Source organism: Citrobacter koseri ATCC BAA-895, from assembly GCF_000018045.1.
GTDB classification, from domain to species: domain Bacteria; phylum Pseudomonadota; class Gammaproteobacteria; order Enterobacterales; family Enterobacteriaceae; genus Citrobacter_B; species Citrobacter_B koseri.
The window spans coordinates 115,343-230,685 of the sequence record NC_009792.1 but is presented as its reverse complement, the minus strand read 5'-3'; the positions used below and the strand labels follow the sequence as shown (position 1 = coordinate 230,685).

Below are 115,343 nucleotides of genomic sequence, written 5' to 3'. Positions count from 1 at the left end.
TTCTGTCGCACCTGTGGCGTGAAAAACAGCTCAGTAAATCCCGGCTGGCGCAGCTCAGCGGCCTGTCGATTCCGGCGGTCAGCAATATTCTGGAGGTGTTGATCGATGAGGGAAGAATTTGCCATTCCCGGGAGACGTTAAGCCAACGAGGGCTGAGTAGCGGCAGCTATCATCTGCCCGAACAGGGAGACTGGACGCTGTGCATGAACGTGACGCCCACCAGCATCACCAGCCAGCTGGCAGATGCGCGTCTGGTCGCCGTGGGCGACTGGCGCCATGCGGAGATCAATGCCGGTTCGCCAAAAGCCTTGCTGACCGCGCTTGCCGCGCACTGGCGGGAATATCGTCAGCGCTATCCCGACGTGACCATCAATCTGGCATTAGGCGTTCACGGTCAGGTCGATCCCATTACCGGGGCGTCAAAAACCATGCCGCAGGCACCGTGGAAAACCCCGGTTGAGATTAAATATCTGCTGGAGGAGATGCTCGGCGTACAGGTGCGGTTAGACAATGACTGCGTGATGCTGGCGCTGGCGGAGAAGTGGCAAAACCCGGCGGCAAACCGCGATTTCTGCGTCATTAACGTCGATTACGGGATTGGTTCCTCCTTCGTCATCAACGACAACATCTGGCGCGGCAGTTTGTATGGCAGCGGTCAGATCGGACATACCATCGTCAACCCGGACGGGGTAGCCTGTGATTGCGGCCGCTACGGCTGTCTGGAAACCGTGGCCTCGCTCAGCGCGCTTAAAAAACAGGCCCGACGGTGGATGAAAACGCAGCCCACGGCGGATTGCGACCCAGAAACTATCACCATCGATCAACTGATTACCGCCTGGCAACAGGGCGATGTCCGCATCCAGGCCTGGGTGGAACACGCCGCCAGCGCGATTGGCCTGAGTTTATATAACTTTCTGAATATCCTGAATATTAACCAAATCTGGATTTATGGCCGCAGTTGCGCCTTTGGCGAAAGCTGGCTGAATACGCTGGTGCAGCAAACGGGGTTTAATCCCTTTGATCATGGCGATAACCCGCAGGCAAGGTCCACCCGGATCGGCTTTGGCACACTCAGTCGTTCGCAACAGTTGATGGGGATCGGCTATCTGTACGTCGAATCACAGCTAAACGCGCTCTGAGTATAAGTCCGACACCCTGCGATGAAAGGAGACTCGCTTGTCGACCGAAAAACCACCGGCGTGGTATTAAAATTATTCATATAACCGGGTATCAAAGTCACGCCTGGATTCGCCCGCACGGCGTGACCCGGAAATAAAAAAGGCTTCCCGCAGGAAGCCTTTTTCACGATGCCAGGCGTATCGCTTACGCGTAAACAGGGAAGCGTGCGCAGATGTCCAGCACTTTGCCTTTGATGCGCTCGATAACCGCTTCATCGTTGATGTTGTCCAGCACATCGCACATCCAGCCAGCCAGCTCTTTGGCTTCTGCTTCTTTAAAGCCGCGACGCGTAATGGCCGGAGAACCGATACGGATACCGGAAGTAACAAACGGGCTCTTCGGATCGTTCGGCACGCTGTTTTTGTTAACGGTGATGTTGGCACGACCCAGCGCGGCGTCAGCTTCTTTACCGGTCAGGTTTTTGTCCACCAGATCCAGCAGGAACAGGTGGTTCTCCGTACCGCCGGAAACCACTTTGTAGCCACGGTTCAGGAACACTTCCACCATCGCTTTGGCGTTTTTGGCAACCTGCTGCTGGTAGACTTTGAACTCCGGTTCCATCGCTTCTTTCAGCGCCACCGCTTTACCGGCGATCACATGCATCAGCGGGCCACCCTGAGCACTAGGGAAAACGGCAGAGTTCAGTTTTTTGTACAACTCTTCGTCACCGCCTTTCGCCAGGATCAGGCCGCCGCGCGGACCCGCCAGGGTTTTGTGCGTGGTGGTGGTCACAACGTGAGCATGCGGAACCGGGTTCGGATAAACGTCTGCGGCGATAAGACCCGCGACGTGCGCCATATCAACAAACAGGTACGCGCCAATGCTGTCGGCAATTTCACGCATTTTTGCCCAGTCAACGACGCCGGAATAAGCAGAGAAGCCGCCGATGATCATCTTCGGTTTATGAGTCTGAGCCAGCTTCGCCATCTCTTCGTAGTCAATTTTACCGGACTCATCGATGCCGTAAGGCACGATGTTGTACAGTTTACCGGAGAAGTTTACCGGAGAACCGTGAGTCAGGTGGCCACCTTGCGCCAGGTTCATACCCAGAACGGTGTCGCCCGGTTGCAGCAGCGCAGTGTAGACCGCGAAGTTAGCCTGAGAACCAGAGTGCGGCTGGACGTTGGCGTAGTCTGCGCCAAACAGTTCTTTCGCGCGGTCAATCGCCAGTTGCTCAACGACATCCACATATTCGCAACCGCCGTAGTAGCGCTTGCCCGGATATCCTTCAGCGTATTTGTTGGTCAGCTGAGACCCCTGCGCCTGCATCACGCGCGGGCTGGTGTAGTTTTCGGAGGCGATCAGTTCGATGTGCTCTTCCTGACGTACTTTTTCCTGCTCCATAGCCTGCCACAGTTCGGCATCATAATCGGCAATGTTCATTTCACGCTTTAACATCCGCATCTCCTGACTCAGCTAACGATAAATTTTGGCCTAAAAAGGCAATCCCGTGGGACAACGGCCAACAGTATAACCGAATCATTCTGCGATAACAGGTCTTGACAAAGGATTTTACGCAAACGATTACCTTCATACTGTACAAGGCTTTGTCGAATGAAGACCTTACGAATTTCAACGGATTTCTTTTCAGGTTTGTGATGCAGATTTTTCACGTTGTAACGTTAAAAACGCAAAGTTACAAAGAACCATTTACAATACAGGGTTATTTTTTATAAGATGTATTTGACATACATCATTAAAGTCTCAGATAAAGGAAGACAGTATGCTTGACGCTCAAACCATCGCCACAGTAAAAGCCACCATTCCCCTGCTGGTTGAAACCGGTCCAAAACTGACCGCCCATTTCTACGATCGCATGTTTACCCACAACCCTGAACTCAAAGAAATTTTTAACATGAGTAACCAGCGAAATGGCGATCAACGTGAAGCGCTGTTTAACGCCATCGCGGCCTATGCCAGCAATATCGAAAACCTGCCTGCGCTGCTGCCTGCGGTAGAAAAAATCGCCCAGAAGCACACCAGTTTCCAGATCAAACCAGAACAGTACAACATCGTTGGTGGCCACCTGCTGGCAACGCTGGACGAAATGTTCAGCCCAGGCCAGGAAGTGCTGGATGCCTGGGGTAAAGCGTATGGCGTTCTGGCCAATGTCTTTATCAATCGCGAAGCGCAAATCTACAGCGAAAACGCCAGCAAGAATGGCGGCTGGGAAGGCACTCGTCCGTTCCGCATCGTCGCGAAAACGCCGCGCAGCGCCCTGATTACCAGCTTTGAATTTGAACCGGTCGATGGCGGCCCGGTCGCAGAATATCATCCGGGTCAATACCTGGGGGTCTGGCTGAAACCGGAAGGCTTCCCGCATCAGGAGATCCGTCAGTATTCCCTGACCCGCAAGCCGGATGGTAAAGGTTATCGCATCGCAGTTAAGCGTGAAGATGGCGGTCAGGTTTCCAGCTGGCTGCACAACCACGCAAGCGTCGGCGATATCGTCCACTTAGCCGCTCCGGCAGGTGATTTCTTCATGGATGTCGCAACGGACACGCCTGTTTCTCTGATTTCCGCAGGCGTAGGCCAGACTCCAATGCTGGCCATGCTGGATACGCTGACCAAAGCCAACCACACCGCGCAGGTGAACTGGTTCCACGCGGCGGAAAACGGCGACGTGCATGCGTTTGCAGATGAAGTGAGCGAGCTGGGTAAAACCCTGCCGCGCTTTACCGCACATACCTGGTATCGCGAACCGACAGAAGCCGATCGTGCGAATGGCGCGTTCGACAGCACAGGTCTGATGGATTTGAACAAACTGGAAAGTGCGATCAGCGATCCGGCAATGCAGTTTTATCTGTGCGGTCCGGTCGGCTTTATGCAGTTTGCTGCGAAGCAGCTGACAGGGCTGGGCGTGAAAAGCGAAAACATTCATTACGAATGCTTCGGCCCACATAAAGTGCTGTAATTAAGTCATGCCTGATGGCGCTGCGCTTATCAGGCCTACGGGATTTTGTAGGCCGGATAAAGTGTTTACACCGCCATCCGGCAAGCACGACGCGGCTTAAATTGCCGCGTCGTCTTCTTCGCCGGTACGAATACGAATCACGCGCGCAACGTCAAAGACGAAAATTTTACCGTCACCGATTTTCCCCGTCTGCGCGGTGCGAATAATGGTGTCAACGCAGGTATCCACGATATCGTCGGTCACCACGATTTCAATTTTCACCTTCGGCAGAAAATCCACCATATATTCCGCGCCACGGTACAGCTCGGTATGGCCTTTCTGACGCCCAAAGCCTTTCACTTCGGTAACCGTCATACCGGTAATGCCTACCTCAGCCAGCGCTTCACGGACGTCGTCCAGCTTGAAGGGTTTAATAATCGCATCAATCTTTTTCATGCTATTCCTTGAAAAGGTCGCCTGTCTTTTAATCTGATAAACGTAACATAATTCACGCTACTTTACGGCATGAAAACTACTCTTTGAAATCGTTTGCATCTAACTCATGGCGCGAGAGCAGCTTATAAAATTCCGTCCGGTTACGCCCTGCCATTCTCGCCGCATGGGTGACATTCCCTTTGGTGATTTGCAGCAGTTTACGCAAGTAGTTAAGCTCAAACTGATTACGCGCCTCAACAAACGTCGGCAGCGCCGTATTTTCGCCTTCCAGCGCCTGCTCCACCAGCGCGTCGCTGATGACCGGCGAGGAAGTTAACGCCACGCACTGCTCAATAACGTTCACCAACTGACGCACGTTTCCCGGCCAGCTTGCGGTCATCAGACGCTTCATCGCATCCGTTGAAAACGCCCGCACAAACGGTTTATGCCGCTCTGCTGACTGGCGCAGAAGATGATTCGCCAGCAGCGGAATATCTTCCGTACGCTCCGCCAGCGTCGGGATCTTCAGACTCACCACGTTCAGACGGTAATATAAGTCTTCGCGAAATTCACCCCGCGCCATCGCCTTAGGCAGATCGCGGTGCGTTGCGGAGATAATGCGCACATCAATATCGATATCGCGATTGCTGCCAAGCGGTCTGACTTTGCGCTCTTGCAGAACGCGCAGCAGCTTAACCTGTAACGGCGCGGGCATATCGCCGATTTCGTCAAGAAACAGCGTGCCGCCTTCCGCCGCCTGAAATAACCCTTCACGGTTGCTGACCGCGCCGGTAAACGCCCCGCGCGCGTGGCCAAACAGTTCGGACTCCAGTAGCTGTTCCGGCAGCGCGCCGCAGTTAATGGCGATGAAAGGTTTACTGCTGCGCGGGCTGGCGTTATGGATAGCCTGCGCGAAAATCTCTTTCCCGGTGCCGCTTTGCCCGTTAATCAGCACGCTGACATCCGATTGCGCCACCATCCGCGCCTGTTCCAGCAGGCGTATCATCAACGGACTGCGCGTAACGATTGATTCGCGCCAGCTGTCGTCCATTGCTGGCGCCGATTGTTCAAGCGCGTCATCAATGGCCTGATACAGCGCATCTTTATCGACCGGTTTGGTCAGAAAGCTAAACACGCCTTTTTGCGTCGCCGCCACCGCATCAGGAATGGAGCCGTGTGCGGTCAAAATGATGACGGGCATGCCAGGCTGGACTTTCTGGATTTCCGTGAACAGCTGCATGCCATCCATTTCATCCATCCGCAGATCGCTAATGACCAGATCCACTTTCTCGCGATTCAGTACGCGCAGCCCTTCCTGACCGCTTTCCGCCGTCACGACGCTGTAGCCTTCGCTGGTCAGGCGCATCCCCAGCAGTTTCAACAGCCCCGGATCATCGTCCACGAGCAGCAGATGTGCCGGTTTGCGGCTTATCATGGCGTTACCTCATCTTGTGGCAGTGTGGAAGATGCGCCGTCATCAGGCGCTGCGGGTTTGTCATTTCCGTGTGTCGCGTCAGGATTGTAGTTGCCTGCGGGTTTGCGCGTGGAGAGCTGGCGCTCAATATCAGTCAGATTCTCCAGCTTGCGCGTCGTGAGATCGAGCTGCGCCTGTAAGTGCTGATGCTGCTGACGCAACGTATCAAGCTCGCTATCCGACGCTTGCTGGAGTTTACTGTAACGCTGGCGCTCTTCGGCAAGCTGTAATTGTAGCGCCTGACCGTCGCGCCAGAGCTGATAAAGCGGGCGCACCTGAGCGGGAATTTGCGCGCTTAGCGCATCGAGGCGAGTGACCATATCGCGCCGTTCAAGGGGCGTAATTTTAGCATCCGCCAGCAGAATCCCGCGTTTGAACGTGTTCTGCCAGCTGCCATCTTCCAGCGCCCGCGCTTCATTGCGTGACTGAACGGGCAACAGGCGATCGGCACAATCAATCGCCCGCTGCCAGTAAAGCGGATTGTTATCCGTCGATGGTCCTTTGAGTAACCAGATATCCGAACAGTCGGTAGAGAGATAATCCGCCAGCTGATACGGTGGAATTTTTTCCTGCGACGCATCATTTACGACATGCTTCGCGGCATGTGGCGCGCACCCCATCAGCACCAGGCAAGGCACACTCGCTAACCATCCTCTTCGGGGAAATAATCGCTTCAGAACTCGAACAAAAACGTGTGGCATACTCACCAGGCTTAGCTTCATTTTTAGTGGTTTTTCGATGCAGATAGCAGCAGTTCTATACGAAAGCAAACTTCTTGCGCATTCTCATCGACCAGATACAGTTCCCCCTGCATACGACGGATGCAGTCCCTGGCGATACTTAACCCTAATCCGCTCCCCTTCACCGCACCTTTACGCTGATGGCTTCCCTGGAAAAAGGGTTCAAAAATCATGGCCCTTTCCGCTTCCGGGATCGGCGTGCCCGTATTGATCACATCAATGTGCGCCTTTGAACCATATACATTGCTGCGAATACAAATGTTACCGGATTCAGCGCCATAGTGCACCGCATTGGAATAAAGATTGTCCAGCACGCTCATTAATAGCATCGGCTCGGCCAGACAGCTGTCGATAGCCAGCCTGACCTCGGTATGCATCATTTTAGCGCGCGCAGGCAAACTGTGAGCGGAAACCACCATATCCACCAGCGGTTCAAGCTCCACGGTTTCCATCTCAATCGCGCTGTCTGCCAGTTTCCTGTTGTAATCAAGCAGTTGCTCAATCAACTTCTGTAAGTTGCGGCTGCTATCGTCCAGAATGCCGACGACCTCTTTTTGCTCCGGCGTCAACGGCCCCACGACCTGATCGGCCAGCAGCTCTGTCCCTTCGCGCATACTGGCCAGCGGCGTTTTCAGCTCATGCGACAGGTGACGTAAAAACTGATGCCGTTGGGATTCCAGCCAGGACAGACGTTCACTCAACCAGATAATGCGCTGCCCCACCGAACGCAGCTCGCGCGGCCCGGTAAACGACACGGTATTCCCCAGAGAGCGCCCTTCTCCCAGCCGGTTAATCATCCGTTCTATCCCTTTCACCGGCCCAATGATCATCCTTGTAAAAAGCAGTACCATCGCCAGACTGACCAGAAACAGCACCAGCGCCTGCCAGCCGAAGAATTGTCCGCGCTCTGCGATTTCCTGCTGTAACTGCTGCCCGCGCGAGAACACCACCGTGCGCGTTGCCTGCACCATTTCCGTATTGGCATTGGCAAAAGCCTCCAGCCGCGCGGCGGCGGTAGCGTCAGGGCCGCTATTTTTACACTGTAATTGTGCAAGACCGTTCAGATCATCGCGTAGCGCCTGGTAAAGTTTAGCGTCCGGCAATACTCCCGCATGTGCGTCCAGCATTTCGCTGTAGCGTTTTCGCTGGCTCTGATACACCTTCGCCAGCGTACGGTCGTCGAGCACGCAATATTGCCGGTAGCTGCGCTCCATCTCCAGCGCCACGTTGGTCATCGCTTCGCTGCGCCGGGCATCTATCAGCGTGGTGCGGTTAGTCTGCGCCGCCTGGGCGCTGAGCGCGTTGAGACTTTGCCAGGCCTGCCAGGCCAGTACCAACAAAGGCAACAGAATCAGCAGAAATGCCAGCATAACCAGTTGTCGCAAGGACCGGGGGAAAACAGACCAGCGCTTCAAGGCGTTACTCTCATCGGATAAGGATACAAGGATGCTAACCGAGGGGAACATCAGATACAACAAAGCCGGGATTAACCCGGCTTTGTTATGGAATAAGGCGGTGCCTAACTCGACGTTTCGCCCGGTGGTTGATAAAGCGACGCTATTATCAGAAGTTGGACGGCAGGCACCTTGTTGTGCGTCATTCGAAGTTTATGTAGCGCTTCCCGAAGGGGCTGACATAAGAAGGTGAATGAGCCACTGGTTACTATTATGCAGTAAGTGTGCCAATTTTAAAAACAAATAATTAACATTATGATTTTATTTGGTTTTATAGAGAAATCATCACCGTTACAAAACGAACAAAATTTCAGCAAGGTGTCGCCATTCAGAGACACCTAAAAACAAACCTTACGCCATCTTTGTAAATCAATGAGTTAAATGTCTCCTTTTGGCGACACAAACAATCTGCTGATGTCGGCATTTCCCGACACCTTTATGGTTGATGGCAGGGCAAAAAAAAGCTCCCTCACGGAAGCTTCCTTGCCGGATGGCGGCTTCGCCTTATCCGGCCTACGCGTATGTCCAGGCCCGATAGCGCTTTGCTTATCGGGCCATTTACGTGCGGATTAACCTAACTGCTTACGCGCATTGCGGAAAATACGCATCCACGGACTGTCTTCGCCCCAGTTTTCCGGGTGCCAGGAGTTGCTGACGGTGCGGAAGACGCGCTCCGGGTGCGGCATCATAATGGTGGCGCGACCGTTCTCCGTGGTAACGGCGGTGATGCCGTTTGGCGATCCGTTCGGGTTGGCCGGGTAGTTTTCCGTAACCTTACCGAAGTTATCGACATAACGCAGCGCAACCAGACCTTTGCTTTCCAGCCCTGCCAGATGCGCATCGTCACGCACTTCAACGCGCCCTTCACCGTGGGACACCGCGACAGGCATCTGTGAGCCAACCATTCCCTGCAACAGCAGAGACGGGCTTTGGGTCACTTCCACCAAGCTGAAGCGCGCTTCAAAACGGTCAGAATGGTTACGCACAAAACGCGGCCACAGCTCGCTCCCTGGAATCAGTTCACGCAGGTTAGACATCATCTGGCAACCGTTACATACGCCAAGCGCCAGCGTCTGCGGGCGGTGGAAGAACGTTTCGAACTCGTCGCGTACGCGATTGTTGAACAGAATCGATTTCGCCCAGCCTTCACCCGCGCCCAGCACGTCACCGTAAGAGAAACCGCCACAGGCAACCAGCGCCTGGAAATTACCCAGCCCAATACGGCCAGCCAGCAGATCGCTCATATGCACATCAATCGCGTCAAAGCCCGCACGATGGAACGCCGCCGCCATCTCAACGTGGGAGTTCACGCCCTGTTCGCGCAGTACGGCAACCTTCGGACGCGCGCCGGTAGCAATATACGGCGCGGCGATATCTTCATTGATATCGAACGACAATTTCACGTTCAGACCCGGGTCGGCATCGTTGGTTTTTGCGTCATGTTCCTGATCGGCACATTCCGGGTTGTCGCGCAGGCGCTGCATCTGCCAGGTCGTTTCCGCCCACCAGGTACGAAGCGTGGTGCGGCTTTCGCTGAAGACAACCTGCCCATTGGATTCAATCACAAAACGGTCGCCGGAAACGGCCTGACCTAAATAGTGTACGCAGTCACTCAGACCATGCTTCGCCAGCAGCGCCTCGACCGCTTCGCGATCGGCCGCCCGCACCTGAATCACTGCGCCCAGCTCTTCGTTAAACAGCGCCGCCAGACGATCGTCGCCAGATGTTGCAATATCGACCTGGATGCCGCAGTGACCGGTAAAGGCCATCTCGGCAAGCGTGACCAGCAGGCCGCCGTCGGAACGGTCGTGATACGCCAGCAGTTTACGCTGCGCCACCAGCGCCTGAATCGCATCGTAGAAGCCTTTCAACTGCGCCACATCGCGCACGTCTGCCGGTTTGTCGCCCAGTTGACGATACACCTGCGCCAGCGCCGTTGCGCCCAGCGCGTTATGCCCCTGACCCAAATCGATCAGCAGCAGCGCGTTATCTTCGGTCGAGAGCTGCGGCGTGACGGTATGACGCACATCTTCCACGCGGGCAAACGCGGAAATCACCAGCGACAGCGGCGAGGTCATTTCGCGCTGCTCGTTGCCTTCCTGCCAGCGGGTTTTCATCGACATAGAGTCTTTGCCCACCGGAATCGTCAGGCCAAGCTGCGGGCAGAGTTCTTCGCCTACCGCTTTCACCGCGTCATACAGACCGGCATCTTCACCCGGATGACCGGCCGCCGCCATCCAGTTTGCGGACAGCTTGATGCGTTTGATATCACCAATCTGGGTCGCGGCGATGTTCGTCAGCGCTTCGCCAACGGCCAGACGGGCGGAAGCGGCAAAGTCCAGCAGCGCTACCGGCGCACGTTCACCGATAGACATCGCTTCGCCGTAGTAGCTGTCGAGGCTGGCGGTGGTCACCGCGCAGTTCGCCACCGGCACCTGCCACGGGCCGACCATCTGATCGCGCGCCACCATACCGGTCACGGTACGGTCGCCGATGGTCACCAGAAATGTTTTCTCCGCCACGGTCGGCAGATGCAGAACCCGTTTAACCGCGTCAGCGATCGTGATATCAGCACGATCCAGCGCATCGCCTTTCGCTGTCAGCGTCTGCACGTCGCGGGTCATTTTCGGCGTTTTACCCAGCAGCACGTCCAGCGGCAGATCGATCGGTTGATTATCGAAATGACTGTCGTTCAGGGACAGATGCTGTTCTTCGGTGGCCTCACCGATCACCGCATACGGCGCGCGCTCACGCTTGCACAACTCATCAAACAGCGGCAACTGGTCGGCGGCCACGGCCAGCACATAACGCTCCTGAGACTCGTTACACCAGATTTCCAGCGGGCTCATGCCCGGCTCATCGCTGAGGATATCGCGCAGCTCAAATTTACCGCCGCGCCCGCCGTCGCTCACCAGCTCCGGCATCGCGTTGGAGAGACCGCCTGCCCCGACGTCGTGAATAAACAGGATCGGGTTGGCATCGCCTAACTGCCAGCAGCGGTCGATCACTTCCTGGCAGCGACGTTCCATTTCCGGGTTATCACGCTGTACGGAGGCAAAATCGAGATCCGCATCCGACTGACCAGAAGCCATAGAGGACGCCGCCCCGCCCCCCAGACCAATGTTCATCGCCGGCCCTCCGAGCACGATCAGCTTCGCGCCAACGACGATCTCGCCTTTCTGTACGTGATCGGCGCGGATGTTGCCGATCCCGCCCGCCAGCATGATCGGCTTGTGGTAGCCGCGTAGCTCTTCGCCGTTGTGGCTGTTTACTTTTTCTTCGTAAGTACGGAAGTACCCGTTCAACGCCGGGCGACCAAATTCATTATTAAACGCCGCGCCGCCCAGCGGGCCTTCGGTCATAATGTCCAGCGCGGTAACGATACGCTCTGGTTTACCAAAATCTTCTTCCCACGGCTGCTCAAAACCCGGAATACGCAGGTTAGACACGGAGAAGCCCACCAGACCTGCTTTTGGCTTCGCGCCGCGTCCGGTTGCGCCTTCATCACGAATCTCACCACCGGAACCGGTCGCCGCGCCCGGCCACGGCGAGATTGCCGTCGGGTGGTTATGGGTTTCCACCTTCATCAGAATATGCGCAGGCTCCTGATGGAAGTCATAGCGACCGCTCTCGTGGTCAGCGAAGTAGCGTCCCACGTCAGAACCTTCCATCACCGCCGCGTTATCTTTATAGGCAGACAACACATGATCCGGCGTGGTTTCAAAGGTGTTTTTGATCATCTTAAACAGCGACTTCGGCTGCGGTTTCCCGTCGATAACCCAGTCAGCGTTAAAAATCTTATGGCGACAGTGTTCGGAGTTTGCCTGCGCGAACATATACAGTTCGATATCGTTCGGATTGCGCCCCAGTTTCGTGAAGGCGTCTTGCAGGTAATCAATTTCGTCATCCGCCAGCGCCAGACCCAGACGCAGGTTGGCGTCAGTCAGCGCCTGACGCCCTTCACCCAGCAGATCCACACTGGCAACCGGCGCAGGCTGGTGATGAACAAACAGTTTTTCCGCATCAGATAAAGAAGAGAACACGGTCTCCATCATCCGGTCGTGCAGTTCAGCGGCAATCGTCTGCCACTGTTCAGCCGTGAGCGTAGCGGCTTCAACGTAGTATGCAACGCCGCGCTCCAGGCGGCTTACCTGTTGCAGACCGCAGTTATGGGCGATATCAGTCGCTTTGGAAGACCAGGGGGAGATGGTGCCAGGACGCGGCGTGACCAGCAGCAGCTTTCCTTCAGGGGTATGGCTGCTTAAGCTCGGCCCATATTTCAGCAAACGTGCAAGTTGCGCGTGCTCATCCTCGTTTAAGGGGGCGCTCAGGTCAGCAAAATGGACATACTCAGCGTAAATATTGTGGACCTGAAGATTGGCCGCCTGAAAACGCGCCAGCAGTTTGTTAATACGGAATGCAGACAGTGCAGGCGAACCACGCAGAATTTCCATCATAAGTCTCTCGTCTTCGAAGCGCCTGAGGCGCTTTAAGTGTGCGCAAGGGGGGAAACGGGCGACATTATAAAGAATCTGACGCCCCGACGAAACCGTTTGCGTCGAAATAAAATCGCCGCCTTTTCTTATCATACGGTGCGGCCAATCATTCTAATTAGTTGCCAACTGGCGCATTGTTGCGCAAAATGCCGCACATTCATGATGATTTTAACCCACCAAAATGACATTAGCAGGCTGAGATTACGCACGATTCAGAGAATTAACTAATTGAAAAAATTAAAGATTAATTATCTGTTCATCGGCATATTGACTCTGCTGCTGGCAGCGGCCCTCTGGCCATCAATCCCCTGGTTCGGCAAAGCCGACAATCGTATCGCCGCGATCCAATCGCGGGGAGAGTTACGCGTCTCGACAATAGAGTCGCCGCTGACTTACGCCCGCATTAACGGAAAAAAGTACGGTCTGGATTACGAACTGGCGCAGCAGTTCGCCAGCTATCTTGGCGTAAAGCTGAAAATTACCGTACGCCAGAATATCAGCCAGCTATTTGACGATTTAGATAACGGCAACGCCGATCTGCTGGCGGCAGGACTGGTTTACAACAGCGAGCGCGTGAAGAATTATCAACCCGGCCCGACCTACTATTCCGTTTCGCAACAGCTGGTTTACCGGGTAGGACAATACCGGCCTCGCACGCTGGCCACGGTGAATGAAAGCCAGCTCTCTATCGCGCCTGGGCATGTCGTGGTGAATGACTTGCAGGCGCTGAAAGAGACAAAATTTCCCGATCTAAGCTGGAAAGTCGATGACAAAAAAGGGACAGCGGCGCTGCTCAGCGAAGTCATCAGCGGCAATCTGGACTATACCATTGCCGATTCTGTCGCGATCAGCCTGTTCCAGCGCGTACATCCTGAACTGGCCGTCGCGCTGGATGTCACCGATGAGCAGCCTGTCACCTGGTTTAGCCAACTGGACGATGACAACACGCTTTCCGCTGCGCTGCTCGATTTCTTCAACACTATTAATGAAGACGGCTCACTGGCGCGTATGGAAGAGAAGTATCTGGGGCACGGCGACGATTTTGATTATGTCGATACCCGCACCTTCCTGCGGGCCGTGGACGGCGTACTGCCCGATCTCCAGCCGTTGTTTGAAAAATACGCGCAGGAGATAGACTGGCGCCTGCTGGCCGCAATTTCCTATCAGGAGTCGCACTGGGACCCGCTGGCCACCTCCCCGACGGGCGTTCGCGGTCTGATGATGCTCACCAAAAACACCGCGCAAAGTCTGGGGCTGACGGACCGTACCGATGCGGAACAGAGCATCAGCGGCGGTGTGCGTTATATCCAGGATATGATGGGCAAAGTGCCTGAAACCGTGCCGGAAGAGGAGCGTATCTGGTTTGCGCTCGCCGCCTATAACATGGGCTATGCGCATATGCTTGACGCCCGTGCGTTGACGGTCAAAACCAGGGGCAACCCGGATAGCTGGGCCGATGTAAAACAACGGCTGCCGCTGCTCAGCCAGAAACAATATTACAGCAAGCTGACGTACGGCTATGCGCGCGGGCATGAAGCCTACGCTTATGTGGAAAATATTCGGAAGTATCAGATTAGCCTGGTCGGCTATCTGCAAGAAAAAGAGAAGCAGGCGGCAGAAGCGATAAAGCTGGCGCAGGATTACCCGGCAGTGTCTCCGGCCGAGTTTGACACGGAGACATTTCCTTTCTCTTCTTTCTTATCGCAGCCGTCATCGAACTACCTGTCACACTCTCCTTCTTTGCCGTTTTCACTGAAGAAGAAAGACGAAAACTAATCTCACAGGGCTGGACGCTTTCGCGCCCTGGCCGCCCTACAACGATTCTTGCGAAGATTTTTTTAGCGCTTTGATCTCCTGGCGACGCATGCGAAAGAAATCACTGAGCAGCGCTGCGCACTCATCGCGTAACACACCTTCGGTGATCTCTACGCGGTGGTTCATGCCCGGATGATGCAATACGTCCATCAGCGACCCTGCCGCGCCGGTTTTCGCGTCGCGAGCGCCAAATACCACCCGACCAATGCGGCTGTGTACCATTGCTCCCGCGCACATCACGCACGGCTCCAGCGTCACGTAAAGCGTGGTATCCAGCAAACGGTAGTTCTGAAGCACCAGCCCACCCTGACGTAGCGCCATGATTTCAGCGTGCGCAGTGGGATCATGATGACCTATCGGACGGTTCCAGCCTTCGCCAATGACGCGATTGTTATGCACCAATACCGCGCCAACCGGCACTTCACGCTCATCCCAGGCGCGTTTCGCCAGCGTCAACGCATGACGCATCCAGTATTCGTGGCTAAATTCAACATCAGACAAAGGAGACACTCCGGTAATAAAAGCGGGCGCATTATACATGGGCGCTATCGTTAACTCTATTCGAGTTGCTGGAGCTCCCCTCGCGGCGTGACGCGCCAGCGATGCTGGCAAAAATAGAGAAGCGGGTTATCCTGCTTACTGTCGCTGTAGCCGCTGTACAGACGTAACGGCGCACCAATCTGGCGTTCCAGTTGGGCGACCTTCTCGTGCCCCAGACAGCGCATAGTCAGCAGCCAGCCGCCGTAGCCACGCCGCATCTGGCTGGCGATCAGGTTCACGCGCGGCAGCCAGAGCGTATCGAAATAGACCTGTTCCACCAGCGATTGCGGAGAGCCGGTAATCAGCCAGATATCAGCGTCAGAGCTTAACAGATAGGTCGTCAGGCGCTCCTGAACAACCGGAAACGCCGTGACGTTATCGCGAAACCAGCGAACGAAATCCGCCTGATGCGCCTTGAGCCGCGCTTCACTGTGACCGAAGGTACAACCCCATAACAGCAGGCTCATCGGCCAACGCGCCGCCCGACCTTTAATCAACAAGCCAATCCCGATAACCGGCAATAACGGCAGCACGAGCAACGCATTCAGCGGCTGGCGACGCAACAGATAACGCAGGAAACTGCCAAACATATCCTGCTGGTGCAACGTACCGTCCAAATCAAAAAATACGACACGACGCTCGTGATTAACCAAACCCTACTCCTCTGGATTGTTGAAGCCCAATAGCCGGGTCAACCGAAACCCGGCGATAATCGTTACCAGATAGACTAACAGATAGAACCTCAATTTTCCGGTAACGTTAGCGTTCTAACGCCGCCCGTAGAAATCCCTGGTGAGCGGACAATTTCGCCCTTGCGTCTTCGGCATTCAGCCCGGTAAGCGCCATCAGAATGGCCGGTTTAACCTCAAAATCTGTCTGCTTAAGCAGCGCTTCGGCCTCTTCACGCGTAATCCCGGTAGCCTCAACCACCATCCGGCACGCTCTGTCGACGAGCTTAACGTTGGTGGCTTTCATGTCCACCATCAGGTTCTGGTACACCTTGCCGAACTTCACCATCGCCCCGGTGGAGATCATATTGAGCACCAGTTTTTGCGCAGTACCGGATTTCAGTCGCGTCGAACCGGTTAGCGCCTCCGGCCCAACGACCGGCGAAATGGCGATGTCAGCCTCACGCGCGATGGGAGAATCGGGATTACAGGAGATAGCCACCGTGACGCAGCCCACCTGACGTGCGTATTTCAACCCGCCAATGACGTACGGCGTACGACCGGACGCCGCCAGCCCGACAACCAGATCCTGCGCGGTCACGTTAAGCGCCAGGAGATCGTCCTCCCCTAACTGCTGACTGTCTTCCGCGCCTTCCACCGCTTTCAGCAGCGCGCCGGGCCCGCCGGCAATCAGCCCGATCACCAGCCCGTGCGGTACGCCAAACGTTGGTGGGCATTCGGAGGCGTCCAGAACGCCAAGGCGTCCGCTGGTGCCTGCGCCCATATAAATAATGCGCCCTCCCGCCTTTAAGGCGTCGGCGGCGGCATCTACCGCGCGGGCAACGTCTGGCAGCGTCTCTTTTACTGCTTGCGCTACAAGCGTATCCTGTTGATTAAAACGATGAACCAGCTCAAGCGTAGGGAGTGCGTCAAGATCCATAGTCTGTGGATTGCGGGTTTCTGAAACTAACGAGCCGAGATTCATTTTTGTTCCTTAGGAATTTTTAATTCATAATAACTATAATAATGGAATATTATATTCTTTCGGGCGAGGGAAAATCTTTTTATGATCCCCGTCATGTTTTTCGCCAGGAGTCCTCATGAACTGTTTGATTCGTATACGTCAGCGTTATCCGGACCTCGCACAAAGCGATAAAAAGCTTGCTGATTATATTCTTGCTCAGCCGGATGATACACGGCATCTCAGCTCACAACAGCTTGCCGTTGAGGCGGGCGTCAGTCAGTCCAGCGTGGTGAAATTCGCGCAGAAACTGGGCTTTAAAGGCTTTCCGGCACTGAAGCTGGCGATCAGCGAAGCGCTGGCCAGCAATCCAAATCCTCACTCTATTCCGGTACATAATCAGATCCGGGGCGACGATCCGATGCGGCTTGTCGGCGAAAAATTGATCGAGGAAAATGTCGCCGCAATGCACGCAACGCTCGATGTTAACAGCGAAGAGAAATTGTTCGAAAGCGTCATGATGCTGCGCAATGCCCGGCGTGTTGTCATAACCGGTATTGGCACATCGGGCCTGGTGGCGCAGAACTTCGCCTGGAAGCTGATGAAGATAGGATTCAATGTCGTCGCCGAACACGATATGCATGCGCTGTTAGCCACCGTGCAGGCGCTGGCGCCGGACGATCTCCTGCTGGCTATCTCCTATAGCGGCGAGCGCAGAGAGTTGAATATGGCGGCGGATGAAACGTTGCGGGTGGGAGGAAAGGTTCTGGCGATCACCGGCTTTACACCGAATGCCCTGCAACAACGCGCCACTCGTTGCCTGTATACGATCGCCGAAGAGCAGGCCACGCGCAGCGCCGCAATCTCCTCTACGCATGCGCAGACGATGTTGACGGATTTGCTCTTTATGGCGCTGGTACAGCAGGATTTGGGGCGCGCGCCGGAGCGTATTCGCCACAGTGAGGCCCTGGTAAAAAAACTGGTCTGAGCAAAGAATGCGCGTATAATGCCCGCCCGGTTTGTGATGTTTTGAGAGTTTCCTGATGGCCCTGTTAATCACTAAAAAGTGTATCAATTGCGATATGTGCGAGCCTGAATGCCCGAATGAGGCGATTTCAATGGGCGACAGCATTTACGAGATTAACAGCGACAAGTGCACCGAATGCGTGGGCCATTACGAAACGCCGACCTGCCAGAAGGTGTGCCCGATCCCCAATACCATTCTCAAAGACCCGGCGCATGTCGAAACGGAAGAACAGCTGTGGGATAAGTTTGTTCTGATGCATCACGCGGATAAGCTGTAATTCTCCCTGATGGAATGACGCCAGGCCGGATGGCGGCGTAAACGCCTTATCCGGCCTACAAAGACCCGAATCTAGCTTTCGATGATCACCGTCGCACAGGCGTAATGACGTTCATCCGCTAATGTCACATGCATATGCGCCACGCCCAGCCTCTCCGCCAGTTTCAACGCCTCGCCCCACAAACGCAAACGCGGTTTACCCAGCTCATCGTTAAACACTTCAAACTGATTGAACGCCAGCCCGTTGCGAATGCCGGTGCCGAACGCTTTTGCCGCCGCCTCTTTTACCGCAAAACGCTTGGCGAGAAAACGCACCGGTTGCTGATGCGTCTCCCAGATAGCCCATTCGTTGTCGCTAAGCACGCGTCTTGCCAGGCGCTCTCCAGAACGGGAGATCACCGCCTCAATGCGGGCGATCTCCACAATATCCGTGCCTAACCCCAGAATCGCCATTAGCCGCGCGCTTCCAGCATCAGGCGTTTCATCTCGGCGACCGCCTCTTTCAGGCCGCTCATGACCGCCCGCCCAATAATGGCATGACCGATGTTCAGTTCATGCATTTCCGGCAGTGCGGCAATGGCCTGCACATTGTGATAGGTCAGGCCATGACCGGCGTTCACTTTCAGCCCCAGGCTTGCCGCAAACGTCGCCGCTTTGGCGATACGCGCCAGTTCCTGCGCTTGCTCAGCATCCGTTTTGGCATCCGCATAACAGCCAGTATGGATTTCAATGTACGGTGCGCCAACGTCCGCAGCGGCTTTAATCTGTTCTTCATCGGCATCAATGAACAGCGATACCAGAATGCCTGCATCTGCCAGCCGTTTGCAGGCATCACGCATTTTGTCACGCTGACCCGCGACGTCCAGCCCGCCTTCGGTGGTCACTTCCTGACGTTTTTCCGGCACCAGGCAGCAAAAATGCGGCTTCGTCTCAACGGCAATCGCCAGCATCTCTTCAGTCACCGCCATTTCCAGATTCATACGCGTATCCAGCGTCTGGCGCAAAATGCGTACATCACGGTCGGTAATATGGCGACGATCCTCGCGCAGGTGTACGGTTATACCATCCGCCCCCGCCTGCTCGGCGATAAACGCCGCCTGTACCGGGTCCGGGTAAGCAGTACCACGCGCATTACGTAAAGTGGCAATATGGTCAATGTTGACGCCTAACAGTAATTCAGCCATGACAATCCTCGTTAATCATTATTCGTATTTTCTGCCCGCCCTGGCCGTTTCGGCATAAACTGTCGAAACAGTTCCCGGCTTTTTAACGGCTTACCACCAAGATACGGCTTTAGCGCCATGCGGGTAAAGCGTTTCGCCGCGCGCAACGTATCAACATCAGGAAATTCTCGTGCATCCAGCGCTTTCAGATGCCGCCCGGTAAAGGTGCTGTTATCAATGACCACGCTGGCCATGAATCCCTTCTCTTCGCGATAGCGGTAGGTCATGGTGTCATCGACCGTCTCGCCGCTCCCTGCGCAATGCAGAAAATCCACGCCGTAGCCCAGATGCCCCAGCAGGGCGAGTTCGAAACGGCGAAGCGCAGGTTCGGGCGAACCGGTCGCGCCAGCCAGCGACTGAATACAGTTCAGGTAATCAAAAAAGAGTTCAGAGAAGCGCGTTTCGTATTCCAGAACGCGGGAAAGCAGTTCGTTGATGTACAAACCGCTATAAAGCGTGATACCGCTTAAGGGGAGCGCCAGAGAGACCGCTTCAGCGCTGCGTAAGGTTTTCACCTCGCCGCGCCCGCCAAAGCGGAGCAACAGTGGCGTAAAAGGTTGTAATGCGCCTTTCAGACTGGAACGTTTAGAGCGTGCGCCTTTGGCAACCAGACGCACGCGTCCCGACTCTTCCGTGAAGACGTCCAGCATCAGGCTGGTTTCGCTCCAGGGGCGACTATGCAGGACGAAAGCTCTCTGCCAGCCTTCCACGTAGTGCTAACTCAGAGGTCGTCTACATAACCGAGACTGCGCAGCGCACGCTCGTCATCGGCCCAGCCGGATTTCACTTTCACCCACAGTTCCAGGTGTACCGGCGCTTCGAACATTTCCTGCATGTCTTTTCGCGCTTCGATACCGATGGTCTTGATTTTGGCCCCTTTGTTGCCAATGACCATCTTCTTCTGCCCTTCGCGCTCAACGAGGATCAGGCCGTTAATATCGTAACCGCCGCGTTCGTTAGAAACGAAACGTTCAATCTCAACGGTTACGGAATACGGCAGTTCGGCACCGAGGAAACGCATCAGTTTTTCACGGATGATTTCAGACGCCATAAAGCGCTGTGAACGATCGGTGATGTAATCTTCCGGGAAGTGATGAGTCGCTTCCGGCAGGTGCTTACGCACGATACCAGCGATGGTATCCACGTTCATGCCAGTTTCCGCAGAAACAGGCACGATATCGAGGAAGTTCATCTGGCTTGCCAGGAATTGCAGGTGCGGCAGCAGATCGGCCTTTTCCTGTACGTTATCCACTTTGTTAACGGCCAGAATGACCGGCGCTTTACCGTCGCGCAGTTTATTCAGCACCATCTCGTCGTCCGGCGTCCAGCGGGTGCCTTCCACGACAAAAATGACCAGCTCAACGTCGCCAATCGAGCTGCTTGCCGCCTTGTTCATCAGGCGGTTGATGGCGCGTTTTTCTTCCATATGCAGCCCCGGCGTATCAACATAGATAGCCTGGTACGCCCCTTCGGTATGGATACCAACGATACGGTGACGCGTGGTCTGCGCTTTACGGGACGTGATCGAGATCTTCTGTCCGAGCAGCTTGTTCAACAGGGTGGATTTGCCTACGTTCGGACGTCCGACGATGGCAATAAATCCGCAATAGCTTTTATCTTCGCTCATTCCAGCTCCAGTTTTTTCAGTGCCTGTTCGGCGGCAGCCTGCTCCGCCTTACGACGGCTCGAACCCGTGCCAACCACCGGTTCACTCAGGCCGCTGACCTGGCAGTGGATAGTAAATTCCTGATCGTGTGCTTCGCCGCGCACCTGCACCACCAGATAAGACGGCAGCGGGAGATGACGACCCTGCAAATATTCCTGCAAACGCGTTTTCGGATCTTTTTGTTTATCGCCCGGGCTGATTTCATTCAGGCGCGTTTGATACCAGTTAAGGATCAACTTCTCGACGGTTTGGATATCGCTGTCGAGAAAAACGCCGCCGATTAACGCTTCTACGGTATCCGCCAGAATAGATTCACGACGGTAGCCGCCGCTTTTCAGTTCACCTGGCCCTAAACGTAAGCATTCACCCAGATCAAATTCACGGGCCAATTCCGCCAGCGTATTGCCGCGCACCAGCGTGGCGCGCATACGGCTCATATCACCTTCGTCCACACGCGGGAAGCGGTGATAAAGCGCGTTGGCGATAACAAAGCTCAAAATCGAGTCGCCTAAAAATTCTAAACGCTCATTGTGTTTACTGCTGGCGCTGCGGTGGGTTAATGCCTGCTGCAACAGCTCCTGATGAGTAAAAGTGTAGCCCAGCTTCCGTTGAAGCCGATTAATTACGATGGGGTTCATGCGATACCAATAAATGAATGCGTCAACAATTCAGCACACGAAACAGACCTGAGGAAACCAACGCTGTTTAGTGTGCCGTGGCAACCTGACGGCGCCAACCTAAAACTTCGGGGGAATATTCTATACACAACGACAGGGGATGTCGTTAGTCTGCGGAGATTTATCCAATAAATAATTCATGTTGTCGCCGCAATGACGACAACATGAACGATTATCAGAAATTAATGGATCCCACCAATACGGCTTAAGCGTACGCCGGTCGGCCATTCACCTTCCTGTTTGTCGAAACTCATCCAGATCGCGGTCGCTTTACCAACCAGATTCGCTTCCGGTACAAATCCCCAGTAACGGCTGTCCGCGCTGTTATCGCGGTTATCACCCATCATGAAGTATTGTCCTGGCGGTACGATCCAGGTCGCCAGTTGCTGCCCCGGCTGACGGTAATACATCCCCGCCTGATCCTGCGCGATCGGTACGGTCAGAATACGGTGGGTTACGTCTCCCAGCGTCTCTTTACGCTCCGCCAGACGAATGCCGTTATCTTTCGTTTCGTTTAACGGCACTTCGAAGAACCCACTGCTGGCTTCTCCCCCATTACGGCGGGCAAAGGTCTGCACGAAATCGCTGGGCTGAACGTCAGAGTAAGTCACCGGCAGCGCGTTTTCACACGCCTGACCGGAACGGCATCCTGGCTGTACAGTAACCTCTTTGGCTACCGGATCGTACGTCACTTTGTCACCCGGCAGGCCGACAGCGCGTTTAATGTAGTCCAGGCGCGGATCTTCCGGGTATTTAAAGACCACGATATCACCGCGTTTCGGATGACCCGTTTCAATCAACGTTTTCTGGTAAATCGGATCTTTAATTCCATAGGCGAATTTCTCCACCAGAATAAAGTCACCGATTAACAGCGTCGGCATCATCGAACCCGACGGGATCTGGAAAGGTTCATAGATAAATGAGCGCACCACCAGCACAATCGCCAGTACCGGAAAAACCGAAGCCCCTGTTTCCAGCCAGCCCGGCTTAGGCGCCACTTTTTTCAACGTGGCTTTATCCAGTGAATCACCCGCAGCGGCCTGTGCCGCTGCCTGACGTTCCCGACGTTTTGGCGCGAAGATAAATTTATCAACGCACCATAAAATGCCCGTCACCAGTGTGGCAATCACCAGAATCAGGGCAAACATATTCGCCATGCCAACTCCTTAGGATTATTTGCTGTCTTTACCGACATGCAGAATGGCGAGGAACGCTTCCTGAGGCAGTTCGACGTTACCGATCTGCTTCATTCGCTTCTTACCTTCTTTCTGTTTCTGTAGCAGCTTTTTCTTACGGCTGATATCACCGCCGTAACACTTGGCCAGAACGTTTTTACGCAACTGCTTCACGGTAGAACGCGCAATAATATGCGTGCCAATCGCTGCCTGAATCGCAATGTCGAACTGCTGACGAGGGATCAGCTCTTTCATCTTCTCCACCAGCTCACGACCACGGCTCTGCGAATTACCACGGTGAGTGATCAGCGCCAGCGCATCGACACGTTCGTTGTTGATCAGCACGTCGACGCGCACCATGTCGGACGCCTGGAAGCGCTTGAAGTTATAATCCAGCGACGCATAACCACGAGACGTTGATTTCAGGCGGTCGAAGAAATCGAGCACCACTTCCGCCATCGGGATTTCATAAGTCAGCGCCACCTGGTTACCGTGGTACACCATGTTGGTCTGGACGCCGCGCTTCTCGACACACAGCGTAATGACGTTGCCCAGGTATGCCTGAGGCAGCAGCATGTGACACTCGGCAATCGGCTCGCGCAGTTCATAGATGTTATTCAGCGGCGGCAGCTTGGACGGGCTATCGACATAGATAATCTCTTTCGCCGTAGTTTCCACTTCGTACACAACGGTCGGCGCGGTGGTGATCAGATCCAGATCGTATTCACGTTCCAGACGCTCCTGAATGATCTCCATGTGCAGCAGACCCAGGAAGCCACAGCGGAAGCCGAAGCCCAGCGCGGTTGAACTTTCCGGCTCGTAGAACAGAGAGGCATCGTTCAGGCTCAGCTTGCCGAGCGCATCCCTGAAGTTCTCATAGTCATCAGAACTCACCGGGAACAGACCGGCGTATACCTGCGGCTTCACTTTTTTGAAGCCCGGCAGCGCTTTCTCTGCCGGATTACGCGCCAGCGTTAATGTATCGCCAACCGGGGCGCCATGAATGTCTTTAATTGCGCAAACCAGCCAGCCTACCTCGCCGCACTTCAGTTTGGTACGGTCAATCTGCTTTGGCGTGAAGATCCCCAGACGGTCAGCGTTATAAACCTGCCCGGTGCTCATCACTTTGACTTTGTCGCCTTTACGCATGGTGCCGTTTTTAATACGCACCAGCGACACTACGCCGAGGTAGTTATCGAACCAGGAGTCGATAATCAGCGCTTGCAGCGGGCCTTCTGGATCGCCTTCCGGCGGCGGGATATCGCGCACCAGGCGTTCCAGCACATCCTGTACGCCTACGCCGGTTTTTGCCGAGCAGCGAACGGCATCGGTCGCATCAATGCCAACAATGTCTTCGATCTCTTCAGCCACACGCTCAGGATCGGCGGCTGGCAGGTCAATCTTGTTCAGAACCGGCACCACTTCGAGATCCATTTCCATCGCGGTATAGCAGTTCGCCAGCGTTTGCGCTTCGACGCCCTGCCCGGCGTCAACCACCAGCAGTGCGCCTTCACACGCCGCCAGTGAGCGGGAAACTTCATATGAGAAGTCAACGTGGCCTGGGGTGTCGATAAAGTTCAGGTGATAGGTTTCACCATCAGCCGCTTTGTAATCCAGCGTCACGCTTTGCGCTTTGATAGTAATACCGCGCTCACGCTCAAGATCCATTGAGTCGAGAACCTGCGCTTCCATTTCACGGTCAGACAGGCCACCGCAGATCTGGATAATGCGGTCAGACAGCGTCGATTTACCGTGGTCGATATGAGCAATGATCGAAAAGTTACGTATGTTCTTCATATAGAGTAATTATTGTGCCTTACGCCTGCCTGAGCAGGCTCTTAGAAGTCGCTGTTCTGAGCTTAACGTCTGTTTAACTGAAACGCCGCATTCTACACTACAACACTGAGGCGAGGAAATGTTCATACAGCAAGGATAGCGGGAACCGGAAACGGCATCGCTTTTCTGATGTAAAACGTCGTAAGGGAAGCATGACGCCCAATAGCGCGAGCTTATCGGGCATGGGAGGTCTGCTTATCGTTCCCAGGCCGGATCAGGCGAAGCCGCCATCCGGCAAAAATATCACGGGTTCGTTTCGGAAGATGGTGTTTCAACGCGAACCAGACCGGGAGGAAGAGCAACGTTAAGAATGACCGGCTGCCAGGCCTCGCGTTCAGCCAGTTTACGCGAGTAGCCGCGCGCAATCAGAAAACCCCCGACGCCGCCCAGCACCGCGCCGCTCAACGCGGCAATATCAGAACCAAACAGTACCTGGAACAACGCCGCGAAGATAAACAGCCCAACCAGCGGCGACAGGTAAACCAGCATTGCTGACCCCAGCAGGCTGCCTTCGGCAATGCCCAGTTCCACTTTTTGACCAGGCGCCAGCGGTTCGGCACTTGGCACCACAATGGTATGTGTGGTTTGCGGCCCGAGTTTATTCAGCACGCGACTGCCGCATCCGGCCCGTGAGGCGCAACTGCTGCACGATGCTTTGACGTCGCAGCTCACCAGTGCCTGGCCATTTTGCCAGGAGACAACGGTCGCCCACTCTTTAATCATTGTGCCGCCCCGAACTTAATATTGTCCGCAATGCGTTTCGCGGTTTGCGGCGGAAGTTCGCCGACAATCGTAATTTCAGCGTTTTCACGTACGCTGGTGCTGACCGTTCTGCGCCCGGTTCGCAGCATCTGATCGGTGCTGTTCTGCGTCGCGCGATTCACGTTCACAGAGAAACTGAACAGGCCGTCAGAATAGAGGCGTGACTCGATAGGCAGATTATCCATTGTAGGCAGCGGGCGTCGGCTGCTGGAGACTTCGCTAAACCCTTGCGGCAACCACGTCGGGCTCCAGTTAAACTTCGCCTTTTCCCCCACAGGAACAGAGAGCAATGGCGGCAAATTCGCTTTTGCCAGCATCTGCATGCTATTACCGACGTCCTGATTCACGGCGAAGGAAATCACGCGGAACTGCTCCAGCGTTTCACCATCCCGATCAAGGAGATCCACCCGCATCGGCAGCTTTGTTTCGGTATCCAGCCATACGATATAGCTGTAACGGGTGCCGTCGCGCGCGACAACACGAATGACTTCACACAGCCTGTCGGCAATGCGGGTGCGGCCTACGGAAATAAAGTCATACCAGGGAGAAAGACGTTTAAAGTCGGCATAGATAAGGGACGGCAGAGAATCGACAATATAGTCGCCGTTCAGGGTGAATGGTTCGAGCCCAGGTTCGAAGTAGCTGATTTCGTTACCACGCTGCACCACTTCCCGGCGCGGGCCATCCATTTGCAACAGTTGTGCAAGAGGACGATTGTCCAGGCGTGCATGTCGATAACGCAGAGACTCAACGCCTTGTTTATTGATGCTGACGAATGACAGCTCGTAATTCAGTGACTGGCTGGCCAGATTCATCTGCTGCAATAACGCCCCGGACGCAGTATTGGCCGAGGCGTTAACAGAGAAGAACAGGCTACCCGCCACAAGTGACATGGCAAACCAAAGTTGCTTCATTACTGCGATTGCGTTCCTAAAGTTTGAATTCCTGGCACCTGTACAGCGGCTTGCTGTGTTTGCGCCTGCTCAAACTGAAGCTGTTCGGAGTGCAGTCGGCGTTGCAGTTCGTAATCCTGCAACATGGCATTAATGCGACGACGCTGCTCCTGCACCTGCTGTTGCTGACCGCCGTTAGCCGTCGCGTCAGAAGGTACTCCCAGGCTCACCGGACTGGCTTTGCCCATCATCGGTAATGTATTGAATACCGGCGTTTCGGGCTGCTGGGACGTTTCAGATTGTCCATTATAGTGCTGGACGCCAACAATAACTGCAAGTGATACGCATGCAGCCACACCCATTTGAGTGAGCTGCGCCGCCCACGGACGCATTTTCTGCCAGAATGGCATTTTCTGCCACTGGTGCGGTGCGGGCTGGGCCTCAGGAATCAGCGGCGCCGTCTGGCGTACCGGCTCATTTTCGATGGCGGCCATTACGCGGGCGGAAATATCGAAATGGAGAACGTCAGCGGTATCACCCCGCATGGAATCGCGGATCAGGTGATAACTCTCCCATGTTTTTTGCATTTCCGGGTCGTGAGCCAGTTCTTCCAGCAGCTCACTGTCCAGCGTTTCGCCATCCATTAAAGCGGAAAGTTTTTCTTTCTGCATGCCTAATACCTTTTCCAGTATCCCGCTATCGTCAACGCCTGATAAGCGGTTGAACTTTATTATCAATAGCTTCCCGCGCACGGAAGATACGTGAACGCACCGTACCCACCGGACAATCCATGATAGCGGCTATCTCTTCATAGCTCAGGCCATCCAGCTCCCGCAAGGTTATTGCCATGCGTAAATCCTCGGGGAGGGACTCAATAGTTCGGAAAACTATCTGTCTCAGCTCTTCTGACAACATTAAGTTCTCAGGGTTCGAAATTTCTTTCAATGCGCCGCCACTTTCGAAGTTTTCTGCGTCAATCGCATCAACATCGCTGGAAGGCGGCCTGCGTCCCTGAGCAACCAGGTAATTCTTCGCCGTATTGACGGCAATACGGTACAACCAGGTATAAAAAGCGCTATCCCCCCGGAAAGAATCCAGCGCGCGATAGGCCTTAATAAATGACTCTTGCACCACATCGGGAACATCGCCCGACGGTACATAGCGGGAAACCAGGCTCGCCACTTTATGCTGGTAGCGCACTACCAGTAAGTTAAAGGCTTTCTGATCTCCCTTCTGGACCCGTTCAACCAGGACCTGGTCCGTTAACTGCTCGCTCATCCGAGGTAAAGTCTCCCCAAACCAAATTTCCACGCGCTCTCGAAACGCCACTCCATAAACTGCACTATGAGCAAGCAACAGCTTAGAGTGTCTCTTTTTCGTAAAGTTCCGTTACGCATCTGTTTTTGTTTGTCATGTTGTAGACAGATCATTATCTCTCATTATAAGTCTACAGAGTCTGAACAACGCACTATCTGTATAGAAATGCCCTTTTAGCCGCTTGAAGAGTAACCCAACAGCCACTTTATTTCATCACATAATCTGGCGCTAACGGCCTGCTTCGCAAAATATTTTCTTTGTTTTACTTCCCCTTGAATTTTCCTTTAATGTTTAGCCATTGCAACACATTCAAAAATAAAACGTGCTGTATCGCGCAGTATGGTGCTATGCTGCCCAAACACTGTTTAGTAAATTAAACAAACGCTATGACTACGACTCCTGAACTTTCCTGTGACGTGCTGATTATTGGCAGCGGTGCTGCCGGACTCTCTCTGGCGCTGCGCCTGGCTGAAAAACATCAGGTGATTGTCCTGAGTAAAGGCCCGGTGAGCGAAGGCTCAACGTTTTATGCTCAGGGCGGTATTGCCGCCGTTTTCGACGAGACGGACAGTATCGATTCGCATGTTGAAGATACGCTGATCGCCGGGGCCGGTATTTGCGATCGCCACGCGGTGGAGTTTGTTGCCAGCAATGCCCGCTCTTGCGTACAGTGGCTTATCGATCAGGGGGTATTATTTGACACCCAGGTGCAACCGAACGGGGAAGAGAGCTACCATCTGACCCGTGAAGGCGGCCATAGTCATCGCCGTATCCTGCATGCGGCTGACGCCACTGGTAAAGAAGTGGAAACCACCCTGGTCAGCAAGGCACAGAACCATCCGAATATTCGCGTACTGGAGCGGAGTAACGCCGTCGATCTGATCATCTCCGATAAAATCGGCCTGCCAGGAACACGCCGCGTCGTCGGTGCCTGGATCTGGAATCGGAATAAAGAGTCGGTCGAAACATGCCACGCGAAGTCAGTCGTTCTGGCGACAGGCGGGGCATCGAAAGTGTATCAGTACACCACCAACCCGGATATCTCTTCCGGCGACGGTATCGCAATGGCCTGGCGCGCCGGGTGCCGCGTCGCGAATCTTGAATTTAATCAGTTCCACCCTACCGCGCTGTACCATCCTCAGGCACGAAACTTTCTGCTGACGGAAGCGCTGCGTGGCGAAGGGGCGCATCTCAAGCGCCCGGACGGCACGCGCTTTATGCCTGATGTTGATGAGCGTGGCGAACTGGCTCCGCGCGATATCGTCGCCCGCGCCATTGACCACGAAATGAAGCGTCTCGGCGCAGACTGCATGTTCCTCGACATCAGCCATAAACCGGAAGCGTTTGTGCGTCAGCACTTCCCAATGATTTATGAAAAATTGCTGGGGTTGGGAATCGATCTGACTAAAGAGCCGGTTCCGGTCGTACCTGCCGCCCACTACACCTGCGGCGGCGTGATGGTCGACGATTTTGGCCGAACCGATGTGGACGGTCTGTATGCCATTGGCGAAGTAAGCTATACCGGCCTGCACGGCGCGAATCGCATGGCGTCCAATTCTCTGTTGGAGTGTCTGGTGTATGGCTGGTCAGCGGCAGAGGATATCGACAGACGTATGCCGTATGCCCGTAGCGTTAGTACGCTTCCGGCCTGGGATGAAAGTCGCGTTGAAAACCCGGATGAGCTGGTCGTGATCCAGCATAACTGGCATGAGCTACGTCTGTTTATGTGGGACTATGTCGGCATTGTGCGCACCACCAAACGTCTGGAGCGCGCCCTGCGACGCATTACGATGCTGCAACAGGAAATCGACGAATATTACGCTAACTTCCGCGTATCGAATAATCTGCTGGAGCTGCGCAACCTGGTGCAGGTCGCGGAACTGATTGTGCGCTGCGCGATGATGCGTAAAGAGAGCCGTGGCCTGCACTATACGCTGGATTACCCCGCATTGCTGCCGGAATCCGGCCCGTCGGTGCTTTCGCCGCTCAACGCTTACATGAACAAATAAAACGCCTGGGTCAGCGCCGTGTACCCTTCAGAGTAAAGCTGGTCTGGCCCACGAATCACCAGGCGATCGCTAAAGCATTCCCCCGTTCGCGGGGAAAATGCCAACAGTACCCGATGAGGCAATCGCGACTCCGTTTCGGCTACGTCGGTACGTAAACGCAAATGCCAGCCCATACTTAACGCCTGCTGCGTGAAGGTGTTGCCAGTCTGTTCCGGCAGCACCACGCAGAAGAATCCCTCTTCCGTAATACATTCAGCCGCGGTGGTAAGTAACGCTTCGTGATCGAGCGTGGTGGTATAACGCGCCTGCTCTCGCTGCGGCGTTGCGCATTCCACCCCTTGTTCATAATAAGGCGGGTTACTGATGATAAGATCAAAGCGCGCGGTCTGGCGCGGCACCCACTGCCGGACATCTTCCGTATGCACCGTTATCCGCTGCGGCCACGGTGAGTGGGCGATATTCTCCTGCGCCTGCGTCGCCGCTTCGCTGTCCAGCTCAACGGCATCAATGGTGACGCTTTCGTCGGTACGCTGCGCCAGCATCAGCGCCAACAGACCGCTGCCGGTACCAATATCGAGGATCCGCGTTACGCCTGCGACTGGTGCCCATGCTCCCAATAAAATACCATCAGTACCGACTTTCATCGCGCAGCGATCGTGCGCCACGAAAAACTGCTTAAAGGTAAATCCATTACGACGAAGTGTGGATGTAGACTGGGACATGAAAGAACAACCTTCCTGGAAAAACGGCAATAGCGTAGGGTGAAAACAATACCTGAGAAGCGATATCCATACAAACAGATGAAGATTGCAGCCGTAACGTCTATAATCAGCGCCCCACACAGAGGTAGAACATGACTGTAACGACTTTTTCCGAACTTGAACTCGATGAAAGCCTGCTGGATGCCCTCCAGGATAAAGGCTTTACTCGCCCGACCGCCATTCAGGCTGCCGCCATTCCGCCTGCGCTCGATGGGCGTGATGTACTCGGTTCTGCGCCGACAGGCACCGGTAAAACGGCGGCATACCTGCTGCCAGCGTTGCAGCACCTGCTCGACTTCCCGCGTAAAAAATCCGGTCCGCCGCGTATTCTGATCCTTACGCCGACCCGCGAACTGGCGATGCAGGTTGCCGATCACGCCCGTGAACTGGCGAAACACACCCATCTGGATATTGCGACAATCACCGGCGGCGTGGCTTATATGAACCATGCCGAGGTGTTCAGCGAGAACCAGGATATTGTGGTCGCCACCACGGGTCGCCTGCTGCAATATATTAAAGAAGAAAACTTTGACTGCCGCGCGGTTGAAACGCTGATTCTTGATGAAGCCGACCGTATGCTGGACATGGGCTTCGCCCAGGATATCGAGCATATCGCAGGTGAAACCCGCTGGCGCAAACAGACCATGCTGTTCTCCGCTACGCTGGAAGGCGGCGCGATTAACGATTTTGCTGAACGTCTGCTGGAAGATCCGGTCGAGGTCTCAGCGACCCCGTCTACCCGCGAACGCAAAAAGATTCATCAATGGTACTACCGTGCCGATGACATTCAGCACAAAACCGCTTTGCTGGTACACCTGTTAAAACAACCTGAAGCCACCCGTTCTATCGTCTTCGTGCGTAAACGTGAGCGTGTACATGAGCTGGCAGGCTGGCTGCGCGAAGCAGGCATCAATAACTGCTATCTCGAAGGCGAGATGGTACAGGGTAAGCGTAACGAAGCGATCAAACGTCTGACCGATGGCCGCGTGAACGTGCTGATCGCAACCGACGTCGCCGCTCGCGGGATTGATATCCCTGATGTAAGCCATGTTTTTAACTTCGATATGCCACGCAGCAGCGATACCTATCTGCACCGTATCGGCCGTACCGGACGTGCAGGGCGTAAAGGAACGGCGATTTCCCTGGTAGAAGCGCATGACCATCTGCTGCTGGGAAAAGTGGGTCGCTATATTGAAGAGACGCTGAAAGCACGCGTCATTGATGAATTGCGTCCAACCACTCGTGCGCCGAGCGAAAAACTGACCGGCAAGCCGTCCAAGAAAGTGCTGGCTAAACGTGCTGAGAAGAAAAAACAAGAAAAAGAGAAGCCGCGCGTGAAGAAACGTCACCGTGATACCAAAAACATTGGTAAACGCCGCAAGCCTGCTGGTACGGGTACGGACGCGCAGAAGCAGTCCAACGAAGAGTAAAAAAACGCCGGGGCTAACCCGGCGTTTTTATGTTATCAGTCAGCCTTACAGGCTTTCAGTAAAGGTACGAGCGATAACGTCGCGCTGCTGTTCCGGCGTCAGGGAGTTAAAACGCACGGCATAGCCAGAAACACGGATGGTCAGCTGCGGATATTTTTCCGGGTGCTTAACGGCATCTTCCAGCGTTTCGCGACGCAGAACGTTAACGTTCAGGTGCTGACCGCCTTCAACGCGAACTTCCGGTTTTACTTCCATCGGAATTTCACGGTATTCGATTTCACCCAGTTTGTTCACTGCAACCACTTCATCTTCGGCAAAACCAGCTTTCGCCGCGATGCAACGTGCTTCGCCTTTTTCGCTGTCCAGCAACCAGAAAGAATTCAGCAGGTCGTCGTTAGCGGCTTTAGTAATCTGGATACCTGTAATCATGTGATGCCTCCCCGGCAAAAGTGTTTGATTATGATCGGCCTGTTAGCGGCCAATTGGTAAAACCATTGTTGCTTGAGTGTATATATACCCCTCACACACCCTTGATTCTTTGATTTAAATCAACAAAAACCACACCACAAAGAGGGTGTTGCATGGAATTTATTGTTTTACATCAACTTACGCCATATCCACACATAAACTTTTTACATAAATTTTCAACTATCTTTAAGGGGTAGCCGGGTTTGTGACGCACGCGATTTTGCACCATAGAAAGAAGCAGTTAAGCTATGCAAATTGAAAAATTCGCAGGAGAGCGAGATGGCCACCGATTTAACCTGGCACGATGTGCTGGCAGATGAGAAGCAGCAGCCCTATTTTGTTAACACACTCCATACCGTTGCGGGCGAACGTCAGTCAGGAATGACAGTCTATCCTCCACAGAAGGATGTATTTAACGCGTTTCGCTTCACTGAACTCGGTAATGTCAAAGTGGTGATTCTGGGGCAAGACCCTTATCACGGCCCTGGGCAGGCGCATGGTCTGGCGTTTTCTGTTCGTCCGGGTATTGCCACACCGCCTTCTCTGCTGAACATGTATAAAGAACTGGAAACGTCCATACCGGGCTTTACCCGCCCGGCTCATGGGTATCTGGAGAGCTGGGCGCGTCAGGGGGTATTGTTATTAAATACCGTGCTGACCGTCCGCGCAGGCCAGGCGCATTCTCACGCCAGTCTGGGATGGGAAACCTTTACAGACAAAGTGATCAGCCTTGTTAACGAACATCGTGAAGGGGTCGTCTTTTTACTCTGGGGTTCGCACGCACAAAAGAAAGGGGCGATTATCGATCGCCAGCGCCATTACGTGTTGAGAGCGCCGCATCCGTCGCCGTTGTCGGCACATCGGGGATTCTTTGGCTGTAACCATTTTGTATTGGCGAATCAATGGCTGGAGCAGCACGGCGAGAAGCCGATTGACTGGATGCCGGTATTACCGGCAGAGAGCGAATAAGTTTTTGCTTTGCGCCGGGTGGCGGCTTCGCCTTACCCGGCCTACGAATCATTACCGCAGGCCCGGATAAGCGCAGCGCCATCAGGCGCTTACGCCGAGTACCCGGCCTACGAATCATTGCCGTAGGCCTGATAAGCGCAGCGCCATCAGGCACTTACACCTGATTATGCTTTATTCTGACGCCACCATTCGCCCAGCAATACGCCGGTTGCGACAGAGACGTTGAGGTTTTCAACATTTCCGGTGCCATCAATTTTCACGCACAGATCGCCAGGTTCACGCGCGGCTTCCGGCAGGGACTCCAGCTCACGCCCTAACACCAGCACCATTTTCGCTGGCAGCGCCGTACTAAACAACGGTTTGCCCTGATCGCTGGACGTGGTGACGATCGTATAACCCGCCTGACGGAAATCATCCAGCACATCCACAATGCTGTCGCCCGTGATCGGCTGAACATGCTCTGCGCCGCCTTCTGCCGTACGGATCGCCGCACCGGATTCAAGAAGCGCCGCGTCCTGTACCACCACGCCTTTTACGCCAAAGTGCGCACAGCTACGCATCATGCCGCCAAGGTTGTGCGGGTTAGCCACATCTTCCAGCGCCAGCACGCAATCCTGCGCGTCCGCCTGGCTTACCCACTGCTTAACGGTCGTACCGTTACGCTTTTTAATCAGGAAACAAACGCCGCCGTGGTGCTCAGTTCCAGAGGCTTTCGCCAGTTCAGCTTCATCCACAACGTGGTACGCTTTGCGGTTAGCCGCCATCCAGCGTAACGCTTCTTTAAAGCGAGGGGTCACGCTCTGAATGAACCATGCGCGGACAATCGCATCCGGGCGACTCTGGAACAGGGCCTGACAGGCGTTTTCGCCGTAGACACGGGTCTCTTCCGCACGCTGACGACGTAAAACTTCAGGGTCGATAAAACTTTTACCGCTGATTCCACCGTGATCGGCTTTCTCAGGCGTGTCATCGCCTGGCGCACGGGAAACGGTACGCCACGGTGAGTCTTCACGCTTACGATCGCGAATCTGACCGCTTCTTTCATCACGAGCATCGCGGGCGGGGCGACGGCCACCGTCAGTACGAGACTTTCCTGGACGACCTCCCCCTTTCCCGGTACGCGGGTTATGGGTGCGTTTATCAGAGTCATCATCACTGCGGACATACATCACTTTGACCTTGCCGCTTTTGTTCTTTAATTCATCGTTCATGCTTTTCTCCACCAGCGCTGCGCGAAGCGCGAAGATTACCCGATGTGCACCCGGTTAGCCATTATTTCATTTAAAAGCTAATGACTATTGTACTCATTGAATAAAACACATTGTTGTTTAAAACAGTCTCATCGATAATATGTAACATATTGGAAACATATCGGCGTGATTGCCGGAAAAGTCTACCCTACTCATCCAGAGGTTAGTTATGAATACCGTTTGTACCAGCTGCCAGGCAATCAACCGCATTCCCGATGATCGTATTCAGGATGCGGCAAAATGTGGACGCTGTGGTCACGACCTGTTCGATGGAGAGGTGATTAATGCGACCGGTGAAACGCTGGATAAGCTGCTGAAAGACGATCTCCCTGTGGTGGTCGATTTCTGGGCGCCGTGGTGCGGCCCATGCCGTAACTTTGCCCCGATTTTTGAAGATATCGCGGAAGAGCGCAGCGGTAAGGTGCGTTTTGTGAAAGTTAACACAGAAGCGGAACGTGAACTCAGCGCCCGTTTCGGTATCCGAAGCATCCCGACCATCATGATCTTTAAGAACGGCGAAGTCATCGACATGTTAAATGGCGCAGTTCCTAAAGCGCCATTTGACAGCTGGCTGAACGAATCGCTGTAATCTCCACGGGGCGCATCTTGTGCCCCGTTTTCACCTCTGCGACAATAGCGTTTTTCACTGTATTCTTCCATGACTGATAACGCTGTTCTCCAGTTACGCGCCGAACGCCTCGCACGCGCCACGCGTCCTTTTCTTGCCAGAGGAAACCGCATTCGTCGCTGTCAGCGCTGTCTGCTCCCGTTGAAACTCTGCCTGTGCGATACGCTCTCGCCTTCTCAGGCGACAAGCCGTTTTTGTCTGGTGATGTTTGATACCGAGCCAATGAAACCCAGCAATACGGGGCGTCTGATTGCCGATATTCTGCCGGATACAACGGCCTTTCAATGGTCGCGTACCGAACCGCCGCAGGCGCTGCTCGATCTGGTTAACAACCTGGATTATCAGCCGATGGTCGTATTCCCCGCCTCCTATGCCGGGGAAGAACGCGAGGTTATTTTCACGCCACCAGCCGGAAAACCACCGCTGTTTATCATGCTCGACGGCACCTGGCCGGAAGCGCGCAAAATGTTCCGTAAAAGCCCTTATCTCGATAACCTGCCGGTTATTTCCGTTGATTTATCGCGTCTTTCCGCCTACCACCTGCGAGAAGTTCATGCCGAAGGGCAGTATTGCACTGCCGAAGTGGCAATAGCGCTGCTGGATCTGGCGGGCGACACGGCCGCGGCAACCCATTTAGGCGATCACTTCTCACGCTTTAAAACGCGCTATCTGGCAGGAAAAACGCAACATCAGGGAAGCGTCACAACAGAAACAGCAGAAAGCGTTTAAAATCATTCGGTCACTTCTGCGTAAGGGAGACCGGCATGAGTCAGAGAGGACTGGAAGCACTACTGCGACCAAAGTCGATAGCGGTGCTAGGGGCGTCGATGAAGCCCAATCGCGCAGGTTACCTGATGATGCGTAACCTGCTGGCAGGAGGCTTTAATGGCCCGGTATTACCTGTAACGCCCGCATGGAAAGCCGTCTTAGGCGTCCTGGCCTGGCCCGACATCGCCAGTTTGCCTTTTACACCGGATCTCGCCGTTCTGTGCACCAACGCCAGCCGTAATATCGCGTTGCTGGAGGCGCTGGGGGAAAAAGGCTGTAAAACCTGCATTATTTTGTCGGCGCCCGCAGCGCAGCACGCTGAACTTCTGGCATGTGCCCAACGCTATAAAATGCGACTACTCGGCCCAAACAGCCTGGGTTTACTCGCCCCCTGGCAAGGGCTTAACGCCAGTTTTTCTCCGGTTCCGATCAAGCGTGGAAAACTCGCGTTTATTTCGCAATCCGCCGCCGTCTCCAATACGATTCTCGACTGGGCGCAACAGCGGGAGATGGGCTTTTCTTATTTTATCGCGCTTGGCGACAGTCTGGACATTGATGTTGATGAACTGCTGGATTATCTGGCGCGCGACAGTAAAACCAGCGCCATTTTGCTCTATCTCGAACATCTGAGCGACGCGCGGCGCTTTGTCTCCGCCGCCCGTAGCGCATCGCGAAATAAACCCATTCTGGTGATTAAAAGCGGTCGCAGCCCGGCGGCGCAACGTTTGTTAAATACCAGTGTCGGCATGGACCCGGCATGGGATGCCGCCATCCAGCGTGCGGGGCTTTTACGCGTGCAGGATACTCACGAACTCTTCTCGGCGGTCGAAACGCTGAGCCATATGCGGCCATTACGTGGCGACAGGTTGATGATCATCAGCAATGGCGCTGCGCCCGCCGCGCTGGCGCTGGATGAGCTGTGGTCGCGCAACGGCAAGCTCGCCACCCTGAGCGAAGAGACCCGCCTTAAGCTAAGCGAAGCGCTACCTGCTCACGTCGATATCGCCAACCCGCTGGATTTGCGTGATGATGCCAGCTGTGAACACTATGTCAAAACGCTGAATATCTTACTCGCCAGCCAGGATTTTGATGCGCTGATGGTGATCCACTCACCCAGCGCCGCCGCACCAGGCACCGAGAGCGCACACGCGCTCATTGAAGCGGTAAAACATCATCCCAGAGGGAAATTCGTCACCTTACTCACCAACTGGTGCGGCGAGTTTTCCTCTCAGGAAGCCCGCAAAATGTTCAGTGAAGCGGGATTACCTACCTATCGAACACCGGAAGGCACCATCACTGCCTTTATGCACATGGTGGAATACCGGCGTAACCAGAAGCAATTACGGGAAACCCCGGTGTTGCCGGGCAACCTGACCTCAGACACGGCTCAAGCGCATAACCTGTTACAGCAGGCGATTGCAGAGGGCGCAACATCGCTGGATACCCATGAAGTTCAGCCTATCTTGCAGGCGTATGGGTTACACACGCTCCCCACCTGGATTGCTGGCGACAGCGCGGAAGCAGTGCATATCGCCGAGCAAATTGGCTACCCGGTAGCGTTAAAACTGCGTTCGCCAGATATTCCGCATAAATCGGAAGTTCAGGGGGTAATGCTCTATCTGCGCACGGCAACGGAAGTTCAGCAAGCCGCGAATGCCATTTTCGATCGTGTAAAAATGGCCTGGCCTCAGGCGCGCATTCACGGTCTGTTAGTCCAGAGTATGGCGAACCGTGCCGGCGCGCAGGAACTTCGCGTCGTCGTCGAACACGACCCGGTCTTTGGGCCGCTGATTATGCTTGGCGAAGGCGGCGTAGAGTGGCGACCCGAAGAGCAGGCCGTCGTCGCGCTGCCGCCGTTAAACATGAATCTGGCGCGCTATTTGGTTATTCAGGGAATCAAAAGTAAAAAAATTCGTGGCCGGAGCGCGCTACGCCCGCTGGATATCACAGGGTTAAGCCAGCTGCTGGTACAGGTCTCGAACCTGATTGTCGATTGCCCGGAAATTCAGCGTCTGGATATCCATCCCCTGCTGGCTTCTGCTGGCGAGTTTACCGCGCTGGACGTCACGCTGGATATCGCCCCTTATGATGGCGACAACGAGAGCCGACTCGCTATTCGCCCCTATCCGCAGCAGCTTGAAGAGTGGGTTGAGATGAAAAACGGCGAACGTTGCCTGTTTCGCCCTATCCTGCCGGAAGATGAGCCTTATCTACAGCAGTTCATTTCTCAGGTGACAAAAGAGGATTTGTATTACCGTTATTTTAGCGAGATCAATGAATTTACTCATGAAGATTTAGCCAACATGACGCAGATCGACTACGATCGGGAAATGGCATTTGTTGCCGTGCGCCGTATTGATCAAACTGAAGAGATCCTCGGGGTAACGCGCGCGATCTCCGACCCGGATAACATTGATGCGGAATTTGCCGTGCTGGTTCGCTCAGATCTCAAAGGGTTAGGATTAGGCCGGCGATTAATGGAAAAATTGATTGCTTATACCCGAGATCACGGACTGAGACGCCTGAATGGCATTACGATGCCAAACAATCGCGGCATGGTGGCACTGGCCCGAAAGCTCGGGTTTGATGTTGATATCCAGCTCGAAGAGGGGATTGTTGGGCTGACGCTGAATCTGGCCCAATACGAGGAATCGTGAGTAAGGTACTGGAAATGTTGACCACTTTAACGGGTACTGGTGTTATCATTGCTCGCTTATGTCGTCTGCATAGCACAGAGGACCCTTCAATGAACAGAGAAGAAATGCACTGTGATGTTGTCAAAATTTAAGCGTAATAAACATCAACAACACCTTGCCCAACTACCTAAGATCTCTCAGCCAGTTGATGATGTAGATTTCTTTTATGCTCCCGCTAATTTCAGGGAGACTCTGCTGGAGAAGATAGCCAGCGCGACGCAGCGTATTTGCATTATTGCCCTGTATCTTGAACAGGATGACGGCGGCAAGGGCATACTCGACGCGCTCTATGAGGCTAAACGGCAGCGTCCTGAGCTGGATGTTCGGGTACTTGTCGACTGGCATCGCGCTCAGCGTGGACGTATTGGCGCAGCCGCGTCCAATACTAACGCTGACTGGTATTGCCGAATGGCGCAAGAAAACCCAGGCATCGATATTCCTGTCTACGGCGTGCCGATTAACACGCGTGAAGCGCTTGGCGTACTGCATTTTAAAGGCTTTATCATTGATGATAGCGTCCTTTACAGCGGCGCCAGCCTGAACGACGTCTATCTGCATCAGCATGATAAATATCGTTATGATCGTTACCAGTTGATTCGTAATGCAAAGATGGCCGACATCATGTATGAGTGGGTCACGCAGAATCTGCTTAACGGTCGCGGCGTAAATCGCCTGGACAGTGCCCAGCGTCCGAAAAGCCCGGAGATTAAAAACGACATTCGTTTGTATCGCCAGGAATTGCGCGATGCGTCATACCATTTCCAGGGCGATGCCGACAACGAGCAACTTTCCGTTACGCCACTGGTTGGGCTGGGAAAATCGAGCCTGCTGAACAAGACCATTTTCCATCTTATGCCCTGCGCAGAGCATAAGCTCACAATTTGCACACCTTATTTCAACTTGCCTGCGCTGCTGGTTCGCAACATCATCCAACTGCTGCGCGAAGGGAAAAAGGTTGAGATTATCGTGGGTGATAAAACCGCCAACGACTTTTATATCCCTGAGGATGAACCGTTTAAAATCATCGGCGCGCTTCCCTATCTCTACGAGATTAACCTACGTCGCTTCCTCAGCCGTTTACAGTATTACGTCAACACCGATCAGCTCGTAGTGCGTTTGTGGAAAGATGACGACAATACTTATCACCTGAAAGGAATGTGGGTTGATGATAAGTGGATGCTGCTCACCGGGAACAACCTTAACCCGCGAGCATGGCGTCTGGATCTGGAAAACGCAATTCTGATTCACGATCCAAAACAGGAACTTGCTCCCCAGAGAGAGAAAGAGCTGGAGCTTATCCGCACTCACACCACGGTTGTTAAGCATTACCGCGATCTACAAAGCATCGCTGACTATCCGGTCAAAGTCCGTAAGCTCATTCGCAGACTCCGTCGTATTCGAATCGACAGATTAATCAGCCGTATTCTGTAAATCAAAAAGCCCCGTCCCTGCGACGGGGTTTTTCCTGTGAGGGTCACGGTGCGTTTCCTTATACTTTTTGGCATGTTGTTGCTCTCAGGCTGTAGCCATATGTCCAATGACAGCTGGAGCGGGCAGGATAAAGCGCAACACTTCATTACATCAGCCATGCTTTCCGCCGCCGGGAATGAGTATGCCCGGCATCAGGGAATGAGCCACGATCGCAGTGCAACCGTTGGGCTGCTGTTCTCCATTAGTCTCGGTGCGTCAAAAGAGATGTGGGACAGCCGCCCCGGAGGGAGCGGCTGGAGCTGGAAAGATTTCGCCTGGGATGTCGCAGGCGCAACCACAGGTTACGCCGTCTGGCAAATGGCGCGGAACTAGAGACGTAACCCTTTTCCCTTGCGGTGCAGCATCAGCGACACCAAAAATGCCACGATAGCCATAATGGTCACATACCAGAAGAATGATGTCTCCATACCAACGGACTTCAGAGACAGCGCAACATATTCCGCAGAGCCGCCGAACAGCGCATTCGCCACCGCATAGGAAAGCCCTACCCCCAATGCCCGCACCTGGGCAGGAAACATTTCCGCCTTCAGGATCCCACTGATTGAGGTGTAGAAACTCACGATCAACAGGGCGCACATCACCAACCCAAAGGCTGCGTAAGGTGAAGTGACATTCTGTAATGCTGACAGAATAGGTACGGTAAATAGCGCAGCCAGAGCGCCAAAGCAGAGCATTGATGTCCGTCGGCCGATTTTATCTGAGAGAGCGCCAAACAGGGGTTGAATTATCATGTAGACAAACAGTGCTGCCGTCATGATTCCGCTGGCGACATTGGCATGCATACCGGCGGTATTCACCAGATACTTCTGCATATAGGTTGTGAAGGTATAGAAACACAGCGAACCCGCAGCGGTAAATCCCAGTACCATGATAAACGCTTTACGGTTACGCCATAGTCCTTTGAGCGATCCAGCCTCTTTCAGCGCGCGGGTTTCTTGTTTTGAGGTTTCATCCAACTGTCGACGCAACCAAAGCGCGACAACGGCCAGTACGGCACCCAATGCAAAAGGAATACGCCATCCCCATTCTCTGAGGGAAGATTCCTCCAGCGTTTGCTGCAAGATAACCACAACCAGCAGTGCCAGTAACTGACCACCGATCAGAGTGACATACTGGAACGATGCGTAAAAACCTTTGCGGCCTTCAACAGCCACCTCACTCATATAGGTCGCGCTGGTTCCGTATTCTCCTCCAACAGACAGCCCCTGAAACAGACGAGCCAACAGCAGAAGAGCCGGAGCCCAGGTGCCGATCGTGGCATACCCTGGCAGGCAGGCAATGACTAACGAGCCCATACACATCATGCAAACAGAGAGAAGCATTGATTTCTTACGACCATGCTTATCGGCAATCCGACCAAAAAGCCAGCCGCCAATGGGACGCATCAGGAAGCCTGCGGCGAAAACTCCGGCGGTCTGTAAAAGCTGAGTGGTGGTATTTCCCGAAGGAAAAAAGATGTGCGCAAAGTAGAGAGAGCAGAAGGAATAGACATAGAAATCAAACCACTCGACCAGATTCCCTGATGATGCCCCTACAATTGCCCATACGCGACGACGGGTGTCACTGCTTGCCAGCGACCCGTTTACAGTTACACTGCTTTCAGTCATTAGAAATATACTCCCGCCAAAGATCCACCCGAGCTCGTCGGTGCTTTTCACTGTCTTTTTTAGTGAATGAAATGTTATATAATTGTTATTATTTATTTTGTGACAGAGATCGATATTTTAGTTAGCAGGAAAACGATTTAGGAGTATACGGAGGGAATAGTCATCCGGCTGCCCCCGGGCGCATGAACGCAAAAAGGCCATCCCTCAGGATGGCCTCTTCACTTTAATTAATGCCTGGCAGTTCCCTACTCTCGCATGGGGAGACCCCACACTACCATCGGCGCTACGGCGTTTCACTTCTGAGTTCGGCATGGGGTCAGGTGGGACCACCGCGCTACGGCCGCCAGGCAAATTCTTTGTGCCCTTAAAACGAATCTTTTACCCTGATACTGCGTTGGCTGCGCTCGTAAACTCAGTCACATACCTGTGTATGCTCCTTCCTTTCCTTCGCTTGCCGCCTTGGCTCAGCGTAAAATCTTTCGTTTTCGCAAAATCTGTAATCAAAGCTGAAAATCGTCTCTCAAATCGCCAAAACATCTTCGGCGTTGTAAGGTTAAGCCTCACGGTTCATTAGTACCGGTTAGCTCAACGCATCGCTGCGCTTACACACCCGGCCTATCAACGTCGTCGTCTTCAACGTTCCTTCAGGACTCTCAAGGAGTCAGGGAGAACTCATCTCGGGGCAAGTTTCGTGCTTAGATGCTTTCAGCACTTATCTCTTCCGCATTTAGCTACCGGGCAGTGCCATTGGCATGACAACCCGAACACCAGTGATGCGTCCACTCCGGTCCTCTCGTACTAGGAGCAGCCCCCCTCAGTTCTCCAGCGCCCACGGCAGATAGGGACCGAACTGTCTCACGACGTTCTAAACCCAGCTCGCGTACCACTTTAAATGGCGAACAGCCATACCCTTGGGACCTACTTCAGCCCCAGGATGTGATGAGCCGACATCGAGGTGCCAAACACCGCCGTCGATATGAACTCTTGGGCGGTATCAGCCTGTTATCCCCGGAGTACCTTTTATCCGTTGAGCGATGGCCCTTCCATTCAGAACCACCGGATCACTATGACCTGCTTTCGCACCTGCTCGCGCCGTCACGCTCGCAGTCAAGCCAGCTTATGCCATTGCACTAACCTCCTGATGTCCGACCAGGATTAGCTGACCTTCGTGCTCCTCCGTTACTCTTTAGGAGGAGACCGCCCCAGTCAAACTACCCACCAGACACTGTCCGCAACCCGGATTACGGGCCCACGTTAGAACACCAGCCATTAAAGGGTGGTATTTCAAGGGCGGCTCCATGCAGACTGGCGTCCACACTTCAAAGCCTCCCACCTATCCTACACATCAAGGACCAGTGTTCAGTGTCAAGCTATAGTAAAGGTTCACGGGGTCTTTCCGTCTTGCCGCGGGTACACTGCATCTTCACAGCGAGTTCAATTTCACTGAGTCTCGGGTGGAGACAGCCTGGCCATCATTACGCCATTCGTGCAGGTCGGAACTTACCCGACAAGGAATTTCGCTACCTTAGGACCGTTATAGTTACGGCCGCCGTTTACCGGGGCTTCGATCAAGAGCTTCTCCCGAGGGATAACCCCATCAATTAACCTTCCGGCACCGGGCAGGCGTCACACCGTATACGTCCACTTTCGTGTTTGCACAGTGCTGTGTTTTTAATAAACAGTTGCAGCCAGCTGGTATCTTCGACTGATTTCAGCTCCATGGGTAAACCACTTCACCTACATATCAGCGTGCCTTCTCCCGAAGTTACGGCACCATTTTGCCTAGTTCCTTCACCCGAGTTCTCTCAAGCGCCTTGGTATTCTCTACCTGACCACCTGTGTCGGTTTGGGGTACGATTTCGTGTTACCTGATGCTTAGAGGCTTTTCCTGGAAGCAGGGCATTTGTCACTTCAGCACCGTAGTGCCTCGTCATCACGCCTCAGTGTTAAAGTGCACCGGATTTGCCTGGAGCACACACCTACACGCTTAAACCGGGACAACCGTCGCCCGGCCGACATAGCCTTCTCCGTCCCCCCTTCGCAGTAACACCAAGTACAGGAATATTAACCTGTTTCCCATCGACTACGCCTTTCGGCCTCGCCTTAGGGGTCGACTCACCCTGCCCCGATTAACGTTGGACAGGAACCCTTGGTCTTCCGGCGAGCGGGCTTTTCACCCGCTTTATCGTTACTTATGTCAGCATTCGCACTTCTGATACCTCCAGCATGCCTCACAGCACACCTTCAACGGCTTACAGAACGCTCCCCTACCCAACAACACATAGTGTCGCTGCCGCAGCTTCGGTGCATGGTTTAGCCCCGTTACATCTTCCGCGCAGGCCGACTCGACCAGTGAGCTATTACGCTTTCTTTAAATGATGGCTGCTTCTAAGCCAACATCCTGGCTGTCTGGGCCTTCCCACATCGTTTCCCACTTAACCATGACTTTGGGACCTTAGCTGGCGGTCTGGGTTGTTTCCCTCTTCACGACGGACGTTAGCACCCGCCGTGTGTCTCCCGTGATAACATTCTCCGGTATTCGCAGTTTGCATCGGGTTGGTAAGCCGGGATGGCCCCCTAGCCGAAACAGTGCTCTACCCCCGGAGATGAGTTCACGAGGCGCTACCTAAATAGCTTTCGGGGAGAACCAGCTATCTCCCGGTTTGATTGGCCTTTCACCCCCAGCCACAGGTCATCCGCTAATTTTTCAACATTAGTCGGTTCGGTCCTCCAGTTAGTGTTACCCAACCTTCAACCTGCCCATGGCTAGATCACCGGGTTTCGGGTCTATACCCTGCAACTTAACGCCCAGTTAAGACTCGGTTTCCCTTCGGCTCCCCTATTCGGTTAACCTTGCTACAGAATATAAGTCGCTGACCCATTATACAAAAGGTACGCAGTCACCCCATAAAGAGGCTCCCACTGCTTGTACGTACACGGTTTCAGGTTCTTTTTCACTCCCCTCGCCGGGGTTCTTTTCGCCTTTCCCTCACGGTACTGGTTCACTATCGGTCAGTCAGGAGTATTTAGCCTTGGAGGATGGTCCCCCCATATTCAGACAGGATACCACGTGTCCCGCCCTACTCATCGAGCTCACAGCCTGTGCGTTTTCGTGTACGGGACTTTCACCCTGTACCGTGCGACTTTCCAGACGCTTCCACTAACACACAAGCTGATTCAGGCTCTGGGCTCCTCCCCGTTCGCTCGCCGCTACTGGGGGAATCTCGGTTGATTTCTTTTCCTCGGGGTACTTAGATGTTTCAGTTCCCCCGGTTCGCCTCGTTAGCCTATGTATTCAGCTAACGATAGTGTGACGAATCACACTGGGTTTCCCCATTCGGACATCGCCGGGTCAAGGGTTCATATCACCTCGCCGGCGCTTTTCGCAGATTAGCACGTCCTTCATCGCCTCTGACTGCCAGGGCATCCACCGTGTACGCTTGGTCGCTTAACCTCACAACCCGAAGATGTTTCGTGAAACACTTCGTGTTGCGAAAATTTGAGAGACTCATACACACTTTACGTGTGTCGTTTCAATTTTCAGCTTGATCCAGATTTTTAAAGAGCAAATATCTCAAACGTCACCCGAAGATGAGTTTTGAGATATTAAGGCAGGTGACTTTCACTCACGAACCAGCAAGTGGCGTCCCCTAGGGGATTCGAACCCCTGTTACCGCCGTGAAAGGGCGGTGTCCTGGGCCTCTAGACGAAGGGGACACTGAAGTCTCAATCGCAAGACGCCTTGCTTCTTTCTTTTCATCAGACAATCTGTGTGGGCACTGCAAAGGCAGGTTCTTTCAGGTAAGGAGGTGATCCAACCGCAGGTTCCCCTACGGTTACCTTGTTACGACTTCACCCCAGTCATGAATCACAAAGTGGTAAGCGCCCTCCCGAAGGTTAAGCTACCTACTTCTTTTGCAACCCACTCCCATGGTGTGACGGGCGGTGTGTACAAGGCCCGGGAACGTATTCACCGTGGCATTCTGATCCACGATTACTAGCGATTCCGACTTCATGGAGTCGAGTTGCAGACTCCAATCCGGACTACGACATACTTTATGAGGTCCGCTTGCTCTCGCGAGGTCGCTTCTCTTTGTATATGCCATTGTAGCACGTGTGTAGCCCTGGTCGTAAGGGCCATGATGACTTGACGTCATCCCCACCTTCCTCCAGTTTATCACTGGCAGTCTCCTTTGAGTTCCCGGCCTAACCGCTGGCAACAAAGGATAAGGGTTGCGCTCGTTGCGGGACTTAACCCAACATTTCACAACACGAGCTGACGACAGCCATGCAGCACCTGTCTCACGGTTCCCGAAGGCACATTCTCATCTCTGAAAACTTCCGTGGATGTCAAGACCAGGTAAGGTTCTTCGCGTTGCATCGAATTAAACCACATGCTCCACCGCTTGTGCGGGCCCCCGTCAATTCATTTGAGTTTTAACCTTGCGGCCGTACTCCCCAGGCGGTCGACTTAACGCGTTAGCTCCGGAAGCCACGCCTCAAGGGCACAACCTCCAAGTCGACATCGTTTACGGCGTGGACTACCAGGGTATCTAATCCTGTTTGCTCCCCACGCTTTCGCACCTGAGCGTCAGTCTTCGTCCAGGGGGCCGCCTTCGCCACCGGTATTCCTCCAGATCTCTACGCATTTCACCGCTACACCTGGAATTCTACCCCCCTCTACGAGACTCAAGCCTGCCAGTATCAGATGCAGTTCCCAGGTTGAGCCCGGGGATTTCACATCTGACTTAACAGACCGCCTGCGTGCGCTTTACGCCCAGTAATTCCGATTAACGCTTGCACCCTCCGTATTACCGCGGCTGCTGGCACGGAGTTAGCCGGTGCTTCTTCTGCGGGTAACGTCAATTGCTGTGGTTATTAACCACAACACCTTCCTCCCCGCTGAAAGTACTTTACAACCCGAAGGCCTTCTTCATACACGCGGCATGGCTGCATCAGGCTTGCGCCCATTGTGCAATATTCCCCACTGCTGCCTCCCGTAGGAGTCTGGACCGTGTCTCAGTTCCAGTGTGGCTGGTCATCCTCTCAGACCAGCTAGGGATCGTCGCCTTGGTGAGCCGTTACCCCACCAACAAGCTAATCCCATCTGGGCACATCTGATGGCAAGAGGCCCGAAGGTCCCCCTCTTTGGTCTTGCGACGTTATGCGGTATTAGCTACCGTTTCCAGTAGTTATCCCCCTCCATCAGGCAGTTTCCCAGACATTACTCACCCGTCCGCCACTCGTCAGCAAAGCAGCAAGCTGCTTCCTGTTACCGTTCGACTTGCATGTGTTAGGCCTGCCGCCAGCGTTCAATCTGAGCCATGATCAAACTCTTCAATTTAAGTTTGATGCTCGTGAATTAAACTTCGTAATGAATTACGTGTTCACTCAGAGACTTGGTATTCATTTATTGTCCGAAGACATTAAGAATCCATGTCACTTTGAGTGCCCACACAGATTGTCTGATAAATTGTTAAAGAGCAGTTGCAACGCGGCTTTCAGCTCACCGTTGCGAGGTGACGTATAATACGTTTTCCTCATTCAGAGTCAAGTGCTTATTTTCACTTTTCTCTGCCGGCGTTCATCGCTGAACCCCGCTGACCCGGCGGCCTGTGTGCCGTTGTTCCGTGTCAGTGGAGGCGCATTATAGGGAGTTATTCCGGCCTGACAAGGGGAAATTTAAAATTATTTTCCGACTGCGTGTTTTTTATTCTTTACGTTTATTTTGCCAACGATTTGTTGGTTAATTGGGCGATGTCGCGGGCAAAATTCGCCACTTGTTCCCAGTCGGTATAGACCACTTCTTTACTCGTATCCGTTTCACCGCCAGACATCTTCATAATGAGCTTAATCATCAGACGGTCATACCAGCGGTAACGAGGGTAACGAAGCGCGCCTGCAATAACGGCGCAAAGATCGGGTCGCCACTGCGCACTCATCAGAAACTTGCGCGCGTAGCTGTTGGTCTGCGGTGTGCGCTTTTCAGGTTTACGCGCGACCAGGTTAACGGAATAAAACGCACTCGGCATCGCGTTCAGGCGCGTAGCGTGTTTCTTCACAAACTCCTGGAAAGCGGCATGGTAATGACCATAACGAATAGAGGCGCCAATCACCACGCGATCGTAACTTTGCCAGTCCAGCTCTTCAGTACGATGGAGATTAATCACATCCGCCCAGATCCCCAACTCCTTTAATTCCGAGGCCAGATAAGAAGCTATCTCGCGCGTTTGTCCGTCCCGGGTAGAAAAAAGAATCAATGTTTTCACGTGTTACTCCATTATTCACGCCAGAAGGTAGGGGTAAAAAGTACCAGCAAAGTAAAGACTTCAAGACGACCAAATAACATATTGGCGATCAGAATCCATTTCGCAACAGGGTTCATGCTGGCAAAGTTGTCCGCAACCACACCTAACCCTGGCCCCAGGTTGTTAAGGGTCGCCACAACGGAGGCAAACGCGGAAAAGTCATCCACGCCAGTCGCGATAATGGCCAGCATACTGACAATAAAGACTAAGGCATAAGCAGAAAAGAATCCCCATACCGCTTCGAGGATACGTTCCGGCAGCGCACGGTGCCCCAGTTTTATACTGTAAACCGCGTTCGGATGGACCAGACGCTTCAGTTCACGGTTCCCCTGTTTGAACAGCAGCAGAATGCGGATCACCTTCAGCCCGCCGCCCGTTGACCCCGCACAGCCGCCGATAAACGCAGAGCATAACAGCAGCACCGGCAGAAAGAGCGGCCAGCGGGCGATGCTGTCGGTGGTAAACCCGGCGGTTGTCGCCATTGATACGACCTGAAAGAACGCCTGGTTGAGCGTGGTCAGCGCCGAGTTATAGATATCGTGGAACCACAGCACCAGCGTACAGATCACCACCAGCGTCAACTGAACGCCAATGAACATGCGAAATTCAGGGTCACGCCAGTAAACTTTCAGGCTGCGCCCGCTTAATAAAGAGAAGTGCAGACCGTAGTTACAGCCAGAGATCAGCAAGAAGATAGCCATGATGCTGTTAATGGTCGGGCTATCGAAATAACCGACGCTGGCATCGTGCGTAGAGAAACCGCCAATGGCGATAGTAGAAAAACTGTGCCCAATGGCGTCAAACGCGGGCATTCCGGCGAACCATAGCGCCAGCGCGCAGGCCACCGTCAGTAACACATAAATCAGCCATAGCGTCTTTGCCGTTTCCGCAATACGCGGGCGCATTTTATTGTCTTTCAACGGCCCCGGCATTTCTGCGCGGTAGAGCTGCATCCCCCCGACGCCGAGGATAGGGAGAATCGCCACCGCCAGCACAATGATCCCCATCCCGCCAAACCATTGCAGCATCTGGCGGTAAAAGAGAATCGCGTGCGGTAAAGAGTCCAGCCCCACCAGCGTCGTCGCGCCCGTTGTCGTTAAGCCGGAGAATGATTCAAAAAAAGCATCGGTAATAGTGAGGTTCGGGCTTTCAGAGAAGATAAACGGCAACGCCCCCACGCTTCCCAGTACGGTCCAGAACAGCACCACAATGAGAAACCCTTCGCGGGATTTAAGCTCGCCTTTCTCCCGGCGGTTGGGCCACCACAGCAGAGAGCCGATCACCAGTGCGACAAAGAATGTCTGCGTGAATGCCCGCCCCGCCCCATCACGGTAGATCAACGCAACCAGTCCAGGGAGGATCATTGTTCCCGAAAATAAAATGACCAACAGTCCAACGATTCGGGTAATGGCGCGAAAATGCATCTCTGCCGCTTCCTTTGTTCTTCAAAATGAGGTGGGATTATTCTTCAATCGCTAACAATTGCAATGAACCACGGCTAAAATCCGCCAGCCTTGCTGAAAATTCATCCACATTTGCATAAGGAAGCGCCACCCTGAGCCGAACGAATGCCTGATAATCGCTGGTAACGATTTGACCGGCAAACTGCCCTAATAATGCTTCTATTCCGGCCAGTTGGCCGTACTCACACTGCAAAGTATATTCGGTTAACGGCGTCTTGCGCTGCGTCGTTAACTGACGCAACGCCTGATTCACGCCGCCGCCGTAGGCTTTTACCAGCCCACCGGTGCCGAGCAGAATACCGCCATAGTAACGCACCACGACAGCGGTGATCTCGCCAACGCCGCTGCCCATTAGCTGGGCAAGCATCGGTTTGCCCGCCGTTCCCGCCGGTTCGCCATCATCAGAAAATCCCAGCTGTTGTGAATCATCCGGCGCGCCCGCCACCCATGCCACGCAATGATGACGCGCATCTGGATGCGCCGCTCTGACAGCATCAACAAAGGCTTTCGCCGCTTCAACGCCGTCCGTGTGGGCGAGCAGCGTAATGAAGCGGCTTTTTTTGATCTCTTCCTCGACAGTGACCGGCGCCGCAGGGATTAACCAACTGTCCATCACGCCAGTTTCAAATCCCGCGTCATATTTTCAACACCGTTTTCGTGGATCACCACGTTGTCTTCAATACGAATGCCGCCGAACGGTTTCAGCGCTTCAATTTTCTGCCAGTTGAAATGCTTGCTGAATTGCCCCTCGCGCCACGGCGCCAACAGCGATTCGATAAAGTAGATCCCCGGCTCAATGGTCAACACCATGCGAGGTTGCAGCACGCGGGTGCAGCGCAGATAAGGGTATTTCGACGGCGCGGCCAGATGCGTCCCGGTATCGTCCTGCATAAAGCCTGCAACATCATGAACCTGAAGACCCAGTTGATGACCAATACCGTGCGGCATAAACGGCCCGGTGAGATTGTTCTCGACCATCGCTTCTTCGCTGATATCGGTGACAATCTGATGCTTACGCAGCAATTTCGCGATGCGTTGATGGAACTGAATGTGATAATCCACGTAGCTGACGCCCGCTTTCATGGTCGCAATCAGCGCCAGCTGTTCGTCATTCACATCTTTGATTAACTGAGCGTAATCGGTGTCATTGTTTGCCGCCCAGGTACGCGTCAGGTCTGCGGCATAACCGTTATATTCCGCCCCGGCATCCAGCAGGAAGCTGCGCATTTCAGACGGCGCGCGATGATCCAGTTTGGTGTAATGAAGAACCGAAGCGTGCTCGTTGAGCGCCACGATATTGCTATAAGGCACATCGGTGTCACGGTGGCCGGTCGCGGTCAGGTAAGCCAGGTTAATGTCGAACTCGCTCATACCGGAACGGAACGCTTCTTCTGCCGCGCGATGGCCGTTCACCGCCGTTTTCTGCGCTTCACGCATACAGGCCAGTTCGTAATCCGTTTTGTACGCACGGTAGTAATGCAGGTAATCGATCACCCCTTTCGGGTTGATGTTGCTGGCGGCGATATCCAGTTGCAGCGCACGCTCCGGCACCGGACCGATGTAACCGATATTACCGCGCGCGGCAGGGAGCTGGCTGCCAATACCGTCGGCTTTCGGCAGGGCAATCACCTCTACCTCTTCGGTCCAGAACGACGTGGGCAGCGGCTCAACGTTGTGCCAGTAATCCACCGGCAGGTAGAACCACAGTTTGGGTTTATTCACGCCATCGACCAGCAACCAGCAATTTGGAACCTGTGTGACCGGTACCCAGGCTTTAAACTGCGGGTTAACTTTAAACGGATAGGGATGGTCGTCGAGGAAGACGTTGATAAGCTCGCCGGAGTGAATAAGTAGCGCATCCAGCTTAAAACGCGCCAGTGCGTCACGCGTCCGTTCTTGTAAGGTAACGATATGATTTTTATAGAGTGCGGCCAGTGATTCCATTTTCTACCCTTCTGTTTTTTTGACCTCGAGTCTCCGCATCTTAGCACATCGCTCCGGGAGAGCGTGATTTCTGCCGAGCGTGATCGCATCGGCATTTTTTTAATCTCTCATTTGCATTTTTTTAACACAAAATACACACTCGTTTCATCTGGTATGACCAGATCACCTTGCGGATTCAGGAGACTGACATGCTTTACAAAGGCGACACCCTGTACCTCGACTGGCTGGAAGATGGCATCGCCGAACTGGTGTTCGATGCCCCAGGATCGGTCAATAAACTCGACACTGCGACCGTCGCCAGCCTCGGCCAGGCGCTGGACGTGCTGGAAAAGCAAACAGATTTAAAAGGGCTGCTGCTGCGCTCTAACAAAGCAGCCTTTATTGTCGGTGCTGATATCACCGAATTCCTTTCGCTGTTCCTTGTTCCTGAAGAACAGTTAAGCCAGTGGCTGCATTTTGCCAACAGCGTCTTTAATCGCCTCGAAGATTTACCGGTGCCAACGCTTTCCGCCATCAACGGCTATGCGCTGGGCGGCGGCTGCGAGTGCGTACTGGCGACCGATTATCGTCTGGTGACGCCGGATCTGCGCATTGGCCTGCCGGAAACGAAGCTGGGCATCATGCCGGGCTTTGGCGGTTCTGTCCGTATGCCGCGTATGCTGGGCGCTGACAGCGCGCTGGAAATTATTGCTGCCGGGAAAGACATTGGCGCTGAGCAGGCGCTGAAAATCGGCCTGGTCGACGGTGTCGTGAAACCGGAAAAACTGCTTGATGGCGCAATAGCGGTATTACGTCAGGCGATTGACGGCTCACTGGACTGGAAAGCCAAACGCCAGCCGAAGCTGGAACCGTTGAAGCTCAGTAAAATTGAAGCGGCGATGAGCTTTACCATCGCCAAAGGCATGGTGGCGCAGACGGCCGGGAAGCATTACCCCGCCCCGATGATCGCCGTGAAAACGATCGAAGCCGCCGCACGCTTTGGCCGTGAAGAAGCCCTGAATCTGGAAAATAAAAGCTTTGTCCCGCTGGCGCATACCAATGAAGCCCGCGCGCTGGTCGGTATCTTCCTCAACGATCAGTTCGTGAAAGGTAAAGCGAAAAAGCTGACCAAAGACGTTGAAACACCGAAGCAGGCAGCCGTACTGGGCGCAGGTATTATGGGCGGCGGTATCGCTTACCAGTCAGCCTGGAAAGGCGTGCCGGTGATCATGAAAGATATCAACGACAAATCCCTGACGCTGGGCATGACCGAAGCGGCGAAACTGCTGAATAAGCAGCTGGAACGCGGCAGGATCGACGGCCTGAAACTGGCGGGCGTGATTTCAACGATTCACCCAACGCTGAACTACGCCGGTTTTGATCGCGTTGATGTAGTGGTCGAAGCGGTAGTGGAAAACCCGAAAGTGAAGAAAGCGGTACTGGCGGAGACTGAAGACAACGTCCGCCCGGATACCGTGCTGGCGTCAAATACGTCCACCATTCCAATTAGTGAACTGGCAAGCGCGCTGAAGCGCCCGGAAAACTTCTGCGGCATGCACTTCTTTAACCCGGTACACCGGATGCCGCTGGTTGAAATCATTCGCGGCGAGAAAAGCTCGGATGAAACCATCGCTAAAGTCGTCGCCTGGGCCAGCAAAATGGGCAAAACGCCGATTGTGGTCAACGACTGCCCCGGCTTCTTTGTTAACCGCGTACTGTTCCCGTATTTCGCCGGTTTCAGCCAGCTACTGCGCGACGGCGCCGATTTCCGCAAAGTCGACAAAGTGATGGAGAAACAGTTTGGCTGGCCGATGGGCCCGGCTTATCTGCTGGATGTGGTCGGGATCGATACCGCGCATCATGCACAGGCAGTCATGGCGGCCGGTTTCCCACAGCGTATGCAGAAAGATTATCGTGATGCCATCGACGCGCTGTTTGACGCCAGCCGCTATGGTCAGAAAAACGGTCTGGGTTTCTGGCGCTATAAAGAAGACAGCAAAGGCAAGCCGAAGAAAGAAGAAGACGCAGCCGTGGACAGCCTGCTGGCAGAGGTCAGCCAGCCGAAACGCGACTTCAGCGACGAAGAGATTATCGCCCGCATGATGATTCCGATGGTCAACGAAGTGGTGCGCTGTCTGGAAGAAGGCATCATCGCCAGTCCGGCAGAAGCGGATATGGCGCTGGTTTACGGTCTGGGCTTCCCTCCGTTCCACGGCGGCGCGTTCCGCTGGCTGGATACGCTCGGCAGCGCAAAATATCTCGATATGGCGCAGCAGTATCAGCACCTCGGCCCACTCTATGAAGTGCCGGAAGGTCTGCGTAACAAAGCGCGCCATAACGAACCGTACTATCCCCCGGTTGAGCCAGCCCGCCCGGTTGGCGACCTGAAAACGGCTTAAGGAGTCACAATGGAACAGGTTGTCATTGTCGATGCAATTCGCACCCCGATGGGCCGTTCAAAGGGCGGCGCATTTCGTAACGTGCGGGCAGAAGATCTCTCCGCACACTTAATGCGCAGTCTGCTGGCGCGTAATCCCGCGCTGGAAGCAACCGCTATCGACGACATTTACTGGGGCTGCGTGCAACAGACGCTGGAGCAGGGTTTTAACATCGCCCGCAACGCCGCGCTACTGGCTGAAATCCCCCACTCCGTTCCGGCGGTCACCGTTAACCGTCTGTGTGGTTCCTCCATGCAGGCGCTGCACGATGCCGCTCGGATGATCATGACCGGTGACGCGCAGACGTGCCTGATTGGCGGCGTGGAGCATATGGGCCATGTGCCAATGAGTCATGGCGTCGATTTCCATCCCGGCCTGAGCCGCAACGTAGCCAAAGCCGCCGGGATGATGGGGCTGACGGCAGAAATGCTTTCCCGTATGCACGGCATCAGCCGTGAAATGCAGGATGCGTTTGCCGCACGTTCACACGCCCGCGCCTGGGCAGCCACGCAGTCCGGCGCGTTTAAAAACGAGATCATCCCGACCGGCGGTCATGACGCCGACGGCGTGCTAAAGCAGTTTAGCTACGACGAAGTCATCCGCCCGGAGACCACCGTCGAAGCGCTGTCGACTCTGCGCCCCGCGTTTGATCCGGTCAGCGGCACCGTGACCGCAGGCACTTCTTCCGCCCTCTCCGATGGCGCAGCCGCCATGCTGGTAATGAGCGAAAGCCGTGCGCGTGAACTGGGTCTGCAACCACGCGCCCGCATTCGTTCAATGGCGGTTGTCGGTTGCGATCCCTCAATTATGGGTTACGGCCCGGTTCCGGCGTCAAAACTGGCGCTGAAAAAAGCAGGGCTTGCCGCCAGCGACATCGATTTGTTTGAAATGAACGAAGCGTTCGCCGCGCAGATCCTGCCGTGTATAAAAGATCTGGGACTGATGGAGCAGATTGACGAGAAGATCAACCTCAACGGCGGCGCGATCGCACTGGGCCACCCGCTGGGTTGTTCCGGGGCGCGCATCAGCACCACGCTGTTGAATCTGATGGAGCGCAAAGACGCCCAGTTTGGCCTGGCGACGATGTGTATCGGATTAGGTCAGGGTATCGCGACAGTATTTGAGCGAGTTCAATCATAGAGCGTTATTTATTGCAGGCCGGGCAAGCGAAGCGCCCCCGGCGACCATGCCGGATGACGACGCTCAGGCGTCTTATCCGGCCTACAACGCAAATGCCACTCTATAACAATTTAGTTGCCGTTCTTCCCGCCTGTCAGGGGCGGGTTTTTTTATTGCTTAGATAAAGGCAAACGCATCGCCAAACAGGCGATCTTCCCGCGCGTTACGCTCATTGCAGAACAGGTCACGAGCGATTTTCGCCATCTCAAAACGACCGGCAATGTAGATATCATGCCCCGCCAGCGTACCGTGATCCTGCAATACCGCAGTTAATACCGTGCCCGTGCGGCCACGCCAGCCTTCTTCCGGTTGCTCAACCACCGGCTCAACGCGCAGATTCGGGTGTTGAACCGAAAGCGCCTCCAGCTCAGCGAGATCGTAGAGATGCTTCTCTTCACGTCCGCCCCAGTAGATCGTCACATCGCGATTCGGATTACGCGCAAGCGCCGTCAGCAAAATTGAACGGACATAGGAGAAACCCGTTCCCCCCGCAATCAGAATCAGCGGGCGTTCTTCATCATCACGCAGCCAGGCTTCGCCATGCGGAATATCGACGACAATTTCTCTGTCTTTCAGAATGCGATCCATCACCGCCATCGCATACAGATTAAGCTCCGAAGCGCCAATGTGCAGCTCAATGAATCCGTGCTCATCCGGCGTGGAGGCCATAGAGAACGGACGCTTATCCCTCTCATCCATTACGACCATCAGATACTGACCAGCGCGAAAGGAAAACGCCGCGTCTGGCACTAAACGAACGCGATATACGGTATCGGTGATAGCTTCTACCGAGGTCACTTTACAGCTTAAGGTTGTCATGCGCTCCCTCTGTCGGGTCTATAGGGCAAAACGATCGCGCCTCAGGCGCCTTTACCGTCGTTAAAGATGGCCAACTCATCCCAAATCGCGTCAATACGCGCAGTCACTTCAGGATCTTTCTTGATAGGGCGCCCCCACTCACGTTGGGTTTCGCCCGGCCATTTGTTTGTGGCATCCAGTCCCATTTTTGAACCTAGCCCGGAGATCGGCGAGGCAAAATCCAGATAATCAATGGGGGTGTTTTCTACCAGAACCGTATCCCGCGCCGGGTCCATACGGGTGGTGATCGCCCAAATCACATCATTCCAGTCGCGTGCGTTGACGTCGTCATCGCAGACGATAACAAATTTGGTATACATAAACTGGCGTAAAAATGACCAAACGCCCATCATGACGCGTTTCGCATGACCCGCGTACTGCTTTTTCATCGTTACAACGGCCAGTCGATAAGAACACCCTTCCGGCGGAAGATAGAAATCAACAATTTCCGGGAACTGCTTTTGCAAAATCGGGACGAAGACTTCATTCAACGCCACACCGAGCACAGCAGGTTCATCAGGCGGTCGGCCGGTATAAGTTGAGTGATAAATGGCGTCTTCACGCTGCGTGATGTGCGTAACGGTGAAAACCGGGAAGTTATCCACTTCATTGTAATAACCGGTGTGGTCGCCATACGGCCCTTCCGCCGCCATTTCGCCCGGTTCAATATAACCTTCCAGGACGATTTCCGCACTTGCAGGTACTTCAAGATCGCTGGAGAGACATTTAACCACTTCCGTCTTTGTGCCACGCAGCAGCCCTGCAAACGCGTATTCCGACAGTGTATCCGGTACGGGGGTCACTGCGCCGAGAATGGTGGCCGGATCGGCGCCCAGCGCCACGGCAATCGGGAAACGCTCGCCAGGATGCGCCGCGCACCACTCCTGGAAATCCAGCGCGCCGCCACGATGCGACAACCAACGCATGATCAACTTGTTTTTGCCGATCAGTTGCTGACGGTAGATCCCCAGATTTTGCCGCTCTTTGTGAGGGCCACGCGTCACGGTCAGCCCCCAGGTAATAAGCGGCGCGGCATCTTCCGGCCAGCAGGTCATGATGGGAATACGCTGTAAATCAACGTCGTCGCCAGAGAACACTTTCTGCTGGCACGGCGCGCCGCGTAGTCGTTTGGTCGGCATGTTCAGCACTTGCTTAAACTGCGGCAGCTTATCAAACAGGTCACGGAACCCTTTCGGCGGCTCCGGCTCTTTCAGAAACGCCAGCAGCTTGCCGACTTCGCGCAACGCGGTGACATCTTCCTGGCCCATACCCATTGCGACGCGTCTGGGCGTGCCAAACAGGTTGCACAACACCGGCATCGCATAGCCTTTGGGATTTTCAAACAACAGAGCTGGCCCGCCCGCACGCAGCGTACGGTCAGCAATTTCAGTCATTTCCAGATGAGGATCTACCGCAAGCGTAATGCGTTTGAGTTCACCCTGCTGTTCCAGCAGCGTCAGGAAGTCGCGTAAGTCGTGATATTTCATGGCGTCAGTTGTGGCCTCTTTGTAAGCGCCTCATTATACGGCGTTCATCATCGTGATGCTGTATTTTTGTTAAATTAGCGTGAACTCTGACGGTACAGGGGAGCCCGGGGGTTATCTACTCAATGAATTTCAGGTTGCGGCGAGGTAGCCAACAAAGAAGCAGCCTGAAATACAACGGGTATAATTAACTTAGCGCATGGCTTTTGTTATGCTTGCGCCCCGGACAAGCGGATAAGAGTTATTATGCAATCCTGGTATTTACTGTACTGCAAGCGCGGGCAACTTCAGCGTGCCCAGGAACACCTCGAAAGACAGGCGGTAAATTGCCTGACGCCGATGATCACGCTGGAAAAAATGGTGCGCGGCAAACGTACCGCCGTTAGCGAACCGCTCTTTCCTAACTATCTGTTTGTTGAATTCGACCCGGAAGTGATTCATACCACCACGATCAACGCCACACGCGGCGTCAGCCACTTCGTGCGGTTTGGCGCACACCCTGCCACCGTTCCGTCCAACGTGATTCATCAGCTTTCTGTCTACAAACCAGAAGGCGTTGTTGATCCCGAAACGCCCTACCCAGGGGACAGCGTGATTATCACTGAAGGCGCATTTGAAGGTCTGAAGGCGATTTTTACCGAACCGGATGGCGAAGCGCGCTCCATGCTGCTGCTTAACCTGCTAAATAAAGAGGTGAAGCAGAGCGTGAAAAACACCGCGTTTCGTAAAGTTTAAGCGCGCTTTAGAAGGCAATCCCAAACAGCGTTTTGACATTGGCATCCGTTGTGGCCGCCAGCCATTGCGGGTCTTCCCCGCGCCAGTGGGCAACGCGCGCAAGAATGTGCGCCAGATGCGCCGGTTCGTTACGCCGCGAAGCCGGTTTAGGCGTGAGATCGCGCGGCAACAGGTAGGGGGCGTCGGTCTCAATCAACAGTTTTTCCGCAGGGATGAAGGGCAGCAACTCACGCAATTCAAGACCGCGACGTTCATCGCAGACCCAACCCGTGATACCGATATAAAGCCCTCTGTCTATGCACTCCTGCATCTCCTCACGCGTACCGGTAAAGCAATGCAACACCGCGCCCGGGAGTTTATCCAGCCACGGCTCAAGCAGCGCCAGAAAACGCGCATGCGCATCCCGACAGTGCATAAAAACGGGCATCTGCAACTCAGCGGCAATGCGCAACTGCGCCTGGAATGCACGTTCCTGTTCTTGCGGCGTGGAAAAATTACGATTGAAGTCCAGACCACATTCGCCAATCGCCACCACATCCGGCTGTCTTGCCAGAGCGACGATCGCGTCTTCAGTTTCTGATTGCCACTGACTGCTGTCATGCGGATGTACGCCAGCCGTCGACCAGCAGCAGGCATAACGCTGCGCCAGTTTTTGCGCCTGCTGGCTTTCGTGCAGATTGGTTCCGGTCAGAAGCATACCCGACACCCCGGCCGCCAGCGCGCGCGTCACCACGTCATCGCGATCTTTCACAAATTGCGAACTGGTTAAATTAACGCCGATATCAAACATGCTTCCTCCCATATAACAACCGCCCTGACGGGCGGTTGCGTTTATTCTTCAGTTTTCCCGGCCTGCTCAGTCTCGGCCTCGTCATCTTCTTCTCGTGGACGTCGTTTACCGACATAGAAGCGAGAGAAGAACACGCCAACCTCAAACAGGCAGTACATCGGTATCGCCAGCAATGTTTGTGAGAAGACATCTGGCGGCGTCAGCAGCATCCCCACGACAAACGCGCCAACCACGACGTAAGGACGCTTCTTACGCAAGTCCTCAGGGGTAGTTACCCCCATCCAGCAGAGCAGGACAATCGCGACGGGCACCTCGAAAGAGACGCCGAATGCCATAAATAACGCCATCACAAAGCTGAGGTAACTGGCGATATCGGTAGAAACCTGTACGCCCTGCGGCGCGGTATTGGCAAGGAAACCAAACGCGAGCGGGAAGACCACAAAGTAGGCGAACGCCATACCGATATAGAACAGCAGCGAGCTGGACACCAGCAGCGGCACGACAAGACGACGTTCATGCTTATACAGCGCAGGGGCAATAAACGCCCATACCTGGTACAAAATCACGGGCGCAGACAGGATCAGCGACACCATGAAAGTCAGTTTGATAGGGGTGAAAAACGGCGAGGCCACGTCGGTGGCGATCATCGTCGCACCCTGCGGCATCTGTTCGATCAGCGGCGCGGCAACCATGTGATAAATGTCATTGGCGAAATAGACCAACGCCAGAAAAATCACAATAACCGCAATAATGCAGTTCAACAGACGCTTACGCAGTTCAATCAGATGCGTAATAAGAGGTTGGGTATCATCTACAGCCATGTTTACGATTTATCACTCGACGAGGGGGAGGATTCGACAACAGTCGCGGCGGATTTCTTTTCTGCGTCCATCTCGTTTACGGAAGCGGCTTCCGTCTGTTCAGGCTGCCCGGCATCAGCCGTTTCCGGTGTTTGCTCAGGAGAATTGGCCTGGGTTTCAGCGGCGGCAGGTGTAACCCCTTCATGCTGCGCTTCGTTATCCTTCACCACCGGATTATGGATGGTATGCGCTTCATCGCTCGCTTTTTCAGGATCGTTGGCGCTGTAGGAACGCTTCATCGACTCCGCGGCCTGACGAAGTTCATCCATCGAGGCTTTCAGTTCTGGAGTCAGGTTCTGGAGGCTCGCTTTTTCGACCTTCTTCAGACTGTCCTGAAACTCCTGGAGCTTCAGCTCCTGGGTCAGTTCATTCTGCACCGTGGTCGCAAGGGATCGCAACGCGCGTACCCAGCCCGCTACCGTTTTTACCGCTACCGGCAATCGTTGAGGCCCCAGAACGATGAGGCCGATCACGAACACCAACAGCAGTTCGCTAAAACCGATGTCAAACACGAATTATACCTGCTCTTTATCGTGACTTTTGGCGTCTTCTTTCTTCGCTTCGCCTTGCGCTTCACCTTGCTTATCAGCGATAGATTTAGCGGTAAAATCAGCGTCCTGACTGGTTTTATCCTGCTTCGCATCATCATCGCTCATCGCTTTTTTGAAGCCTTTAATGGACGCGCCAAGATCGGAACCGATGGAGCCGAGCTTTTTGGTGCCAAATAGCAGTACAACGATGACGGCAATGATCAACAACTGCCAAATACTGATACCACCCATACGAGTTCCTCTGTGATAGATGATGAATTATTAAGGTCGCATTATACACGACTTGCCTTGAGCGATGAAAAAATCAGCGAGTTTTACGCCAGCCAATCAGCCAGGCGACCAGGCCTCCGGCCATTAACCAGCAAGGCATCAGCCCCCATTCCGGGCGGCTGACAAGCAGGAATGTCCCACTTAACAACAACGTCGCGCCAATGCCCAGTAAATAGCGGGATTGTCCCTGACGCACATGATTCTCCTGAAGCTCGCGCGCAATCTTATCAACACTGTGCTGTAAATATTTGCCCTGGCGCAAACTGTCATACACCAGTTCAGGTATTTCTGGCATTTTTTCGACCCAGAACGGCGCTTTTTCCTTAAGTGCTCTGGTGAGCGCAGGAATGCCAACCTGATCTTTAATCCAGGATTCAAGAAACGGCTTCGCCGTTTTCCACAGATCCAACTGTGGATAGAGCTGGCGTCCAACCCCTTCAACATACAGCAATGTCTTTTGTAACAATACCAGCTGTGGCTGGACTTCCATGTTAAATCGACGCGCCGTATTGAAAAGGTTTAATAAAACGTGACCAAACGAGATTTCCGCCAGCGGTTTTTCGAAAATAGGCTCGCACACGGTGCGGATAGCAAACTCAAACTCTTCAACATTGGTATCCGGTGGCACCCACCCTGAATCCACATGCAGTTCCGCTACTTTGCGGTAGTCACGGTTAAAAAACGCGATGAAATTCTCCGCCAGATAGCGTTTATCCTCTTTGTTCAGCGACCCCACAATGCCGCAATCAATCCCAATGTATTTCGGATTTTCAGGATGCTCATAGCTGACGAAGATATTGCCAGGGTGCATATCCGCATGGAAAAAACTGTCGCGGAACACCTGGGTAAAGAAGACCTGTACGCCACGCTCAGCCAGCAGCTTCATGTTGGTGCCGTTCTTTTCCAGCGTCGCCACATCCGAAACGGGAATGCCGTAAATCCGCTCCATGACCATCATGTCCTGACTACAGTAGTCGGAATAGACTTCGGGAACATACAGCATGGGGCTGTTTTCGAAATTACGCCGTAGCTGGATGGCGTTTGCCGATTCACGCAGCAAATTCAGCTCATCGATCAGCGTTTTTTCATACTCGCGAACGACTTCGGTCGGGCGAAGGCGTCGTCCATCCGGCAGCAGGCGCGGCACCCAACGGGCAAGACGGTAGATCAGTTTTAAATCGGCTTTAATAACCGGCAGAATATCCGGGCGGATAACCTTAATCACCACCTCTTTACCGTTCGACTTCAGCCGCGCGGTATGTACCTGGGCAATCGACGCAGAGGCTAATGGCTGGATGTCAAAGTCATCAAACCACTCTTCAACAGGCAGGCCACCCATTGCTTCTTCAATTTGTGCTTTCGCCAGCGCGCCATCAAAAGGGGCGACTTTATCCTGCAATAGCGCAAGCTGATCGGCAATCTGAGGCGGGAAAAGGTCACGACGGGTGGAAAGCATTTGACCAAATTTGATCCACACCGGCCCCAGCTCCTGCAAAGCCAGCCTTAATCGTTCACCCAGCGGTTTGTCTTTATGCCGGTTCGGCATCCAGAATAATGAGTAACGCCATAACCGAAGCGGCAGCGTGATACGCATTTTGGGGATCAGCTCATCAAGGCCGTAACTTAAAAAGGTGCGAATGATGAAATAAAGGCGCCGTACTTCACCTGGCGTCATTTGGCCTCCAGTTTTTCCAGCCGTTTAGTCAGCGCGTCTACTGCACGCTCAACGGCTGCCGTTTCTTCTGCAAACCATGCCACTTCCAGCGGCCCAGGCGCCATACGCCACTCTTCAGTCATCGCCTCAGCGATATAACGCTGCTGACGCTGAATGTTATGACGTAAAAACTTAGCGCCGCCACGCAGGACTTTGCTGATCCCTTCCGCCGCGATATCGCCGGTATAAGGCGCTAAAAGCTCTGCGGGATCGAATTCCGCCAGATCGGCCAGCGCCACAAAATTCTGTACCACCTGAATATCGCCCTGAACCTCCAGCTCGCCGCTGCGAATAAGCGCGGTAAGCCGCTGGCGATCGCGCAATTCAGGCAACACGCTGGCATGTGTGATGACCGTGCAATCAGCCTCGCCTTCCCATGCCCCCAGCACATCGACCTGGCGTTCACTGAACACCAATACGAGCGGCGTCGAAAATCCTTTGAGCTCCACACGCAGCACCTTGTCCTGCAAACGCGCTCTGGCGGATTTCAGCGCCGGTGAACGGTACAGAAAGGTATTGAGCAGATTTTCGATTCCTGCGGTCACGAAGGGTGTAAAAGGCATCCCCGGTCTCCTGTCAGAACTTATAGCCACGATGCAGCGCAACAACGCCCGCCGTCAGGTTGTAGTAATCGACGCTTTCAAACCCGGCGTCCTGCATCATCGCTTTTAAGGTGTCCTGATCCGGATGCATACGGATAGATTCCGCCAGATAGCGGTAACTGTCCGCATCATTCGCCACGACTGAGCCAATACGCGGCAAAATGTGGAATGAATATGCGTCATACGCTTTGCTCAGCGGCTCGATAATTGGTTTAGAAAACTCAAGTACCAGCAAACGCCCGCCCGGTTTCAGTACACGGTACATGGAGCGCAGCGCTTTCTCTTTTTCCGTCACATTACGCAGACCAAACGAAATGGTGATGCAATCGAATGTGTTATCCGGGAAAGGTAGCGCTTCGGCGTTGGCCTGCACGTACTTAACATTGCCAATCACGCCAATGTTACGCAGCTTCTCGCGGCCCATTTTGAGCATCGAGTCATTGATATCCGCCAGGATAACGTTGCCGGTTTCGCCAACCAGACGCGAGAATTTGGCTGTCAGGTCGCCTGTACCGCCCGCCAGGTCAAGAACGGTCTGACCACGACGTACGCCGCTACAGTCGATGGTGAAGCGCTTCCACAAGCGGTGAATGCCAAATGACATCAAGTCATTCATGACATCGTACTTTGACGCCACAGAATGAAAAACGTGGGCCACCATGTCAGCTTTCTGCTCTTTAGCGACGGTCTGAAAGCCAAAGTGCGTCGTTTCTTGTGAATCTTCCACCATCTCAGTGCCTGCTCATCAATAAAATGTTCGAGAAGTGTAACAGATTGGGCCAATTTGCCCTACCCTTCAACCGGGCTCCGCTACCCCGAAGGAACTAGTGCGATTGCTGATTTACCCGCTCATCATCAGCACAAGGCGTATCCTGTTGATCTTCAGGAACCGCGCGTAAACGATACTCTTCATCCTGCGAGGTCGCACGTTCAACCAGATCTGGATTTATCTCGCGTTTGATTTCTACCCCCAGTTCACGAAAAGCCTCCGCCTGCGCCAGCACATTTCCACGCCCTGAGGAGAGTTTTTTCATGGCTTGCCGGTAGTTGTCCTGCGCTTTGTCCAGACTCTGGCCGATGGACGACATGTCATCGATAAATAAGCGCATCTTGTCGTAGAGTTTGCTGGCTCTGTCTGCGATGTGCTGCGCGTTACGGCTTTGATGCTCATAGCGCCATAAGTTGGCAATCGTACGCAACGCCACCAGCAACGTCGTCGGGCTGACCAGCATAATATTATTTTTAAGCGCTTCGGTAATCAGTTCGGGCTGTCTGTCCAGCGCCAGTAAAAACGCAGGCTCGACAGGAATGAACATCAGCACATAGTCGAGCGTGCGTAACCCCGGCAACTGCTGGTAATCCTTGCGCCCCAGCAAGCGAATATGGTTACGTACTGACGCGATGTGCTCCTGCAACGCGCTTTCGCGCGTGTACTCATCTTCAGCGTTAAAATAGCGCTCATAGGCAACCAGCGTCATTTTGGCGTCGATGACGACATCCTTCCCTTGCGGCAGACGCACAATGACATCCGGCTGCATACGCGAGCGGGCGTCATTTTCAATACTCACCTGGGTTTCATACTCATAACCTTCACGCAGACCCGAGGCTTCAAGTACGCGCGTCAGCACTACTTCTCCCCAGTTACCCTGGGTTTTATTATCGCCTTTCAACGCGCGCGTCAGGTTCACCGCTTCCTGCGTCATTTGCGCATTCAGCTGTTGTAGATTGCGGATCTCATGCGCCAGGGTGTGGCGTTCACGCGCCTCCTGACCAAAGCTGTCCTGCACCTGGCGACGGAAGCCATCCAGCTGTTCGCGAAGCGGCGTTAACAGGCTATTCAGACTCTGGCGGTTTTGCTCATCAACCCGGCGGTTGCTCTGCTCGAAGATGCGGTTGGCAAGGTTCTCAAACTGCTCGCTTAAGCGCTGTTCGCTGTTGATCATCTGGCGGATTTTATCTTCCGCATGCAGCTGAGTGGCCTCCAGCCGCGTGGTGACTTCACGCAGATCCGCTTCCAGCGAGGTGTTGATGTCCCGCAGATTGCGCAGTTCGTTATTGAGCAGTTCACACTCCTCGCGCCAGTGTTCGCTTAGCGCAACCTGCTGTCTTGCAGCGCTGAGCGACGCCACAATCTCTTCACGTTCCGCCAGCTGTTCGGCCTTATGCTGCGCCTGTTGATAACTGGCGATCAGCCAGCCTACCCCCACACCCGCCAGCGCCAACACGGCATACAAAATGATTGTGATATCCACCACGCCCCCTGCATCAAGGAATTACCCGCACAAAATAGAATTGTGCTGTATAAACGTCCAGTTTGAAAGGGTTTTCCTGCGAGGCGCTACGCAAAAAGAAAAGGCCGAACGCGTCGGCCTTTCGTGGGGAAGGGAAGAATTACAGCAGACGACGCGCTGCTTCCACGACAATTTTCACCGCATGGCTTTCGGTCTGTTTCATCGTTTCCGCATTCGGGATCTCTTGCTGAGTGCGGTTAACGATAACGCCCGCCACCATACCGGCACGCAGACCCTGGCTTGCGCACATGGTCAGCAGCGTGGCGGATTCCATTTCGTAGTTCATGACGCCCATCGATTGCCACTCTTCCATAGAACCTTTGAAACGACGAACGACGCGGCCAGAGAAGGTGTCGTAACGTTCCTGACCCGGATAGAAGGTGTCAGAAGAGGCGGTAACGCCAACGTGAGTGGTCGCGCCCACGGATTTCGCCGCTTCAACCAGCGCAGTCGTACATTCAAAATCGGCGACGGCCGGGAACTCCATCGGCGCAAAGTGCAGGCTCGCTCCGTCCAGACGTACAGACGCGGTTGTGACCAGCACATCGCCCACGTTGATATGCGGCTGAATAGCGCCAGTGGTGCCGATACGCAGGAAAGTACGAATACCCAGTTGCGCCAGTTCCTCTACCGCAATAGAGGTGGACGGGCCGCCAATACCGGTAGAGCAGACGATGATAGCTTTACCATCCAGCTCAGCACGCCAGGTGGTGAATTCGCGATGAGATGCCAGCTTAACCGGCTTTTCCATCAGCGCGGCGATCTTTTCCACACGCTCCGGGTCGCCAGGGACGATAGCCAGCGTAGCCCCTTGTAAATCATTTTTGGTGAGGCCGAGATGAAAAACATCAGACTTGGACATAAAAACTCCTCTGTGAATCGGGTTTGTCAGAAGAAGCAAAAAGACACTTTACCGAAGAGCTAAAAATAGTTTCGTGACGCTCATCACCATGAAGTAAATAAATTGCATTGAATTACCATAAAATAGTGATTTACATCACATAAACATATCAATACCGCGCACCATTGCACAAAAGATAGCCTGTTTCAGGCAATGTGATTTGTTGCATGCTGTCTATATTTAACATTGCGCTATTTCCTTAAGGGTACGGAGAATACCATGACAACGATACAACAATCTGGCTTTGCACCTGCTGCTTCCCCCCTTGCTACCACAACGGTTCACACCCCTGATGACGCCATTATCGCAGGCGTAACATCTATTCCTACTCAGGGTGATGAGATGCCCGCCTGGCACGCGCGGCCAAAAGTGAACGATGGCGCGTTACCCGTTGTCATTGTGGTGCAGGAGATCTTTGGCGTTCATGAACATATTCGCGACGTTTGCCGCCGCCTGGCGCTGGAAGGGTATCTGGCTATCGCACCAGAACTCTATTTCCGCGAAGGCGATCCGAATGATTTTGCCGATATCCCAACGCTGTTAAGCGGTCTGGTGGCCAAAGTACCGGACTCTCAGGTACTGGCGGATCTGGACCACGTCGCCAGTTGGGCCTCCCGCAACGGCGGCGATGTACATCGTCTGATGATAACCGGCTTTTGCTGGGGCGGGCGCATTACCTGGCTGTATGCAGCACACAATCCACAGTTAAAAGCCGCGGTAGCATGGTATGGAAAGCTGGTCGGGGACAAAACCCTGAACTCGCCCAGACACCCGGTGGATATCGCGACCGATCTGAACGCGCCGGTTCTGGGGCTGTATGGCGGGCAGGACACTGGCATTCCCGTGGATACCGTCGAAACCATGCGGCAGGCGCTGCGCGCAGCAAACGCCAAAGCGGAGATCGTCGTTTACCCGGATGCAGGGCATGCTTTTAATGCGGATTATCGTCCGAGCTATCACGAAGAGTCGGCGAAAGATGGCTGGCAAAGAATGCTTGAGTGGTTTGCGCAGTACGGCGGGAAGAAATAAACGTTAATTGCCCGGTGGCGGCTACGCCTTACCGGGCCTACAACAGTTGCGATTTCCTGTAACCCGGGTAAGCGCTAGCACTTCCCGAGCAGCGAATTATGCCTGACGCAGATTCTGCGCAGCTTTAACCATGTTCGCCAGCGCGGCGCGGGTTTCCGGCCAGCCGCGGGTTTTCAGGCCGCAGTCCGGGTTCACCCACAGACGTTCCGCCGGAATACGCTGAGCGGCTTTATTCAGCAGGGCTTCAATCCACTCGACGCTCGGTACGTTCGGCGAGTGAATGTCGTAGACGCCCGGCCCGATTTCGTTCGGGTATTCAAATTCTTCGAACGACTCCAGCAGCTCCATATCAGAGCGCGACGTTTCAATGGTAATCACGTCCGCATCCAGCGCCGCGATAGAATCCATGATGTCATTGAACTCGCAGTAACACATGTGGGTATGGATCTGGGTATCATCCTTCGCCACCGCAGCGTTGATACGGAAGGCTTCCACACCCCATTGCAAGTAAGCATCCCAGTCGCTGCGACGCAGCGGCAACCCTTCACGCAGTGCCGGTTCATCAATCTGAATGATGCCGATTCCCGCCGCTTCCAGATCGGCAACCTCATCACGCAGCGCCAGCGCAATCTGTTTAGCGATGGTTTCACGGCTCACATCTTCACGCGGGAATGACCAGCAGAGGATCGTCACCGGGCCGGTCAGCATCCCTTTCACCGGTTTATCAGTCAGGGACTGCGCGTATTTCGCCCACTCCACGGTGATCGGTTCCGGGCGGCTGACATCGCCAATGACGACCGGCGGTTTCACGCAGCGAGAGCCATAGCTCTGCACCCAGCCATTCTGGGTGAAAACAAAACCATCCAGATGCTCACCGAAGTACTCCACCATGTCGTTACGCTCGGCTTCACCGTGTACCAGTACGTCTAAACCTAAACGCTCCTGCTCAACGATCGCCTGTTTGATGTGTTCAGCGATGCCGGTACGGTAGTGATTCGCATCAAGGTTGCCCTTTTTGAAGTCCAGACGCAGGCCGCGGATTTCCGTCGTCTGCGGGAATGAGCCGATCGTGGTGGTCGGCCATGACGGCAGGTTAAAACGGTTACGCTGCGCCTGGGCACGTGCGGCATAAGGGCTGGCACGCTGGCTGTCCTGGGCGGTAATCGCCGCCAGACGTTTCTCCACCGCCGCGTTGTGCACGCGGGTGGAGTGGCGACGAGCCTGAATCGGCGCGCTCCACGCTTCAAGTTTTGCCGTGTCGCCGCTGTTCAGCGCATCGCGCAGCAGCGCCAGCTCACCGCATTTTTGCAGCGCGAAAGCAAACCAGCTCTTCACTTCCGCATCCAGACGGGTTTCGACGCTCAGGTCGATCGGGCTGTGCAGCAGAGAGCAGGACGAGGCCACCCACAGGTCGCGTTTGCCGACAATGTCCTTAATTTGCGCATATTTTTCCGTAAGATCGGCGCGCCAGACGTTGCGACCGTTAACCAGCCCCGCAGACAGCAGCCAGTCAGACGGCAAACGCTTGTGCAGTTCGGCAACGTCATCTTTACCGTGTACCAGATCAACGTGCAGACCCTGTACCGGCAGCGCGGCGATGGTATCCAGATTCGGCGTGACGCCTTCAAAATAGGTCGTCAGCAGCAGCTTCACCTGGCCTTGCAGCGCATCATACGCAGGCTTGTAAGCATCCAGCCATTCCTGCGGCAGTTCCAGCACCAGCGCAGGTTCATCAATCTGTACCCATTCAACGCCGCGTTTCGCCAGCTCGGTCAGTACCTGTTTGTAGACCGGCAGAATGTCGTTCAGCAGGCTCAGACGGTCGAACGACTCCCCCTTCACTTTACCCAGCCACAGGTAGGTTACCGGCCCCAGCAGTACCGGTTTCACCTTGTGACCCAGCGCCAGCGCTTCGTCCACTTCATCCAGAAGCTGAGTCCAGGTCAGTTTAAACTGCTGGCCCTTCACAAACTCCGGCACCATGTAGTGATAGTTGGTGTTAAACCATTTGGTCATTTCCGCCGCCGCAGCCGGTTCACCGGTCGGCGCGCGACCGCGGCCAATGCGGAACAGAGTGTCGATATCCACCGAGCCGTCGCTGTTCTGATGACGAGCCGGTACATTGCCCAGCAACAGGCTGGTGGTCAGAACATGGTCGTACCAGGCGAAATCGCCCACCGGCAGCAGGTCGATGCCCGCCTGCTTTTGTTGATCCCAGTGGCGCGCACGCAGTTCACGTCCAGTTGCCAGCAGGTCTTCACGGGTGGCGTTGCCCGCCCAGTAGCTCTCTTGCGCTTTTTTTAGCTCACGACGCAGGCCAACGCGAGGAAAACCGAGGGTGTGATTGCGGATTGTCATGTTTATTCCTCTCTTATTTCATTGAATCTGAATAAAAAACTCTAAATAGTTCGGCTTGCAGGAAGGCGGCAACGATGCGCATCCCCAGAAGCTTACTGAAGTAAGTGACTGGGGTAAGCGAGGAAGCCAACGCATCTGCAAGTCGAAATATGACGAGTTTTAGACGTCCAGATGTTTACACATCTATAATTGGCAGGTACTGTATATTCCTCAAGCGCAATTTACTCATGCCGAAGTGAAGGACTTTCATGATCGAGATTAAACACCTGAAAACGCTCCAGGCGTTGCGGAATAGCGGTTCGCTGGCGGCTGCGGCGGCTACGCTGCACCAGACCCAATCCGCCTTGTCTCACCAGTTCAGCGATCTGGAACAGCGCCTTGGCTTCCGGTTATTTGTCCGTAAGAGTCAGCCGCTGCGTTTTACGCCACAGGGGGAAATTCTCCTGCAACTGGCAAACCAGGTACTGCCGCAGATTAGCCGCGCCCTACAGGCCTGTAACGAACCACAGCAGACCCGATTACGCATTGCGATTGAATGTCATAGCTGTATTCAGTGGCTGACCCCGGCGCTGGAAAACTTCCACGCCAGGTGGCCGCAGGTTGAGATGGATTTCAAATCCGGCGTGACGTTTGATCCCCAGCCCGCGCTGCAACAGGGGGAGCTGGATCTGGTGATGACATCAGACATCCTGCCGCGCAGCGGGCTGCACTATTCGCCGATGTTCGATTTTGAAGTACGACTGGTGCTGGCGCCCGATCATCCGCTGGCCAGTAAGACGCAGATTACGCCGGAAGATTTAGCCAGCGAGACGCTGTTGATCTATCCGGTACAGCGCAGCCGACTGGATGTCTGGCGGCATTTCCTGCAACCCGCCGGCATCAGCCCGTCACTGAAAAACGTGGATAACACCCTGCTGCTGATTCAGATGGTCGCCGCCAGAATGGGCATTGCCGCCCTGCCACACTGGGTAGTGGAGAGTTTCGAACGCCAGGGGCTGGTCGTCACCAAAACCCTGGGCGACGGCTTATGGAGCCGCCTCTACGCTGCGGTGCGCGATGGCGAGCAGCGTCAGGCGGTGACTGAAGCGTTTATTCGCTCGGCGCGGAACCACGCATGCGACCATCTGCCGTTTGTACGGAGCGCGGAGCGACCCACTTCCGATGTACCCACAGGGAAGCCAGTATCACAAGCGCGCCTGTAATAAAACTCGGCCAGTGGGGCTGTTGATGCCAGATCGCCAGATTAACCAACAGTCCCGCAGGCACATGCATATTGTTCATGATGCCTAACGTACCGGCATCCACCTGGGTCGCGCCATAGTTCCACATGAAGTAGCCGATGCCCGACGCCGCCACGCCCAGGAAGATCAGAATGCTCCACTGTAGCGTCGTTTCCGGCATATTCTGCGCGTTCCCCAGCATAGACCAGGCGACAACGGCCACCAGAAACGCCCCAACGTAAAACCAGGCGAACGCGTTATGCTGCGGCATAGGCCGGGTTTCCATCAGACGCTTGTAGCCCACCATCCCGATGGCAAAACTGATATTGGAAAGCTGTACCAGTAGTAACCCCGTCCAGAAATGATCGGTAACCTGGTCGTAACGAATAATCCCAGCGCCGATGACCGCCAGCAACGCGCTGAAGGCATAACCCCAGCGCAGGCGACGCTTGCTCATCAAATCATAAATCAGCGTGATATAAAGCGGCGTGAGGACGGTAAACAGCAGCAGTTCGGAGACCGTCAGATAGAGATAGGCGCGGAAACTCAGCATATACATAATGCCAAGCTGCATCGCCCCCACCAGCATATACAGGCCAATGGTTTTTACGCTATGCCCACGGGTACGCAGAAATGGGAGAAACACCAGCGCTGCCAGCCCAACACGCACCAGCACCGCAAAATAGCTATCAACATGACCCGCGAGATACTCGCCGAACAGGCTAAAGGAGAAGGCCCACAGGATAGTGGTAATGATGAGTAGCGCCACAATGGATGTCTCTTTGAATAAAGGGCACCCATTGTAGCGGGGAGTTTAGTTGACAACTGGTCAACTAAAGAGCAATCGCATTACCGCAAAAAGAGCTTACGCAGATAATGCGGTACGGCATCGTCGGCATTGATGCCAATGATTTCCAGACCCGGATGCAGATCTTTCAGGCGCTGATGGGCATTGCCCATAATGCAGCCTTTCCCCGCCATCGAGAGCATTTCCGCGTCGTTCATGCCATCGCCAAACGCAATGCAATCCTGCAATTTGTAGCCCATCGCTTTCGAGACGGCTTCCAGCGCATGCCCTTTCGACACGCCTCCCGCCATCACTTCCAGACAGGTCAGCGTAGAGAAACTGACGTTCACGCGATCGCCCCAACGTGCGTTAATCGCCTGCTCCAGCGGCAGTAGTTTTTCATGCGCATCGCTGGTGAAGAACACTTTGCTGACCCCTTCAGGCTCCAGCATCGCCGGTTCGAACAGCGAATAGTGAAATACCGCTTCTTTGAAGAAACGCATTTCATCCGGGCGGTGGCGGTTCATAAACCACTCGTCATCGCGATAGACGTTAGTCACGATATCCGGGCTTGCATTCACTACGCCAAACAGATCGCTGGCGATGTCGCGGTCAAGGTTGTGGGTGAACACCAGGTTCCCGTCGGTGTCATGCACGCGCGCGCCGTTGGAGGTAATCATGTAAGACTTAATCTCAAGATTATCGCGGATTTGCCCCACATCGACGTGGTGACGGCCAGTCGCGAACACAAAATTCACGCCACAGGCGGTCAATAATTTCAGCGTCTCTTTCGCGTAAGGGGACAACGTGTGATCGGGAGAGAGCAGCGTACCATCTAAATCAGACGCAACAACCTGATACATAAGAAAATTAAACCTCAAGGCAAAGCGGTTTCCGCTGGATGAATTAGTTATGCCTGTCGAAAAATTCGACAATGGCGTTAAGCGCGACTGAGCGCATTGCGTCCTTTTCAAAAAGGATCTCATGGTACGCGCCTTTTATGACAAGCGGTCGCTCTCCCTCTACGGGATGGCCCGCTGCGGCGCGGATTTCACAAAAACGGTCATGCGCGCGGTTATCCACCACACGCTCTTCTTCAGCCTGAACGAGTAGCACAGGGGTTGCGTCATCACCCGCCCCCGCCAGAGCCTGCTCACCGGCCAGAATACCTTCACGCACCCAGTGGTAAGTCGGCCCCCCGACGCGCAGCCGGGGCTCATCGGCATAGAAACGTAAATTGCGCCGATAGCGCTGCCGACTGTGCGTTAGCACATTCATACTAAAAGGCAGCGCTCGCCAGCGCCCGGTGCCAATGGCATACCCTTCACGGATTCGCTGATGCCCCTCGGCCCAGTCAAGAATGTGGCGCACCATCCACTCCGGTAAGCGCATCACGATACCAAACATCGGCGCGCAAAGCGCGATGGCATCACACTGGACGGCGTTGCGTTGCAGGAACAGCGTGGCGATAGCGCCCCCCATAGAGTGCGCCAGAATATAGCGTTTCCGCCACGGCCCCGATTGCACTTCCTGCTGCCAGAATGCGGTTAAGTCATCGACATAATCGTTAAAATTGACCACATGACCACGGTGCGTATCCGACAGCAAACGCCCGGAGCGCCCTTGCCCACGGTGGTCGATGATGAGGACATCAAAACCAAGATGGAACAGGTCATACGCCAGTTCGGCATACTTTACGTAGCTTTCAATGCGACCTGGACAGATGACGATGACACGATCGTTTTTCTGTGCGTGAAAGCGGACAAAGTGTACGGGAACGTCGTCCACGCCCGTGAATTCTGCTTCTTCCCGCTGACGCCAGAAATCTGTCAGTGGCCCCATAGAAAAAGCAGCGAACGCGTTTTCTCTCGTTTCCCAGTCCTTTTGCTGCTGAAACATCGGGTATCCAGCCTCGTTTACCAGGTAAAAATCGTTTTCTTTATGATGCCTGACACAATACAGCGACAGTAGGGTATTGTGGCATAAAAACAGACAATCAGGGAGTTCCTCATGACCTTCGAATGGTGGTTCGCTTATCTGCTGACATCCATTATTTTGAGCCTTTCTCCCGGCTCCGGCGCCATCAATACCATGACCACGGCAATCAGCCACAGCTATCGCGGCGCAACGGCGTCTATTGCGGGTTTGCAGACCGGGCTTGGCATTCACATCGTACTGGTTGGCGTGGGCCTGGGGACGCTGTTTTCACGTTCCGTCGTCGCATTCGAAGTCCTGAAATGGGCGGGCGCCGCTTATCTGATCTGGCTGGGTATCCAGCAATGGCGTGCCGCAGGCGCTATCGATCTCAACACGCTGGCGCACGCGCAGTCCCGAAGCCGTCTGTTCAGGCGCGCGGTATTTGTAAACCTGACCAACCCAAAGAGCATTGTTTTTCTCGCCGCGCTATTTCCGCAGTTTATCAAGCCGCAGGAGCCGCAGCTGATGCAGTACGTCGTGCTCGGCATCACAACCATTGTCGTTGATATCATTGTGATGATCGGTTACGCGACGCTGGCGACACGTATCGCAGGCTGGATTAAAGGGCCGAAGCAAATGAAGGCGTTGAATAAGGTATTTGGTTCGCTGTTTATGCTGGTGGGTGCGCTGCTGGCGTCCGCAAGGCATGCCTGAGAAATTGCCGGATGGCGCTAACGCTTATCCGGCCTACGATAATTAACGCGAAATAATCAGGTGAATGCCGAAACCGGCAAACAACGCACCGGCAAAGCCGTCGATCCACTTCGCCAGACGCTGATAACCGCGACGCATTTTCGGTAGCGCGAACAGGCTGGCGACCACGGTAAACCAGGCCAGCGTTTCCACGATAATCAACGCGAAAATACCCCAGCGCGCGGCTACGCCGACGTTATCGCCAACGAACAGTGAAAAGACCGATCCGAAATAGATGATCGCTTTCGGGTTCGCCAGGTTCGTCAGCAAACCTTTCACAAAGCTACGACCGCTTTGCGCCAGTTCAATCTGCGGCGCAGGCGCGGCGACGTCCTGTTTTTTTAGCGCGCCACGCAACATCTGATAGCCCATCCAGCACAGGTACAAACCACCACCCACCATAATGATGGTATGCAGCCAGGCCATTTTCTCGATAATCAGATGCAGGCCGAGCAACGCAACGCCCGCCCAAACCATGACGCCGCAGGTAATACCCAGCACGCCCATCATCGCTTCCTTGCGTGAGCGGCTCACGGCGGTTTGAGAGACAAAGAAAAAGTCCGGTCCAGGACTCATTAACGCAACGATATGCACCATCGCTACGGTGAGAAATAGCATCAACATAAAAATGACTCGCGGGGGAATAGTTTACCGAGTCACCATCCTGGCACTTTTTTACCTGGCTGACTACTCTTCGTCGTCACCATCGACATGCGCGCGGATCAGCGCCATAAACTCTTTACCGAAACGCTCCAGCTTGCGCATGCCGACGCCGTTAACGCTCAGCATTTCACTCGGCGAAACCGGCATCTGTTCGGCCATTTCAATCAGCGTCGCATCGTTAAAGACGACATACGGCGGGATATTCTCTTCATCGGCAATGGCCTTACGCAATTTGCGCAGTTTGGCGAACAGTTTGCGATCGTAATTGCCGCCGAAAGATTTCTGCATCACTCGCGGCTTCAACGCGACGATACGCGGCACGGCAAGCTGCAACGGCACTTCGCCACGCAGCACCGGACGCGCCGCTTCGGTTAACTGCAACGCCGAATGTTGGGCAATATTCTGCGTAACCATACCCAGATGAATAAGCTGACGAATCACGCTGACCCAGTGCTCATGGCTCTGATCGCGACCAATGCCGTACACCGGCAATTTGTCATGAGCTAAATCGCGGATACGCTGATTGTTCGCGCCGCGCAATACTTCCACCACATAGCCCATACCAAAACGCTGATTAACGCGATAAATCGTCGACAGGGCTTTACGCGCATCCATCAGGCCGTCGTACTGTTTTGGCGGGTCGAGGCAAATATCGCAGTTGCCGCAGGGTTCCTGCCGCCCTTCGCCAAAGTAGTTCAGCAGCACCAGACGACGACAGGTCTGCGCTTCGGCAAACGCCCCCATCGCGTTCAGTTTATGCCGTTCAATATCCTGTAGCTGCCCGGCGGGTTTCTCCTCCAGACAGCGGCGCAGCCACGCCATATCAGCCGGATCGTAGAACAGCATCGCCTCTGCGGGCAGGCCGTCACGCCCGGCGCGGCCGGTTTCCTGATAGTAGGATTCAATGTTACGGGGAATATCGAAATGCACCACAAAACGCACGTTAGGTTTGTTAATGCCCATACCAAATGCGACGGTCGCCACGACGATTTGCAGATCGTCGCGCTGGAACTTCTCCTGCACATCGGCGCGCACGTTATTTTCAAGACCGGCATGATACGCCGCCGCGCTGATGCCGCGACTTTGCAGACGTGCGGCGGTGTCCTCCACCTTCGCCCGACTGTTACAGTAGATGATACCGGACTTGCCGCGCTGTTCCTGCACATAGCGCATCAGCTGATCGAGCGGCTTAAATTTCTCCATCAGCATGTAGCGGATGTTCGGACGGTCAAAGCTGCTGATCTGGATTAACGGATCGTTCAGCCCCAGCAGGCGAACAATATCCAGTCGGGTGGTGTCATCTGCGGTGGCGGTCAACGCCATAAACGGCAGGGAAGGAAAACGCTGGCGGAGCTGACCGAGCGCGGCGTATTCCGGGCGGAAGTCATGCCCCCACTGCGAGATACAGTGCGCTTCATCGACGGCCAGTAAGACCGGATTCCAGTGCGCCAGATGCTCAAGGAAGTTATCCAGCATCAGGCGCTCCGGCGCAATATACAGCAGGCGAACCTGCCCGGTTCGGCAACCGGCCATCACCTCATGCTGCTGTTCACGGCTCTGCGTCGAGTTCAGGCACGCCGCCGCCACGCCGTTTGCCAGCAACTGGTCGACCTGATCTTTCATCAGGGAGATAAGCGGCGAAACGACAACGGTGAGTCCGTTAAGCAGTAAGGCTGGAATCTGGTAACACAGGGATTTGCCGCCGCCGGTCGGCATGACAACCAGGCAATCACGACCCGAGACGACCGTCTCAATGATCTCTTCCTGGCCTGGGCGAAACTGTTGGTAGCCAAAGGTTTCCTGTAAAACCTGTTTAGCCCCCAATTCCAGATTCAACACTTCCGCCTGCGCCACATTAACCCCGTTTGCCTGAAATAAAAACAGGCGCTATTTTCAGCGCCTGCGAAAGAAACTGCAATGTTTTAAACACAATCATTGCGCAGATCAGAATATGTCATTCAGCATAACACCCACGCCGACACGCGTCTGATTAAAGTTATAGTCGATTAACGATTCGCCATAGCCACTGTATACCTGGGTATAGAGGCGCACATGTTTCGTCATCGGGTAACTTAACCCCACTTCCGCCCCGCCGTAACCGGTATTCCAGTTGTACTGGCCTTTAGCGCTCAGCACCGCATCTCCCAGGTGATAGCCGATTTTAAGCTGATAGTAGCCCATATATTTAGTGATATCGGGGTTATCGCCGGTGCCGCCAACGACGTACCACGGTTTCACTTCCATCAGCCAGTTACCGTTTTGCGCCATCAGACGCGTATACAGGCGGTTCCAGCTCCGCGAAGTCGGATCGGAACGCCCGTTGGAGTTATGGTTATACCCCATCTCCACATCGCGCAGCGTCCAGCCTGCAAAGTGGTAATCCGTGGCAAAGCCGAGGAACAACTGCGGTTCGTAGTTAGTCTCACGAAACGGCGAGGACTCTTCGCTGTTGGACAACTGCCACCAGGATTTCTGCGTGTACGACGCCCCCAACACCGAGTTTGGCCCAACAATCCCACGCCAGAACGGGAAGGCCAGGCTCAGCTGAAACTTCACTTCGTCTTTGCGCGCGTTTTCAGACCAGTTATAAGAGCTGATCGCTTCTTTGTTCAGATCGCTGGTATTGGTGTAGATCAGGTAGTTCGTATCATAAGGGTAAAGCGTGAAGGGATTATCATGCACCTGCAACATGTTTGCGATAATACTGCCCTGTACCGCAGGCGCGTCATGAATTTCTTTCACTGTCGCTTCCTGCGCATATACAGCCAATGGCAGCATTGCTGCTGGTAATAACCAACCCAAAATCGCCCGCATCGGTCGTGTTCTCCTGAACGCAATAAGTGTTGAATGGTATAATTATCTGCCAGCCATTCTACATACTTACTTAATCCCTGTTTAGTTATCCTCTCTTAAAGTAGAAAACAACAAATAAGAAGCATAATATCAACATTTCATTAACCAATGGAGTGTCTGGATCGTATGTCTTCCGTACTTACCGCTGAGCAGGCCCTGAAACTGGTGGGCGAGATGTTTGTTTACCATATGCCTTTTAACCGGGCATTAGGACTGGAGCTGGAACGCTATGAAAAGGAGTTTGCCCAACTGGCCTTTAACAATCAGCCGATGATGGTAGGCAACTGGGCGCAAAGTATTTTACACGGCGGAGTGATCGCCTCCGCGCTGGACGTCGCCGCCGGACTGGTGTGCGTGGGCAGCACGCTGACCCGCCATGAGACCATCAGCGAAGACGAGCTACGCCAGCGCATGTCGCGTATGGGAACTATCGATCTGCGCGTTGACTACCTGCGCCCGGGCAGAGGCAACCGCTTCACCGCCACCAGCAGCCTGTTGCGCGCGGGCAATAAAGTCGCTGTGGCGCGTGTGGAACTGCACAACGAAGAACAGCTTTACATTGCCAGTGCGACCGCAACTTATATGGTGGGATAAAAACAGGTAAACTGTTGTTACATTTCTGATATGAGTTTTCCCGATGGATGCTAAGCAAACGCGGCAGGGCGTGTTACTCGCTCTTGCCGCCTATTTTATTTGGGGCATCGCACCCGCGTACTTCAAACTGATTTACTACGTGCCCGCAGACGAGATCCTGACGCACCGCGTGATCTGGTCATTTTTCTTTATGATCGCGCTGATGAGCATCAGCCGCCAGTGGTCCGGCGTTAAAACGCTGCTGCAAACGCCGAAGAAAATTTTCATGCTGGCGCTGTCAGCCGTGCTGATCGGTGGAAACTGGCTGCTCTTTATCTGGGCGGTCAATAACCACCATATGCTGGAAGCCAGCCTCGGGTATTTTATTAACCCGCTGGTTAACATTCTGCTGGGAATGCTGTTCCTCGGCGAGCGCTTCCGTCGTATGCAGTGGCTGGCGGTGATTCTGGCGGCCTGCGGCGTACTGGTGCAGCTCTGGACCTTCGGCTCTCTGCCGATCATCGCTCTGGGGCTGGCGTTTAGCTTTGCGTTTTACGGCCTGGTACGTAAGAAGATTGCGGTTGAAGCACAAACGGGGATGCTGATCGAAACGCTGTGGCTATTGCCGGTCGCCGCGATTTATCTGTTTGGCATCGCGGATAGCCCAACCAGCCATATGGGGCAGAATCCGCTGTCGCTGAATCTGTTGCTGATTGCGGCAGGTATCGTCACCACGGTACCGCTGCTGTGCTTTACTGGGGCGGCGACGCGCCTGCGCCTCTCCACGCTGGGTTTTTTCCAGTACATTGGCCCAACCCTGATGTTCCTGCTGGCCGTGACGTTCTATGGAGAAATACCGGGCGCCGATAAGATGGTGACGTTCGCCTTTATTTGGGTGGCGCTGGCGATTTTTGTGATGGATGCGATTTATACACAAAGACGCAAAGTTCGAGGATAAAAGCGTGCCGGTGGCGCGTCGCTTATCCGGCCTACGGGATCGGTAGGCTCGGTAAGCGACGCGCCACCGGGCGCAATATTACAGCCAGTTCTTACGCTTGAAGTACAAATACGGCGCCAGACCCGCAAGGATCATAAAGATAATCGCGCCAGGGTAACCAAAGCTCCACTTCAGCTCCGGCATAAACTCAAAGTTCATCCCATAGCTGGACGCCACCAGCGTCGGCGGCAGGAATACCACGGATACCACCGAGAAGATCTTGATAATGCGGTTCTGCTCGATGTTGATGAAGCCCATCGCCGCCTGCATCAGGAAGTTCACCTTCTGGAACAGGGATTCGTTGTGCGGCAGCAGGGACTCGATATCGCGCAGGATCTCACGCGCCTGCTCCAGTTGCCCCCCCGGAAGACGCGCCTTGCGCACCAGGAAGTTAAGCGCGCGCTGGGTATCCATCAGACATAAGCGAACTTTCCAGCCGATATCTTCCAGTTCCGCCAGCGTGGAGAGCGCTTCGTCATATTCATCGCCCTGATGCCCTTCCATGATCACGCGGCTCAGCTCTTCCAGATCGCTATAGATGTTTTCAATTTCATCCGCCAGCTGTTCGATTTTGGTTTCAAACAGGTCGAGCAGTAATTCATAGGCATTGCCGTCCACCATCGCCTGGTTACGGGCGCGCATACGGTACAAGCGGAAAGCGGGCAGTTCGCGTTCACGCAGCGTAAACAGGCGGCCATCGCGAATGGTGAATGCCACCGTGGAGTTACCGGCGTGGTCTTCCGCATCTTCGAAAAAGAAAAAGGAGTGGATGTGCAGCCCGTCTTCGTCTTCAAAGAAACGCGCGGATGCTTCGATATCTTCCAGTTCAGGACGTGTCGCCAGGCTTTGGCCCAGCTCAGATTGTACGCGCAGTCGCTCGTCGTCGTCCGGTTCGACCAAATCGACCCATACGGCATCAATCAGGGTTTGTGACTCTTCGACTTCCAGCCGGGTCAGTCGATTATTTTCCAGTTGAAATGCGCTCAGCATGACCGGGACTCCCAATGCTTAAAAATATCGGACAGTTCGGGTGGGCACACAGAAACAAATTGGGTTTCAGACCATTAAACAGCCTGACTCAGCGCGACGGGAAAAAGAGAAGGTCGCTGACAACCGCTAAGGCTATCAGCAAAAAGGGATAGCCTTAGGAGTTGATCCTGAATGACAGGATAATGAGCCAGCATCTACTGGGTGTGTCCAAGGCGAATGTCCTCTTAGCGTAATCGTGCGCGCATGTTACGCCAGCAAAAATTTGACGTCAACACGCAACGAAACGCTGAAGAACAATTATTGCCCTTCAGCGTATAAGGCTAGCAGATTATTACAAAATAATGATATTTTTCTGAAAGTTACGCATTTTCGAATTGAACATAAGAAGCAACAAACCATTTAATGCCCTGCCCCTGAAACGCGATTTGCAACCGGGTATGTTCACCGCTGCCTTCCAGATTGACGATCGTGCCCTCACCGAATTTCGGGTGACGCACGCGCTGTCCCAGCTTGTACCCGGTGTCGTTTTCCGCCATCGGGGTTCCCATCCGCTGGTGACTCACCGGACGACTGACCGTGGCGCGCAGCCGCACTTCTTCCACACAGTCTTCCGGCAATTCGCCGATAAAGCGCGACGGGCGGTGGTAGACCTCTTTGCCATACAGACGGCGAGTTTCCGCATAGGTCAACGTCAGCTTCTGCATCGCGCGGGTTACGCCGACGTAGGCCAGGCGACGCTCTTCTTCAAGGCGCCCGCCTTCATCCAGCGACATCTGGCTGGGGAACATCCCCTCTTCCATGCCGACGATGAACACCTGCGGAAACTCCAGCCCTTTCGCCGAGTGCAAGGTCATCAGTTGAACCGCATCCTGCCACGTATCCGCCTGCCCTTCGCCCGCTTCCAGCGCGGCGTGAGAGAGAAACGCCTGCAACGGCATCAGGTCTTCATCTTCTTCGTTGTAGCTAAACTGGCGCGTCGCCGTCACCAGTTCTTCTAAGTTTTCAATACGCGTCTGGCCTTTCTCGCCTTTTTCCTGCTCGTACATCATGCGCAGACCCGAGTCTTTAATCACCCGATCGGTCTGAACATGCAGCGGCATATCTGCCGTCTCCTGCGCCAGCGCGTCAATTAGCTCGATAAAGCGTTGCAGGGCGCTTGCGGCGCGGCCAGCCAGCGCTTTCTCCTGCAACAGCTCGCGGCACGCCTGCCACAAGGTTAACTGACGGTCGCGCGAGGTCTGGCGCACAACGTCCAGCGTGCGATCGCCAATACCGCGCGTCGGGGTGTTCACCACGCGCTCAAACGCCGCATCATCATTACGATTGGCGATCAGGCGCAGATAGGAGAGCGCATCTTTAATTTCCTGACGTTCGAAGAAGCGCATACCGCCATAAATACGGTACGGCATACTGGCCTGCAACAGCGCCTCTTCCAGCACGCGCGACTGGGCGTTACTGCGATAAAGAATGGCGCACTGTTCCAGCGCCCCGCCGTTGTCCTGCCAGGTTTTGATGCGGTTAACGACAAAACGCGCTTCATCCAGCTCATTAAACGCGCAATAGAGTGAAATCGGTTCGCCATCAATGCCATCGGTCCACAGCTTTTTCCCCAGACGGCCATTGTTGTTTTCAATCAGGGTGTTCGCCGCGCTGAGGATGTTGCTGGTCGAGCGGTAATTCTGCTCCAGACGAATGGTTTCCGCGCCCGGGAAATCCTTGAGGAAACGCTGGATGTTCTCTACCTGCGCTCCACGCCAGCCGTAAATAGACTGGTCATCATCGCCGACGATCATCACTTTGCCGGTATCGCCTGCCAGCAGACGGATCCACGCGTACTGGATGTTGTTGGTATCCTGGAATTCGTCCACCAGGATATTGGTAAAACGTTCGCGGTAGTGCTGAAGGATATGCGGCTTGTTGAGCCACAGTTCATGCGCGCGCAGTAGCAGTTCGGCAAAGTCCACCAGCCCTGCGCGATCGCACGCTTCCTGATAGGCCTGGTAAACCTTCTGCCAGGTCTGCTCCACCGGGTTGCCGTAGCTCTGAATATGGTGCGGACGCAGCCCTTCGTCTTTCTGGCTGTTGATGTACCACATTGCCTGACGCGGCGGCCACTGCTTCTCGTCAAGGTTCATCGCTTTAATAAGGCGCTTGAGCAGGCGCAGCTGATCTTCGCTGTCGAGGATCTGGAAATCCTGCGGCAGGTTGGCGTCCATATGGTGCGCGCGCAGCAGACGGTGCGCCAGACCGTGGAAGGTGCCGACCCACATCCCGCCCTGCGTGGTTCCCATTAACTGACCGATACGGTGGCGCATTTCCGCCGCCGCCTTATTGGTGAAGGTAACGGCCATAATGGAATAGGGTGAATTATTCTCTACGCTCAACAGCCAGGCAATACGGTGCACCAGCACGCGAGTTTTGCCGCTCCCCGCTCCCGCCAGCACCAGCATGTTGCTACGTGGCGCAGCCACCGCTTCGCGCTGTTTATCATTAAGGCTTTCGAGCAGGTAAGAAACGTCCATTGGCACCGCCGCGTAAAAGTGTGTTGGGCGGATAAGCGCAGCGCCATCCGCCAAAAAGCTGGGTATATATACAATACTGCTGGTGATTATATCAGCGAGGTCAAAGATGCCAACCGTGAAATTTCGATATGCGGCAGTAAACGGCTGTCAGTGGTCTGCATCAGGTCGGCATTTTCCGGTTTGATCCAGCAGGCCTGCATTCCACAGCGGATCGCCCCGGCGACATCGGTCGTCAGATCGTCGCCGACGTGGAGGATCTCGCCGATCGGCATGTTAAGCTTCTCCGCCGCCAGAGAGTACATGTCGCTGAACGGTTTAGAGCGCCCGTCCGGGCCCGCGCGCAGCACAAATTCGAAGTAATCGCCCAGCCCAAACAGTTCCGGCTGCGCATTGCCGTTAGTAATGGCCACCAGCGGCCATTTTTTTGCAAGCCGCTTCAGCGTGTCATGCGTCACTTGCGGAACATCGATACGGCTGCGCCACTTTGCGAAATTGATCATCGCGGCGTTCGCCCCCGCCATTGCCTCTTCCGCCGACAGGCCCGCTTCCAGCATGGCGCGCTCCACGGCGCGATGACGCCATCGCGTCACATCATGATAAATTTCCGGCTCTGCTTCGCGTACCGCCTGACGCAGGCGATACAGGTCGGCATTCTGCAATGTACGCAGCGCAGGATGGTAGTTTTGCACAAAGGTGAGCGCTTCCTGCTCGGTGCGCAGGATAACCGGACGGTTATCATAAAGGGTGTCATCCAGATCGAACGTGAGTGCTGAGATGTGTCCCAAAGGCCGGTAAAAACGCATTATTTCCCCCGTTTGGCGCGTGGATGCGCCGCATCGTACACCGAGGCCAGGTGTTGAAAATCAAGATGAGTATAGATTTGCGTGGTGGACAGATTGGCATGGCCTAACAGCTCCTGCACGCCGCGCAGGTCGCCGCTCGACTCCAGCATATGGGTCGCGAACGAGTGACGCAGTTTATGCGGATGGACATGGCTATTCAGCCCTTGCTTAATGCCCCACTCCGCAAACCGTTTTTGTACATTGCGCGCGGAGATCCGTTTCCCGAGCTTTGAGAGAAACAGCGCATCGTCATCGCTGCCGAACAGGCCGCGCAGATCCAGCCAATGCTCAATCCACGCCACCGCATTGCGGCCAATGGGCAGACGCCGTTCTTTGCTGCCCTTCCCCATCACCCACACTTCGCCCGTATCGAGATCGAGGTGTTTGATGTCTAACCCCACCAGTTCAGACAAACGCAACCCCGCGCCATACATCACCTCCAGCATCGCCCGATCGCGCACGGCAAGCGGATCGTTGAGGTCGATATCCAGCAGGCGGTTGATATCATCCACGTCGATATTTTTCGGCAGGTGACGAGGCGCTTTCGGCGCAGAGACGCCTTTCGCCGGATTAGCGTTGAGTTCACCCTGGCTCACCAGCCAGTCAAAGAAACTGCGTAAAGCAGAGAGGCGCAACGCCAGGCTGGCGGGCCCTAACCCTTTACGGCGGCTGCGTACCGCGAAAGCGCGCACCATCGCAGCGTCACATTGTTGCCAGCTTTGCAGACCGGTTTCTCCGGCTAAAGCGATAATGGCATCAAGCTGACGCTGATAGTTCAGTAGCGTAATGGGGCTAAGTTGCCGTTCTACGCCCAGGTAACGCAAGAAGCGCGCAACGTCCTGAGAAAGCGATAATTCGGTCATACACGTTCAATCCAGCGCTCCAGCAGTTCCGGCAACATCAAGGCGATTTCTTGCAGTAACTGTGTCCCCTGCCCCTGCTGGTAATGATGCACATCGCGGCTACTGAAGAGTATGACCCCCAGATCGCCATCACGCCCCAGCATCGACATCGCCACCGAGCCAATCGCTTTGGCTTCAGGCAGCACCACCAGCAGTTCCGGGCCATTCAATGGGCCAAGATAGTGTTGCGCCTGCCCCAGACGCTGGATACGCAGCGGTTCAAAGGCCTGACGGCTTAACGCCAGATGGGTATGATTCGACGGCGCGCCGAGTCGCCAGCGATCGGGAAACAGCCGGATGGTCGCGCCCGCCAGCCCCAGCTCCCGCGCCCAGCGATGAAAACGCATCAGCATTTCATCCAGGCTACTGGCGGAAACCAGCCGTCCCTGCAAATGCAGCAGACGGTAGAACAGGCTTTCGTTGGCATTCGCCTGTTCCATTAGCAGCGTCATGTTCTCTTCAAGAACATGGATATGATTCCGGGCGCGGGCCATGTGCCACTCAACAAGCGACACCGTACCCCGCACGGGATGAGGAACGCGCATCGCCTCAACGGCGCGCGCATTACGGATAAAAAACTCAGGGTTACGCAGTAGATAATCGACGACCGCCCGGTCGTCCAGTTCCATCTGTGTTTCCTGTAGTTCTTCCCCTGGTTGCTTCATAGATGAATAAATCCGTCGTAGACATGTGCCGCCGGGCCAGTCATATACAACGGATGACCCGGGCCTTTCCAGGCGATATCAAGGCGACCGCCAGGTAATTCCACGCGTACTTCTTCTGCCAGCAAACCCTGCTGAATGCCCACCGCAACGGCGGCGCATGCGCCGCTGCCGCAGGCCTGAGTTTCTCCTGCCCCACGTTCATAAACGCGTAATCGGATATGCTCGCGCTTCACAACCTGCATAAACCCAATATTCGCTCGTTCTGGAAAACGCTCATGGCTTTCCAGAACCGGTCCCAGCGTTTCGACTGCCGCCGTGTCGATATTATCGACCTGAATCACGCAGTGCGGGTTCCCCATTGAAACCACGCCGCACAATATTGTCTGCTCGGCCGCTCGCATAATATAGGTCTTTTCCGCTTTGTTGGCGCGAAAAGGAACCTGCGCGGGTTCAAAGTTTGGCTCACCCATGTTCACCCGCACCAGTTCATCATCAGTGACACTCAGCACCATCCGGCCATTGGCCGTGCTGACGCGGATATCGCGCTTATTGGTCAGTCCTTTCAGACGCACAAATCGCGCAAAGCAGCGGGCGCCGTTACCGCACTGCGACACTTCGCTGCCATCGGCGTTGAAGATGCGGTAATGAAAATCCAGTTCAGGATCGTAAGGAGGCTCGACAACCAGAAGCTGGTCGAACCCCACGCCCAGATGCCTGTCTGACAGGCGGCGGATCAACTCCGGCGAGAAAAAGACATTCTGCGTTACCGCGTCGACGACCATAAAATCGTTGCCAAGGCCATGCATTTTAGAGAATTGCATCATTCACTCCATTTACGCGGGGACAGAAACGTACCGTCAATAGTTCACCTGAGAAGGGCCGTCTCCCGTAGCGCGATCGTTTTGATCGGGCGTCGTCGATTGGATTTGCGAATCAACCTCATGCGTCGGCGGCGGCGCGTTTTTGTCAGCAGGTGGAAAATAGAGCGGGCCTTTCAGACCGCAGCCGGTCAGGCTGAACAGAGTGAGAAGTACAGCGAGTGCCTGAAACACATTTTTCATTATGGATTGCCTGTAAGTTCATGCTTTCTGTTTTCTATCATCGCAGGAGGAGACGTAAAAGCAAGAGTTGGCTGAAAACTGCATCATGAATTCTTCCAGGTTATACTGCCGCCATCACGTAAAAAACGGGAAACAACAATGAACGACAGTGAATTTCATCGCCTCACAGATACCCTGTGGATGACCATTGAAGAACGTCTGGACGACTGGGACGGCGACAGCGATATCGACTGCGAAATCAACGGCGGCGTGCTAACCATTACCTTTGAAAACGGCAGCAAAATCATCATCAACCGTCAGGAGCCACTGCACCAGGTATGGCTGGCGACCAAACAGGGCGGCTACCATTTTGACCTGAAAGGCGACGAATGGATTTGCGATCGCAGCGGCGAAACCTTCTGGGATCTGCTGGAGCAGGCCGCGACACAACAGGCTGGAGAAGCGGTGAGCTTCCGCTAAGTTTTATTGCCGGATGGCGCTGCGCTTATCCGGCCTACGTATCTCGCGTCATTTGTAACACCGCCATCCGGCATCATGTTCACGAGAAATACTGCTGTAACAGCGGCGCGTCGTTGTCCTGGTTTGCCGGTGGCACGGCGCTGATGGGCTGGGTACGGAACGGAATGACCTGCTCGCGACCGTCGGTATTCACAATCTGGTAGAACTGCGGCAGGTTGAAGTTGATGAAGCTGGAGCCGTAGGTGAAGCGATCGTGCGACGACGAATAAAAGCGGCTCACGTCGCGTACCAGCTCTTCTTTGCTGCCTTCGCAGTGGTGATACACTTCCGCCCGGTTACTCTCGTCCAGAATATAAATATTAAAGCCTTTCTCATCGCCGGTTTCTTCAAAGAAGAACTGGATGATCCCTTCGCTGGCGAACCCATCCACCACCGACGGTAATTTCACATGGTTGGTCTCAACCTGAACGGAAAGTCCGTGAAGTTTGTTGTGCGAAATCGCGCCGTAAAACTCAATGGCGTTTTCCAGTTTCTGCACCGAAACATTCAGGCGCTCGAAGAACAGCCCCCAGGTTTGGCCCGAAACGCGCAGCGCTTTAAAACGTCCGGTTTCCTGGCGGGTGCTGGAGAGGCGCAGTTCAATGCACTCGGAGACCAGTTGCTGTACGCGGGTGCGGATCAGGCCGCGCAGATGCTGGCTATAGCAGAACACTTCCACGCTGTCCGGCGGCGCGGCATCCTGGTGCATTTTGCCGAGAATCGTTTTCAGCGCTTCAATCATCGCCTGTTCGCCGTTGAAGTGCAGGGTACGCACTTCGTTCCACGAGTTGCGATACAACAGGTCGACACTGCCGACCAGGCAGTTTTGCTCTTCGCCAAAGCTGAAGACATCCAGCTTACGGAAATCGAAATGCACCACCTGATTGCGGAACGCCGCCGTCGGGTCATATTCAAGGTTAACGATGATCGCCAGATGGCGAATTTCACACGGACTGTAGAGCGCTTTCGGCGTTGGCGCAGGCAAACGCAGCGGGAAATGGTGCGACACATCGGCCACCATCTCCTGCAACTTAGGCAGGTCCACAATGCCGTTGCCCTTAATAAACAGGTGGGTACGCGACGTCAGCAAACCGTTAAACCAGGCCCACGCCACCAGTTTGTTCAGGTAGCGGTTATATTCCAGCGGCTGATGGCTGATGATCGAATCCATGTTCGGCGCACGGTTGTAGAGATACCAGCCAGAACGGTTGGCCCGGCCCGGCGGCACATGGATAAAGGTCAGGTTCGGTTCGGAGAGATCCGGTGAAATCTGCGGGTTCACCAGCGTCACTTTGCCCGGCAGGGCTTCAAATGCGGCATACAGTTTACGCGTCAGCACGCCAATATCCTGCGGGCTGGCGCTAACGCTGAGATTGTTACGGCGGGCAAAACGGATCAGATTACGATAGCTCTGCATCATGGCGTCGAGCAGTTCGTTATGCGCTTCGCGTACCTGATCGATCTTCCAGTTCGCCCGGTTGTCGAGCATTGTCAGACGGGCGTCGTCCCATCCCCACTCGTTCACTAACTGACTTAACACTTCACGACGCCAGCCAACACAGGCGCGTTCGCGGCTCAGTTTCTCACACACTTTTAAGTAGAAACATCGACGGACTAAATCAAGACGCGTCGGATCTTCAATAGCCGTGAGGTATTCGGTCACGCGTTCCAGCATCATGCAATACGGGTCGAGACCAAACGAAACGATCTCGCCGTCATGCAGGCGCTGTTTAATGTCTTTCGCCAACAGGCGCGGATTGGGATATTCCCAGGAGTAGGCTTCCAGCAGCAGTGTTTTCAGCACCGCTTTGTACGGGGAATCGATACTCTTGTACAACTGCCAGAGGCTGGCGCCAAAGTACTCTTCGGCGGAGAGCGAGCTTAATCCGCCCAGGTCCAGCCATTCGTTTGGCGTGAGGACACCCTGCGCGTAAAGCGTCATGACGTAGTCGTCGTAATGCTCTTCTTCGTCGCACGGCACCATATTCCACAGAATACGCTTACCGGCCAGACGCACAGCGGTGCGATAAAATTCGTCGAGCAGCAGGATGTGCTGCGTCGAGCCGCAGTCTTCACCACCCAGACTGCCGCTTTCATTATGGCGGAAACGGTTTTCGTCGATCAGGAAGAAGCTGACTTCCACGCCCAGCGAAGCGGCCCAGCTTTCCAGCAGGCTGCATTTACGTTGCAGCAACTGGCGCTCTTCGCTATCAAGCCAGGACTGGTGGCAGACCCAGATATCCAGGTCAGAAGAACAGCTTTGCCCTACTGAAGATGTACTGCCCATTGAGTACACGCCGGTGATCGGCAGCTCGCCTTTCGGCGGGTCCTGCGGGGACATACCCCGGTACAGTTCAAGTTCATTCAGGTAGTGGCGTTGGGTTTCATCAGGCGTGTAAAAGCATATGCCCTTGGGAACGTTACCGTCGAGGTAACCCGGCATCAGCGGATTATGGTAGTGCAATAATGTCGGCAGCAGACTGTATACCTGCTGGAAGGCAGGGCCCATGGCAGCAAGCGCGCGATCCACACGCAATTGATTGATGGCATCCAGTCTCTGTTTCAAAGTCTCAATATAGAGGTACAAGACGTATCGCCTGATGTTGCTACCCGTCATGCGTCTGATTGCCATCGCGAGTGCGGACAACCAAACCATTCGGGATAAACCGTATGTCAAAAATAACCGTTACCTTTTTCATCCTTCTCCCCATTAAGGGGTAAAGACGAAAAAATGGTCTAAAACGTGATCAATTTAACACCTTGCTCATTGACCGTAAAGAAAGATGCACTACATACAAGTGTAGCACCGTTAGCTACGTGTAAATTCCTTAATACGGTCAGGCGGTTTCTCGTCATTATTCACTGCCAGTCGCGACGCCGCGCCTGATCCTCTTACTCACCTTTGACCGTAACACTGACATCCCACTTGTAAGGATGTTAGGATGGTCCACGGACGATAATGACGGTAACAAGCATGTTAGACAATGTTTTAAGAATTGCCACACGCCAAAGCCCCCTTGCGCTCTGGCAGGCACATTATGTCAAAGACGCGTTGATAGCACAGCATCCAGGGCTGGTCGTGGAACTGGTGCCGATGGTGACGCGCGGCGACGTGATTCTGGACACCCCTCTGGCAAAAGTGGGCGGTAAGGGCTTGTTTGTAAAAGAGCTGGAAGTCGCGCTGCTGGAAAAGCGCGCCGATATCGCCGTGCATTCGATGAAAGATGTGCCGGTAGAATTCCCGCAAGGGCTTGGCCTGGTCACGATTTGCGAACGCGAAGATCCACGCGATGCTTTCGTCTCGAACCAATACAACAATCTGGATGAACTGCCCGCAGGCAGCATCGTCGGCACATCAAGTTTGCGTCGCCAGTGCCAGTTGGCCGAGCGTCGCCCGGATCTCGTCATCCGCTCGCTGCGCGGCAACGTCGGCACACGCCTGAGCAAGCTCGATAACGGTGATTATGACGCAATTATCCTGGCGGTTGCCGGGTTAAAACGGTTAGGTCTGACGTCGCGTATTCGCACCGCGCTGCCTCCCGAAATCTCTCTCCCTGCCGTAGGGCAAGGCGCAGTGGGCATTGAATGCCGACTGGATGACGCACGTACTCAGGCGCTGTTAGCGCCGCTGAATCATGAAGAAACCGCGCTACGTGTAAAAGCCGAACGCGCCATGAACACCCGCCTGGAAGGGGGCTGTCAGGTGCCGATTGGCAGCTATGCTGAAATCATTGATGGTGAAGTCTGGCTGCGTGCGCTGGTTGGCGCGCCTGACGGTTCGCAGATGATTCGCGGAGAACGTCGTGGATTGCCGCAGGACGCCGCGCAAATGGGCATTTCCCTGGCGGAAGAGCTGCTGGCAAACGGCGCCCGCGCGATTCTGACCGAGGTTTATAACGGAGAAGCGCCCGCATGAGTATTCTGGTCACCCGCCCGTCTCCCTCCGGGGAAGAGTTAGTGAGCCGTCTGCGCACACTGGGGCAGGTGGCCTGGAGTTTTCCGCTTATTGAGTTTACGCCAGGCCGGGAACTGGCAACGCTTGCCGATCGCCTGGCGGCGCTCACGGACAACGATCTGGTGTTCGCCCTCTCGCAACACGCCGTCGCCTTTGCCCACGCCCAACTGCAACAGCAGGGGCTTGACTGGCCTGTGCAACCACGCTACTTCGCCATCGGGCGCACAACGGCGCTGGCGCTGCATACCGTTAGCGGATGCGATATTCGCTACCCTCTGGATCGGGAAATCAGCGAAGTCTTGCTACAATTACCTGAATTACAAAATATTGCGGGAAAACGAGCGCTTATTTTACGGGGCAACGGCGGGCGTGAACTGTTAGGCAAAACCCTCACAGAACGCGGCGCTGAAGTCACCTTTTGTGAATGTTATCAACGCAGTGCAAAACATTACGATGGCGCGGAAGAGGCGATGCGCTGGCACTCTCGCGGCGTGACGACGATTGTTGTCACCAGCGGCGAAATGCTGCAACAGCTCTGGTCGCTGATCCCGCAGTGGTATCGTGAGCACTGGTTACTACGCTGTCGGCTGCTGGTCGTCAGTGAGCGTCTGGCGCACCTCGCCCGGGAACTGGGCTGGCAAGATATTAAGGTCGCTGATAACGCCGACAACGATGCGCTACTGCGCGCATTACAATAACTCTCATAATGGGATGCCATAATGACGGAACAAGAAAAATCCTCCGCCGTGGTTGAAGAGACCAGGGAGGCCGTGGAAACCACGCCGCAGCCAGTCAATGCAGAAAAGAAGAGTAAGAACGGCGCCGCGCTGGTATTGAGTGCGGTGGCAATCGCCATTGCCCTGGCCGCGGGCGTCGGTCTGTATGGCTGGGGAAAGCAGCAGGCCGTTAAACAAACGGCCACCAGCGATGCGCTGGTTAACCAACTTACGGCGCTGCAAAAAGCCCAGGAAAGCCAAAAAGCGGAGCTGGAAGGCATTATCAAACAGCAGGCGACGCAACTGGATGATGCAAATCGCCAACAGGCCGCGCTGGCGAAACAGCTGGATGAAGTGCAACAGAAAGTCGCGACGATCTCCGGCAGCGACGCCAAAACCTGGCTGCTGGCGCAATCTGATTTTCTGGTCAAACTCGCCGGACGTAAATTGTGGAGCGATCAGGATGTCACCACCGCTGCGGCGCTGCTCAAAAGCGCGGATGCCAGCCTGGCGGACATGAACGACCCCAGTCTGATCGCCGCGCGCCGCGCCATTACCGATGATATTGCCAGCCTGTCGGCGGTGGCACAGGTGGACTACGACGGTATTATCCTCAAAGTGAACCAGCTCTCTAACCAGATTGATAACCTGCGTCTGGCCGATAACGACACCGACGATTCGCCAATGGACTCCGACAGCAGCGAGCTGTCCAGCTCGATCAGCGAATGGCGCGTTAATCTGCAAAAAAGCTGGCAGAACTTTATGGACAGCTTTATTACTATTCGCCGTCGTGATGACACCGCCGTCCCGCTGCTGGCGCCGAACCAGGACGTTTACTTACGTGAAAACATCCGCTCCCGCCTGTTAGTGGCGGCGCAAGCCGTGCCGCGTCATCAGGAAGAGACTTACCGTCAGGCGCTAGATAATGTCTCCACCTGGGTACGCGCGTACTACGACACCGACGACGCAACGACCAAAGCGTTCCTTGATGACGTGGATAAACTGAGTCAACAGAGCATCACGATGGACGTGCCGGAGACGTTACAGAGCCAGCCGATTCTTGAGAAACTGATGCAGACTCGCGTGCGTAACCTGCTGGCGCAACCGGCGGCGGCCACGACCGAAGCGGCTCAGGCCCCTGCTCCGCAGGCAGAAGCACCGGCAGCCGCGCCGCAAGGAGAATAATGATGCTGAAAGTATTATTGCTCTTTGTGTTGTTGATCGCCGGTATCGTCATAGGCCCAATGATCGCCGGTCATCAGGGCTATGTTCTGATCCAGACCGATAATTACAACATTGAGACCAGCGTAACGGGGCTGGTGATCATCCTGATCGTTATGATGGTCATTCTGTTCGCCATTGAGTGGCTGCTGCGACGCGTTTTCCGCACCGGCGCGCACACTCGCGGCTGGTTTGTCGGGCGTAAACGCCGCCGCGCACGTAAGCAGACCGAACAGGCGCTGCTTAAGCTGGCGGAAGGCGATTACCAGCAGGTTGAGAAGCTGATGGCGAAGAATGCCGATCACGCTGAACAGCCGGTGGTGAACTATCTGCTGGCCGCCGAAGCCGCGCAACAGCGTGGTGACGAAGCGCGCGCTAATCAGCATCTGGAACGTGCCGCTGAACTGGCGGGCAATGACACGATTCCGGTGGAGATCGCCCGCGTACGTCTGCAACTGGCGCGCAACGAGAACCATGCGGCGCGTCACGGCGTGGATAAATTATTGGAAGTTACCCCGCGTCATCCAGAAGTGCTGCGCCTGGCGGAACAGGCTTACATCCGCACCGGAGCATGGAGTTCGCTGCTGGACATCATCCCGTCAATGGCGAAGGCCAACGTCGGTGATGAAGAACATCGCGCCATGCTGGAACAACAGGCCTGGATTGGGCTGATGGATCAGGCGCGAGCCGATCAGGGCAGCGAAGGATTACGCGAATGGTGGAAGAACCAGAGCCGTAAAACTCGCCACCAGGTTCCGCTGCAAGTGGCAATGGCAGAGCATCTGATTGAGTGTGACGATCACGATATGGCGCAGCAGATCATCATCGACGGCCTGAAGCGCCAGTATGACGACCGCCTGGTTCTGCCGATCCCGCGCCTGAAAACCAACAACCCGGAGCAGCTGGAAAAAGTGCTGCGCCAGCAGATTAAAACCGTTGGCGATCGCCCGCTACTGTGGAGCACGCTGGGTCAGTCGTTGATGAAGCATGGCGAATGGCAGGAGGCAACGTTCGCCTTCCGCGCCGCGCTCAAGCAACGCCCTGACGCCTACGACTACGCCTGGCTCGCCGATGCGCTGGACCGGTTGCATCAGCCGGAAGAAGCGGCCACCATGCGCCGCGACGGTCTTATGTTGACCTTGCAGAACAATCCTCCGCAGTAATTCCCATTGCCCGGTGGCGCTACGCTTACCGGGCCTGCCAGGTCACCGTAGGCCGGATAAAGCGAAGCCGCCATCCGGCAGTTCTTTTCCGCTTCCCCATAAAAAAACGCCTGCTCAAATGAGCAGGCGTCAAAACAGGTCTGTATGACAACATAAATGGGTGCTTCACTCAACGTTATGTCCATGGTGTTTGATGAGGCGTAAGCGACATCTGTCTGTGGACGATAAGCACCGTAAACGGCTCTGCATCATTCCTGAGTTTATGAGGCACTAAGGCGAACATAAGAGATGGAATGAGCATCTACAGGGATATTATTGCACATTGCATGCCAGGATTGCACCGCCAAAAATAAGGATTCAGACTTTTTAACGTATCAGGCCATTCGCGGCTCTGCGGCGGTTTCTGCCAGCCTTCTTCGCCATAAAAATCCCCTCTTTGTCTCTGAACGGAGACAAATAACACGCAATACCAATAATTATTGATAAATCATGATGTTAGATGTCACCAGATAGCGACAACAGAAGCCTGGAATGTCTCAACATTGCGACAGCGATACAGGGGGATCGGGAAAGAAGAGGAAGAAGAGGTGAAAACAAAAAACCCCGCCGAAGCGGGGTTCAAAATTGGTCGGCGAGAGAGGATTCGAACCTCCGACCCACTGGTCCCAAACCAGTTGCGCTACCAAGCTGCGCTACTCGCCGATGTACTGCTTTTTTTGAATTTTTAGTTCAACTCTTTAAGTCGTGGTGCGAGGGGGGGGACTTGAACCCCCACGTCCGTAAGGACACTAACACCTGAAGCTAGCGCGTCTACCAATTCCGCCACCTTCGCATTTCACAACTTTTAATAATGGGGTGGCTAATGGGATTCGAACCCACGACAACTGGAATCACAATCCAGGGCTCTACCAACTGAGCTATAGCCACCACTGAAATCTTTTACGCGGTATTAAAACCACCGCAGCTCCAGCACCGGGTAAATGGTGCGCCCGACAGGATTCGAACCTGAGACCTCTGCCTCCGGAGGGCAGCGCTCTATCCAGCTGAGCTACGGGCGCTTAGCGCCGTTGCGGGGGTGGATAATACGGACTTCCCACCCCTCTGTCTAGTGCCTTTTTAAATAAAATGCGCGTTTGGTTACGCTTTGCGCGTTTTGCTGCTTATTCCCCCACCTTGTGGGCAGTTCCGGCGCGATTCAGGCCGAAAACCTTGTAGACGAGCGTGACGGCAAGCAGGAAGATGATGCCGACAAACAGCGACATACGGGTATCTTCATTCAAGTACATGCCAATTAAAACGCAAACCAGGAACGCCATCGTCAGATAATTCGCCCACGGGAACATAATAGAACGGAAAGGATGGCTGATCATCGCGTCTTTATGAGCACGACGGAAACGCAACTGGCTAATCAGGATCACGAACCACGGCACCATACCCGGCAATACGCTGGCGCTGTAGACATACACAAACACCCGCTGCGGGTTCGGAATAATGTAGTTCAGGCATGAACCAATCAGCAGAATCGCGATCGACAGCGCCACCCCGGCGACCGGTACACCATGACGGGAGACTTTCGCCATCGCCGCCGGAAGCTGGCGGTTTTTTGCCAGGGCATACAGCATACGTCCACAGCTATACATGCCGCTGTTACAGCCGGAAAGCGCGGCGGTCAGCACCACGAAGTTAATAATGCCCGCCGCAGCGGTAATCCCGATTTTGGCAAAAGTGAGTACAAACGGACTACCGTTACTGCCGATTTCGTTCCACGGGAAGATCGTCACGATAACGAAAATCGCCCCTACATAGAAAATCAGGATACGCCACAGTACCTTGCCTACCGCGCTGCGCAGCGTAACCTGCGGATTCTTCGCTTCACCCGCGGTAATGCCGATCAGCTCCACGCCCTGATAGGAGGCGACCACAATACACAACGCCGTCAGGAACCCTTTCCAGCCACCGGCAAAGAAGCCGCCGTGTTCCGTCAGGTTGCCAAAACCGATCGCCTGGCCGCCATTGCCAAAGCCAAAGAAAATCACCCCCAGTCCGACCACAATCATCACAATGATGGTGGTGACTTTGATCATCGCAAACCAGAACTCGATTTCGCCGTACAGACGGACGGCGGCCAGATTAGCCAGCGCCACCAGCCCAACGGCGATCAGGGCGGGTATCCATTGCGCCATGTCCGGGAACCAGAACTGCACGTATACCCCGATAGCGGTTATTTCCGATATCCCCACCGCCATCCACATAAACCAGTATGACCACGCGGTGAGATAGCCAAAGAAGGGGCTCATGTAACGGTGCGCATAAACGGCGAATGAGCCAGTAACCGGCTCCAGGAACAGCATTTCGCCCATTGAGCGCATGATGAAAAAGACGAACAGCCCGGCGACGATATACGCCAGCAGCACGGAGGGCCCCGCCCATTTCAGCGTACTGGCGGCGCCCATAAACAGCCCAACGCCAATCGTGCCCCCAAGGGCGATCAATTCGATATGACGAGCTTCCAGCCCACGCTGTAGCTCCGGTTTTTTCTCTGCCATAAATCCTCTTGTCGTGTTTGCACTCGTTCCGGCGTTGTTGCCGGTTATTGTTATGGGTACATCAAGCGATGCGAATGGTTTCTTAAATTTGGCAAAATGGCAAATGAAGCATTAAAAAAATGCATGTTTTGTGTAAAAAAGGAACAAAAATGTGGGAGGCGAGCAACGTATTAAGCAGAATGCGCTGCCCGTAAGAAAAGCAGCGTTCAGAGATTGCCGGTGTAATGCCAGCGGAGATAGCGCAACAGACGCAGCTGGCGGGTGATACGGCTCGGCTGAGACAGCAGGCGATACAGCCACTCCAGCCCCAGCGTCTGCCACATTTTGGGCGCGCGTTTCACATGACCGGTAAAGACATCGTAGGTGCCGCCCACCCCCATATATAAGGCCTGAGGATGAATCACCCGACAGTCGCGCATCAGGATTTCTTGTTTCGGCGATCCCATCGCCACGGTCACAATCTTCGCCCCGCTGGCATGGATGCGCTCAAACAGCGCCTGGCGCTGCTCAGGTTTAAAATAACCGTCCTGGCTACCGACAATATTGACGTTCCACTGCGCACGCAGTTTCGCTTCCGTCTGCGCCAGCACCTCCGGCTTACCGCCGACCAGAAAAACGGGCGTCCCTTCTTTACCAGCGCGCGCCATCAGTTCTTCCCAGAGATCGGCCCCGGCCACCCGTGAAACCTGCGCCTGGGGGAATTTCTTACGCACTGAGCGCACGACGCTAATGCCATCCGCATATTTAAACTCGGCGGCATCAATCAACGCCCTGACTTCCGGGTCATCTTCTGCGGTCAGCATTTTCTCAGCATTGATCGCCACCAGCGTACCCTGCTTCATTTGCCCATCGGCAAACAGGTAATTCAGCGCATGTTGCATATCGCGCCAGCCAATCAACTGCAATCCACGAAGTGAATAGAGCGGCGCTGTCGTGTTATCCGTCATTATTATCCTTCAACCTGAGTCTGCGGCTGCGGTTTCGCCCGTTGATGGACCAACCCGGCACAATCGAAAAGCCAGAACAAAAGTTTTGCCACCAGCAGGCAGGCACCAAAAATCACGAGGAAAAAGACCACTCGCGAGACAAAAGAATCCAGCCCTTCTCGCGCCAGAACAATCATATTGAAGATGGCGCCAAAGCAGAAACTGTGCAAAATCGCCGCCTTATAGCGATTCGTCTCGCGGTTGCCAAGCTCATACAGCCAGTCAAACCATTTGATAATCAGCCCAACCGCGACCGCCCCCAGAGGGATAAACAGCGCGCCGCCCATCACCACCAGCGAACCAATCAGCGTGGGGGAAATGGCGAGGCCTGAGTGGTTGTTCAGCACTTCCCAGGTAAAGTAGTTGGCTGAATTCAGCACAATGCCCGGACGCCCAGGCCACAGCCACGAAGGAATGAAGACATAAAAATCACGGACGATCGGCGCCAGTCCCTGGAAATCGATGTTGTCGTAGTTTTGCAACAGCAGCGCCAGGTTCTCCCACGGCGAAAAGGTATCACGGGTCAGATACAGGAAAGTGTAAAACGCCTCATCGCCGCTCACGTTCAGCCCATAGCGCTTCAGCGCCAGCCAGAACATCCCGACAATTCCCAGCACCCCCGCCGCCACCAGCATCCACAGCGAGATCCAGCCACGAATAATGCCGATAAACAGGAAGATGGCAAACGCGATGATGATGTTAGCGCGCGTGCCGCCAACAATCATGTAGGTCAGCAGGCCAAACGCAACGGTACTCACCAGGAAAAACAGCCACGCTTTACTGTCCTGGCGCAGGAAGTAGATCACCAGCATCGCCGGAATAAAGAAGTAGAAGAAGCGTTTCAATGCCACGCCGGAGACTTCGCTGGAGAAGATCTGGCTGTAAGAGTGCAGCCGGAACAGCAGGAACCCATTGTGCATAAAGAAGATGCCAACGCTCACCAGTGCAATCCCCATCAGCATGACCCAGGTAAGGTGAGTCTCCACCCGGTTCATGGTAAATAGCGGCTTGCGCGGCACATCCGTCACGCGTTTACGTAAGCGGGTTTTATAGGTCACGTAATAAACGGCATAAAAACACGCAGCGGACAATAACGCCTGCAACAGGATTTCCGGCGGCGCCACGCCGACGTCAAAGCGGAACACCAGCACGCTGGTCAACGGGAAGCCGAAGAAAAAGGTCAGCAAAAACAGCAATGAAAAGAATACGTTGAAGTTAAAGCGCACGCGGCGAAACTCAAACCAGGTCAACGTGGCGATAAACAGCGTAGAGAGCAGCCAGACGACCAGTAACCCGCTAAATTGCATCAGGCTCATGCGGCTTCTCCTGCGGCAATGCGTAACGCGTTATGCCACGGTTCAAGGTAATTTGGGCTAAAGAAGGTGATCCCGCTTTTATCCACGGACGCCAGCTGCCGCTGCGCCTCACGAACCACGCCCTCATTAAGCGCGTCCGTCGTGAACAACACGGGCAGATGCTGTTCCGCCATATCCTGCCAGAACGGGTTCTCACGGTTAAGCACGCACGGGACACCCGCCTGGATAAGCAGGCACAACGTGCCGATTCCCTGCTGACGGGCAAAGATGAAATACCCGAGGTCGCACTGGCGAAGCAGCGCCAGATAGGCATCGAATTCCAGTTTTTCGCTGAGGATGTGCAAATTTTCCGCACTGAACAGCGCCAGTCCCGCCTGACGGACTTCATCAATGTACGCGTCGTTATTGGCCGGATAGCCCATCGGCACGATCACATTTACCGTGTCGCCGAACTGCTGATACACCGCGCGTAACGCCGCAATATGTTCGTTACTGCGATCGCCGGAGTTACCCACCAGAACCGTCATTTTCCCTTCACGCGGACGATCGTTTGCCATGTTATTAAGCGAAGAGTCCATTCGCGTCGGGAAATAGAGCAGTTCACCACGCACGCGCGGGTGCTGACGGGCGAAATAGCTCAAATCGCCACGAGTAGCGAACACACAGCCCACTCGATTTTGCGCCATGCGACGAACGGGGTAAAACAGACGGAATTTCAGCCCACGGGAAACTTCATACAGATCCGCGCCCCAGATGTGCCAGTAAAACTGCTCAGGTTTGATTCCGCCACTTAGCAGCGCCAGCCACAGGCTGGTATTGAACTGACCGTGGAAGAAGAAACGTTGCTGGCGATTGGCTTTCGCTTTGGCGATGACCGCCTCAGCCAGCGTTTTTTTCCCGGCGTAGAAACTCAGCGACAGAGCCGGGCAGCTTTCCCTGAGCCCCGCATCCTGACCTGCAACCATAAACACGCGCGCATGCTCGCTTGTCGCGGCCAGCGCATCATTGAAAAACCGTAGCACGGTTTGATTATGGTGAGGGATATCCGATCCCAGTACGTGAATCAGTACAGTCATGCCCGCCTACGCCAGAGTAAAAACACGCCACAACAGAGAGAGAAATAGACCACATAGGTGGCCATATACGCCTGTGCCGCCCCCAGCGCGCCATGCGCGGGGATCAGCCAGTGAGCGAATGCCATCAACAAAATGAACTGGCTAATCTCAGCCAGAATATAAAACCGCAGCGACGCTTTTGCGATCACCAGATAGCCAAAAACGTACGCGCCCACTTTCAGCACATCGCCCACCAGTTGCCAGGCGAACAGATCGCGCATGGCGGTGAATTTGGCGGAAAAGAGCAGCCAGATGGCGAAATCACGCAGCAGCCAGACCGTAAAACTCGCCGCCGCCACCGCAGGCAGAACAAATTTCAGCGATTTCACCACTTCGCGCGTAATCGCCTGCTTTTCGGTCAGACGCGACAGCGTTGGCAATAAGTACACGCTAAACGAGGCGGTAATAAATTGTAGATAGGCATCGGAAATACTGCTTACGCCCTGCCAGATACCAACATCATCCCAGCTGTAATGCGCCGCCAGCAGGTTTCGCATCATCACATAAGCCACCGGTAGCGTGACGGACGTAATCAGCGCCATCAGCGTAAATTTGCTGAGCTGTCCGGCAAGCCCTTTATCCCACGACGGTTTCAGGTAGCTAAGCGGGATCGCGCCGCGTTTAATCAGCATAATCGCCGCCGGGATCACCACCAGCGCAGGCACCAGCGCCAGACCCAGCAGCGCACCTTCATAGCCGCCCAGACGGTAGCAGCCATAGTAGGCCACAACCCCCACCAGGCTCCCCACAATCAGCGACAGCGCATTCCCGGCAGCGTCACGAAACCCTTTCATCAGCGCCAGCAGCAGGTTCGCCCAAGCGATCCCCATCTGCACCAGCGCCACTAAACGCACCAGCCCCTGGTAGTGGCTATGCCCAAACAGCCCCTGGCTAATGGGGGCCGCCGCCAGCACGAAGACCAGCGCCAGTAGCGTGGAGAACCCCAGCACCATTGCGGATGAAGTGCCCACCACGTTACGCAACCGGGCAGGGTTATCATGATGCTGAGCAACATACTTCGTCACCCCGTTAAATATTCCGGCCCCGGCCAGCACGCCGAGCACGGTCACCATCTGGCGGAAGTTACCCGCCTGGCCGACGCCCGCAGGGCCAAACGACACCGCCAGCAGTTTTACGACCAGTAAGCCTGCGCCAATTTTCACCAGCGTACTGGCGGCCGTCCACAGGGACGCTTTCGCAAGCGACATATCAGGAGAAATAGTTCAGCAAGGTCGAAATCACCGTTCGCTGATTAACGGGAGACAGATTATAAAACAGCGGCAAGCGCAGCAGGCGCTCGCTCTCTTTGGTGGTGTACCGATCTTCGCCACGGAACTCGCCAAACTTGTCGCCTGCCGGACAATCATGTAGCGGGATGTAATGGAACACCGCCATGATTTCCGCCTCTTTCAGGAAGTTGATCAGCGCGCTGCGATCGGTAATATCCCGCAGTTTGATATAAAACATATGCGCGTTGTGCCTACAGTCGTCCGGGATAGAGGGCAGGTCAATACGTCCCGCACGCGCCAGCGGCGCCAGTGCGTCATAGTAGGTCTGCCACAGCGCCAGACGCTGTTGATTGATGCGTTCGGCCGCTTCCAGCTGCGCCCACAGATACGCCGCCTGGAGATCGGACATCAGATAGCTGGAGCCGATATCCCGCCAGGTGTATTTATCCACCTGTCCCCGGAAGAACTGGCTGCGATTGGTGCCTTTTTCACGGATGATTTCCGCCCGTTCAATCAGGGAACGGTCGTTAATCAGCGTCGCGCCGCCTTCACCACCTGCCGTGTAGTTTTTGGTTTCGTGAAAACTGAAGCAACCGATATGACCAATCGTCCCCAGCGCACGGCCTTTCCAGGTCGACATCACGCCCTGCGCGGCATCTTCCACCACAAACAGATTATGACGCTTCGCAATCGCCATAATGGTGTCCATTTCGCAAGCGACGCCCGCGTAATGCACCGGAACAATGACGCGCGTCTTGTCGGTAATCGCCGCTTCAATCAGCGTTTCATCAATGTTCATGGTATCCGGGCGGATATCGACGAAAATGATTTTCGCCCCGCGCAGCACAAAGGCGTTGGCGGTAGAAACGAAGGTGTAGCTTGGCATAATGACTTCATCGCCCGGCTGGATGTCCAGCAGCAATGCCGCCATTTCAAGTGACGCCGTACAGGATGGCGTCAGCAACACTTTAGCGCTGCCAAAACGTTGCTCCAGCCACTGCTGGCAACGGCGCGTAAAGCCGCCATCTCCGCAAAGCTTGCCGCTTCCCAGCGCTGACTGCATGTAATCGAGTTCGGTTCCCACCACCGGCGGCGCGTTAAATGGAATCATTTTGTCACCTGTATAACCAGTACGCGGTGCTTTCTACGTTGCCACCGCTCTGTATATAACGTTTAAGCGCGGCGGTGTTGCCCATCTGGGTCGCCACCCGCAATGTTGTCTTTCCGCGAGACTGCGCCCACGCGAGCGCTGCCTGCATTAATTCTGCTCCTGCGCCACGCCCGGCCAGCAGGCCGATGCGCGCATCGGTGTCGTTCAGTTCGCGCAGCGAGACAAACCCGCGAATATCGTTATTCGCCGCCCGGATAACCAGACACTGGTGATCGAAGGTGCCGCGCACGGCATTTTCAATCCACTGAGCATAAAAACGGGCGCTGGCGTCCGGCGCATACCACGGTGCGCGGAAACGGCTTTGCGCAAACGCGGCGGACGCCTGTTGACGTAACGCGGGAATATCGGCAATTTGTGCAATTTCCACGCCAGAAATACGTTCAACGCCAGCGACCGGCAGGCTGAAGTCGACTTCGCCTTCTACCAGCGAAAACCCCAACTGTTGCAGCGCATCTAATTCATCCGTGCGCGCAGCAGAAATTTTCGCCTGCACGCGCGACCAGGGTTGCAATGCCTCTGGCGTTAACACCGGCGCGGCAGGGTTCACGCGAACAATAGCGCTATTGACGCCAAAGAACGTATTTTCCCACGTTAATGGTTCAATACTGGCGCGGACGGGCACGGAGTAGCTCCAGTAAATATTGGCCGTAGCCGGTTTTCGCTAAAGAACTGGCGGCGCGTTTTACGCCCTCGTCATCCAGCCAGCCGTTGCGCCAGGCGATCTCTTCCAGACAGGCGATTTTGAAGCCCTGGCGTTTTTCAACCGTCTGCACAAACGTGCTCGCTTCAATCAGGCTGTCATGGGTGCCGGTATCCAGCCACGCAAAGCCGCGACCGAGCAACTCAACCGTCAGCTTGCCGTCATTAAGGTACATCTGATTAATGGACGTAATTTCCAGCTCACCGCGCTCGGAAGGCTTCACGCGCTTCGCGTACTCTACTACCTTGCTGTCGTAAAAATAGAGACCGGTCACCGCCCAGTTTGATTTCGGCTGTTTCGGCTTTTCTTCCAGCGAGACCGCGCGAAAATTGTCGTCGAACTCCACGACGCCAAAACGTTCCGGGTCCATAACCTGATAACCAAAAACGGTCGCCCCTTCGGTTCGCGCCGCCACATGACGCAATTTCGGGCTGAAACCCTGACCAAAGAAGATATTGTCGCCCAGTACAAGACAGGACGGCTCGCCGTTAAGGAATGTTTCACCAATGATAAAGGCCTGCGCCAGCCCATCCGGGCTGGGTTGTTCGGCATATTGCAACTCAATGCCAAACTCCGAACCATCGCCCAGCAGACGCTGAAAATAGTGCTTATCTTCCGGTGTGGTGATAATCAGGATTTCCCGGATACCCGCCAGCATCAGTACCGACAGCGGATAGTAGATCATCGGCTTGTCATAAATCGGCAGAAGCTGCTTTGACACGCCGCGCGTAATCGGATGCAGGCGGGTGCCAGAGCCGCCCGCCAGAATGATACCTTTCATGCGTTCCTCCTCCGGGTTTAGCCCTTCAGACCTAAACGTTCACCCTGATAGCTGCCATCCTGCACGGGCTTCCACCAGGCCTCATTCGCCAGATACCACTGCACGGTTTTCCGCATTCCGCTTTCAAAGGTTTCCTGCGGCGTCCAGCCAAGTTCACGCGCAATTTTCGCTGCGTCGATGGCATAGCGTAAATCATGGCCTGGACGGTCATCCACAAAAGCGATCAGGGAGCGATAATGCGCCACGCCCAGCGGTTTTTGTGGCGCAAGCTCTTCCAGCAGATCGCAAATCGTTTCCACAACCTCCAGATTCTTACGCTCATTATGGCCGCCAATGTTATATGTCTCCCCCACTTCGCCCGCCGTCAGCACGCGATACAGCGCCCTGGCGTGATCTTCAACGTACAGCCAGTCGCGGATCTGTTGTCCATTGCCATACACCGGCAGCGGTTTACCCGCCAGCGCGTTCAGGATCATCAATGGGATCAGCTTTTCCGGGAAGTGGTAAGGGCCGTAATTATTGGAACAGTTAGTGACCAGCGTCGGCAGACCATAGGTGCGCAACCACGCGCGCACCAGGTGATCGCTGCTGGCTTTCGAGGCGGAATAAGGACTGCTCGGCGCATACGGCGTGGTCTCAGTAAAGAAATCATCCGTGGAATGCAGATCGCCATACACCTCGTCAGTGGAGATATGGTGGAAACGAAACGCCGATTTTTTCTCATCATTGAGCGTCGCCCAGTAAGTCCGGGCCGCTTCCAGCAGCGTGTAGGTTCCCACGATATTGGTTTCAATAAACGCAGCCGGGCCGTCGATAGACCGATCAACGTGGCTTTCCGCCGCCAGATGCATCACGTAATCCGGCTGGTACTGCTGAAAAACGCGATCCAGCGATGCCCGATCGCAGATATCCACTCTCTCAAAGGCAAAGCGCTCATGCTGTGCAACTGGCGCCAGCGACATCAGGTTTCCGGCGTAGGTGAGCTTATCCACCACCACCACGGCGTCGGGGGTTTCATCAATGATGTGGCGTACAACGGCAGAGCCGATAAATCCCGCGCCGCCAGTGACCAGAATCCGTTTCATCAGCGCCAGACTCCTTTTGTATCCACAATGTAGCGTTGCCGCACGGCGTCGCCGTTAATCGCTTTAAACGGATGATGGTCAACCAGCATGACCAGCACATCCGCTTCCGCCAGCGCATTTTCCAGCGTGGCTAACGTGCAGCGACCTTCCAGTTTTTTCGGCAACTGATGAATATTAGGCTCTACCACCAGCGTTTCACCGGCATGCCATTGCGCAATCTCCTGCGCAATGCCCATCGCCGGGCTTTCACGCAGATCGTCAATATTCGGTTTAAACGCCAGACCAAAGCAGGCGATTTTGATGTCGCTGGCGCGCTTATTCGTTGCCGTCAGGCAATCCGCCACTGCGGCTTTCACCTGCGCCACCACCCAGTGTGGTTTACCGTCGTTCACTTCACGCGCGGTACGGATCAGCCGTGCCTGCTGCGGGTTTTGCGCCACAATAAACCACGGATCGACGGCGATGCAGTGGCCGCCCACGCCCGGCCCAGGCTGGAGAATATTCACGCGCGGATGACGATTCGCCAGACGAATCAGTTCCCAGACGTTAATCCCCTGATCGGCGCAAATCAGCGACAGCTCGTTCGCAAAGGCGATATTGACGTCACGGAAGCTGTTTTCCGTGAGCTTACACATTTCGGCGGTGCGGGAATTAGTCACCACACACTCGCCTTCAAGGAAAATCTTGTACAACTCGCTGGCACGCGCAGAACATACCGGCGTCATGCCGCCAATCACGCGGTCATTTTTGATAAGCTCCACCATGACCTGACCTGGCAATACGCGCTCCGGGCAGTAGGCAATGTTCACATCAGCCTGTTCCCCCGCCTGCTGCGGGAAAGTCAGATCCGGGCGCATTTCCGCCAGCCATGCGGCCATTTGTTCTGTCGCGCCCACCGGCGAGGTGGATTCGAGGATGACCAGCGCGCCTTTTTTCAGTACGGGAGCAATAGATTTCGCGGCCGCTTCGACATAAACCATATCGGGGTCGTGATCGCCCTTGAACGGCGTCGGCACGGCGATCAAGTACGCGTCGGCTGCTACCGGCGTTGTCGTTGCCCGGAGGAATCCGCCTTCAACCGCAGTTTTCACGACGCTATCCAGATCCGGCTCAACAATATGGATGGCTCCACGGTTGATGGTGTCCACCGCCTGCTGATTGATATCCACGCCAATAACGTGCTTTTGGCGAGAAGCAAAGGCCGCAGCCGTCGGCAACCCGATGTATCCCAGCCCAATAACAGAAATGGTCGTAAAACTCATAGCGATACCCGATTATTTTTTAACGCGTGTAAAATGCGGCCGCACGCCTGCCCGTCGCCATAAGGATTATGGGCGCGGCTCATGGTTTGATATTCATTTTCGTCGTGCAGCAAACGTGTAACTTCTTCCACAATACGGTGTGAATCGGTTCCCACCAGACGCACCGTGCCAGCGGTAACGGCTTCTGGCCGTTCCGTCATTTCGCGCATAACCAACACCGGTTTGCCTAATGACGGCGCCTCTTCCTGAATCCCGCCGGAATCGGTAAGGATCAGCCAGGCGTGGTTCATCAGCCAGACAAACGGCAGGTAATCCTGCGGCTCAATCAGTATCACATTTTCAACATGACCCAGGATGCGGTTAACCGGTTCGCTGACGTTGGGATTCAGGTGAACCGGATACACAATTTGTACATCCTGATTGGTAGCGGCTATCTCCGCCAGCGCATGACAGATTTGCTCAAACCCCCGGCCAAAGCTCTCACGGCGATGTCCGGTCACCAGGATCATTTTTTTATCGTCACACAGGAAAGGATACCGCTTTGCCAGTTCGGCGCGTAGCGTATCGCTGGCCAGTACACGATCGCGCACCCAGATCAGCGCATCAATCACGGTATTGCCGGTGACAAAGATGTGGTTATCAGGGATCTGTTCCCGCAGTAAATTCTGCCGTGAATTTTCCGTCGGCGCAAAATGGTACATCGCCAGGCGACCGGTCAAGGTGCGGTTCGCCTCTTCAGGCCAGGGGGAGTAGAGATCGCCGGTTCGCAGCCCGGCCTCTACATGACCGACAGGGATACGCTGGTAGAAAGCCGCCAGACTGGTGGCGAGAGTGGTTGTCGTATCGCCATGCACCAATACGACATCAGGTTTAAAATCGGCAAGAATCGGTTTTAATCCTTCCAGAATTCGACAGGTAATCTCTGTCAGCCCCTGACCCGGCTGCATAATATTGAGATCGTAGTCAGGCACAATAGAAAAGAGATTCAAAACCTGATCGAGCATCTCCCGATGCTGCGCAGTAACGCAGACTTTTGCCTCAAAATGAGGGTCCTTTGCCAGCGCATGAACCAGAGGCGCCATCTTGATGGCCTCCGGTCGCGTGCCAAATACAGTCAGTACTTTCACATCGATTCTCTTCGAATAGGCAGTGAGGGCCTAACCCCTCACTGCTGAGATGTTGCTAAATCGCGCGGCGGCGGGTTAATGCGACGCCAGCCCCGATCAGCGCCCCAACAATGCCCCACATAACCATCAGGAAAGCACGGCGCGGGCTATCGCGTTTTACCGGTTCTTCCGGCGTGCGCAAATAACGATAGGTCTGGAAACGCGGGTCCAACGTCGGCCCCACGTTCAGCGTGTTCAACATGGCCCGGTTTTGATCATAGTCCAGATCGAATGCCGGACCGACAGCCTGAAGGTTTTCAAGACGCGCTTGTAGCATAGGGCGGCCAAGCAAAAACAGCTCAGAGTCGGGTAATTCATCGGCAGGAACATCGGTAGCCGTACGAGAAATATTATGCTGTTCGGCAATTTTGAGCGCCTGTTCAATGCTATGAACACGACGAGAGAAAATGCTTTTCGCCACCTCTTCCTGGCGTTTAACCTGCGCTTTCATCTGGATAGTCCGCGCGGCCCATGCGCCTTTTAACTCATCATTCAGATGGCTCGCCGCACGCTGGCTGGCAAACGCCACATACTGGCGAAGCAGGTTGTTGGCATCGGGCGCCGTTTCCGCAATCAGCTTCACGCTATCATTGGTGTTGCGAGTGAAATCGCCTGGCGTGAACTGAATGTTATTGATCATTTCATCCAGCATCGCGGCATCGGCTTTGCTGTTGCCAACCATGCGCTGCTTGTAATAATCGGTCTGTAGCCAGAAATCGCGACGCGTATCCCAGGACGCCAGTTGCATGACGAACTCTTTATACGCTTCATCCATTACCGAAGGCTGATCGGCCGGCGCGAGGCTGGCTTTGATATCAAGGTTGCGCAAAAACTGCTGTTGGGAGTAATAGCCGCCCAGCATATTGACGGTGGGGCGGTCGGAAATCGCCGTTGCGCTCCACTCCTGACGGGCAAAAAACGTATACGCTAACGCAATAAGCGCAAAAGCCAGCCCTATTCCCACAATCCATAGCTTCCCAGCCCACAAGGTACGAAACAACCCACGAATATCCAGTTCATTTTCAGCGCTCACGGCGTGTGCCCCCGGTAATGGTTGTGTCATCGCATCCTCAATTTACTTGGTTATTGTTGGATTGTTATCACGGTTTCTGCGTAGTCTGCGCTTCACACGCTTAATAAATCTCGCCACCTTCCAGGCACGCTTAATGCAGTAACCGTAAAGGAAGAATGCTAGCAAAAAGAGCACCAACATGACCCATTCTGGAACAAAATGGGAATATTCTGCGGCAACGCCAATGGAAGCCAGAATCGCAGCGGCGAGCGTAATGAGAACAAATGCCTGTCGGGAAGTAAACCCTGCACGCATGATCAAATGATGAATATGCTGGCGATCGGGAGAAAAGGGGCTCATGCCCTTACGCAGGCGACGATACATAATCGCCACCATGTCCATCAATGGAATCGCAATAATCCACAGCGCAGTAACCGGGCTGATAGGATGCGTTTTACCCTGCGTGGTTTCCAGCAGGATCCAGATGACCGTGAAGCCAATCAGCGTACTGCCCGCATCGCCCATAAAGACTTTATAACGACGCCCCAGAACACCAAGGTTTAACATGATATAGGGCAGAATCGCGGCGATCATGGCGAAACACCATACCGCCAGACTCGTCTGCCCATCAAACCACAGAATCAGTCCCATTGCGGCAAATGAGACGCTGGACAGCCCGCCAAGTAAGCCATCAATACCATCAACCATATTGAAAGCATTGATCGCCGCCCAGACGGCAAAGAGCGTGAGGAAATAGCCAAAGGGGCCGAGCACCAATTCCCAGGGACCGAAAATATACCCCAGGCTACTGAGATGGAGTTTCCCTATCACCATCATGACAACAGCAATAGCGGCCTGTACCACAGCGCGAATTTTCACGCTAATGTCAAAACGATCATCCAATGCGCCGACCAAAACCAGCACACCAGCAGAAAAAAGGTATAACGATGCGTGCGGAATATAGTAATCCGAGAGAGCAAACATAAAGCTGATTCCTGCGAACACAGAAATCCCGCCAACCAAAGGAACCACCCCCTGGTGCCGTTTACGAAAATTGGGTTTATCCACTAAACCTATCTTGATGGCTACTTTTCGCGCAAGAAAAATAAAAATGGTTGTGAATAAAAAAATACTGATTAGCTCAGATAAAGCAGCGAGTAAATTCACAGTGTATGTGCTCTCAGCATATATCATTTCCTTAAAGTATAATGCGTTACGTCTGTCTCTAGAAGAGAGCATTCAGAACATTACACTTTCGACCACTCGTAGTTTATACAGCCCACAGCAATTCCACATAATGAATGTGATGATGACTTGTTTATTTGACTAACAGATCAGATAAATCGTAAAAGAAAAACGCCACGTAAAAACGTGGCGTTTTCGGTATCAGCCGGACTTACGAACGCTTCATCATGTCGAAGAAGTCGTCGTTGGTCTTGGTCATTGCCAGCTTGTTAATGAGGAATTCCATCGCGTCGATTTCACCCATCGGATGGATGATTTTGCGCAGGATCCACATTTTCTGTAGCTCTTCCTGAGTGGTGAGCAGCTCTTCTTTACGCGTACCGGAACGGTTGTAGTCGATAGCCGGGAAGACGCGTTTTTCAGCGATCTTACGGGAGAGGTGCAGCTCCATGTTACCGGTGCCTTTAAACTCTTCGTAGATCACTTCATCCATCTTAGAACCGGTGTCGATCAGCGCCGTTGCGATAATGGTCAGGCTGCCGCCCTCTTCCACGTTACGCGCCGCGCCGAAGAAACGCTTCGGACGGTGCAGGGCGTTGGCGTCCACACCACCGGTCAGGACTTTACCAGAAGCCGGCACCACGGTGTTGTAGGCGCGAGCCAGACGAGTGATGGAGTCGAGCAGAATGATGACGTCTTTTTTGTGTTCAACCAGACGCTTCGCCTTCTCGATTACCATTTCAGCAACCTGAACGTGACGGGATGCCGGTTCGTCGAAGGTGGAAGCAACCACTTCACCTTTTACCAGACGCTGCATTTCGGTTACTTCTTCTGGACGTTCGTCGATCAGCAGCACCATCAGTACGCAGTCAGGGTGGTTGTAAGCAATGCTCTGCGCGATGTTCTGCAACAGCATAGTTTTACCCGCTTTCGGCGGTGCGACGATCAGACCACGCTGACCACGGCCAATCGGGGAAGCCAAATCCAGTACGCGAGCCGTTAAATCTTCAGTAGAACCGTTACCACGTTCCATACGCAGACGTGAGTTCGCGTGCAGCGGCGTTAAGTTCTCAAAGAGGATTTTATTACGGGCGTTTTCAGGTTTGTCGTAGTTAACTTCGTTAACTTTCAACAGCGCAAAGTAACGTTCGCCTTCTTTTGGCGGGCGAATCTTACCAGAAATGGTGTCACCAGTGCGGAGGTTGAAACGGCGGATTTGGCTGGGAGAAACGTAGATGTCATCAGGACCGGCGAGGTAGGAGCTGTCTGCAGAGCGGAGGAAACCAAATCCATCCTGCAATATCTCCAGCACACCGTCACCAAAGATATCTTCGCCACTCTTTGCGTGCTGCTTCAGGATGGCAAAAATAATGTCCTGCTTGCGCATACGAGCCAGGTTTTCCAGCCCCATATTTTCGCCGAGAGTGATCAGCTCAGAAACCGGCGTATTCTTTAATTCGGTAAGATTCATAATGGTGTGAGTTCTTAAACTTGGGGTAAATCTCGAACTTAATGTTGTGAATGGTATGGCAGGATCATCCATGCCTGTTTACGGCCACCAACTCATGTCTGTTCGCTGTCTGGTCACAGGAAAGTACACAGAACTGAAACGACAAGACGGATTGAGTGACAAGCCAGGAATCTGTTCACTTCTCGCGCGAGAAAAAACGGGAAGCGTTGGAAAAAACAAGACTCAAACTTAATAAGGTATGTTTAATACGAAGTCAACACTAAGTTAGCACGACTCAAGCCGGGCGTCCAGTCATCCGAATAATTTAGAATGCTGGCCACCCGAACATGAAACTTCCGTCTTACGCCAGGTTGGCGTCGAGGAACTCTTTCAGCTGACCTTTGGACAGTGCGCCCACTTTGGTTGCTGCGACTTCACCGTTTTTGAACAACAGCAGGGTCGGGATGCCACGGATACCATACTTCGGCGCGGTGCCTGGGTTTTGGTCGATGTTCAGTTTAGCAACCGTCAATTTGCCCTGATATTCGTCAGCGATTTCATCCAGAATCGGGGCGATCATTTTGCACGGTCCGCACCACTCTGCCCAGAAATCAACGAGGATAGCCCCGTCCGCTTTGAGTACATCCGTGTCAAAACTGTCGTCAGTCAGGTGAATAATTTTATCGCTCATAATAACTCCACAGGAATAAGCCTGGTGTGTTGGTTTCGCCTTCATCAACGACGTGTTGATGTCGCATTAACCAACTAAAGGTTGACTTTATTTCACCGGATACGCTTTCGTAAAGCAATAGTAAGCTGATATTCTACCACACTATGAGCAAAACACATTTAACAGAACAGAAGTTTTCCGACTTCGCCCTGCACCCAAAGGTGATAGAAGCCCTTGAAAATAAAGGGTTTCATAATTGTACGCCCATTCAGGCATTGGCCCTCCCGCTAACACTGGCGGGTCGTGATGTCGCAGGGCAGGCGCAAACCGGAACCGGAAAAACGATGGCGTTCCTGACGTCTTCGTTTCATTATCTTCTCTCTCATCCCGCGATTGACGATCGCAAGGTGAACCAGCCGCGCGCCTTAATTATGGCGCCGACGCGTGAGTTGGCCGTGCAGATCCACGCCGATGCGGAACCGCTGGCGCAGACCACCGGCCTGAAATTAGGCCTGGCCTACGGCGGTGACGGCTACGACAAACAGCTGAAAGTGCTGGAAAGCGGCGTCGATATTCTGATCGGCACCACGGGTCGTCTGATCGACTACGCGAAACAAAACCACATTAACCTCGGCGCCATTCAGGTCGTCGTATTGGATGAAGCCGATCGCATGTACGATCTGGGCTTTATTAAAGACATCCGCTGGCTGTTCCGCCGCATGCCGCCGGCCAATCAGCGTCTGAACATGCTGTTCTCCGCAACCCTCTCTTACCGTGTTCGCGAACTGGCGTTCGAGCAGATGAACAACGCCGAATATGTTGAAGTGGAACCGGAACAAAAGACAGGCCACCGTATTAAAGAAGAGCTCTTCTACCCTTCTAACGAAGAGAAGATGCGTTTGCTGCAAACGCTGATCGAAGAAGAGTGGCCGGATCGCGCCATTGTTTTCGCCAATACCAAGCACCGCTGCGAAGACATCTGGGGGCATCTGGCAGCTGACGGTCATCGTGTCGGCCTGTTGACCGGCGACGTTGCGCAGAAAAAACGTCTGCGTATTCTCGACGAGTTTACCCGTGGCGATCTCGATATCCTCGTCGCAACCGACGTTGCCGCGCGCGGTCTGCACATTCCGGCCGTAACGCACGTCTTTAACTATGACCTGCCGGATGACTGCGAAGACTACGTTCACCGTATCGGACGTACGGGTCGCGCAGGAGCGAGCGGTCACTCTATCAGCCTGGCCTGTGAAGAGTACGCGCTGAACCTGCCTGCCATTGAGGCTTATATTGGTCACTCTATCCCGGTCAGCAAATATAACCCGGAAGCGCTGATGACCAATTTGCCGAAGCCGTTGCGCCTGACGCGCTCGCGCCCAGGCAATGGACCGCGTCGCACCGGCGCGCCGCGTAATCGTCGTCGTTCAGGTTAACGTAATATATGCTCACTTCCACTTCGCTGTATGCCGCAATTGATCTCGGTTCCAATAGTTTTCATATGCTGGTTGTACGCGAGGTGGCTGGAAGCATCCAGACGCTCACGCGAATTAAGCGCAAGGTGCGTCTGGCTGCGGGCCTGAACAGTGATAATTCGCTTTCCGCTGAAGCGATGGAGCGCGGCTGGCAATGTCTGCGCCTTTTCGCTGAACGCCTACAGGATATTCCTCAACCGCAAATCTGCGTCGTCGCCACGGCAACGCTGCGTCTCGCCGTCAATGCGGGCGAGTTTATCGCCAAAGCGCAGGAGATCCTCGGTTGTCCTGTCCAGGTCATTAGCGGCGAAGAAGAAGCGCGGCTGATTTATCAGGGTGTTGCCCATACCACCGGCGGCGCCGATCAGCGTCTGGTGGTCGATATTGGCGGCGCCAGCACCGAACTGGTCACCGGAACCGGCGCACAAACCACCTCTCTGTTTAGCCTGTCAATGGGCTGCGTCACCTGGCTTGAACGCTACTTTACCGATCGTAATCTGGCGCAAGAAAACTTCGATGAAGCGGAAAAAGCCGCGCGTGAAGTGCTACGTCCGGTCGCCGATGAGCTACGCAAGCATGGCTGGAAAGTCTGCGTAGGCGCGTCTGGCACCGTCCAGGCGTTGCAGGAAATCATGATGGCGCAGGGCATGGATGAGCGCATCACATTGGCGAAACTTCAACAGCTGAAGCAACGCGCAATTCATTGCGGCCGTCTGGAAGAGTTGGAAATTGAAGGGTTAACGCTGGAACGCGCGCTGGTATTCCCCAGCGGTCTGGCCATTCTGATCGCGATTTTCACCGAACTGGACATCCAGTGTATGACGCTTGCGGGCGGAGCGCTGCGCGAAGGGTTGGTGTATGGCATGCTGCATCTGGCGGTGGATCAGGATATTCGCAGCCGCACGCTGCGTAACATTCAGCGTCGGTTTATGGTCGATACCGAACAGGCGCATCGCGTAGCGGATCTGGCGGTAAACTTTCTCGATCAGGTGGAAGATAAGTGGCATCTTGAGCCGATCAGTCGCGAACTCCTGACCAGTGCCTGTCAGCTGCATGAAATCGGCCTGAGCGTTGATTTTAAACAGGCGCCGCAGCACGCGGCTTATCTGGTGCGTAATCTGGATTTACCGGGATTCACCCCCGCGCAAAAGAAGCTGTTAGCCACCCTGTTGTTAAATCAGACCAACCCGATCGACCTCTCTTCCCTCCACCAGCAGAATGCGGTGCCGCCGCGCGTCGCTGAACATCTTTGTCGCCTGTTGCGTCTGGCGATCATTTTTGCCAGCCGTCGCCGTGACGATCTGGTGCCACAGATTACGTTGCAGGCGCAGGATGAGAATCTGACGTTAACCTTGCCGCAAGGGTGGCTGGAGCATCACCCGCTGGGTAAAGAGTTGATCGATCAGGAAAGCCAGTGGCAAAGCTATGTCCACTGGCCTTTGGACGTTCATTAGATGCTGGCTGCCGGATGGCGCTTACGCTTATCCGGTCTGGAAAATACTTACTTTGCTTTTGCTTTCGCCATCATGGCGCGGATATTGGCTATGCTGGCCTGCCCTTTCTGCATCCGCTCCTCGGCCGTTACCACTTTACGCTCCTGCTCCCAGATAAGATCGTCCTGCGGCAGTTCCAGCAAAAAGCGGCTTGGTTCCGGGCGCACCAGTTCGCCGTACTGACGACGCTCTTTGCACAGCGTGAAGATCAGCTCTTTCTGCGCGCGGGTGATCCCCACATAGGCCAGACGGCGCTCCTCATCGATATTGTCTTCGTCAATGCTGCTCTGGTGCGGCAGGAATCCTTCTTCCATCCCCACCATAAACACGTACGGGAACTCCAGCCCTTTCGAGGCATGCAGCGTCATGAGCTGTACCTGATCCAACTCTTCTTCACTTTCACCACGCTCCATCATGTCGCGCAGCGTAAAGCGCGTCACCACCTGGGTGAGCGTCATGGGTTCGTCAAGTTCGTTACCTTCAAGCATTTCGGTCATCCAGCTAAACAGCTGGTTGACGTTCTTCATGCGCATTTCCGCCGCTTTTGGGCTCGGCGAGGTCTCATACAACCAGGATTCGTAATCAATACCGTGGATGAGATCGCGCACGGCGGCAATCGGTTCACGCTCCGACAGACGCTGAATTTCCCCCAGCCAATGGGTGAAGCGGGTCAGTGAATCATAGCCGCGCCCGGTCAGCGTCTGGTTCAGCCCCACATCAAAACTGGCGGTAAACAGACTCTTGTTGCGCGTCATCGCCCATTCGCCCAGCTTTTGCAGCGTGGCCGGGCCGATTTCTCGTTTTGGCGTATTCACAATCCGCAGGAAAGCGCTGTCATCATCCGGGTTGGTCAGTACGCGCAGATAGGCCAGCAGGTCTTTAATCTCCGGGCGGGAGAAGAACGACGTGCCGCCAGAAATTTTGTAGGGAATACGGTTCTGCATAAGGAATTTTTCAAACACCCGCGACTGGTGGTTCCCGCGATACAGAATGGCGTAATCTTTGTATTCAGTCTTATTCACAAAGTGATGGGCAATCAGCTCGCCGGTAACGCGTTCGGCCTCGTGCTCT

Annotated in this window: 101 protein-coding genes, 5 tRNA genes, 3 rRNA genes and 2 pseudogenes (2 of these 111 running past the window's edge); 29 read left to right on the top strand and 82 right to left on the bottom strand. The window is 54.5% G+C overall.

Annotated elements, in window-relative coordinates:
• Positions 1-1,139: the 3' portion of an ROK family transcriptional regulator gene (locus CKO_RS01085; RefSeq protein ID WP_012131234.1), read on the top strand. Its footprint begins 55 nt before the window's first position; only the last 1,139 of its 1,194 coding nucleotides appear in the window; the start codon falls outside the window, past its left edge; its stop codon occupies positions 1,137-1,139.
• Between the two features lie 184 nt (positions 1,140-1,323).
• Here CKO_RS01085 and glyA read toward each other — a convergent pair whose 3' ends face one another.
• A complete protein-coding gene (gene glyA / locus CKO_RS01080) occupies positions 1,324-2,577 on the bottom strand; it encodes a serine hydroxymethyltransferase (RefSeq protein ID WP_024130115.1) in 1,254 nt (417 codons plus the stop codon).
• A gap of 325 nt (positions 2,578-2,902) precedes the next feature.
• Between glyA and hmpA the strand changes: the two genes are divergently transcribed.
• Positions 2,903-4,093 carry an NO-inducible flavohemoprotein gene (hmpA, locus tag CKO_RS01075; protein WP_012131231.1) on the top strand — a complete coding sequence of 397 codons (1,191 nt, stop codon included), beginning with the start codon at positions 2,903-2,905 and terminating at the stop codon, positions 4,091-4,093.
• 4 nt (positions 4,094-4,097) lie between these two features.
• A pseudogene (locus tag CKO_RS23750) lies at positions 4,098-4,193 on the top strand (hypothetical protein); the annotation flags it as partial.
• On the opposite strand, the gene glnB reads toward CKO_RS23750, so the two are convergent.
• From glnB to purL, 5 genes are all read right to left on the bottom strand, one after another.
• On the bottom strand, positions 4,190-4,528 hold the full coding sequence (gene glnB, locus CKO_RS01070; RefSeq protein ID WP_002914032.1) for a nitrogen regulatory protein P-II: 339 nt from the start codon (positions 4,526-4,528) through the stop codon (positions 4,190-4,192). The pseudogene CKO_RS23750 and the gene glnB overlap by 4 nt on opposite strands.
• A 76-nt stretch (positions 4,529-4,604) precedes the next feature.
• Positions 4,605-5,939, bottom strand: coding sequence for a two-component system response regulator GlrR (gene glrR, locus CKO_RS01065; protein ID WP_024130114.1), 1,335 nt, complete (start codon positions 5,937-5,939; stop codon positions 4,605-4,607).
• A complete protein-coding gene (qseG, locus tag CKO_RS01060; RefSeq protein WP_048902375.1) occupies positions 5,939-6,682 on the bottom strand; it encodes a two-component system QseEF-associated lipoprotein QseG in 744 nt (247 codons plus the stop codon). The genes glrR and qseG overlap by 1 nt, the downstream gene beginning before the upstream one ends.
• A 23-nt stretch (positions 6,683-6,705) precedes the next feature.
• Positions 6,706-8,136, bottom strand: coding sequence for a two component system sensor histidine kinase QseE/GlrK (gene qseE, locus CKO_RS01055; RefSeq protein WP_071818847.1), 1,431 nt, complete (start codon positions 8,134-8,136; stop codon positions 6,706-6,708).
• Positions 8,137-8,744: 608 nt separating this feature from the next.
• Entirely contained in the window at positions 8,745-12,632 is a 3,888-nt protein-coding gene (purL, locus tag CKO_RS01045; protein WP_024130111.1) for a phosphoribosylformylglycinamidine synthase, read from the bottom strand.
• A 267-nt stretch (positions 12,633-12,899) separates the two neighbouring features.
• Here purL and mltF point away from each other — a divergent pair, with 267 nt between their 5' ends.
• A complete protein-coding gene (gene mltF, locus CKO_RS01035) occupies positions 12,900-14,447 on the top strand; it encodes a membrane-bound lytic murein transglycosylase MltF (protein ID WP_012131223.1) in 1,548 nt (515 codons plus the stop codon).
• Between the two features lie 36 nt (positions 14,448-14,483).
• Here the strand turns inward: mltF and tadA are convergent, their stop codons facing one another.
• The 4 genes and pseudogenes from tadA to murQ all read right to left on the bottom strand — a co-directional run bounded on the left by tadA (position 14,484) and on the right by murQ (position 16,679).
• Entirely contained in the window at positions 14,484-15,026 is a 543-nt protein-coding gene (gene tadA / locus CKO_RS01030; protein WP_012131222.1) for a tRNA adenosine(34) deaminase TadA, read from the bottom strand.
• A 17-nt stretch (positions 15,027-15,043) separates the two neighbouring features.
• The gene (gene yfhb / locus CKO_RS01025; RefSeq protein WP_012131221.1) at positions 15,044-15,679 is read right to left on the bottom strand and encodes a phosphatidylglycerophosphatase C; all 636 of its coding nucleotides are present in this window, start codon (positions 15,677-15,679) and stop codon (positions 15,044-15,046) included.
• A 3-nt stretch (positions 15,680-15,682) separates the two neighbouring features.
• Positions 15,683-15,784: pseudogene (locus CKO_RS23555) on the bottom strand (PTS transporter subunit EIIC); the annotation flags it as partial.
• A 1-nt stretch (position 15,785) separates the two neighbouring features.
• Entirely contained in the window at positions 15,786-16,679 is an 894-nt protein-coding gene (gene murQ / locus CKO_RS01020) for an N-acetylmuramic acid 6-phosphate etherase (RefSeq protein WP_024130109.1), read from the bottom strand.
• A gap of 115 nt (positions 16,680-16,794) precedes the next feature.
• Between murQ and CKO_RS01015 the strand changes: the two genes are divergently transcribed.
• On the top strand, positions 16,795-17,643 hold the full coding sequence (locus tag CKO_RS01015) for a MurR/RpiR family transcriptional regulator (RefSeq protein ID WP_012131219.1): 849 nt from the start codon (positions 16,795-16,797) through the stop codon (positions 17,641-17,643).
• Between the two features lie 55 nt (positions 17,644-17,698).
• A complete protein-coding gene (yfhL, locus tag CKO_RS01010; RefSeq protein ID WP_012131218.1) occupies positions 17,699-17,959 on the top strand; it encodes a 4Fe-4S dicluster ferredoxin YfhL in 261 nt (86 codons plus the stop codon).
• Positions 17,960-18,030: 71 nt separating this feature from the next.
• On the opposite strand, the gene acpS is transcribed toward yfhL, so the two are convergent.
• The 12 genes from acpS to rseD all read right to left on the bottom strand — a co-directional run bounded on the left by acpS (position 18,031) and on the right by rseD (position 27,620).
• Positions 18,031-18,411 (bottom strand): holo-ACP synthase, encoded by a 381-nt coding sequence (gene acpS, locus CKO_RS01005; RefSeq protein ID WP_012131217.1) that lies wholly within the window; start codon positions 18,409-18,411, stop codon positions 18,031-18,033.
• Complete coding sequence (gene pdxJ / locus CKO_RS01000; RefSeq protein ID WP_012131216.1) at positions 18,411-19,142, bottom strand: pyridoxine 5'-phosphate synthase; 732 nt, start codon at positions 19,140-19,142, stop codon at positions 18,411-18,413. Before pdxJ ends, acpS begins: the two co-directional genes overlap by 1 nt.
• A gap of 11 nt (positions 19,143-19,153) precedes the next feature.
• Positions 19,154-19,891, bottom strand: coding sequence for a DNA repair protein RecO (gene recO, locus CKO_RS00995; protein WP_024130108.1), 738 nt, complete (start codon positions 19,889-19,891; stop codon positions 19,154-19,156).
• An 11-nt stretch (positions 19,892-19,902) separates the two neighbouring features.
• Complete coding sequence (era, locus tag CKO_RS00990) at positions 19,903-20,808, bottom strand: GTPase Era (protein ID WP_012131214.1); 906 nt, start codon at positions 20,806-20,808, stop codon at positions 19,903-19,905.
• Positions 20,805-21,485 carry a ribonuclease III gene (gene rnc / locus CKO_RS00985; RefSeq protein WP_024130107.1) on the bottom strand — a complete coding sequence of 227 codons (681 nt, stop codon included), beginning with the start codon at positions 21,483-21,485 and terminating at the stop codon, positions 20,805-20,807. The genes era and rnc overlap by 4 nt, the downstream gene beginning before the upstream one ends.
• 221 nt (positions 21,486-21,706) lie before the next feature.
• Positions 21,707-22,681, bottom strand: coding sequence for a signal peptidase I (gene lepB, locus CKO_RS00980; RefSeq protein ID WP_012131213.1), 975 nt, complete (start codon positions 22,679-22,681; stop codon positions 21,707-21,709).
• A gap of 15 nt (positions 22,682-22,696) precedes the next feature.
• Positions 22,697-24,496 (bottom strand): translation elongation factor 4, encoded by a 1,800-nt coding sequence (lepA, locus tag CKO_RS00975; protein WP_012131212.1) that lies wholly within the window; start codon positions 24,494-24,496, stop codon positions 22,697-22,699.
• A 282-nt stretch (positions 24,497-24,778) separates the two neighbouring features.
• Positions 24,779-25,258: a SoxR-reducing system protein RseC gene (rseC, locus tag CKO_RS00970; RefSeq protein ID WP_012131211.1), complete on the bottom strand. Its 480-nt coding sequence runs from the start codon at positions 25,256-25,258 to the stop codon at positions 24,779-24,781.
• Positions 25,255-26,211 carry a sigma-E factor regulatory protein RseB gene (gene rseB / locus CKO_RS00965; RefSeq protein WP_012131210.1) on the bottom strand — a complete coding sequence of 319 codons (957 nt, stop codon included), beginning with the start codon at positions 26,209-26,211 and terminating at the stop codon, positions 25,255-25,257. The genes rseC and rseB overlap by 4 nt, the downstream gene beginning before the upstream one ends.
• Positions 26,211-26,861, bottom strand: coding sequence for an anti-sigma-E factor RseA (rseA, locus tag CKO_RS00960; RefSeq protein ID WP_012131209.1), 651 nt, complete (start codon positions 26,859-26,861; stop codon positions 26,211-26,213). The genes rseB and rseA overlap by 1 nt, the downstream gene beginning before the upstream one ends.
• 31 nt (positions 26,862-26,892) lie before the next feature.
• Positions 26,893-27,468 (bottom strand): RNA polymerase sigma factor RpoE, encoded by a 576-nt coding sequence (gene rpoE, locus CKO_RS00955; protein ID WP_006176728.1) that lies wholly within the window; start codon positions 27,466-27,468, stop codon positions 26,893-26,895.
• Positions 27,465-27,620: a rpoE leader peptide RseD gene (gene rseD, locus CKO_RS23215; protein WP_123907454.1), complete on the bottom strand. Its 156-nt coding sequence runs from the start codon at positions 27,618-27,620 to the stop codon at positions 27,465-27,467. The genes rpoE and rseD overlap by 4 nt, the downstream gene beginning before the upstream one ends.
• 273 nt (positions 27,621-27,893) lie before the next feature.
• On the opposite strand from rseD, the gene nadB reads away from it, so the two are divergent.
• Entirely contained in the window at positions 27,894-29,516 is a 1,623-nt protein-coding gene (nadB, locus tag CKO_RS00950; RefSeq protein ID WP_012131208.1) for an L-aspartate oxidase, read from the top strand.
• Here nadB and trmN read toward each other — a convergent pair.
• The gene (gene trmN, locus CKO_RS00945) at positions 29,501-30,238 is read right to left on the bottom strand and encodes a tRNA(1)(Val) (adenine(37)-N(6))-methyltransferase TrmN (RefSeq protein ID WP_024130106.1); all 738 of its coding nucleotides are present in this window, start codon (positions 30,236-30,238) and stop codon (positions 29,501-29,503) included. The genes nadB and trmN overlap by 16 nt on opposite strands.
• Before the next feature lie 131 nt (positions 30,239-30,369).
• Between trmN and srmB the strand changes: the two genes are divergently transcribed.
• On the top strand, positions 30,370-31,707 hold the full coding sequence (srmB, locus tag CKO_RS00940; protein ID WP_012131206.1) for an ATP-dependent RNA helicase SrmB: 1,338 nt from the start codon (positions 30,370-30,372) through the stop codon (positions 31,705-31,707).
• Positions 31,708-31,752: 45 nt separating this feature from the next.
• Here the strand turns inward: srmB and grcA are convergent, their stop codons facing one another.
• Positions 31,753-32,136, bottom strand: coding sequence for an autonomous glycyl radical cofactor GrcA (gene grcA, locus CKO_RS00935; RefSeq protein WP_012131205.1), 384 nt, complete (start codon positions 32,134-32,136; stop codon positions 31,753-31,755).
• Between the two features lie 318 nt (positions 32,137-32,454).
• Between grcA and ung the strand changes: the two genes are divergently transcribed.
• Positions 32,455-33,144: a uracil-DNA glycosylase gene (gene ung / locus CKO_RS00930; protein ID WP_012131204.1), complete on the top strand. Its 690-nt coding sequence runs from the start codon at positions 32,455-32,457 to the stop codon at positions 33,142-33,144.
• Between the two features lie 164 nt (positions 33,145-33,308).
• On the opposite strand, the gene CKO_RS00925 is transcribed toward ung, so the two are convergent.
• Entirely contained in the window at positions 33,309-34,355 is a 1,047-nt protein-coding gene (locus CKO_RS00925; RefSeq protein ID WP_012131203.1) for a tRNA/rRNA methyltransferase, read from the bottom strand.
• Positions 34,356-34,563: 208 nt separating this feature from the next.
• On the opposite strand from CKO_RS00925, the gene trxC reads away from it, so the two are divergent.
• From trxC to CKO_RS00900, 5 genes are all read left to right on the top strand, one after another.
• Positions 34,564-34,983 carry a thioredoxin TrxC gene (gene trxC, locus CKO_RS00920; RefSeq protein WP_012131202.1) on the top strand — a complete coding sequence of 140 codons (420 nt, stop codon included), beginning with the start codon at positions 34,564-34,566 and terminating at the stop codon, positions 34,981-34,983.
• Positions 34,984-35,052: 69 nt separating this feature from the next.
• Entirely contained in the window at positions 35,053-35,751 is a 699-nt protein-coding gene (tapT, locus tag CKO_RS00915; RefSeq protein WP_024130105.1) for a tRNA-uridine aminocarboxypropyltransferase, read from the top strand.
• Positions 35,752-35,786: 35 nt separating this feature from the next.
• The gene (locus tag CKO_RS00910; RefSeq protein WP_012131200.1) at positions 35,787-38,447 is read left to right on the top strand and encodes a bifunctional acetate--CoA ligase family protein/GNAT family N-acetyltransferase; all 2,661 of its coding nucleotides are present in this window, start codon (positions 35,787-35,789) and stop codon (positions 38,445-38,447) included.
• Between the two features lie 114 nt (positions 38,448-38,561).
• Complete coding sequence (gene pssA / locus CKO_RS00905; RefSeq protein ID WP_012131199.1) at positions 38,562-39,917, top strand: CDP-diacylglycerol--serine O-phosphatidyltransferase; 1,356 nt, start codon at positions 38,562-38,564, stop codon at positions 39,915-39,917.
• A 48-nt stretch (positions 39,918-39,965) separates the two neighbouring features.
• Positions 39,966-40,289 carry a YfiM family lipoprotein gene (locus CKO_RS00900; RefSeq protein ID WP_048902421.1) on the top strand — a complete coding sequence of 108 codons (324 nt, stop codon included), beginning with the start codon at positions 39,966-39,968 and terminating at the stop codon, positions 40,287-40,289.
• On the opposite strand, the gene CKO_RS00895 is transcribed toward CKO_RS00900, so the two are convergent.
• The 9 genes from CKO_RS00895 to pepQ form a co-directional block, all read right to left on the bottom strand.
• Positions 40,286-41,584, bottom strand: a complete 1,299-nt coding sequence (locus CKO_RS00895; protein WP_024130104.1) for an MFS transporter — start codon at positions 41,582-41,584, stop codon at positions 40,286-40,288. The two genes, CKO_RS00900 and CKO_RS00895, sit on opposite strands and share 4 nt — an antisense overlap.
• Before the next feature lie 232 nt (positions 41,585-41,816).
• Positions 41,817-41,932: ribosomal RNA gene (gene rrf, locus CKO_RS00890) — 5S ribosomal RNA — on the bottom strand.
• 201 nt (positions 41,933-42,133) lie between these two features.
• Positions 42,134-45,038 (bottom strand): 23S ribosomal RNA (locus CKO_RS00885).
• Positions 45,039-45,225: 187 nt separating this feature from the next.
• Positions 45,226-45,301 (bottom strand) — tRNA-Glu (locus CKO_RS00880).
• 85 nt (positions 45,302-45,386) lie between these two features.
• Positions 45,387-46,928: ribosomal RNA gene (locus CKO_RS00875) — 16S ribosomal RNA — on the bottom strand.
• The 16S, 23S and 5S rRNA genes sit together here with 1 tRNA gene alongside, the layout of an rRNA operon.
• A 379-nt stretch (positions 46,929-47,307) precedes the next feature.
• Complete coding sequence (gene hemG, locus CKO_RS00870) at positions 47,308-47,853, bottom strand: menaquinone-dependent protoporphyrinogen IX dehydrogenase (protein WP_012131196.1); 546 nt, start codon at positions 47,851-47,853, stop codon at positions 47,308-47,310.
• Between the two features lie 11 nt (positions 47,854-47,864).
• On the bottom strand, positions 47,865-49,316 hold the full coding sequence (gene trkH, locus CKO_RS00865; RefSeq protein ID WP_012131195.1) for a Trk system potassium transporter TrkH: 1,452 nt from the start codon (positions 49,314-49,316) through the stop codon (positions 47,865-47,867).
• 37 nt (positions 49,317-49,353) lie between these two features.
• The gene (locus tag CKO_RS00860) at positions 49,354-49,968 is read right to left on the bottom strand and encodes an IMPACT family protein (RefSeq protein WP_012131194.1); all 615 of its coding nucleotides are present in this window, start codon (positions 49,966-49,968) and stop codon (positions 49,354-49,356) included.
• The gene (gene pepQ, locus CKO_RS00855) at positions 49,968-51,299 is read right to left on the bottom strand and encodes a Xaa-Pro dipeptidase (RefSeq protein WP_012131193.1); all 1,332 of its coding nucleotides are present in this window, start codon (positions 51,297-51,299) and stop codon (positions 49,968-49,970) included. The genes CKO_RS00860 and pepQ overlap by 1 nt, the downstream gene beginning before the upstream one ends.
• A 188-nt stretch (positions 51,300-51,487) precedes the next feature.
• Here pepQ and fadB point away from each other — a divergent pair, with 188 nt between their 5' ends.
• Positions 51,488-53,677, top strand: coding sequence for a fatty acid oxidation complex subunit alpha FadB (fadB, locus tag CKO_RS00850; RefSeq protein WP_012131191.1), 2,190 nt, complete (start codon positions 51,488-51,490; stop codon positions 53,675-53,677).
• Positions 53,678-53,686: 9 nt separating this feature from the next.
• Positions 53,687-54,856: an acetyl-CoA C-acyltransferase FadA gene (gene fadA, locus CKO_RS00845; protein ID WP_012131190.1), complete on the top strand. Its 1,170-nt coding sequence runs from the start codon at positions 53,687-53,689 to the stop codon at positions 54,854-54,856.
• Positions 54,857-55,012: 156 nt separating this feature from the next.
• Here fadA and fre read toward each other — a convergent pair whose 3' ends face one another.
• Positions 55,013-55,714 carry an NAD(P)H-flavin reductase gene (gene fre, locus CKO_RS00840; RefSeq protein ID WP_012131188.1) on the bottom strand — a complete coding sequence of 234 codons (702 nt, stop codon included), beginning with the start codon at positions 55,712-55,714 and terminating at the stop codon, positions 55,013-55,015.
• 41 nt (positions 55,715-55,755) lie between these two features.
• The gene (gene ubiD / locus CKO_RS00835; RefSeq protein WP_012131187.1) at positions 55,756-57,240 is read right to left on the bottom strand and encodes a 4-hydroxy-3-polyprenylbenzoate decarboxylase; all 1,485 of its coding nucleotides are present in this window, start codon (positions 57,238-57,240) and stop codon (positions 55,756-55,758) included.
• A 243-nt stretch (positions 57,241-57,483) separates the two neighbouring features.
• On the opposite strand from ubiD, the gene rfaH reads away from it, so the two are divergent.
• Positions 57,484-57,972, top strand: coding sequence for a transcription/translation regulatory transformer protein RfaH (gene rfaH, locus CKO_RS00830; protein WP_012131186.1), 489 nt, complete (start codon positions 57,484-57,486; stop codon positions 57,970-57,972).
• A gap of 7 nt (positions 57,973-57,979) precedes the next feature.
• Here rfaH and tatD read toward each other — a convergent pair whose 3' ends face one another.
• The 9 genes from tatD to udp all read right to left on the bottom strand — a co-directional run bounded on the left by tatD (position 57,980) and on the right by udp (position 65,912).
• A complete protein-coding gene (gene tatD / locus CKO_RS00825) occupies positions 57,980-58,762 on the bottom strand; it encodes a 3'-5' ssDNA/RNA exonuclease TatD (RefSeq protein ID WP_024130103.1) in 783 nt (260 codons plus the stop codon).
• A 41-nt stretch (positions 58,763-58,803) separates the two neighbouring features.
• Entirely contained in the window at positions 58,804-59,583 is a 780-nt protein-coding gene (gene tatC / locus CKO_RS00820; RefSeq protein WP_012131184.1) for a Sec-independent protein translocase subunit TatC, read from the bottom strand.
• 2 nt (positions 59,584-59,585) lie between these two features.
• On the bottom strand, positions 59,586-60,134 hold the full coding sequence (gene tatB / locus CKO_RS00815; RefSeq protein WP_012131183.1) for a Sec-independent protein translocase protein TatB: 549 nt from the start codon (positions 60,132-60,134) through the stop codon (positions 59,586-59,588).
• 3 nt (positions 60,135-60,137) lie between these two features.
• Positions 60,138-60,404 carry a Sec-independent protein translocase subunit TatA gene (gene tatA, locus CKO_RS00810; protein ID WP_012131182.1) on the bottom strand — a complete coding sequence of 89 codons (267 nt, stop codon included), beginning with the start codon at positions 60,402-60,404 and terminating at the stop codon, positions 60,138-60,140.
• Between the two features lie 73 nt (positions 60,405-60,477).
• On the bottom strand, positions 60,478-62,118 hold the full coding sequence (ubiB, locus tag CKO_RS00805) for a ubiquinone biosynthesis regulatory protein kinase UbiB (RefSeq protein ID WP_012131181.1): 1,641 nt from the start codon (positions 62,116-62,118) through the stop codon (positions 60,478-60,480).
• The gene (gene ubiJ / locus CKO_RS00800) at positions 62,115-62,720 is read right to left on the bottom strand and encodes a ubiquinone biosynthesis protein UbiJ (protein WP_012131180.1); all 606 of its coding nucleotides are present in this window, start codon (positions 62,718-62,720) and stop codon (positions 62,115-62,117) included. The genes ubiB and ubiJ overlap by 4 nt, the downstream gene beginning before the upstream one ends.
• Before the next feature lie 13 nt (positions 62,721-62,733).
• A complete protein-coding gene (gene ubiE, locus CKO_RS00795) occupies positions 62,734-63,489 on the bottom strand; it encodes a bifunctional demethylmenaquinone methyltransferase/2-methoxy-6-polyprenyl-1,4-benzoquinol methylase UbiE (protein WP_012131179.1) in 756 nt (251 codons plus the stop codon).
• Positions 63,490-63,583: 94 nt separating this feature from the next.
• Complete coding sequence (gene rmuC, locus CKO_RS00790) at positions 63,584-65,011, bottom strand: DNA recombination protein RmuC (protein ID WP_024130102.1); 1,428 nt, start codon at positions 65,009-65,011, stop codon at positions 63,584-63,586.
• A 139-nt stretch (positions 65,012-65,150) separates the two neighbouring features.
• Positions 65,151-65,912: a uridine phosphorylase gene (gene udp / locus CKO_RS00785; protein WP_012131176.1), complete on the bottom strand. Its 762-nt coding sequence runs from the start codon at positions 65,910-65,912 to the stop codon at positions 65,151-65,153.
• A gap of 258 nt (positions 65,913-66,170) precedes the next feature.
• On the opposite strand from udp, the gene CKO_RS00780 reads away from it, so the two are divergent.
• Positions 66,171-66,980, top strand: coding sequence for a dienelactone hydrolase family protein (locus tag CKO_RS00780; RefSeq protein ID WP_012131175.1), 810 nt, complete (start codon positions 66,171-66,173; stop codon positions 66,978-66,980).
• Between the two features lie 96 nt (positions 66,981-67,076).
• On the opposite strand, the gene metE is transcribed toward CKO_RS00780, so the two are convergent.
• Positions 67,077-69,338 carry a 5-methyltetrahydropteroyltriglutamate--homocysteine S-methyltransferase gene (metE, locus tag CKO_RS00775; protein ID WP_012131174.1) on the bottom strand — a complete coding sequence of 754 codons (2,262 nt, stop codon included), beginning with the start codon at positions 69,336-69,338 and terminating at the stop codon, positions 67,077-67,079.
• Between the two features lie 248 nt (positions 69,339-69,586).
• Between metE and metR the strand changes: the two genes are divergently transcribed.
• Positions 69,587-70,540: an HTH-type transcriptional regulator MetR gene (metR, locus tag CKO_RS00770; RefSeq protein WP_012131173.1), complete on the top strand. Its 954-nt coding sequence runs from the start codon at positions 69,587-69,589 to the stop codon at positions 70,538-70,540.
• Here the strand turns inward: metR and CKO_RS00765 are convergent.
• From CKO_RS00765 to pldB, 3 genes are all read right to left on the bottom strand, one after another.
• Positions 70,428-71,327: a carboxylate/amino acid/amine transporter gene (locus tag CKO_RS00765; RefSeq protein WP_012131171.1), complete on the bottom strand. Its 900-nt coding sequence runs from the start codon at positions 71,325-71,327 to the stop codon at positions 70,428-70,430. The two genes, metR and CKO_RS00765, sit on opposite strands and share 113 nt — an antisense overlap.
• A gap of 80 nt (positions 71,328-71,407) precedes the next feature.
• Positions 71,408-72,208 carry a sugar/pyridoxal phosphate phosphatase YigL gene (gene yigL / locus CKO_RS00760; RefSeq protein ID WP_012131170.1) on the bottom strand — a complete coding sequence of 267 codons (801 nt, stop codon included), beginning with the start codon at positions 72,206-72,208 and terminating at the stop codon, positions 71,408-71,410.
• 43 nt (positions 72,209-72,251) lie between these two features.
• Positions 72,252-73,244 (bottom strand): lysophospholipase L2, encoded by a 993-nt coding sequence (gene pldB / locus CKO_RS00755; RefSeq protein WP_012131169.1) that lies wholly within the window; start codon positions 73,242-73,244, stop codon positions 72,252-72,254.
• 111 nt (positions 73,245-73,355) lie between these two features.
• Here pldB and rhtB point away from each other — a divergent pair, with 111 nt between their 5' ends.
• On the top strand, positions 73,356-73,976 hold the full coding sequence (rhtB, locus tag CKO_RS00750; protein ID WP_012131168.1) for a homoserine/homoserine lactone efflux protein: 621 nt from the start codon (positions 73,356-73,358) through the stop codon (positions 73,974-73,976).
• Positions 73,977-74,018: 42 nt separating this feature from the next.
• On the opposite strand, the gene rhtC is transcribed toward rhtB, so the two are convergent.
• From rhtC to pldA, 3 genes are all read right to left on the bottom strand, one after another.
• Positions 74,019-74,639: a threonine export protein RhtC gene (gene rhtC, locus CKO_RS00745; RefSeq protein ID WP_012131165.1), complete on the bottom strand. Its 621-nt coding sequence runs from the start codon at positions 74,637-74,639 to the stop codon at positions 74,019-74,021.
• A 63-nt stretch (positions 74,640-74,702) separates the two neighbouring features.
• Complete coding sequence (recQ, locus tag CKO_RS00740; protein ID WP_012131164.1) at positions 74,703-76,532, bottom strand: ATP-dependent DNA helicase RecQ; 1,830 nt, start codon at positions 76,530-76,532, stop codon at positions 74,703-74,705.
• 90 nt (positions 76,533-76,622) lie between these two features.
• Positions 76,623-77,492 (bottom strand): phospholipase A, encoded by an 870-nt coding sequence (gene pldA / locus CKO_RS00735; RefSeq protein ID WP_012131163.1) that lies wholly within the window; start codon positions 77,490-77,492, stop codon positions 76,623-76,625.
• A gap of 165 nt (positions 77,493-77,657) precedes the next feature.
• Here pldA and yigI point away from each other — a divergent pair, with 165 nt between their 5' ends.
• Positions 77,658-78,125: an acyl-CoA thioesterase YigI gene (yigI, locus tag CKO_RS00730; RefSeq protein WP_024130101.1), complete on the top strand. Its 468-nt coding sequence runs from the start codon at positions 77,658-77,660 to the stop codon at positions 78,123-78,125.
• 43 nt (positions 78,126-78,168) lie between these two features.
• The gene (gene rarD, locus CKO_RS00725; protein ID WP_012131161.1) at positions 78,169-79,062 is read left to right on the top strand and encodes an EamA family transporter RarD; all 894 of its coding nucleotides are present in this window, start codon (positions 78,169-78,171) and stop codon (positions 79,060-79,062) included.
• Between the two features lie 78 nt (positions 79,063-79,140).
• Here rarD and corA read toward each other — a convergent pair whose 3' ends face one another.
• The 8 genes from corA to lptM all read right to left on the bottom strand — a co-directional run bounded on the left by corA (position 79,141) and on the right by lptM (position 86,083).
• Positions 79,141-80,091 carry a magnesium/cobalt transporter CorA gene (gene corA / locus CKO_RS00720; RefSeq protein WP_012131160.1) on the bottom strand — a complete coding sequence of 317 codons (951 nt, stop codon included), beginning with the start codon at positions 80,089-80,091 and terminating at the stop codon, positions 79,141-79,143.
• Between the two features lie 154 nt (positions 80,092-80,245).
• On the bottom strand, positions 80,246-80,302 hold the full coding sequence (gene ysgD / locus CKO_RS23545; RefSeq protein WP_213164972.1) for a YsgD/CorL family protein: 57 nt from the start codon (positions 80,300-80,302) through the stop codon (positions 80,246-80,248).
• A gap of 148 nt (positions 80,303-80,450) precedes the next feature.
• The gene (uvrD, locus tag CKO_RS00715; RefSeq protein WP_012131158.1) at positions 80,451-82,613 is read right to left on the bottom strand and encodes a DNA helicase II; all 2,163 of its coding nucleotides are present in this window, start codon (positions 82,611-82,613) and stop codon (positions 80,451-80,453) included.
• An 86-nt stretch (positions 82,614-82,699) separates the two neighbouring features.
• Entirely contained in the window at positions 82,700-83,416 is a 717-nt protein-coding gene (gene yigB, locus CKO_RS00710; protein ID WP_012131157.1) for a 5-amino-6-(5-phospho-D-ribitylamino)uracil phosphatase YigB, read from the bottom strand.
• Positions 83,416-84,318 (bottom strand): tyrosine recombinase XerC, encoded by a 903-nt coding sequence (gene xerC / locus CKO_RS00705; protein WP_012131156.1) that lies wholly within the window; start codon positions 84,316-84,318, stop codon positions 83,416-83,418. The genes yigB and xerC overlap by 1 nt, the downstream gene beginning before the upstream one ends.
• Positions 84,315-85,022 (bottom strand): DUF484 domain-containing protein, encoded by a 708-nt coding sequence (locus CKO_RS00700; RefSeq protein ID WP_012131155.1) that lies wholly within the window; start codon positions 85,020-85,022, stop codon positions 84,315-84,317. Before CKO_RS00700 ends, xerC begins: the two co-directional genes overlap by 4 nt.
• The gene (gene dapF / locus CKO_RS00695) at positions 85,019-85,843 is read right to left on the bottom strand and encodes a diaminopimelate epimerase (protein WP_024130100.1); all 825 of its coding nucleotides are present in this window, start codon (positions 85,841-85,843) and stop codon (positions 85,019-85,021) included. The genes CKO_RS00700 and dapF overlap by 4 nt, the downstream gene beginning before the upstream one ends.
• Before the next feature lie 36 nt (positions 85,844-85,879).
• Entirely contained in the window at positions 85,880-86,083 is a 204-nt protein-coding gene (gene lptM, locus CKO_RS00690) for an LPS translocon maturation chaperone LptM (RefSeq protein WP_012131153.1), read from the bottom strand.
• Between the two features lie 138 nt (positions 86,084-86,221).
• Between lptM and cyaY the strand changes: the two genes are divergently transcribed.
• Positions 86,222-86,542: an iron donor protein CyaY gene (gene cyaY / locus CKO_RS00685; RefSeq protein ID WP_012131152.1), complete on the top strand. Its 321-nt coding sequence runs from the start codon at positions 86,222-86,224 to the stop codon at positions 86,540-86,542.
• A gap of 79 nt (positions 86,543-86,621) precedes the next feature.
• On the opposite strand, the gene cyaA is transcribed toward cyaY, so the two are convergent.
• Entirely contained in the window at positions 86,622-89,168 is a 2,547-nt protein-coding gene (gene cyaA / locus CKO_RS00680; RefSeq protein WP_012131151.1) for a class I adenylate cyclase, read from the bottom strand.
• Between the two features lie 387 nt (positions 89,169-89,555).
• On the opposite strand from cyaA, the gene hemC reads away from it, so the two are divergent.
• The 4 genes from hemC to hemY are packed head-to-tail and all read left to right on the top strand — an operon-like array spanning position 89,556 to position 93,636.
• A complete protein-coding gene (gene hemC, locus CKO_RS00675; protein WP_024130099.1) occupies positions 89,556-90,497 on the top strand; it encodes a hydroxymethylbilane synthase in 942 nt (313 codons plus the stop codon).
• Positions 90,494-91,234, top strand: coding sequence for a uroporphyrinogen-III synthase (gene hemD / locus CKO_RS00670; protein ID WP_012131149.1), 741 nt, complete (start codon positions 90,494-90,496; stop codon positions 91,232-91,234). Before hemC ends, hemD begins: the two co-directional genes overlap by 4 nt.
• A gap of 21 nt (positions 91,235-91,255) precedes the next feature.
• A complete protein-coding gene (gene hemX, locus CKO_RS00665; protein WP_012131148.1) occupies positions 91,256-92,437 on the top strand; it encodes a uroporphyrinogen-III C-methyltransferase in 1,182 nt (393 codons plus the stop codon).
• A 2-nt stretch (positions 92,438-92,439) separates the two neighbouring features.
• Positions 92,440-93,636: a protoheme IX biogenesis protein HemY gene (hemY, locus tag CKO_RS00660; RefSeq protein WP_047460000.1), complete on the top strand. Its 1,197-nt coding sequence runs from the start codon at positions 92,440-92,442 to the stop codon at positions 93,634-93,636.
• 625 nt (positions 93,637-94,261) lie between these two features.
• On the opposite strand, the gene CKO_RS00655 is transcribed toward hemY, so the two are convergent.
• The 20 genes from CKO_RS00655 to trxA all read right to left on the bottom strand — a co-directional run bounded on the left by CKO_RS00655 (position 94,262) and on the right by trxA (position 111,331).
• Positions 94,262-94,338 (bottom strand) — tRNA-Pro (locus tag CKO_RS00655).
• Between the two features lie 43 nt (positions 94,339-94,381).
• A tRNA-Leu gene (locus CKO_RS00650) sits at positions 94,382-94,468 on the bottom strand.
• 19 nt (positions 94,469-94,487) lie between these two features.
• A tRNA-His gene (locus CKO_RS00645) sits at positions 94,488-94,563 on the bottom strand.
• 54 nt (positions 94,564-94,617) lie between these two features.
• A tRNA-Arg gene (locus tag CKO_RS00640) sits at positions 94,618-94,694 on the bottom strand.
• Positions 94,695-94,796: 102 nt separating this feature from the next.
• Complete coding sequence (gene thrP / locus CKO_RS00635; protein ID WP_012131146.1) at positions 94,797-96,182, bottom strand: bifunctional threonine/serine APC transporter ThrP; 1,386 nt, start codon at positions 96,180-96,182, stop codon at positions 94,797-94,799.
• Positions 96,183-96,388: 206 nt separating this feature from the next.
• Positions 96,389-97,129, bottom strand: coding sequence for a lipopolysaccharide N-acetylmannosaminouronosyltransferase (gene wecG, locus CKO_RS00630; RefSeq protein ID WP_012131145.1), 741 nt, complete (start codon positions 97,127-97,129; stop codon positions 96,389-96,391).
• A 2-nt stretch (positions 97,130-97,131) separates the two neighbouring features.
• The gene (wzyE, locus tag CKO_RS00625; protein WP_012131144.1) at positions 97,132-98,484 is read right to left on the bottom strand and encodes an ECA oligosaccharide polymerase; all 1,353 of its coding nucleotides are present in this window, start codon (positions 98,482-98,484) and stop codon (positions 97,132-97,134) included.
• Positions 98,481-99,560, bottom strand: a complete 1,080-nt coding sequence (locus CKO_RS00620; protein WP_012131143.1) for a TDP-N-acetylfucosamine:lipid II N-acetylfucosaminyltransferase — start codon at positions 99,558-99,560, stop codon at positions 98,481-98,483. The genes wzyE and CKO_RS00620 overlap by 4 nt, the downstream gene beginning before the upstream one ends.
• Entirely contained in the window at positions 99,557-100,807 is a 1,251-nt protein-coding gene (gene wzxE, locus CKO_RS00615) for a lipid III flippase WzxE (RefSeq protein ID WP_012131142.1), read from the bottom strand. Before wzxE ends, CKO_RS00620 begins: the two co-directional genes overlap by 4 nt.
• Before the next feature lies 1 nt (position 100,808).
• Entirely contained in the window at positions 100,809-101,939 is a 1,131-nt protein-coding gene (gene rffA, locus CKO_RS00610) for a dTDP-4-amino-4,6-dideoxygalactose transaminase (RefSeq protein WP_012131141.1), read from the bottom strand.
• A 4-nt stretch (positions 101,940-101,943) separates the two neighbouring features.
• Positions 101,944-102,621, bottom strand: coding sequence for a dTDP-4-amino-4,6-dideoxy-D-galactose acyltransferase (rffC, locus tag CKO_RS00605; protein ID WP_012131140.1), 678 nt, complete (start codon positions 102,619-102,621; stop codon positions 101,944-101,946).
• The gene (gene rfbA, locus CKO_RS00600) at positions 102,599-103,480 is read right to left on the bottom strand and encodes a glucose-1-phosphate thymidylyltransferase RfbA (protein WP_012131139.1); all 882 of its coding nucleotides are present in this window, start codon (positions 103,478-103,480) and stop codon (positions 102,599-102,601) included. The genes rffC and rfbA overlap by 23 nt, the downstream gene beginning before the upstream one ends.
• Before the next feature lie 17 nt (positions 103,481-103,497).
• Complete coding sequence (rffG, locus tag CKO_RS00595) at positions 103,498-104,565, bottom strand: dTDP-glucose 4,6-dehydratase (RefSeq protein ID WP_012131138.1); 1,068 nt, start codon at positions 104,563-104,565, stop codon at positions 103,498-103,500.
• Complete coding sequence (gene wecC / locus CKO_RS00590) at positions 104,565-105,827, bottom strand: UDP-N-acetyl-D-mannosamine dehydrogenase (protein ID WP_012131137.1); 1,263 nt, start codon at positions 105,825-105,827, stop codon at positions 104,565-104,567. Before wecC ends, rffG begins: the two co-directional genes overlap by 1 nt.
• On the bottom strand, positions 105,824-106,954 hold the full coding sequence (wecB, locus tag CKO_RS00585) for a non-hydrolyzing UDP-N-acetylglucosamine 2-epimerase (RefSeq protein WP_012131136.1): 1,131 nt from the start codon (positions 106,952-106,954) through the stop codon (positions 105,824-105,826). Before wecB ends, wecC begins: the two co-directional genes overlap by 4 nt.
• 55 nt (positions 106,955-107,009) lie before the next feature.
• Positions 107,010-108,056, bottom strand: coding sequence for an ECA polysaccharide chain length modulation protein (gene wzzE / locus CKO_RS00580; protein ID WP_012131135.1), 1,047 nt, complete (start codon positions 108,054-108,056; stop codon positions 107,010-107,012).
• Between the two features lie 12 nt (positions 108,057-108,068).
• Complete coding sequence (wecA, locus tag CKO_RS00575) at positions 108,069-109,199, bottom strand: UDP-N-acetylglucosamine--undecaprenyl-phosphate N-acetylglucosaminephosphotransferase (protein ID WP_012131134.1); 1,131 nt, start codon at positions 109,197-109,199, stop codon at positions 108,069-108,071.
• 202 nt (positions 109,200-109,401) lie between these two features.
• Positions 109,402-110,661, bottom strand: a complete 1,260-nt coding sequence (gene rho / locus CKO_RS00565) for a transcription termination factor Rho (RefSeq protein ID WP_002437993.1) — start codon at positions 110,659-110,661, stop codon at positions 109,402-109,404.
• Positions 110,662-110,739: 78 nt separating this feature from the next.
• The gene (locus CKO_RS23540) at positions 110,740-110,832 is read right to left on the bottom strand and encodes a rho operon leader peptide (RefSeq protein WP_223849128.1); all 93 of its coding nucleotides are present in this window, start codon (positions 110,830-110,832) and stop codon (positions 110,740-110,742) included.
• Between the two features lie 169 nt (positions 110,833-111,001).
• On the bottom strand, positions 111,002-111,331 hold the full coding sequence (gene trxA, locus CKO_RS00560; RefSeq protein ID WP_001280776.1) for a thioredoxin TrxA: 330 nt from the start codon (positions 111,329-111,331) through the stop codon (positions 111,002-111,004).
• 143 nt (positions 111,332-111,474) lie between these two features.
• Between trxA and rhlB the strand changes: the two genes are divergently transcribed.
• Positions 111,475-112,740 carry an ATP-dependent RNA helicase RhlB gene (rhlB, locus tag CKO_RS00555; RefSeq protein ID WP_012131132.1) on the top strand — a complete coding sequence of 422 codons (1,266 nt, stop codon included), beginning with the start codon at positions 111,475-111,477 and terminating at the stop codon, positions 112,738-112,740.
• Positions 112,741-112,748: 8 nt separating this feature from the next.
• Positions 112,749-114,233: a guanosine-5'-triphosphate,3'-diphosphate diphosphatase gene (gene gppA, locus CKO_RS00550; protein ID WP_012131131.1), complete on the top strand. Its 1,485-nt coding sequence runs from the start codon at positions 112,749-112,751 to the stop codon at positions 114,231-114,233.
• Between the two features lie 47 nt (positions 114,234-114,280).
• On the opposite strand, the gene rep is transcribed toward gppA, so the two are convergent.
• On the bottom strand, positions 114,281-115,343 hold the 3' portion of the coding sequence (gene rep / locus CKO_RS00545; RefSeq protein ID WP_012131130.1) for a DNA helicase Rep. It continues 959 nt past the right edge of the window; 1,063 of the gene's 2,022 nt are visible here — the last part of the coding sequence; its start codon lies beyond the right edge, outside the window; it ends in the stop codon at positions 114,281-114,283.

What these genes read in the sequence shown, in the direction of transcription:
- glyA (WP_024130115.1), bottom strand. Translation starts at nt 2,577, where the DNA reads ATGTTAAAGCGTGAAATGAACATTGCCGATTATGATGCCGAACTGTGG.
- hmpA (WP_012131231.1), top strand. Translation starts at nt 2,903, where the DNA reads ATGCTTGACGCTCAAACCATCGCCACAGTAAAAGCCACCATTCCCCTG.
- glnB (WP_002914032.1), bottom strand. Translation starts at nt 4,528, where the DNA reads ATGAAAAAGATTGATGCGATTATTAAACCCTTCAAGCTGGACGACGTC.
- qseG (WP_048902375.1), bottom strand. Translation starts at nt 6,682, where the DNA reads ATGCCACACGTTTTTGTTCGAGTTCTGAAGCGATTATTTCCCCGAAGA.
- purL (WP_024130111.1), bottom strand. Translation starts at nt 12,632, where the DNA reads ATGATGGAAATTCTGCGTGGTTCGCCTGCACTGTCTGCATTCCGTATT.
- tadA (WP_012131222.1), bottom strand. Translation starts at nt 15,026, where the DNA reads ATGTATAATGCGCCCGCTTTTATTACCGGAGTGTCTCCTTTGTCTGAT.
- murQ (WP_024130109.1), bottom strand. Translation starts at nt 16,679, where the DNA reads ATGAATCTCGGCTCGTTAGTTTCAGAAACCCGCAATCCACAGACTATG.
- CKO_RS01015 (WP_012131219.1), top strand. Translation starts at nt 16,795, where the DNA reads ATGAACTGTTTGATTCGTATACGTCAGCGTTATCCGGACCTCGCACAA.
- yfhL (WP_012131218.1), top strand. Translation starts at nt 17,699, where the DNA reads ATGGCCCTGTTAATCACTAAAAAGTGTATCAATTGCGATATGTGCGAG.
- acpS (WP_012131217.1), bottom strand. Translation starts at nt 18,411, where the DNA reads ATGGCGATTCTGGGGTTAGGCACGGATATTGTGGAGATCGCCCGCATT.
- pdxJ (WP_012131216.1), bottom strand. Translation starts at nt 19,142, where the DNA reads ATGGCTGAATTACTGTTAGGCGTCAACATTGACCATATTGCCACTTTA.
- era (WP_012131214.1), bottom strand. Translation starts at nt 20,808, where the DNA reads ATGAGCGAAGATAAAAGCTATTGCGGATTTATTGCCATCGTCGGACGT.
- rnc (WP_024130107.1), bottom strand. Translation starts at nt 21,485, where the DNA reads ATGAACCCCATCGTAATTAATCGGCTTCAACGGAAGCTGGGCTACACT.
- lepB (WP_012131213.1), bottom strand. Translation starts at nt 22,681, where the DNA reads ATGGCGAATATGTTTGCCCTGATTCTGGTGATTGCCACACTGGTGACG.
- lepA (WP_012131212.1), bottom strand. Translation starts at nt 24,496, where the DNA reads ATGAAGAACATACGTAACTTTTCGATCATTGCTCATATCGACCACGGT.
- rseC (WP_012131211.1), bottom strand. Translation starts at nt 25,258, where the DNA reads ATGATTAAAGAGTGGGCGACCGTTGTCTCCTGGCAAAATGGCCAGGCA.
- rseB (WP_012131210.1), bottom strand. Translation starts at nt 26,211, where the DNA reads ATGAAGCAACTTTGGTTTGCCATGTCACTTGTGGCGGGTAGCCTGTTC.
- rseA (WP_012131209.1), bottom strand. Translation starts at nt 26,861, where the DNA reads ATGCAGAAAGAAAAACTTTCCGCTTTAATGGATGGCGAAACGCTGGAC.
- rpoE (WP_006176728.1), bottom strand. Translation starts at nt 27,468, where the DNA reads ATGAGCGAGCAGTTAACGGACCAGGTCCTGGTTGAACGGGTCCAGAAG.
- rseD (WP_123907454.1), bottom strand. Translation starts at nt 27,620, where the DNA reads ATGATCTGTCTACAACATGACAAACAAAAACAGATGCGTAACGGAACT.
- nadB (WP_012131208.1), top strand. Translation starts at nt 27,894, where the DNA reads ATGACTACGACTCCTGAACTTTCCTGTGACGTGCTGATTATTGGCAGC.
- trmN (WP_024130106.1), bottom strand. Translation starts at nt 30,238, where the DNA reads ATGTCCCAGTCTACATCCACACTTCGTCGTAATGGATTTACCTTTAAG.
- srmB (WP_012131206.1), top strand. Translation starts at nt 30,370, where the DNA reads ATGACTGTAACGACTTTTTCCGAACTTGAACTCGATGAAAGCCTGCTG.
- grcA (WP_012131205.1), bottom strand. Translation starts at nt 32,136, where the DNA reads ATGATTACAGGTATCCAGATTACTAAAGCCGCTAACGACGACCTGCTG.
- ung (WP_012131204.1), top strand. Translation starts at nt 32,455, where the DNA reads ATGGCCACCGATTTAACCTGGCACGATGTGCTGGCAGATGAGAAGCAG.
- CKO_RS00925 (WP_012131203.1), bottom strand. Translation starts at nt 34,355, where the DNA reads ATGAACGATGAATTAAAGAACAAAAGCGGCAAGGTCAAAGTGATGTAT.
- trxC (WP_012131202.1), top strand. Translation starts at nt 34,564, where the DNA reads ATGAATACCGTTTGTACCAGCTGCCAGGCAATCAACCGCATTCCCGAT.
- tapT (WP_024130105.1), top strand. Translation starts at nt 35,053, where the DNA reads ATGACTGATAACGCTGTTCTCCAGTTACGCGCCGAACGCCTCGCACGC.
- CKO_RS00910 (WP_012131200.1), top strand. Translation starts at nt 35,787, where the DNA reads ATGAGTCAGAGAGGACTGGAAGCACTACTGCGACCAAAGTCGATAGCG.
- pssA (WP_012131199.1), top strand. Translation starts at nt 38,562, where the DNA reads ATGTTGTCAAAATTTAAGCGTAATAAACATCAACAACACCTTGCCCAA.
- CKO_RS00895 (WP_024130104.1), bottom strand. Translation starts at nt 41,584, where the DNA reads ATGACTGAAAGCAGTGTAACTGTAAACGGGTCGCTGGCAAGCAGTGAC.
- trkH (WP_012131195.1), bottom strand. Translation starts at nt 49,316, where the DNA reads ATGCATTTTCGCGCCATTACCCGAATCGTTGGACTGTTGGTCATTTTA.
- CKO_RS00860 (WP_012131194.1), bottom strand. Translation starts at nt 49,968, where the DNA reads ATGGACAGTTGGTTAATCCCTGCGGCGCCGGTCACTGTCGAGGAAGAG.
- pepQ (WP_012131193.1), bottom strand. Translation starts at nt 51,299, where the DNA reads ATGGAATCACTGGCCGCACTCTATAAAAATCATATCGTTACCTTACAA.
- fadB (WP_012131191.1), top strand. Translation starts at nt 51,488, where the DNA reads ATGCTTTACAAAGGCGACACCCTGTACCTCGACTGGCTGGAAGATGGC.
- fadA (WP_012131190.1), top strand. Translation starts at nt 53,687, where the DNA reads ATGGAACAGGTTGTCATTGTCGATGCAATTCGCACCCCGATGGGCCGT.
- fre (WP_012131188.1), bottom strand. Translation starts at nt 55,714, where the DNA reads ATGACAACCTTAAGCTGTAAAGTGACCTCGGTAGAAGCTATCACCGAT.
- ubiD (WP_012131187.1), bottom strand. Translation starts at nt 57,240, where the DNA reads ATGAAATATCACGACTTACGCGACTTCCTGACGCTGCTGGAACAGCAG.
- rfaH (WP_012131186.1), top strand. Translation starts at nt 57,484, where the DNA reads ATGCAATCCTGGTATTTACTGTACTGCAAGCGCGGGCAACTTCAGCGT.
- tatD (WP_024130103.1), bottom strand. Translation starts at nt 58,762, where the DNA reads ATGTTTGATATCGGCGTTAATTTAACCAGTTCGCAATTTGTGAAAGAT.
- tatC (WP_012131184.1), bottom strand. Translation starts at nt 59,583, where the DNA reads ATGGCTGTAGATGATACCCAACCTCTTATTACGCATCTGATTGAACTG.
- tatA (WP_012131182.1), bottom strand. Translation starts at nt 60,404, where the DNA reads ATGGGTGGTATCAGTATTTGGCAGTTGTTGATCATTGCCGTCATCGTT.
- ubiB (WP_012131181.1), bottom strand. Translation starts at nt 62,118, where the DNA reads ATGACGCCAGGTGAAGTACGGCGCCTTTATTTCATCATTCGCACCTTT.
- ubiJ (WP_012131180.1), bottom strand. Translation starts at nt 62,720, where the DNA reads ATGCCTTTTACACCCTTCGTGACCGCAGGAATCGAAAATCTGCTCAAT.
- ubiE (WP_012131179.1), bottom strand. Translation starts at nt 63,489, where the DNA reads ATGGTGGAAGATTCACAAGAAACGACGCACTTTGGCTTTCAGACCGTC.
- udp (WP_012131176.1), bottom strand. Translation starts at nt 65,912, where the DNA reads ATGTCCAAGTCTGATGTTTTTCATCTCGGCCTCACCAAAAATGATTTA.
- CKO_RS00780 (WP_012131175.1), top strand. Translation starts at nt 66,171, where the DNA reads ATGACAACGATACAACAATCTGGCTTTGCACCTGCTGCTTCCCCCCTT.
- metE (WP_012131174.1), bottom strand. Translation starts at nt 69,338, where the DNA reads ATGACAATCCGCAATCACACCCTCGGTTTTCCTCGCGTTGGCCTGCGT.
- metR (WP_012131173.1), top strand. Translation starts at nt 69,587, where the DNA reads ATGATCGAGATTAAACACCTGAAAACGCTCCAGGCGTTGCGGAATAGC.
- yigL (WP_012131170.1), bottom strand. Translation starts at nt 72,208, where the DNA reads ATGTATCAGGTTGTTGCGTCTGATTTAGATGGTACGCTGCTCTCTCCC.
- pldB (WP_012131169.1), bottom strand. Translation starts at nt 73,244, where the DNA reads ATGTTTCAGCAGCAAAAGGACTGGGAAACGAGAGAAAACGCGTTCGCT.
- rhtB (WP_012131168.1), top strand. Translation starts at nt 73,356, where the DNA reads ATGACCTTCGAATGGTGGTTCGCTTATCTGCTGACATCCATTATTTTG.
- rhtC (WP_012131165.1), bottom strand. Translation starts at nt 74,639, where the DNA reads ATGTTGATGCTATTTCTCACCGTAGCGATGGTGCATATCGTTGCGTTA.
- pldA (WP_012131163.1), bottom strand. Translation starts at nt 77,492, where the DNA reads ATGCGGGCGATTTTGGGTTGGTTATTACCAGCAGCAATGCTGCCATTG.
- yigI (WP_024130101.1), top strand. Translation starts at nt 77,658, where the DNA reads ATGTCTTCCGTACTTACCGCTGAGCAGGCCCTGAAACTGGTGGGCGAG.
- rarD (WP_012131161.1), top strand. Translation starts at nt 78,169, where the DNA reads ATGGATGCTAAGCAAACGCGGCAGGGCGTGTTACTCGCTCTTGCCGCC.
- corA (WP_012131160.1), bottom strand. Translation starts at nt 80,091, where the DNA reads ATGCTGAGCGCATTTCAACTGGAAAATAATCGACTGACCCGGCTGGAA.
- uvrD (WP_012131158.1), bottom strand. Translation starts at nt 82,613, where the DNA reads ATGGACGTTTCTTACCTGCTCGAAAGCCTTAATGATAAACAGCGCGAA.
- yigB (WP_012131157.1), bottom strand. Translation starts at nt 83,416, where the DNA reads ATGCGTTTTTACCGGCCTTTGGGACACATCTCAGCACTCACGTTCGAT.
- xerC (WP_012131156.1), bottom strand. Translation starts at nt 84,318, where the DNA reads ATGACCGAATTATCGCTTTCTCAGGACGTTGCGCGCTTCTTGCGTTAC.
- CKO_RS00700 (WP_012131155.1), bottom strand. Translation starts at nt 85,022, where the DNA reads ATGAAGCAACCAGGGGAAGAACTACAGGAAACACAGATGGAACTGGAC.
- dapF (WP_024130100.1), bottom strand. Translation starts at nt 85,843, where the DNA reads ATGCAATTCTCTAAAATGCATGGCCTTGGCAACGATTTTATGGTCGTC.
- lptM (WP_012131153.1), bottom strand. Translation starts at nt 86,083, where the DNA reads ATGAAAAATGTGTTTCAGGCACTCGCTGTACTTCTCACTCTGTTCAGC.
- cyaY (WP_012131152.1), top strand. Translation starts at nt 86,222, where the DNA reads ATGAACGACAGTGAATTTCATCGCCTCACAGATACCCTGTGGATGACC.
- hemC (WP_024130099.1), top strand. Translation starts at nt 89,556, where the DNA reads ATGTTAGACAATGTTTTAAGAATTGCCACACGCCAAAGCCCCCTTGCG.
- hemD (WP_012131149.1), top strand. Translation starts at nt 90,494, where the DNA reads ATGAGTATTCTGGTCACCCGCCCGTCTCCCTCCGGGGAAGAGTTAGTG.
- hemX (WP_012131148.1), top strand. Translation starts at nt 91,256, where the DNA reads ATGACGGAACAAGAAAAATCCTCCGCCGTGGTTGAAGAGACCAGGGAG.
- hemY (WP_047460000.1), top strand. Translation starts at nt 92,440, where the DNA reads ATGCTGAAAGTATTATTGCTCTTTGTGTTGTTGATCGCCGGTATCGTC.
- thrP (WP_012131146.1), bottom strand. Translation starts at nt 96,182, where the DNA reads ATGGCAGAGAAAAAACCGGAGCTACAGCGTGGGCTGGAAGCTCGTCAT.
- wecG (WP_012131145.1), bottom strand. Translation starts at nt 97,129, where the DNA reads ATGACGGATAACACGACAGCGCCGCTCTATTCACTTCGTGGATTGCAG.
- wzyE (WP_012131144.1), bottom strand. Translation starts at nt 98,484, where the DNA reads ATGAGCCTGATGCAATTTAGCGGGTTACTGGTCGTCTGGCTGCTCTCT.
- CKO_RS00620 (WP_012131143.1), bottom strand. Translation starts at nt 99,560, where the DNA reads ATGACTGTACTGATTCACGTACTGGGATCGGATATCCCTCACCATAAT.
- wzxE (WP_012131142.1), bottom strand. Translation starts at nt 100,807, where the DNA reads ATGTCGCTTGCGAAAGCGTCCCTGTGGACGGCCGCCAGTACGCTGGTG.
- rffA (WP_012131141.1), bottom strand. Translation starts at nt 101,939, where the DNA reads ATGATTCCATTTAACGCGCCGCCGGTGGTGGGAACCGAACTCGATTAC.
- rfbA (WP_012131139.1), bottom strand. Translation starts at nt 103,480, where the DNA reads ATGAAAGGTATCATTCTGGCGGGCGGCTCTGGCACCCGCCTGCATCCG.
- rffG (WP_012131138.1), bottom strand. Translation starts at nt 104,565, where the DNA reads ATGAAACGGATTCTGGTCACTGGCGGCGCGGGATTTATCGGCTCTGCC.
- wecC (WP_012131137.1), bottom strand. Translation starts at nt 105,827, where the DNA reads ATGAGTTTTACGACCATTTCTGTTATTGGGCTGGGATACATCGGGTTG.
- wzzE (WP_012131135.1), bottom strand. Translation starts at nt 108,056, where the DNA reads ATGACACAACCATTACCGGGGGCACACGCCGTGAGCGCTGAAAATGAA.
- wecA (WP_012131134.1), bottom strand. Translation starts at nt 109,199, where the DNA reads ATGATATATGCTGAGAGCACATACACTGTGAATTTACTCGCTGCTTTA.
- rho (WP_002437993.1), bottom strand. Translation starts at nt 110,661, where the DNA reads ATGAATCTTACCGAATTAAAGAATACGCCGGTTTCTGAGCTGATCACT.
- trxA (WP_001280776.1), bottom strand. Translation starts at nt 111,331, where the DNA reads ATGAGCGATAAAATTATTCACCTGACTGACGACAGTTTTGACACGGAT.
- rhlB (WP_012131132.1), top strand. Translation starts at nt 111,475, where the DNA reads ATGAGCAAAACACATTTAACAGAACAGAAGTTTTCCGACTTCGCCCTG.
- gppA (WP_012131131.1), top strand. Translation starts at nt 112,749, where the DNA reads ATGCTCACTTCCACTTCGCTGTATGCCGCAATTGATCTCGGTTCCAAT.